General features: G+C 42.1%; 94 protein-coding genes and 1 pseudogene (1 of these 95 running past the window's edge). 40 read left to right on the forward strand and 55 right to left on the reverse strand.

The features are described 5' to 3' along the window. Nucleotides 1–129 precede the first annotated feature (129 nt). Together C2M32_RS16595 and C2M32_RS16600 are read right to left on the reverse strand one after the other, a co-directional pair. Nucleotides 130–1,083, reverse strand: a complete 954-nt coding sequence (locus C2M32_RS16595) for an ABC transporter substrate-binding protein (protein WP_105169442.1) — start codon at nucleotides 1,081–1,083, stop codon at nucleotides 130–132. A gap of 86 nt (nucleotides 1,084–1,169) precedes the next feature. Beyond that, the gene (locus C2M32_RS16600) at nucleotides 1,170–2,042 is read right to left on the reverse strand and encodes an AraC family transcriptional regulator (RefSeq protein ID WP_105169443.1); all 873 of its coding nucleotides are present in this window, start codon (nucleotides 2,040–2,042) and stop codon (nucleotides 1,170–1,172) included. Between the two features lie 214 nt (nucleotides 2,043–2,256). Between C2M32_RS16600 and C2M32_RS16605 the strand changes: the two genes are divergently transcribed. Continuing rightward, complete coding sequence (locus tag C2M32_RS16605) at nucleotides 2,257–2,697, forward strand: DoxX family protein (protein ID WP_105169444.1); 441 nt, start codon at nucleotides 2,257–2,259, stop codon at nucleotides 2,695–2,697. A gap of 26 nt (nucleotides 2,698–2,723) precedes the next feature. On the opposite strand, the gene C2M32_RS16610 is transcribed toward C2M32_RS16605, so the two are convergent. Continuing rightward, on the reverse strand, nucleotides 2,724–3,629 hold the full coding sequence (locus C2M32_RS16610; protein ID WP_105169445.1) for a hypothetical protein: 906 nt from the start codon (nucleotides 3,627–3,629) through the stop codon (nucleotides 2,724–2,726). A 329-nt stretch (nucleotides 3,630–3,958) separates the two neighbouring features. Between C2M32_RS16610 and C2M32_RS16615 the strand changes: the two genes are divergently transcribed. After that, nucleotides 3,959–5,746: a glycoside hydrolase family 3 protein gene (locus C2M32_RS16615; RefSeq protein ID WP_105170127.1), complete on the forward strand. Its 1,788-nt coding sequence runs from the start codon at nucleotides 3,959–3,961 to the stop codon at nucleotides 5,744–5,746. A 10-nt stretch (nucleotides 5,747–5,756) separates the two neighbouring features. Then, nucleotides 5,757–6,488 carry a 5-oxoprolinase subunit PxpA gene (locus C2M32_RS16620; RefSeq protein ID WP_105169446.1) on the forward strand — a complete coding sequence of 244 codons (732 nt, stop codon included), beginning with the start codon at nucleotides 5,757–5,759 and terminating at the stop codon, nucleotides 6,486–6,488. Here the strand turns inward: C2M32_RS16620 and C2M32_RS16625 are convergent, their stop codons facing one another. From C2M32_RS16625 to C2M32_RS16635, 3 genes are all read right to left on the reverse strand, one after another. Further along, entirely contained in the window at nucleotides 6,489–6,839 is a 351-nt protein-coding gene (locus tag C2M32_RS16625) for a cupin domain-containing protein (RefSeq protein ID WP_234401329.1), read from the reverse strand. An 87-nt stretch (nucleotides 6,840–6,926) separates the two neighbouring features. Continuing rightward, entirely contained in the window at nucleotides 6,927–7,652 is a 726-nt protein-coding gene (locus C2M32_RS16630) for a YebC/PmpR family DNA-binding transcriptional regulator (RefSeq protein WP_105169447.1), read from the reverse strand. A gap of 100 nt (nucleotides 7,653–7,752) precedes the next feature. Continuing rightward, complete coding sequence (locus tag C2M32_RS16635) at nucleotides 7,753–8,388, reverse strand: HAD family hydrolase (protein WP_442792722.1); 636 nt, start codon at nucleotides 8,386–8,388, stop codon at nucleotides 7,753–7,755. A 467-nt stretch (nucleotides 8,389–8,855) separates the two neighbouring features. On the opposite strand from C2M32_RS16635, the gene C2M32_RS16640 reads away from it, so the two are divergent. Genes C2M32_RS16640 through C2M32_RS16655 form a run of 4 tightly spaced genes read left to right on the forward strand, consistent with a single transcriptional unit; the run spans nucleotide 8,856 to nucleotide 14,685 of the window. Further along, entirely contained in the window at nucleotides 8,856–9,095 is a 240-nt protein-coding gene (locus C2M32_RS16640; RefSeq protein WP_070993794.1) for a hypothetical protein, read from the forward strand. A gap of 54 nt (nucleotides 9,096–9,149) precedes the next feature. Further along, the gene (locus C2M32_RS16645; protein WP_105169448.1) at nucleotides 9,150–10,361 is read left to right on the forward strand and encodes an exonuclease SbcCD subunit D C-terminal domain-containing protein; all 1,212 of its coding nucleotides are present in this window, start codon (nucleotides 9,150–9,152) and stop codon (nucleotides 10,359–10,361) included. Continuing rightward, entirely contained in the window at nucleotides 10,358–14,020 is a 3,663-nt protein-coding gene (locus C2M32_RS16650) for an AAA family ATPase (protein ID WP_105169449.1), read from the forward strand. Before C2M32_RS16645 ends, C2M32_RS16650 begins: the two co-directional genes overlap by 4 nt. After that, nucleotides 14,020–14,685 (forward strand): class I SAM-dependent methyltransferase, encoded by a 666-nt coding sequence (locus C2M32_RS16655; RefSeq protein ID WP_105169450.1) that lies wholly within the window; start codon nucleotides 14,020–14,022, stop codon nucleotides 14,683–14,685. The genes C2M32_RS16650 and C2M32_RS16655 overlap by 1 nt, the downstream gene beginning before the upstream one ends. On the opposite strand, the gene C2M32_RS16660 is transcribed toward C2M32_RS16655, so the two are convergent. From C2M32_RS16660 to C2M32_RS16670, 3 genes are read right to left on the reverse strand one after another with little or no spacing between them, the layout of a single operon-like run. After that, nucleotides 14,642–15,040 (reverse strand): response regulator, encoded by a 399-nt coding sequence (locus C2M32_RS16660; RefSeq protein WP_105169451.1) that lies wholly within the window; start codon nucleotides 15,038–15,040, stop codon nucleotides 14,642–14,644. The genes C2M32_RS16655 and C2M32_RS16660 overlap by 44 nt on opposite strands. Nucleotides 15,041–15,095: 55 nt before the next feature. Then, nucleotides 15,096–15,623, reverse strand: coding sequence for a DUF6942 family protein (locus C2M32_RS16665; RefSeq protein WP_105169452.1), 528 nt, complete (start codon nucleotides 15,621–15,623; stop codon nucleotides 15,096–15,098). Further along, nucleotides 15,620–16,072: a YaiI/YqxD family protein gene (locus tag C2M32_RS16670; protein ID WP_105169453.1), complete on the reverse strand. Its 453-nt coding sequence runs from the start codon at nucleotides 16,070–16,072 to the stop codon at nucleotides 15,620–15,622. The genes C2M32_RS16665 and C2M32_RS16670 overlap by 4 nt, the downstream gene beginning before the upstream one ends. Before the next feature lie 100 nt (nucleotides 16,073–16,172). On the opposite strand from C2M32_RS16670, the gene C2M32_RS16675 reads away from it, so the two are divergent. From C2M32_RS16675 to C2M32_RS16690, 4 genes are all read left to right on the forward strand, one after another. Further along, the gene (locus C2M32_RS16675) at nucleotides 16,173–16,700 is read left to right on the forward strand and encodes a lipocalin family protein (RefSeq protein ID WP_105169454.1); all 528 of its coding nucleotides are present in this window, start codon (nucleotides 16,173–16,175) and stop codon (nucleotides 16,698–16,700) included. A 180-nt stretch (nucleotides 16,701–16,880) separates the two neighbouring features. Next, the gene (locus C2M32_RS16680; RefSeq protein WP_105169455.1) at nucleotides 16,881–18,758 is read left to right on the forward strand and encodes an alkaline phosphatase PhoX; all 1,878 of its coding nucleotides are present in this window, start codon (nucleotides 16,881–16,883) and stop codon (nucleotides 18,756–18,758) included. Between the two features lie 72 nt (nucleotides 18,759–18,830). After that, a complete protein-coding gene (locus tag C2M32_RS16685; protein ID WP_105169456.1) occupies nucleotides 18,831–20,471 on the forward strand; it encodes a hypothetical protein in 1,641 nt (546 codons plus the stop codon). 778 nt (nucleotides 20,472–21,249) lie between these two features. Then, nucleotides 21,250–21,810 carry a uracil-DNA glycosylase family protein gene (locus C2M32_RS16690; protein WP_105169457.1) on the forward strand — a complete coding sequence of 187 codons (561 nt, stop codon included), beginning with the start codon at nucleotides 21,250–21,252 and terminating at the stop codon, nucleotides 21,808–21,810. Nucleotides 21,811–21,825: 15 nt separating this feature from the next. Here the strand turns inward: C2M32_RS16690 and C2M32_RS16695 are convergent, their stop codons facing one another. Beyond that, entirely contained in the window at nucleotides 21,826–22,317 is a 492-nt protein-coding gene (locus C2M32_RS16695; RefSeq protein WP_105169458.1) for a GNAT family N-acetyltransferase, read from the reverse strand. A gap of 80 nt (nucleotides 22,318–22,397) precedes the next feature. Between C2M32_RS16695 and C2M32_RS16700 the strand changes: the two genes are divergently transcribed. The 4 genes from C2M32_RS16700 (at nucleotide 22,398) to C2M32_RS16715 (ending at nucleotide 26,760) form a co-directional block, all read left to right on the forward strand. Continuing rightward, complete coding sequence (locus C2M32_RS16700; protein WP_105169459.1) at nucleotides 22,398–23,318, forward strand: LysR family transcriptional regulator; 921 nt, start codon at nucleotides 22,398–22,400, stop codon at nucleotides 23,316–23,318. A 96-nt stretch (nucleotides 23,319–23,414) separates the two neighbouring features. Beyond that, nucleotides 23,415–23,924: a chalcone isomerase family protein gene (locus C2M32_RS16705; protein WP_105169460.1), complete on the forward strand. Its 510-nt coding sequence runs from the start codon at nucleotides 23,415–23,417 to the stop codon at nucleotides 23,922–23,924. A 10-nt stretch (nucleotides 23,925–23,934) separates the two neighbouring features. Beyond that, entirely contained in the window at nucleotides 23,935–24,477 is a 543-nt protein-coding gene (locus tag C2M32_RS16710; protein WP_105169461.1) for a DUF3833 domain-containing protein, read from the forward strand. A 129-nt stretch (nucleotides 24,478–24,606) separates the two neighbouring features. After that, nucleotides 24,607–26,760 carry a prolyl oligopeptidase family serine peptidase gene (locus tag C2M32_RS16715; RefSeq protein WP_105169462.1) on the forward strand — a complete coding sequence of 718 codons (2,154 nt, stop codon included), beginning with the start codon at nucleotides 24,607–24,609 and terminating at the stop codon, nucleotides 26,758–26,760. 66 nt (nucleotides 26,761–26,826) lie between these two features. Here the strand turns inward: C2M32_RS16715 and C2M32_RS16720 are convergent, their stop codons facing one another. The 3 genes from C2M32_RS16720 to C2M32_RS16730 all read right to left on the reverse strand — a co-directional run bounded on the left by C2M32_RS16720 (nucleotide 26,827) and on the right by C2M32_RS16730 (nucleotide 30,326). Continuing rightward, nucleotides 26,827–27,285: a GNAT family N-acetyltransferase gene (locus C2M32_RS16720; protein WP_105169463.1), complete on the reverse strand. Its 459-nt coding sequence runs from the start codon at nucleotides 27,283–27,285 to the stop codon at nucleotides 26,827–26,829. A gap of 212 nt (nucleotides 27,286–27,497) precedes the next feature. After that, nucleotides 27,498–27,680: a hypothetical protein gene (locus tag C2M32_RS16725; protein WP_105169464.1), complete on the reverse strand. Its 183-nt coding sequence runs from the start codon at nucleotides 27,678–27,680 to the stop codon at nucleotides 27,498–27,500. 477 nt (nucleotides 27,681–28,157) lie between these two features. Continuing rightward, entirely contained in the window at nucleotides 28,158–30,326 is a 2,169-nt protein-coding gene (locus C2M32_RS16730) for a M3 family metallopeptidase (RefSeq protein ID WP_105169465.1), read from the reverse strand. A 195-nt stretch (nucleotides 30,327–30,521) separates the two neighbouring features. On the opposite strand from C2M32_RS16730, the gene C2M32_RS16735 reads away from it, so the two are divergent. Further along, nucleotides 30,522–31,103, forward strand: a complete 582-nt coding sequence (locus tag C2M32_RS16735; protein ID WP_105169466.1) for a DJ-1/PfpI family protein — start codon at nucleotides 30,522–30,524, stop codon at nucleotides 31,101–31,103. 71 nt (nucleotides 31,104–31,174) lie between these two features. On the opposite strand, the gene C2M32_RS16740 is transcribed toward C2M32_RS16735, so the two are convergent. The 7 genes from C2M32_RS16740 to C2M32_RS16770 form a co-directional block, all read right to left on the reverse strand. Then, nucleotides 31,175–32,716 carry a hybrid sensor histidine kinase/response regulator gene (locus C2M32_RS16740; RefSeq protein ID WP_105169467.1) on the reverse strand — a complete coding sequence of 514 codons (1,542 nt, stop codon included), beginning with the start codon at nucleotides 32,714–32,716 and terminating at the stop codon, nucleotides 31,175–31,177. Then, nucleotides 32,713–34,626, reverse strand: coding sequence for a sensor histidine kinase (locus C2M32_RS16745; RefSeq protein WP_158678256.1), 1,914 nt, complete (start codon nucleotides 34,624–34,626; stop codon nucleotides 32,713–32,715). Before C2M32_RS16745 ends, C2M32_RS16740 begins: the two co-directional genes overlap by 4 nt. Next, a complete protein-coding gene (locus C2M32_RS16750; protein WP_105169469.1) occupies nucleotides 34,616–35,539 on the reverse strand; it encodes a GGDEF domain-containing response regulator in 924 nt (307 codons plus the stop codon). The genes C2M32_RS16745 and C2M32_RS16750 overlap by 11 nt, the downstream gene beginning before the upstream one ends. Before the next feature lie 185 nt (nucleotides 35,540–35,724). Then, nucleotides 35,725–36,702, reverse strand: a complete 978-nt coding sequence (locus C2M32_RS16755; RefSeq protein WP_105169470.1) for a glutathione S-transferase family protein — start codon at nucleotides 36,700–36,702, stop codon at nucleotides 35,725–35,727. 17 nt (nucleotides 36,703–36,719) lie between these two features. After that, a complete protein-coding gene (locus C2M32_RS16760) occupies nucleotides 36,720–37,559 on the reverse strand; it encodes a pirin family protein (protein ID WP_105169471.1) in 840 nt (279 codons plus the stop codon). Nucleotides 37,560–37,732: 173 nt separating this feature from the next. Then, a complete protein-coding gene (locus tag C2M32_RS16765; protein WP_105169472.1) occupies nucleotides 37,733–38,665 on the reverse strand; it encodes a class I SAM-dependent methyltransferase in 933 nt (310 codons plus the stop codon). 113 nt (nucleotides 38,666–38,778) lie between these two features. Continuing rightward, the gene (locus C2M32_RS16770; protein ID WP_105169473.1) at nucleotides 38,779–40,494 is read right to left on the reverse strand and encodes an amidohydrolase; all 1,716 of its coding nucleotides are present in this window, start codon (nucleotides 40,492–40,494) and stop codon (nucleotides 38,779–38,781) included. A gap of 72 nt (nucleotides 40,495–40,566) precedes the next feature. Between C2M32_RS16770 and C2M32_RS16775 the strand changes: the two genes are divergently transcribed. Further along, nucleotides 40,567–41,238, forward strand: coding sequence for a response regulator transcription factor (locus tag C2M32_RS16775; protein ID WP_105169474.1), 672 nt, complete (start codon nucleotides 40,567–40,569; stop codon nucleotides 41,236–41,238). Then, nucleotides 41,231–42,418 carry a sensor histidine kinase gene (locus C2M32_RS16780; protein ID WP_105169475.1) on the forward strand — a complete coding sequence of 396 codons (1,188 nt, stop codon included), beginning with the start codon at nucleotides 41,231–41,233 and terminating at the stop codon, nucleotides 42,416–42,418. The genes C2M32_RS16775 and C2M32_RS16780 overlap by 8 nt, the downstream gene beginning before the upstream one ends. A 16-nt stretch (nucleotides 42,419–42,434) precedes the next feature. Here C2M32_RS16780 and nhaR read toward each other — a convergent pair whose 3' ends face one another. Then, nucleotides 42,435–43,328, reverse strand: coding sequence for a transcriptional activator NhaR (gene nhaR, locus C2M32_RS16785; protein ID WP_105169476.1), 894 nt, complete (start codon nucleotides 43,326–43,328; stop codon nucleotides 42,435–42,437). A 126-nt stretch (nucleotides 43,329–43,454) separates the two neighbouring features. Between nhaR and C2M32_RS16790 the strand changes: the two genes are divergently transcribed. Both C2M32_RS16790 and C2M32_RS16795 read left to right on the forward strand, forming a co-directional pair. Then, nucleotides 43,455–43,757 (forward strand): hypothetical protein, encoded by a 303-nt coding sequence (locus C2M32_RS16790; RefSeq protein WP_105169477.1) that lies wholly within the window; start codon nucleotides 43,455–43,457, stop codon nucleotides 43,755–43,757. A gap of 146 nt (nucleotides 43,758–43,903) precedes the next feature. Further along, a complete protein-coding gene (locus C2M32_RS16795; protein WP_105169478.1) occupies nucleotides 43,904–44,320 on the forward strand; it encodes a hypothetical protein in 417 nt (138 codons plus the stop codon). Between the two features lie 9 nt (nucleotides 44,321–44,329). On the opposite strand, the gene C2M32_RS16800 is transcribed toward C2M32_RS16795, so the two are convergent. Next, on the reverse strand, nucleotides 44,330–45,223 hold the full coding sequence (locus tag C2M32_RS16800; RefSeq protein ID WP_105169479.1) for a response regulator: 894 nt from the start codon (nucleotides 45,221–45,223) through the stop codon (nucleotides 44,330–44,332). Between the two features lie 102 nt (nucleotides 45,224–45,325). Here C2M32_RS16800 and C2M32_RS16805 point away from each other — a divergent pair, with 102 nt between their 5' ends. From C2M32_RS16805 to arfB, 4 genes are all read left to right on the forward strand, one after another. Continuing rightward, nucleotides 45,326–46,111 carry a chromosome partitioning protein ParA gene (locus tag C2M32_RS16805; RefSeq protein ID WP_105169480.1) on the forward strand — a complete coding sequence of 262 codons (786 nt, stop codon included), beginning with the start codon at nucleotides 45,326–45,328 and terminating at the stop codon, nucleotides 46,109–46,111. 200 nt (nucleotides 46,112–46,311) lie between these two features. Continuing rightward, nucleotides 46,312–47,592: an efflux RND transporter periplasmic adaptor subunit gene (locus C2M32_RS16810; RefSeq protein WP_105169481.1), complete on the forward strand. Its 1,281-nt coding sequence runs from the start codon at nucleotides 46,312–46,314 to the stop codon at nucleotides 47,590–47,592. 12 nt (nucleotides 47,593–47,604) lie between these two features. After that, a complete protein-coding gene (locus C2M32_RS16815) occupies nucleotides 47,605–48,300 on the forward strand; it encodes an ABC transporter ATP-binding protein (protein ID WP_105169482.1) in 696 nt (231 codons plus the stop codon). 115 nt (nucleotides 48,301–48,415) lie between these two features. Beyond that, the gene (gene arfB, locus C2M32_RS16820) at nucleotides 48,416–48,829 is read left to right on the forward strand and encodes an alternative ribosome rescue aminoacyl-tRNA hydrolase ArfB (protein WP_105169483.1); all 414 of its coding nucleotides are present in this window, start codon (nucleotides 48,416–48,418) and stop codon (nucleotides 48,827–48,829) included. Here the strand turns inward: arfB and C2M32_RS16825 are convergent. The 4 genes from C2M32_RS16825 to C2M32_RS16840 are packed head-to-tail and all read right to left on the reverse strand — an operon-like array spanning nucleotide 48,819 to nucleotide 52,047. Further along, entirely contained in the window at nucleotides 48,819–50,054 is a 1,236-nt protein-coding gene (locus tag C2M32_RS16825; RefSeq protein ID WP_105169484.1) for an ATP-binding protein, read from the reverse strand. The genes arfB and C2M32_RS16825 overlap by 11 nt on opposite strands. Before the next feature lie 7 nt (nucleotides 50,055–50,061). Continuing rightward, on the reverse strand, nucleotides 50,062–50,751 hold the full coding sequence (locus C2M32_RS16830) for a response regulator (RefSeq protein ID WP_105169485.1): 690 nt from the start codon (nucleotides 50,749–50,751) through the stop codon (nucleotides 50,062–50,064). Then, nucleotides 50,751–51,149 carry a DUF3019 domain-containing protein gene (locus C2M32_RS16835; RefSeq protein ID WP_158678257.1) on the reverse strand — a complete coding sequence of 133 codons (399 nt, stop codon included), beginning with the start codon at nucleotides 51,147–51,149 and terminating at the stop codon, nucleotides 50,751–50,753. The genes C2M32_RS16830 and C2M32_RS16835 overlap by 1 nt, the downstream gene beginning before the upstream one ends. Next, the gene (locus C2M32_RS16840; RefSeq protein ID WP_105169487.1) at nucleotides 51,139–52,047 is read right to left on the reverse strand and encodes a MipA/OmpV family protein; all 909 of its coding nucleotides are present in this window, start codon (nucleotides 52,045–52,047) and stop codon (nucleotides 51,139–51,141) included. Before C2M32_RS16840 ends, C2M32_RS16835 begins: the two co-directional genes overlap by 11 nt. A 212-nt stretch (nucleotides 52,048–52,259) precedes the next feature. Here C2M32_RS16840 and C2M32_RS16845 point away from each other — a divergent pair, with 212 nt between their 5' ends. Then, a complete protein-coding gene (locus C2M32_RS16845) occupies nucleotides 52,260–54,254 on the forward strand; it encodes a beta-propeller domain-containing protein (protein ID WP_105169488.1) in 1,995 nt (664 codons plus the stop codon). 110 nt (nucleotides 54,255–54,364) lie between these two features. Here C2M32_RS16845 and C2M32_RS16850 read toward each other — a convergent pair whose 3' ends face one another. From C2M32_RS16850 to C2M32_RS16895, 10 genes and pseudogenes are all read right to left on the reverse strand, one after another. Continuing rightward, nucleotides 54,365–55,936, reverse strand: a complete 1,572-nt coding sequence (locus C2M32_RS16850; protein WP_105169489.1) for a hypothetical protein — start codon at nucleotides 55,934–55,936, stop codon at nucleotides 54,365–54,367. 41 nt (nucleotides 55,937–55,977) lie between these two features. Then, nucleotides 55,978–56,949, reverse strand: coding sequence for a hypothetical protein (locus C2M32_RS16855; RefSeq protein ID WP_105169490.1), 972 nt, complete (start codon nucleotides 56,947–56,949; stop codon nucleotides 55,978–55,980). Nucleotides 56,950–57,151: 202 nt separating this feature from the next. After that, on the reverse strand, nucleotides 57,152–58,000 hold the full coding sequence (locus C2M32_RS16860; RefSeq protein WP_158678258.1) for a hypothetical protein: 849 nt from the start codon (nucleotides 57,998–58,000) through the stop codon (nucleotides 57,152–57,154). Between the two features lie 255 nt (nucleotides 58,001–58,255). Further along, entirely contained in the window at nucleotides 58,256–58,522 is a 267-nt protein-coding gene (locus tag C2M32_RS16865; RefSeq protein ID WP_105169492.1) for a hypothetical protein, read from the reverse strand. Between the two features lie 129 nt (nucleotides 58,523–58,651). Next, nucleotides 58,652–59,125, reverse strand: a complete 474-nt coding sequence (locus C2M32_RS16870) for a DUF6438 domain-containing protein (RefSeq protein WP_158678259.1) — start codon at nucleotides 59,123–59,125, stop codon at nucleotides 58,652–58,654. A 411-nt stretch (nucleotides 59,126–59,536) separates the two neighbouring features. Then, nucleotides 59,537–60,430, reverse strand: coding sequence for a transporter substrate-binding domain-containing protein (locus tag C2M32_RS16875; RefSeq protein WP_105169494.1), 894 nt, complete (start codon nucleotides 60,428–60,430; stop codon nucleotides 59,537–59,539). An 82-nt stretch (nucleotides 60,431–60,512) separates the two neighbouring features. Then, nucleotides 60,513–62,495 carry a S9 family peptidase gene (locus C2M32_RS16880; protein ID WP_234401376.1) on the reverse strand — a complete coding sequence of 661 codons (1,983 nt, stop codon included), beginning with the start codon at nucleotides 62,493–62,495 and terminating at the stop codon, nucleotides 60,513–60,515. Nucleotides 62,496–62,593: 98 nt separating this feature from the next. Further along, nucleotides 62,594–63,124 (reverse strand): GNAT family N-acetyltransferase, encoded by a 531-nt coding sequence (locus C2M32_RS16885; protein ID WP_105169496.1) that lies wholly within the window; start codon nucleotides 63,122–63,124, stop codon nucleotides 62,594–62,596. Between the two features lie 71 nt (nucleotides 63,125–63,195). After that, on the reverse strand, nucleotides 63,196–64,734 hold the full coding sequence (locus C2M32_RS16890; protein ID WP_105169497.1) for an amidase: 1,539 nt from the start codon (nucleotides 64,732–64,734) through the stop codon (nucleotides 63,196–63,198). A 124-nt stretch (nucleotides 64,735–64,858) separates the two neighbouring features. Continuing rightward, nucleotides 64,859–67,038, reverse strand: a pseudogene (locus C2M32_RS16895) (malate synthase G). Nucleotides 67,039–67,260: 222 nt separating this feature from the next. Here C2M32_RS16895 and C2M32_RS16900 point away from each other — a divergent pair. Next, nucleotides 67,261–68,865, forward strand: coding sequence for an isocitrate lyase (locus C2M32_RS16900; protein ID WP_105169498.1), 1,605 nt, complete (start codon nucleotides 67,261–67,263; stop codon nucleotides 68,863–68,865). A gap of 1,248 nt (nucleotides 68,866–70,113) precedes the next feature. Further along, nucleotides 70,114–70,611 (forward strand): hypothetical protein, encoded by a 498-nt coding sequence (locus C2M32_RS16905; protein WP_105169499.1) that lies wholly within the window; start codon nucleotides 70,114–70,116, stop codon nucleotides 70,609–70,611. 26 nt (nucleotides 70,612–70,637) lie between these two features. Here C2M32_RS16905 and rmuC read toward each other — a convergent pair whose 3' ends face one another. The 3 genes from rmuC to C2M32_RS16920 form a co-directional block, all read right to left on the reverse strand. Beyond that, nucleotides 70,638–72,080: a DNA recombination protein RmuC gene (gene rmuC / locus C2M32_RS16910; protein WP_105169500.1), complete on the reverse strand. Its 1,443-nt coding sequence runs from the start codon at nucleotides 72,078–72,080 to the stop codon at nucleotides 70,638–70,640. A 61-nt stretch (nucleotides 72,081–72,141) separates the two neighbouring features. Beyond that, nucleotides 72,142–72,828: a response regulator gene (locus C2M32_RS16915; protein ID WP_105169501.1), complete on the reverse strand. Its 687-nt coding sequence runs from the start codon at nucleotides 72,826–72,828 to the stop codon at nucleotides 72,142–72,144. A 26-nt stretch (nucleotides 72,829–72,854) separates the two neighbouring features. After that, complete coding sequence (locus C2M32_RS16920; RefSeq protein WP_105169502.1) at nucleotides 72,855–73,040, reverse strand: hypothetical protein; 186 nt, start codon at nucleotides 73,038–73,040, stop codon at nucleotides 72,855–72,857. Between the two features lie 95 nt (nucleotides 73,041–73,135). On the opposite strand from C2M32_RS16920, the gene C2M32_RS16925 reads away from it, so the two are divergent. Continuing rightward, nucleotides 73,136–73,324, forward strand: a complete 189-nt coding sequence (locus tag C2M32_RS16925; RefSeq protein ID WP_105169503.1) for a hypothetical protein — start codon at nucleotides 73,136–73,138, stop codon at nucleotides 73,322–73,324. 5 nt (nucleotides 73,325–73,329) lie between these two features. Here the strand turns inward: C2M32_RS16925 and C2M32_RS16930 are convergent, their stop codons facing one another. From C2M32_RS16930 to C2M32_RS16940, 3 genes are all read right to left on the reverse strand, one after another. Further along, nucleotides 73,330–76,446: a DEAD/DEAH box helicase gene (locus tag C2M32_RS16930; protein WP_105169504.1), complete on the reverse strand. Its 3,117-nt coding sequence runs from the start codon at nucleotides 76,444–76,446 to the stop codon at nucleotides 73,330–73,332. 166 nt (nucleotides 76,447–76,612) lie between these two features. Further along, the gene (locus tag C2M32_RS16935; protein WP_105169505.1) at nucleotides 76,613–77,575 is read right to left on the reverse strand and encodes a transcriptional regulator; all 963 of its coding nucleotides are present in this window, start codon (nucleotides 77,573–77,575) and stop codon (nucleotides 76,613–76,615) included. Nucleotides 77,576–77,591: 16 nt separating this feature from the next. Further along, nucleotides 77,592–78,824 carry an AAA family ATPase gene (locus C2M32_RS16940; protein WP_105169506.1) on the reverse strand — a complete coding sequence of 411 codons (1,233 nt, stop codon included), beginning with the start codon at nucleotides 78,822–78,824 and terminating at the stop codon, nucleotides 77,592–77,594. 710 nt (nucleotides 78,825–79,534) lie between these two features. Here C2M32_RS16940 and C2M32_RS16945 point away from each other — a divergent pair. Continuing rightward, nucleotides 79,535–80,749 carry a replication protein A gene (locus C2M32_RS16945; protein WP_070985884.1) on the forward strand — a complete coding sequence of 405 codons (1,215 nt, stop codon included), beginning with the start codon at nucleotides 79,535–79,537 and terminating at the stop codon, nucleotides 80,747–80,749. Nucleotides 80,750–80,780: 31 nt separating this feature from the next. On the opposite strand, the gene C2M32_RS16950 is transcribed toward C2M32_RS16945, so the two are convergent. Further along, nucleotides 80,781–81,650: a DNA replication terminus site-binding protein gene (locus tag C2M32_RS16950; protein WP_105169507.1), complete on the reverse strand. Its 870-nt coding sequence runs from the start codon at nucleotides 81,648–81,650 to the stop codon at nucleotides 80,781–80,783. A 919-nt stretch (nucleotides 81,651–82,569) separates the two neighbouring features. Between C2M32_RS16950 and C2M32_RS16955 the strand changes: the two genes are divergently transcribed. Next, a complete protein-coding gene (locus tag C2M32_RS16955) occupies nucleotides 82,570–83,925 on the forward strand; it encodes a class II 3-deoxy-7-phosphoheptulonate synthase (protein ID WP_105169508.1) in 1,356 nt (451 codons plus the stop codon). A 27-nt stretch (nucleotides 83,926–83,952) separates the two neighbouring features. Here the strand turns inward: C2M32_RS16955 and ppsR are convergent, their stop codons facing one another. Then, nucleotides 83,953–84,762: a posphoenolpyruvate synthetase regulatory kinase/phosphorylase PpsR gene (ppsR, locus tag C2M32_RS16960; protein WP_105169509.1), complete on the reverse strand. Its 810-nt coding sequence runs from the start codon at nucleotides 84,760–84,762 to the stop codon at nucleotides 83,953–83,955. 143 nt (nucleotides 84,763–84,905) lie between these two features. Here ppsR and ppsA point away from each other — a divergent pair, with 143 nt between their 5' ends. Beyond that, a complete protein-coding gene (gene ppsA, locus C2M32_RS16965) occupies nucleotides 84,906–87,281 on the forward strand; it encodes a phosphoenolpyruvate synthase (protein ID WP_105169510.1) in 2,376 nt (791 codons plus the stop codon). 48 nt (nucleotides 87,282–87,329) lie between these two features. Here ppsA and C2M32_RS16970 read toward each other — a convergent pair whose 3' ends face one another. Continuing rightward, nucleotides 87,330–87,593 carry a PGPGW domain-containing protein gene (locus tag C2M32_RS16970; RefSeq protein WP_325047878.1) on the reverse strand — a complete coding sequence of 88 codons (264 nt, stop codon included), beginning with the start codon at nucleotides 87,591–87,593 and terminating at the stop codon, nucleotides 87,330–87,332. An 84-nt stretch (nucleotides 87,594–87,677) separates the two neighbouring features. On the opposite strand from C2M32_RS16970, the gene ydiJ reads away from it, so the two are divergent. Further along, nucleotides 87,678–90,728, forward strand: a complete 3,051-nt coding sequence (ydiJ, locus tag C2M32_RS16975; RefSeq protein ID WP_105169512.1) for a D-2-hydroxyglutarate dehydrogenase YdiJ — start codon at nucleotides 87,678–87,680, stop codon at nucleotides 90,726–90,728. A gap of 48 nt (nucleotides 90,729–90,776) precedes the next feature. Here the strand turns inward: ydiJ and C2M32_RS16980 are convergent, their stop codons facing one another. Next, nucleotides 90,777–91,988 (reverse strand): tyrosine-type recombinase/integrase, encoded by a 1,212-nt coding sequence (locus C2M32_RS16980; RefSeq protein ID WP_105169513.1) that lies wholly within the window; start codon nucleotides 91,986–91,988, stop codon nucleotides 90,777–90,779. A gap of 959 nt (nucleotides 91,989–92,947) precedes the next feature. Between C2M32_RS16980 and C2M32_RS16985 the strand changes: the two genes are divergently transcribed. From C2M32_RS16985 to C2M32_RS16995, 4 genes are all read left to right on the forward strand, one after another. Next, nucleotides 92,948–96,739, forward strand: a complete 3,792-nt coding sequence (locus C2M32_RS16985) for an amino acid adenylation domain-containing protein (protein WP_105169514.1) — start codon at nucleotides 92,948–92,950, stop codon at nucleotides 96,737–96,739. Nucleotides 96,740–96,953: 214 nt separating this feature from the next. After that, a complete protein-coding gene (locus C2M32_RS21125; RefSeq protein ID WP_325047879.1) occupies nucleotides 96,954–98,357 on the forward strand; it encodes a heavy metal translocating P-type ATPase in 1,404 nt (467 codons plus the stop codon). After that, nucleotides 98,297–99,307 carry a heavy metal translocating P-type ATPase gene (locus C2M32_RS21130; protein WP_325047880.1) on the forward strand — a complete coding sequence of 337 codons (1,011 nt, stop codon included), beginning with the start codon at nucleotides 98,297–98,299 and terminating at the stop codon, nucleotides 99,305–99,307. The genes C2M32_RS21125 and C2M32_RS21130 overlap by 61 nt, the downstream gene beginning before the upstream one ends. An 8-nt stretch (nucleotides 99,308–99,315) precedes the next feature. Then, a complete protein-coding gene (locus C2M32_RS16995; protein WP_105169515.1) occupies nucleotides 99,316–99,765 on the forward strand; it encodes a MerR family DNA-binding protein in 450 nt (149 codons plus the stop codon). Between the two features lie 104 nt (nucleotides 99,766–99,869). Here C2M32_RS16995 and C2M32_RS17000 read toward each other — a convergent pair whose 3' ends face one another. Next, entirely contained in the window at nucleotides 99,870–100,307 is a 438-nt protein-coding gene (locus tag C2M32_RS17000) for a cupin domain-containing protein (RefSeq protein WP_105169516.1), read from the reverse strand. Between the two features lie 433 nt (nucleotides 100,308–100,740). On the opposite strand from C2M32_RS17000, the gene C2M32_RS17005 reads away from it, so the two are divergent. Together C2M32_RS17005 and C2M32_RS17010 are read left to right on the forward strand one after the other, a co-directional pair. Then, a complete protein-coding gene (locus C2M32_RS17005) occupies nucleotides 100,741–101,490 on the forward strand; it encodes a hypothetical protein (RefSeq protein ID WP_105169517.1) in 750 nt (249 codons plus the stop codon). Nucleotides 101,491–101,736: 246 nt separating this feature from the next. Further along, nucleotides 101,737–102,006, forward strand: coding sequence for a helix-turn-helix domain-containing protein (locus C2M32_RS17010; protein WP_267894541.1), 270 nt, complete (start codon nucleotides 101,737–101,739; stop codon nucleotides 102,004–102,006). Between the two features lie 708 nt (nucleotides 102,007–102,714). Here the strand turns inward: C2M32_RS17010 and C2M32_RS17015 are convergent. The 3 genes from C2M32_RS17015 to C2M32_RS17025 form a co-directional block, all read right to left on the reverse strand. Beyond that, nucleotides 102,715–103,548: an HNH endonuclease gene (locus C2M32_RS17015; RefSeq protein WP_105169519.1), complete on the reverse strand. Its 834-nt coding sequence runs from the start codon at nucleotides 103,546–103,548 to the stop codon at nucleotides 102,715–102,717. A 2-nt stretch (nucleotides 103,549–103,550) separates the two neighbouring features. After that, a complete protein-coding gene (locus C2M32_RS17020) occupies nucleotides 103,551–105,131 on the reverse strand; it encodes an AAA family ATPase (protein WP_105169520.1) in 1,581 nt (526 codons plus the stop codon). Nucleotides 105,132–105,240: 109 nt separating this feature from the next. Next, on the reverse strand, nucleotides 105,241–105,789 hold the full coding sequence (locus C2M32_RS17025) for a hypothetical protein (RefSeq protein ID WP_234401330.1): 549 nt from the start codon (nucleotides 105,787–105,789) through the stop codon (nucleotides 105,241–105,243). Nucleotides 105,790–106,044: 255 nt separating this feature from the next. Between C2M32_RS17025 and C2M32_RS17030 the strand changes: the two genes are divergently transcribed. After that, the gene (locus C2M32_RS17030; protein WP_158678261.1) at nucleotides 106,045–107,064 is read left to right on the forward strand and encodes a tetratricopeptide repeat protein; all 1,020 of its coding nucleotides are present in this window, start codon (nucleotides 106,045–106,047) and stop codon (nucleotides 107,062–107,064) included. A 9-nt stretch (nucleotides 107,065–107,073) separates the two neighbouring features. On the opposite strand, the gene C2M32_RS17035 is transcribed toward C2M32_RS17030, so the two are convergent. Further along, nucleotides 107,074–107,598, reverse strand: coding sequence for an RNA methyltransferase (locus tag C2M32_RS17035; protein ID WP_070993061.1), 525 nt, complete (start codon nucleotides 107,596–107,598; stop codon nucleotides 107,074–107,076). Between the two features lie 128 nt (nucleotides 107,599–107,726). On the opposite strand from C2M32_RS17035, the gene C2M32_RS17040 reads away from it, so the two are divergent. Next, nucleotides 107,727–108,233 (forward strand): DUF4240 domain-containing protein, encoded by a 507-nt coding sequence (locus C2M32_RS17040; protein ID WP_105169523.1) that lies wholly within the window; start codon nucleotides 107,727–107,729, stop codon nucleotides 108,231–108,233. A 127-nt stretch (nucleotides 108,234–108,360) separates the two neighbouring features. Here the strand turns inward: C2M32_RS17040 and asd are convergent, their stop codons facing one another. From asd to C2M32_RS17060, 4 genes are all read right to left on the reverse strand, one after another. Next, nucleotides 108,361–109,473 carry an aspartate-semialdehyde dehydrogenase gene (gene asd, locus C2M32_RS17045; RefSeq protein WP_105169524.1) on the reverse strand — a complete coding sequence of 371 codons (1,113 nt, stop codon included), beginning with the start codon at nucleotides 109,471–109,473 and terminating at the stop codon, nucleotides 108,361–108,363. A gap of 679 nt (nucleotides 109,474–110,152) precedes the next feature. Beyond that, nucleotides 110,153–112,837, reverse strand: a complete 2,685-nt coding sequence (locus C2M32_RS17050) for a TonB-dependent receptor domain-containing protein (RefSeq protein WP_105169525.1) — start codon at nucleotides 112,835–112,837, stop codon at nucleotides 110,153–110,155. 78 nt (nucleotides 112,838–112,915) lie between these two features. Further along, entirely contained in the window at nucleotides 112,916–114,577 is a 1,662-nt protein-coding gene (locus C2M32_RS17055; protein WP_105169526.1) for a hypothetical protein, read from the reverse strand. 166 nt (nucleotides 114,578–114,743) lie between these two features. Beyond that, nucleotides 114,744–115,343, reverse strand: partial view of a tetratricopeptide repeat protein gene (locus C2M32_RS17060; protein WP_105169527.1) — the end only. It continues 705 nt past the right edge of the window; the window shows 600 of its 1,305 coding nt (coding positions 706–1,305); its start codon lies beyond the right edge, outside the window; it ends in the stop codon at nucleotides 114,744–114,746.

The following is a 115,343-nucleotide window of genomic DNA, read 5'->3' on the forward strand; positions in this document are numbered from 1 at the left end:
ACGGGTTTTATATCTGAGCCGTCTGTATGGTGGCGAATCCCACCATGCTAAACTCAACTCCGTCACCCTGAACTTGTTTCAGGGTCCATTTCGACGTAAACACAAGCTATGAACTCTTTACCCTTCCTCTTAATCGAGATAAGCATCACAACTGTAGTGTGCTAACCAATCCTGCCAATGTTGCTGATTTTGATTTAGCCATTGCTCACCAACCTGCTGCGTTGATTGCGAATGCACATTTACTTGTAACGAGAATTGAGCTAGTTCTTCACCGCTAAAGGTCATGCTCCTTAAAATATCGAAAGCACAAGGCATTGCTTGTGGAAATTCCTTGGCGGTCACTTTTTTGACCCAGCGCGCTTTGGGGTTGCCACAATCATATAAAAATTGCTTGCTAGACCCCCATTCAGGATTAGTCTCACATTCTGGTGCGTAGTCTGGAAACTCAACGAATTCGCCGTCATATTGCGTATCTACCCAGTTTGGCGTCCAATTAAATATGAGTATTGGTTTCTTTTGGTTATAGGCTTTTTGTAATAATTTCACCAGCGAGGCGTCATCAGATAAGCTAATTACGCGGTAATTCAAATTAAGCGCTCGGATCCGAGCTGAATCGTTTCGCTCCCATGGCCCTGTGTAATATACCCCGCGAGGGTCATCGCCCTCACTAAACACCTTGGCACAGTTATTTAGAGCTTTCCAATCAGGTAGTTGTGGGCACAAGTCAGTCACGTAACTCGGATACCACCAGTCTTCGCGCGTTTTAATCGAGTAGGTTCCTGCCTCTTGAATACTTTGTGATTCAATTAACTGGGTAAGCTTGTTTTCCTTGTTCCCCTGCCATACCTCAACTTGTACATCAACATAGTTGTATTTGAGGTAATACCATTGTCCATCAGTGGGAAGAGAAACAAACTTGGTTTTAAAGCCAACTTTTTCCAGCAGTTGACTGTACACGTTTGAAATAACTTGTTGACTCGCCCAGTCGTTGAGCACAATGCGAACTGTTCTCGCGCTCACGTCCTGAGAACTGATAGAGGTCAGCGCCAACATAATACATGCCAATCTATGATTGTTTGCCATTAACTAACCCTCTGAAATTGATTGATATTATCTAAGGTTAGCCGTGTTTTTTGATTTTCGCTAAGAAAACAACAATGAAATTGAGTTTATCCTAGAGGTAAAAATACATCCGTGCGCAAATCACACTCGTTCACTTCATGAATTAAATTTAAATACTCGAAGAAACAATTGTGCTCTCCCAACTGTTCACCACTTTGTGGCAACCACTGCTGATATAGCGCATAGATGGTGTTTTCCAACGTGTCATGACTGCCAATATGAGTTGCTTTTGCACAGCGCATAGCTGGGATCACTCCCGCTTTCACCCCAAATGAATTCGGCTCTACTTCGTGCAACTTAGGAAGCAAAGAACCACAAATTTTTAAGCGAAAGTCTTCTTCATCCATAGTATTTGGATCTCCATTCGGCATGCCAAATGTACGGCAAGATTTCACTGGCGAACAACGACTTTGTTTACGCCACGCAACAAAATTCCCAGCTGTTGTATATACTTTTTTGGGGTCACCACAGTGTGTTAGATAGGCGATAGGTGTTTGAGGAAAATCGATAATTTCTACGTCTAGTGCTGCATCGCTTAATACTGGCAGAGTAAAATCCAGCACTTGATACCAATTTGGCCAATTGGGCGTTTGCCTAAACTGACTGGGAGTTTGGGAAAAAGTGCGTTTGAAAGCTCGGGAAAATGCCTCCGCACTGTCAAACTGTGCAGCCAAGGCAATGTCGATGATTTTAGTTGTACTTTCAAAAGCCAATTGGAACGATGCGCGTTTTAACCTCGCCAGTTGTACAAACTTGGTCACACTCACTCCCGTATAGGCTAAAAATACACGATGGAAATGAAAACGAGATAAAGCCGCCACTTCGCTCAGCTCAGCTAGGTCCAATTGCTCATCCAAATTGTGGCTAATAAAATCGCATACGCGCTTAATTCGCTGTTCAAGAGTCTCTTTATGTATCATCGAGTTATTATCTTATCTAAAAAATACCTAGTATGAGCGTGATGTTCGTCGCTTTCTTGATTCAGATTGCGATTTACCTGCTAGCTATTAATTATAACGCGCAGGTCATGGTCGCTGAAATACCACCGCTCTAATACTCTAAAAGCACCTACACTATATTTAGCTTTCAGCATACGCTGATCCATACAACAACGAGTAGAGGAATAACATAACCATGAATTTCATTAATCCATTTGCAAATAACACACAGCTTAGCGATCTGAGCGCTTTACTCGGTCGCATTGGTTTATCAATGATTTTTATTCTGGCAGGTGTGAACAAAATCCAACAATATGAAGGTACGGCGCAGTATATGGCATCTGCGGGCGTACCATCGGCACTACTCCCCTTAGTTATCTTGCTTGAAGCGCTTGGAGGGTTGTTTATTCTTGTTGGCTTTATGAGCCGACTAACTGCGCTGGCACTGGCCGTATTTTGTGTTCTCAGTGCGGTGTTGTTTCACGCCAACTTTGGGGATCAAATGCAGTCTATTATGTTTATGAAAAACATCGCCATTGCGGGAGGCTTTTTGATGCTTGCGGTGCATGGTGCTGGAAATTGGAGTATTGAGCGTATCATTTGCAATAAGATGGCGGCTAATAAACAAGCCGACTAACACCTATGTAATGCCTAGGATTCAACTTATATCTTAGGCATTACGCAACTGTGCAGTGGCTGCCATACATATTGTTCTATTTTTAGCGTGTCTCTTGTGCGTATACTCATAAAAGGATTGGGTATTCTCAACACCATACGCTGAGTAAAACGACTTCTTTGCAGCGCGTCTGCGATAATGGGATCACTCAAAAATAACTTTTCGAAGCTGCCATCCTCAATAGCCTGCTGCAAACCAAATGTGAGACGCTTTCTTAGCGTGTGGTTCTGTGGATTAACAAAAAAATACATGGCAGCGGGATAACACAAAGCTAGGTTAGGTTCGACCATGAGTTTGGGCCTTTGCGCTATTTCATCCCATGGCTCATGCAATGCCCTTGGGAAAAGCTCGAACCGTTTTTGAGCCAGCATATCATGCAGATGAGTAGCATCTCCCGTTGCAACGTCAAAACCTGTTTTTTCATAAATTTTTGTATCCGGCCAATCAATGCCGCTGCCTATTGAGTGATTAAAAAGCCATTGAGGGTTTTGAATTGCGGCAAACTTATCGGCGTTATCTTCATGGATCAACAATAAACGCGCCCCCATAAGACCTCTAAGCAATGGAATGTATACCACTCCCAGTAATTGTTCTCGTGTAATAGAGGTCACACTCCAGTGCACGTCAATAATGTCTTGATTGGCAAGTAAATCAAGTGTTCTACCTTGCGGGACATCCTTGAGAATAAGCGGTTTGAGCTCGTAACTGCCAAACTCTTCGATACTTTTTTCCAAAGCAAGACGCAACAATTCAATGTAATAACCTTGCTTCGAGTCATTCTCATATTCGGCAATATTATAACGAACTACCTGAACGGGTGAATGTTGTTCCTGCTGAGCGATCGCGATTTGGCTTACCAAGTACAGCAGCGCACACAGTATTAGGTGTCGCATAATGCACACAATCTCCTTGTCGAGGGCGTCTATCGATTAGAAACTAAAATTTGGTTTATCTGTGAACTGTTATTTTGGTACTAATCATCATAAAAATCCAACTTAGGCTCTGATGTTACATTCGACATAACATAACAGACCTTAAAGGTTACAGTTGTTCGTTTTGTCAGTCTCATTAGGCTGTTAATTGATCAGACATATACAAATTGGCCTTAGAAGTTATCAATCACCTTGGGTTAATGCTAAATTAGCCACCATCATTACAATCACTTTGTATTTGCTTTATGGTGCTTAATAAGCTCTTAAAACCACTGGGTATTATTTTAACGATGACACTAAGTAACACATCACTTGCCAGTTCACAGCTCCCTCTTGAGGTGCAGTTGGGGCAAAAACTCATGCTTGATTTTCGCTATTTTTGCCAACAGGGGCATAGTGAGACATGTAGAACGCCAATGACGTCCCTACCCTCACAGCTTGCCGATGTCATAAGCAAATATCATATTGGTGGTGTGATCTTATTCTCTGAGAATACCCAAGACATAGAGCAAATAGTTCATTTAAATAATCAACTTCAAGCCGCTGCTCACAAAGCCAAACACCCACAACCACTATTTGTAGCCATAGATCAAGAAGGTGGACGCGTGGCGCGCATTAACCGCGAGCAGGCAACCTCATTTACCGGCAATATGAGTATAGGTGCTACCTACCCCAAGCACGGTACGCACTATGCCAGCACTGTAGCAACAGCCATTGCGAAGGAGCTTGCCAGCTTAGGTGTAAACGTTAATTTTGCGCCCACTGTTGATGTAAACATGAATGCTGAAAACCCCGTGATTAACGTGCGATCATTTTCCGAGAACCCTGACGTGGTTGCCAAGCTGGGCGCAGCTCAGGTAAAAGCATTTGAGCAGCAACAGGTGATCTCCGCGCTAAAACATTTCCCAGGTCACGGTGATACCCATGTCGACAGTCATACAGGTCTGCCGCGCGTGGACCATGATGAGCAGACAATTTGGCAAAACGACCTTGCCCCTTTTCAAACAGTGATCAAAACCAACGCACCGGGCATGATAATGACGGCGCACATTCAATATCCAGCACTCGATAACAGCACGCTGGTCAACAAACATGGTAAGCACATGCTCAAACCTGCCACCATGTCGCGTAAAATAATGCATGAGCTGTTGCGCAAGAAGTTAGGCTACCAAGGCGTTATCATTACTGATGCACTCGATATGGCGGGTATCAGTGATTTTTTTGACGCCAACTCAGCTGTACTCGAAACTTTCAAAGCAGGTGTCGACATTGCATTGATGCCGATTGCTATTCGTACGCCTAGCGACATTGAAAAATTAACAAGGCTTTTGCAAACTCTCACCGAAGCCGTCAACCAAGGCCTGCTAGATAAGCACGAAGTGGCACAATCGGCGCAGCGAATTTATGAACTAAAAAACCGCTTTATTAAAGGCAGCACACAGGTTTCAAGCGGTATTGCGCGGGCAACATTAGGTAATCCCGGCCATAGAAAGTTAGAAGCAGAGCTCGCACTGGCGGCCATCACGCAAGTGAAAAACGCGGCCATGCTACCGGTTGAGGTCAAAACTCAAAACAAAGTGCATATTATTATGCCAGATCAACGTAAATGTGAGGCAATGCGCCAAGCGCTTGAACTATATAGTAAAGCCCCTTTACAAATTAGTTGTAGCAGCCTGCAAGGTTTTGATCCCAACATTGCACACGCAGCAATTAAGCAGGCCGATTGGGTGATTGGCGCACATGCAAGTCCGCAGCAAAGTGCTGTTGAAATTGGTGGTATGGAAGATGTCAGCAAGTTAGAAGAGTTCGCGCTTTCGCGCCAAGAGCAACCAAATGCGCTCAAAGCACTTTTACAATATGCCAAGACACAACAAAAACAAACACTCTTTATTAGCCTCAGAGCCCCATATGAAATCACTCAATTTGCCCCATACAGCGATGCCGTGCTGGCAAGCTATGCTTATAATATTGATGTAGATAATAACAATCGGGTTGCGGGGCCTGCCTTTAGCGCGCTAGCAAAAGTGATATTAGGCCAAGCGCGAGCTGAAGGCACACTGCCAGTAACAATTAAGTAGGATGGGATAGATGTTATTAAACTGTGATTTAGGTGAAAGCTTTGGCGCTTGGACTATGGGCTTAGATGAGCAAGCCATGGCCGTCATAGACTGTGCAAATATCGCCTGTGGTTTTCATGCTGGCGACCCAGATGTCATAGCCAAAACACTTCAACTCGCCAAACAGTACGGTGTTACCATCGGTGCTCACCCTAGCTACCCTGATTTGCAGGGCTTTGGGCGTCGTTCTATGAAGCTCTCACCACACACACTGACAAATACTTTGCATTATCAAATATCCGCTTTGGATGGCATGGCACAATGCCAAGGATTGTCTGTCACATACGTAAAACCCCACGGTGCACTTTATAACGACATGATGGCAGATGAATCTACCTTACAGACCGTGATCCAAGCTATCGCCCATTACCCTAAGCCTTTAAAACTGATGATTTTAGCGACCGCAAAGCAAGAGCAACATAAGCAACTCGCAGCCAAATATGGGGTTAGTCTTATATTCGAAGCATTTGCTGATAGACTTTATACGGATGAAGGCTTATTGACGCCACGCAGCCTGCCAAATGCCGTACATAACAAGCCTGCGCTGATGGCACAGGTGAAGCAATTGGTTGCACTGGGCTCTGTTACCACCGACACAGGAAAACAACTACCGCTAAAAGCCGATACGCTATGTGTGCATGGCGACAATGAAGCCAGTATTGCGCTCGTCAAAGAGATCAGTATTCTACTAACTCAAAAATAACTACTCTAAAACCTGACGATCGCCATGACTCGGAGGGGTCGAAATAACCAGCATGTACAGAACTTCTGATGATACATTTTTTAGTTGATGTGGCGTCTTAGCACTAACATGCACGCCCTGCCCCGCGGCTAGGCTGAGTACTTCACCAGCGAGCTCCAATTGAGCACATCCTTGTAAAATATAGAAAAACTGCTCTGAAAAATGATGAAAGTGCCTGACTTCTTGCGCTCCTGGCGGTACACGCTCTTGTATGACACTCATGTTTGACGTTGCGACTAAATGCCAACCATCGCATACACCACCCCACTGATAATGTTCTGAGTCATCAGTCGTTACGACTTTACTCATCATCTTTCCCACCATTATTTAACAGTCACACTTATTCACAGCCAATAAAAAGCCGAGCATAAGGCTCGGCTTCAAATTACCATCACTGACTTAGTTTTTCACGATGGCATTATGATAAACGTTTTGTACGTCATCACAGTCTTCTAACATGCCCATGAATTTTTCAAAGTTAGCAATATCATCTGCATCTGTTATTTCAATATGTGTTTGTGGTACAAAAGTAATTTCGTCTACTTCAAAGTTAATACCTTCAAACGCTTCTGTCAGTGCTGTTTTAGCTTTGTAGTATTCAGTATGTGGTGCAAATACAGATACCTTGCCGTCTTCAACTTCAACGTCAGTAACATCCACATCAGCCATCATCAATGCTTCAAGAACCGCTTCATCGTCATCACCTTCAAAACCTAAAATAGCAAGATGGTCGAACATATGAGCAACACAACCTGGGCTGCCAATTTTTGAATCTGTTTTTGTGAACGGAAGACGTACATCTTTAATAGTACGGTTCGGGTTATCCGTTAAACAATCCACAATCACCATACAGTTACCAGGACCGTAACCTTCGTAACGAGCCGCAGCGTAGTCTTCACCCGCTCCACCGGCTGCTTTTTCAATAGCCTTGTCAATAACGTGCGCTGGGACCTGATCTTTCTTTGCTTTATCAATCAAACGGCGTAACGACAAGTTTGTTTCAGGGTCAGGGCCGCCATTTTTCGCGATAACGTAAATTTCTTTACCATATTTTGAGTTTACTTTGGTTTTTGCCGCCGCCGTTTTTGCCATGGCGTTTTTGCGGACTTCAAATGCTCTGCCCATCTTAATTCTCGTTTTAATAGATTAAATAAATTAAATTGGCGAGATTTTAACAAGACTCTCGCCATTGGGCTAGCGTTTGATGGGCTTTGTCTTGGGTTACTTAACCGAAAGCCTTTATAAGCTGCGGTAAATCATCAAACGAACGCAATATATGATGTGCTTGACTGGCATAATGAGGAATATCTTGCGGAGCATAGAGGCAAGAACGCATTTTAGCATTATGTGCAGCTTGAATATCGTAAAGGTAATCACCAACATACATGCAGTGCTTAGAGGCAAAGTGCCACTGTTTAGCGATATGTAGCAACCCACTTGGGTTTGGCTTGGCAGGCGCATCATCTCGAGTTAGCATCAGTGAGATTGGTACGTTACATTGGCTCAGCTTTAATTTCGCAGCTCGGCCAAAGTTACGGGTCACGATTGCCATCGGTATTTCCATTTGTGTAAGCTGTTCAAGACACTTAGCAACACCCGGCATCAACTGCGCACTTTGCGCATCCAACATTTCATGCTGATGTACGATATTCATTGCTTCTTGGCGCATGTATGGAGAGGGTAGTTGAGAGATAAAGTCTAGCAAATCCAGATCACGAGGACACCCAACTTGGGCTTTAATAAGTTGGAAATCCAATTCAGAACTCACCAATGTGCCATCTAAATCAAATATCACACCTTTAATTTGCTGCTGTATCATTACACTACTTTGTGAGCACGCCCGTGCATTAAGTTGTAACATTATTATCCCTGCCATTATCGGCGAATGTAGTTAAACCATAGGTTAGGAATAGCCATCTTGCAAAGCGCTTCCTTGATATTTCATCAGGTTATTGCTTATATGAGCCTTCCACTTATTGCACCTAACAAAATAAAAAAATCCAAATTTGTTAGCGACTGAAGGACATATTATCCTCCAACTAACGTGCAAAATCACTTTTCCTCTTAGAACAATAAAAAATAGTCTATACGAAAATTTGAATAAGTACGAAATATGGCAATAAAATACCGTGCCAACTCGCCATTTTTTCAAATTATTGTGTTTATTTTGTAAATAAATAAAAAAATCCAAATTAATAGTTGATATTTACTCGAAATTGTCTTTAAAATCCCGCACTTTTTTATTTCGTGCAAAAGTGCCATAAAAAGTTGGCCTCAGTTTTGCTCGTATAAATGAACCCGTTTAGCAATAGAAATGTGGTGAGCAGTATGGATTTTTACATCCTGAAAAAACAAGAGAAGCTCGTTGCCATTCCTGCGGATGAGCAAAATTGTAAAGAGTATTTAGACGATGGCTACTTTTATGTTGATAAAGTTGCAGCATGTAATGAAAAGTCAGCTTTAAAAGCGCTTCAAGCTAAGCAAGTCAAGGCTTTTAAAACCCCAGCCGTATTGTTATTACTTGTTTTACCTATAATTCTTTTTGCTTGGATGCAAATAAGCCGCTGACCAAATAGCTCAGGCAATGTTATATTAGCGTTTCTATCGTCAAGGAAACGCTGCATGAAAGTATTGCATACATCTGATTGGCATTTAGGCCAACAGTTTTATGAGCACAGTCGCACACAGGAACAGCAGGCCTTTTTGGATTGGCTGGTTGACATATTAGCATCGCAGAACATCGATCTGCTGCTAATCGCGGGAGACATTTACCATACGGCCACTCCACCTGCCAGTGCCGAACAACAACTCTATACTTTTATAAAGCAAGCAAAACATGCTTGTCCTGAGTTGCACGTCGTTATTATTGCTGGTAATCATGACTCAGCAAACCGTATTGAGACAGCCAAGCCTTTATTGCAACTGTTTGATACCCATGTCGTGGGGCGTTTTGATAGACACGCACCCGAGCAAGTAATCAAAACCGTTGAAACCAAAAACGGTACAGCTCATATCATTGCAATGCCGTTTCTACGCGTTTCAGACATTTCGATGACTAGTGATATCAGTTATCAAAGCGCAGTTGCGGAAGCTTACGATCAAGCCATAGCATTAGCCAAACCACTTACAAAACAAGAACCGCTCATTCTAATGGGCCATTTGCACGCCAAAGGTGGAGATATTTCCAGTGATTCTGAGCGCAATATAGCAATTGGTGGATTTGAGTCGATAAATGCCAATATTTTTGGCCAACACGCAGATTACGTGGCGCTTGGACACTTACACAAAGCCCAAAGCGTCGCGAAAAGCGAGCATATTCGTTATAGCGGCACACCACTGCCGATGTCGTTTTCCGAACGCAACTACCAACATCAAGTTTTGATAGCGGAGTTTGATGGTAAGCAACTTAAATCTGTAAACCCCCTTTACGTCCCACGTTACCAAGAGGTTTTGCTCCTGCCAGAGCGCGGAGGCGCTGACTTAGATAGCTTGTGTGAAATGATCGATACGCTTGAGTTTGAATCGGATGTGCCTCCGACTTATATCCGTTTACGTTTAAACAGTAGTGAGACAAATAGCCAGTTCCGTGCAACTATTGATGAAGCGTTAAAAGACAAACCTGTCTTGTTTTGTGGCATCGAACGGGTGAATGAGCTAGCTCAACAACAAAATGAGACTTTTACAGATTTAGGTCAAGTTGAACAACTGGACCCGATGACACTACTTGAACTCGCCTTTGCACAGCAAGTAGATGCCAGTCAATCCGTTCCAGATGCATTAAAAGATTGTCTTGCACACGTGATCAACTCCATGGATGAAGAGCCAAACACATGAAACTACTGAACCTTACCATCAGCAACCTTGCATCTTTGACTAAGGCTGCCGTTGATTTCGAACAGGCGCCATTAAATCACAGTGGGCTTTTTGCTATTACGGGTGATACCGGGGCAGGGAAGAGTACCCTGCTTGACGGGATCTGTCTGGCGCTTTATGGAAAAACTGCGAGATTAAGAAACGACCTAAAAAATACGGTGGTGTTTAATGGTGATGATATTAAGCTCAATGATCCCAGAAATCTACTACGCAGAGGATGCGCATCAGGGCAGGCCGAGGTGCAGTTTGTTGGGCAAGACGGTGAGCGCTACCTTGCTCGTTGGAAGATTGAACGAGCTAGAAAAAAGTCTGATGGCAAATTGAAAAGACCGGAACACATTCTGTTTAGAGTCGCGGATGAATCACAGCTTACACAATCTAGCAGCGCTACCGTAAGCAAAATAGAGCAACTGATAGGACTGAATTTTGAGCAGTTTACGCGAGCAGTATTACTTGCTCAGCATGAATTTGCAGCTTTCTTAAAGGCCAGTGCCGATGAACGTGCACAACTGCTGGAATGCTTAACCGGTACCGATAAATTTAGTCGGCTCGGACAAGCTATTTTTGAGCATCACAAAGCGAAAAAAAATGAGCTTGAGCAACTACAGAGTTCTCTCGCCAATTACCATATATTATCCGATGAAGAGTTAACGTCTCTTAAACAAACTATTGCAACTCTCAATGATCAACTTGGTCAGCTAAAAGCACAAAGCACACAATACCAGCAAGATATACAATGGCTCACCCAAGGGGAACAACAACAACTCAAGCTGCAGCAGTATCAACAGCAACTACAAGACTTAGAGTTAGACATACAACAACAGTCCACCGCAGTTGAACAGGCGCAACTGGCACAGCTTGCCCAGCAAATCGCCGATAACCGTAAGCAGGCGACTACACTGGCCAATCAACAGCAACACCTGACGCATCAACATGATGAGCTGGCAAAACAAGACTATCAACATCAACTAGAGCAACAACAATCACTTGTTGTTGAGTCTGAGTCGGCAAAGCAAGCGGCTCATGAAAAGTTAAAGAATCACGAGCCAGACATCAAGTTGGTACGAACACTCGATAACAAGCGCTATGCCACCTCGCAACAATTGGAAGACTGTAAAAAGCAGCTCGGTGTCAGCGAACAGCAGTTGTATGAACTTGACGAACAAATCAAGCAAACAGAGAAACAAATAGCTGACAACCGACAAGCACAAAACGAGCAGTTAAAGCTACTAGAGCAACACGCAGCATTAAAAGTGGCGTTGAATAATTGGTCTTATCTAGAGAGTGCTTTTGACAGCATTAACCAATCAGCACAGCTTATAGAAAGCCTTAAAAAACAATATAATAACCAATACAATGAACGCTGTGAATTAGAACAGAAACTTGCACCTTTAACTCTGCAAATACAAAACCAACAGAGTGAACAAGCTGTTTTACAAGAAAAATTAGACGCGCTGCAACAACAGTTAGCAACGCTAGATTATGAAGCACTTCAAAAGCAAAATTATAATTTAAAGTCGGCGCTACAGCTTTCGTTGGATGGACAACAATACGACCATGAATTGCTACAATTAGCCGCCAACATTGATAAATACCGCCACCAACAACACACTTTACAGCTCCAACTAGAAGATACTGAAAAGCAAGTAGATTTACAAAAACAAAGGGCATTGCTCACACAGGAGAATGTCACTCAGGTGCAGCTACGTGCCAGTGAAAAAGTCAGTGCTTTACGTGCCCAACTTAAGGCAGGACAGGAGTGTATGGTTTGTGGGGCAACAGAGCATCCTTATGGTGTTGATCACATAGACAGCCACTGGCAAAACCTAATTGCCGACTTTACAGATCAACAACAAAAAGCGGAACAAGCGCTGACACAAGCGCAACAGCGCCACAACGACCAAGTGATCGCCAATGAACAGGTGAATACCCAGTTACAAGTCTCTTTGCAGCGAAAATCACAACTACAAGAACAGCATGCAAAGATACACAGTGCTTTAACAGAGTTGGGCTTTGAAGATTATATTGATATTGAGCTAACAAAGCAGCATCTTGCAGAGATTGAGACAAAACTTAGCCGCTATAGTGAGCTGAGCAAAACTCAACAGCAACTTTGGCAGCAATTACAAACCCGCCAGCATGAGCTGACGCAAAGTCAAAATCAACATGGTGAAATGCAACAAAAAATACAGAGCCTAAGCGCAGCGCTGGAAGCCATTACTCAGCAGCAAAACAATGCTAACGATACCTTAGCGCAGTTAAAGCGCAAGGCACAGCAGCAATACTCTGACGACACATGGTGGCAACAGTATGAACACAATATGCACAGTGCTGTACAGTCGCTTACCAGCAAAGTTAAGGAATATGCCACATGGCAAACGACATTAGCTCAGCTACAGCATGTGCAGCAGCAACTGGATGCACAACAACGTAACGATGAACAGCATCAAAACAAACTGCAGCAAACGTTAACACAGCAAAAAAGCGTTTTGACACAACTGGAAAGCACCCTGAATGAGCTTGATTCCCAACGTCAAGAGCTACTGCCGCTGACCCGCAGCGCTGATGAGTGGTTTACTGAGCTGCAAACTCACTATGAGCAATGCAGTTCACAATGGACAACACATAAGAACACCTTGACCCAACTCGAACAAGCGGCGCGTCAACAGCATCTTCAGCTGGAGCATCTAAAAAGTCAGCTTGTTGATAATCAATCTCAGAAAGTTGCTGTTGAACAACGCTTTGATGAATGGCTGATGGCACAACGCCAACAGTACAGTGACCTCACGGCGGACACGATAACCGAATTGCTTGGCGTCCCATTTGCGCAATATGACCAAGTATTGAAAAACCACCAACAACTACAACTGCAACATACACAAGCATTGGCACGACTCAATCACCTTCATGAAGAGATTGAACAACATCAAGCACAGGCCAGAACAACAAAGTCATTAGAACAACTAACACAATTACACGGTGAGCTTAATCTGCAAATCGAGCAAGTACAGACACAATGGCTCGATAACAACACACAACTTAAACAGCATGAGCAAAATGTAGCAAACAGGCAGGCCCAACAAAATGAGCTATCACGAGTGCAAGAACAGTACGAACACTGGTATCTATTGGATAAACTACTCGGTGACGCAACAGGAAAAAAACTACGTAATGTAGCCCAAACACAAACCCTAAAGATCTTGTTGCAATACGCTAATCAGCACTTGAGCAGCTTATCAAAACGATATCGACTTACCATTATCGGCCAGTCTCTCAATATTGCGATTATTGACAAAGACATGGCCGATGAACAACGCTCAGTGAACACGCTCTCTGGAGGGGAATCATTTCTGGTATCTTTGGCACTAGCATTAGGGCTGGCATCCTTGTCAGCTAATAAGGTTCAGATCAGTTCATTATTTATCGATGAAGGTTTTGGAACATTAGACCCAGAAACTTTAAGTGTTGCATTGGATGCGTTAGACTCATTACAAGCTCAGGGACGTAAGGTGGGTGTTATCTCACACGTCAGTGAAATGACCGAACGAGTAGCAACTCAAATTCATGTTAAAAAACAACCGGGTGGCTATTCCAGCATTCAAATTAAAGGACAAGTCTAATGCCTAATTTTCACGCTGATGAGGCTCAGAATTACGAGCAACGAATCACCCGTCTCATTCCCGGCTATGATTTACTACATGAACTCACCGCCGCTCAGTTGAAAACTCTGCTGCCCGATGAAGCAACCATCCTTGTGATAGGCGCAGGCACAGGCAAAGACATTCTGGCCCTAGCACAGCTCAACCCACATTGGCACTTTATTGCACAAGATATTTCAGCGGATATGCTGGCAATCGCAGATCAAAATTTTACTAACTTAGGCTTGAGTTCAAGAGTCACCATTGTCTGCGGAGAACTCGACTCTAATATAGGCCATGTTGATGCAGCATTGTGTCTGTTAGTCATGCATTTCTTACCTGACAACGGAGACAAGCAAGCCCTGCTCAAAACAATCCGCGCGCAACTTCCCAGCCGTGCCCCCTTGTTCTTAGCAGATCTCATGGCTCCCGAAACTGAATTTGAACGAGAGTCACAACTCGTGGCATGTAGAGAACTTGGCCTGACCGAAGTTGGTGAGCAACGCATGCGTCATAACTTACAGCATGAGTTTTTTCCATTAGACAGAATGCGCTTGGCAGAATTACTTGAACAAAGTGGTTTTAGTACACCTCACAACTACTTCAAGGCGCTTGGTTTTGCTGGAGTTGTTTGTCGTGCCGAATAGCAACATAGCGAAGCTGTTTTTGCAACGTTTGTAGGTTGAAAGGTTTGACCATCAAACCGTCAATTTGTGCAGAGATCAGGTTTAGCACCGTTTCTTTATTATCATCACAAGTCACCACTAGAATGGCCAAATGAGGCTGATTTAGGTCTTTACGAACTTTGTCGATAAGCATTTTACCATTCATTTTAGGCATGTTTAAATCTGTAATGAGTAGATCAAAACGACTAGCTTCAAGCAGTTTCATAGCCTGTTTGCCATCGGTCGCTTCAACAATGTCTTCATACTCTAAACGACGTAACATATTTATCATTACATGACGCATTAATGGCATGTCGTCTACGACAAGAATTTTCATGCTGATGCCTCTGTCCTTGATCAGGTAAAAATGTGCTGTGGGGCTGTATTTTAGATTAGTTCAATTCCCGTAAAATATCGCATAGTTTATTGATTTTAATATTGCTTAGCTGTCTGTAATCCAAAAAAGGGCACACCACTAAACGGTTAATATGATCGACAGCAAACTCCTCGTCCAGCCACACCAGTGAGTTAGTAAAAATATGATCTCTAAACAACCTTTTGGCGTAAATTCTGCCTGCTATAACATGATAGCGGTATTGCGTAGCCGCTAAATCAGGTACAGAAAACAATAATGCTTCCTGACTATGACTTTGCAGTAAACACGCGTCACGATAGGTTTGCCAGCTATCATAGTTAGTAAAACTATGATCTGAACAATTCAGCTGGCCCAGTACTTTAGCGTACACATTGAAGATTTTCCGCCAGCCATTTCCCGATGCCTGATTGATCATGGCGATCTCACCTAAGCTAAGCGGTTGAACTGATTCTAGATTTTGATATTCGAGCATAGGAGGACTGTGCTCGACATATATCGCTATCAATCCAGAACTTACACCAAAACCACGAGTTAGTATTTTCATGACCTGGCTTTTGTAAGTATGCGGTCTAGCGCGTTACCAAACGCTTGTTTGTCTGCGCTTGAGAGCTTCGCAGGTCCACCACTCATTTCAACACCACTGCTACGCATCGTATCCATAAAGTCGCGCATATTTAATATCGACTTAATGTTATGGATAGTATATTCCTCACCACGAGGGTTAATTGCCAGCACACCTTGCTCCACAACCTCCGCTGCCAGTGGTATATCTGCCGTGATAACCACATCACCCTTTTGTGCACGTCTGACAATTTCATTATCCGCAATATCAAACCCCTTACTCACTTGTAGCAAACTCACGTATTGCGTAGCGGGCACTCGCATAGCATGGTTAGCGACCAGAGTGGTTACTGTTTTAGTGCGCTCAGCAGCACGAAAGATAATTTCTTTTATCACAGCAGGACATGCGTCTGCATCAACCCAAATTTTCATGGTCTTAGTTACCTGATCTAAAACTTAGTAGATTAATGATCTTAACGGTTCTTCTTCGCGTAACCTACAATTATTTGGATAAAAATACTTAGGAATTCGGATGAAAGCGTCAATTTTATGCGCCACGTTATTATTTTTACTAACTGCATGTACTGGCTTACCGCAAGGCATTGAGCCGGTGAACGGTTTTGAGCTACAAAAATACCAAGGAAAATGGTACGAGATAGCGCGACTTGATCACAGCTTTGAGCGTGGTTTAAATAATATCAGTGCAAACTACTCGATAAACGATGATGGCACCGTGCAAGTTATTAACCGAGGCTATGACGAACAGCAACAGTCATGGCAACTGGCCGAGGGCATAGCAAAGTTTGTGGGTGATGAAACGACAGGGCACCTCAAGGTCTCATTCTTCGGCCCTTTTTACGGCTCATATGTCATTTTTAAATTAGACACAGAGCAATATCAATACGCCTATGTTACTAGCTACAACAAAGATTATTTATGGTTACTTTCGCGCACTCCAAAAGTCGATAAAACCATCATGACGGACTTTGTTAGTACGGCGCAACAATATGGATTTGACGTGGAGCAATTAATCTACGTTCAACATAATGAAATACAGTGATAACTTACTTTATGGTTGTAAACCCCCTTTACAGTTTGATGACATTGGTTCCCCATTAAAGCTTGCTAAACATCATAACTGTATGAAAACTTTAACATTACTGTCAGGCACCTGTAACACATACAACCCAAGCTGTTGCTTCCTAAACAATAATTAGCAAGTGCAAATTGGAGTAACAGTATGAAGCGTTTAGCCTATTCTTTGATCGCAGGAGCCGTCACTCTTGCGCTCACGGCATGCAATGGTGATGATGGTGCGCAGGGTCAACAAGGGGAGCAGGGTGTTCAAGGCACCGCTGGTCAAAATGGTATTGATGGCCAAAACGGTCAAGATGGCGCTAACGGCCAACCAGGAAACGATGGCGTCGATGGCAAAGACGGCGTAAATGGCGGAAGTGGCCTCATCCGTATTGCTACCGTGCCAAATGGTGCAGAAGTGACTGGTTTGTACCTCAGTGAACAAGGTGACTTATTTTTCAATGTACAACACCCAGCTGACAGTAACACCGCAACAGCAGATGGTAAAACTTTCAATAAAGGAACTGTTGGGGTATTGACCGGTGTAGACTTCAATAACCTGCCTCGCAACATAGTAAGTTCACCAGTACCCGCTTCAGAACAAGAACAGCAAATCGTGATGTCAGCTATCGGCCAGTATCAGGTGCTAGGACAAACAGGTGATGCCTTTGCTAATTTAGGCGCAAAAGGCCTTGAGGGAGGCCTTGGAGTACACTATGGGATCAATTCAAAACAAGAAATTATTCGTAACGACAACCCTGATTTCAATGGCTTCATAGCAACCTCAGACACCGAAGGTTATCTTTATACCAACTGGGAATCATACCCCGGCGGCATGAGCCGATTAAAAATGAGTAAAGACACCAAGGGTAAATGGTCTGTCACGGAAGCGATGATGGTTAACTTCGATGGGGTTCATGGCACTGCTGCTAACTGTTTTGGGTCAGTATCTCCTTGGGGTACACCGCTTACCTCTGAAGAATGGATTGTTAACTCAAGCGTGACTAGCACAACGGATGCCAGCTGGAATGACCCAGCGGATACGCGCACCGATGGCATTGAAGCGCTAGTGGCACCAGATTTCCCTAACCCTTATCGTTACGGTTACATTGCTGAAGTGCAAAACCCAACCAGCGCCTCTCCAGATGTGGTAAAACATTTCACTATTGGTCGTTATGAGCATGAGAATTCTGTCGTTATGCCAGATGAACGCACCGTATACTCATCACAAGACGACACGGGTGGGGTACTATTTAAATTCATTGCCGATCACCCTAAAGATCTCAGCTCAGGCACTTTGTATGGTGCGAAGTTAACTCAAGATGAGGGACTAAACGACCCTGCCGTTACTGGCTTTGATATTGAGTGGGTCGAGCTTGCCAGCGGCAACAATGCAGACATCGCCACGTGGATTGCTGAATACGATAACATTACCACCGCAGACTATGTTGACGGTCAATCAAGTTATATCACCATGGCCGACGTTCAAGCGTGGGCAGATGGCGCTCAGACCTACCCAAGCGTTGAACAAGGCGGTGGCCCTGTAACAGCAGGCAAACCTATGGATAATCGCGTCGCTTTCTTAGAATCTCGCCAAGCAGCTCGCTTAAAAGGCGCAACGGCAGAGTGGCGTAAACTCGAAGGTATTAGTATTAACCTAGAGCGTGTAAAAGAAGCGGTAACTGGGGAAGACCTGATAGCAGGAGAGATTGTTGATAAAGCCTACATGTACATCGGTATTGCTGATATAGATAACACCATGACCGATGATCAGGGCGATATTCAACTGTCTCGCCGTGTTAAAGATTGCGGTGGAGTTTATCGTGCAGCCATCGACAACAACTACAACTTAACGCGCATCGAGCCTGTGGTCATGGGTGGAACATACCGTTCGAGCCTCACTGGCGCTGAGCGCTGTGATGTCAATCAGCTATCACAGCCTGACAACGTCATTGTCATGCGTGATGGACGTATCATCATCGGTGAAGATGGCTTCCAAGAGAACAATACGCTGTGGCTGTACGACCCTAAGTCTAAATAACAGTCACTTTAGTAAAACGGCGCTCTATTAAGAGCTGCCGTTTTTTTTGTCTAGTTTATGGAAGTCATAAAAATGAAATACCCTCTTTTTGCCACACTGATAACACTGGGTTTGCTTGGTGGCTGTGAAAAATCAGTCCAACATGAAAGTCACACAAGCAACCTCAACGTCGCCGCACCTTTCAAGCAGGGTGATGATATTCCCGCCGTTGCCTACATTGAGCACCGTGAAATATATAACGCAGAGTCTGTTATTCCCCCGCAGTGTTATACCAAAACAGATGGTGTGAACAATCCTTGCTACGCCTGTCATCAAACGGATAAACGTGATAAAAATAAGCCAAATCAGATGTTTGATGGCCATTTACAAGGAAGTTATGAGTTCTCAGATTTGGGCACTAAAAATCATTGGAAGAACCTATTCATTGACCGAACTGAACTGGTAAAAGATATCTCAGATGAAGACATCTTAGCGTGGATCAATCAAGACAACTACAGCCCGTTCATAGAAAAGCTAAAGCAAAATAGTGACTGGCAAGGCGAAATAACCCCAATTAATAACTTGGCCTATCCAGAAAAAGCATTCGATGAATTTGGCTTTGCTAAAGATGGCAGTGGCTGGGTTGCATTCAACTACAAACCTTTTCCCAGCACCTTTTGGCCCACCAATGGGTCAACTGGCGACGTGATGATCCGTTTGCCAGAAGAGTTTAGAACACGTCAGGGCAGCTACAATCGAGATATATATCTGGCCAACCTAAGTTTGGTTGAAGTCGCGCTAAAAGGTCTTGATGGTATATCTGTACCTGAACTTGATGAACAGCGTATTGGTGTCGACTTGAATAAAGATGGCGAACTAAACAACATTACATACTTACCCAAGCAGCGCCATTATTTGGGCGACGCAAAAACGGCGTTGGCCTACCAGCTTTACCCCCAAGGCACTGAGTTTTTGCACACCGTGCGCTACATAGGCGTTGATCAGCAAGGGAACATCTACAACGCTCCACGGATGAAAGAAGTCCGCTACATGAAGAAACATAAATTTAAATCTAAAGCGGCACTGGCGTCTTCATACTACCGAGAAGCTAAAGAGAAAGCATTTGAAAACCTACCACAAACGCTTTATTTGGGCGATAAAGGAGTGAACAATACTTTTGGCTGGCTCATTAATGGCTACATCGAAGATGCGCAAGGCCAACTCAGGCCACAACATGAACAAGAACTTGCATTTTGTAATGGCTGCCATAAAACGATTGGCTCAACTTATGACCAGACATTTTCGTTTGCACGTAAAGTTACAGGAAAGGATGGCTGGGGCTACATTGACCTCAAAGCCATGCAAGATGTGCCAAACATGGGTGAAGAGCAGGGTGAATTTCTCACCTATATGGCTCGTGTTGGCGGTGGCGACGAGTTTAGACAAAACCAAGAAATGCTTACTCGCTGGTTTAAACCTAATGGCAAGCTTGATACAGACAAAGTTATGCGGACCAAAAGCCTTTATGAACTGATCACTCCCTCTGCTGAGCGCGCCTTAGCGCTGAACAAGGCCTACCTAACGATTGTAAAAGAGCAAAGTTATATCTTTGGTCGTGACGCAACACTGGTAGAGGCAAGCAACGTATTACAACAAATAGACGAATCACAGGCTCCGCTCAAAGATGCGCATCAATATGTGTGGGACATGCAGTTGGATTGGTCAAAGCTATAACTTAATAAAAAGCTGATCCAGTTATGGATCAGCTTTTTACTCACTGTTAGCCAAATACGGTCTAAAAATTAGATATAAAATAAATTAATATCAATCACATACATCAAGATCATATTTTTACTAACTCTATATATAACCCTTTCAGCTGACTACTCTAGATCATATTTTTACTAACTTATAACTGGCTTTACACGCTCAACCACAAGTAGAGGCTACACACTCAGAGCATCGTAGATCAATATTTTACTAACTTATAGGATGAATAAACCGCGTTAAAGTCCAGCAAGTGCGGCGACTATACCCCTTTTACAGGGACATACAGTGTCCTTTTCAACTTCTATGTTCAGCATGTGATACTAGGCAGACAACTTGAGGATCAGTTTTTTACTAACTTATCTTGTTGTTTTGGCGCGAGATCATATTTTTACTAACTAATCGCAAAAATAACGATCTGAGATCAATATTTTACTAACATTCGTCCTATGAGATCACGATATTACTAACTAATTTGATAGCAACAGGTCTTAGATCAGATTTTTATCTACTCTTTCTTAGTAAAACTCTGATCTGTGAGGCACATCCGCGTAAATTCTACCTTTGTTTACGCCGGAGTCAGTTAAATAGCAGCGTAAGTAGGTAAAATCCTGATCCCATCAAGTTGTCAATAAGCCATCACAACTGCGAGTTAGTAAATTTTTGGTCTCGCCAGTTACATTCAGGCGATGTAGAAAATATGTTACAGTGATGCTTTAAAATCCGCATCAAAGCACTTCATTACATGCAGATAATAGATAAAATTCACTCATGCACCCTATGTGAGCCAACACTTCCTCATGGCGCAAACCCCGTGTTACAGGCTAGTCAAGAAGCAAGGATACTGATTGCTGGACAAGCCCCCAGTCTGAGCGTACATAAAACGGGTAAGTTGTTTAATGATGCAAGTGGTAAAAGGCTGAGGAGCTGGTTGAATGTAACTGAGGAACAGTTTTATAACCCAGAACTTTTCGCGATAGTACCAATGGCATTTTGTTATCCTGGTCGGGGCCGCTCTGGTGACTTGCCACCTCCAACACTTTGTGCAGCGACATGGCATCAAGCTTTACTAGCACAATTAACCAATGTTCGCTTAACCATTGTCATCGGTCAGTATGCACAACGATACCACTTAGATGCCAAAGCAACGCTCACAGAGCAAGTCCAAAACTGGCAATCACTCTTGCCCAAACACATCGTATTGCCACACCCAAGTCCCCGCAATCAGGCTTGGTTAAAGCGAAACCTCTGGTTCGAACAGCAAGTTGTTCCTACTTTGCAAGCTCATGTAAACACGCTGCTTTAACATTCAGTACTACAATTATTGCGATATGCCGTTTTCTGCAAAAGACTTTAGTTCATCTCCTGTTAAACGGTAGATGATCCATTCGTCTTGCGGCTTAGCGCCGATACTGTTGTAAAAATCAATTGCAGGCTTATTCCAATCAAGCACAACCCATTCGAAGCGACCACAGTCATTGGCCAACGCTAATTGAGCTAAATACTGCATAATGGCTTTGCCTGCGCCATTGCCGCGTTTGTCTTGAGCGACGTATAAATCCTCAAGATATAACCCATGCTTACCTAACCACGTAGAGTAGTTATAAAAGTACACTGCAAAACCAATTGCTTCGCCATCTTGTTCACAGATCAAAGCATGCGCTCGAGCATGCTCGCAAAACAGTTTTTCTTCGATCTCAGAAACACTGTTTAATACGGCATCAGGCTCTTTTTCATATACTGCCAGATCATTGATAAATTTTAGAATTGTTGCTGCGTCTTGCTTGTGTGCCGCACGGATTTTTATACTCATTAAAAATGCCTACTTGATTTCAAAACTCTAGTGTATGCTAAATTTAGTCATGAATTAAATGCATAATTTGCACAAGGCAAATGCATGGAGAACATAGTTTGCTACCTAACATTGATTTGAATCTGCTCAAGTTATTTGCATCGCTCTATCAAAGTGGCTCGGTAAGTAAAACAGCACAAGAATTAAATCTTAGTCAATCGGCTTGTAGCCATGCTTTAACCAGACTTAGACAGCGGCTTGATGATGATCTCTTTATCCGTATTGATAATGAAATGGTGCCTACGGTATTTGCACAACAAATCGCGCAAAGTGTATTACCCGCTCTACAATTATTGTCAGACGGCCTTAATCCCCATGAAACTTTCAACTCAGATCACAGCACTACATTTACCATAGCGACAACTGACTACACGGCATGGTGCCTTAAGCCATTGGTGAGGCATTTTAGTGTGCAATACCCGCAAATAAATCTACGTTTTGTATCGCTTGAACAGCGTATTCCGCAAGAAGCATTGAAAAATGGTACGCTTGACTTCGCCTGCGGCTTCTCGCATCAACAAGAACATAGCGAAAGTGTTGTTGATCATTTGTGGTTTGAAGACCAGTATATAACCGCTGTTTCTAAACAACATCCTCTGGCCCAATACGACAAGCTCACGCTAGAACAGTTTTTGATGTTCCAACACATCCTCATCGCTCCGTGGAACGAAACGAAGGGCATTGTGGACGTGATGCTGGCTAAGATCAAAAAAAGCAGAGCGATTGCAGTGACCGTCTCTCATGTGCTTATCGCACCATATTACCTAGCTCAGTCTCCCTATTTACTCACTTTACCAAAAGCCTACGCACAGCAAGTTGCTCAGCCATTGGACTTAAAGTTACTCTCTCCGCCACTGAGCATCCCAAGCTATAAAATCAAACTATATTTGCATAAAACTCGGCAAAGCGATCCAAGATTAACTTGGTTTATCGAGCAATTTAGAAAGTTTTTCGCGCTGTAATGCCCCTTGACAGAATTGCTTAATAACAAACGGAGCGATCGAGTTTCAGCGTAACATCGTACTACTACTATCCTTGTCAGATTTTGGACTTAGACGATGATTAGACGATTATTTGTGTGCCTATATTTAGCTACCAGCATGGCCTACGCCTCTGTTGCACAGCAGCTTATCCCTGGCGCTAAAGCAGTTGGAGACTCACCAACACTGAGCTACTTATTTTGGGATATCTATCAAGCCACTTTGTACGCTCCCAATGGCCAGTTTGATAGTAATAGTCCCTTCGTACTTAAACTTCACTATTTACGAGCGCTAGAGGGAGAAGAAATTGCCAAACGCTCCATTGAGGAAATGCAAAAGCAAGGCTTGCAAAATGAGGCTCTACTTTCTAGCTGGCTCAAGCAAATGCAGGCCATTTTTCCAGACGTAACAAATGGCACCGAATTATATGGTCAACGAACAGAGCAAGGGAGCAGTCGGTTTTACAACGGCAATACCTTGATAGGCGAAATCGATGATCCGCAATTCACCAAGTATTTCTTTGCCATCTGGCTATCAGAAAACACCACTGAGCCAGCTATGCGCAAAGCATTGCTTAACATAAATTAGGAGCCTGAACATGCTTAAAATAATTACAGTTCTGCTGCTCACAATCTCATTGACAGGTTGTGGAGTTAGCATTGACGCAAACAAATATCAAAACACTACACCACAGTTCGACCCTTTCCAGTTTTTTGACGGTAAGGTCAAAGCGTGGGGTATCGTGCAAAATCGTTCCGGCGACATGGTGCAACGCTTCACTGTTGACATTGAGGGGACTGTAGATAGTGGGGCACTTACACTAGACGAAGTATTTAACTACGAAGTAGGGCAGGGGATCACCCACAGAGTGTGGAAGATCACAGTCAAAGGCGAAACCCAATTACAAGGTAGCGCAGGTGACATATTGGGGATGGCCAAGGGCCAGCTTGCTGGCAACGCTATGCGCTGGCAATATGAAATGGAATTGCCCGTAGACGGTACAAGTTACACTGTACAATTTGACGATTGGATCTGGGCATTTGCAGACGACACAATCATCAACCGCTCTTACATTAAAAAATTCGGCATTGTGATGGCGGAAGTCACCATTTTCATGCAAAAAATCCCTAACAAGATGTAAACAAATGTAAATAAAAACACAAACCATTGAAATTAAATAATTTATATATTTTTTATGATTTCTCTTGGTTCGTGCTCAGTGCTAGCATACATGGGATGACAACTCAGCAAACTATCAAGGAAAAAAATCATGCTGAAAAAAACCTTACTGGCCTGTGCGCTGGTTTCACTGGCTGGCTGCCAAAACACGCATAATTCAACACAAGAAACACAAAACAATATGGAAACTAACACCTCGTCGTTGACGTATCCGCAAACCAGAAAAGCAGACCAAGTAGATACCTACTTTGGCCACCAAGTAGCGGACCCTTATCGCTGGTTAGAAGACGACATGAGTGATGAAACAGCATCATGGGTAAGTAGTCAAAATGAAACAACTCAGGCCTATTTGTCACAAATTCCTTATCGTGAACAGATAAAAGAAACATTAACAAAATTAATGGATTATGAAAAAGTAGGCACACCATTTACCCATGGTGATTACACTTACTATTTCAAAAATGACGGCTTGCAAAACCAAAGTGTATTGTATCGAAAACTTGCAGATGGCAGCAGTGAAATATTTTTAGACCCCAACAGCTTCAGTGAAGATGGCACTACATCACTTGCAGGCCTGAGTTTCTCTAAAGACGGCTCTTTAGTTGCCTACCAAATATCTGAAGGCGGCAGTGATTGGCGCAAAGTAATTGTGTTAGATACTCAAACTAAACAGCAAATTGGTGAGACACTCGTAGATGTAAAGTTTAGTGGTATCTCATGGCTTGGTAACACGGGTTTCTACTACGCTAGCTACGACAAACCAACGGGTAGTGAGCTGTCAGCAAAAACAGATCAACACAAGCTTTATTTCCATAACCTCACCGAGCCACAAAGCGCTGATAAGCTTGTATTTGGTGGCACAGCGGCACAAAAACATCGCTACGTGGGGTCTGATGTAACCGATGATGGCCGCTACTTGTTGATCAGTGCCAGTATCTCTACTTCTGGAAATAAGCTATTTATTAAAGACTTACAAAACCCTGATGCACAACTAGAGACAGTCCTCGCAGAAGATAGCTCAGACACCTACTTGCTTGAGAGCGACGACCAATGGCTATACTTTGTAACAAATTTAGATGCGCCAAATAAGCGCATCGTCAAAGTAAATCCGAAAAAGCCTCAACCTGAGCACTGGCAAGATTTCATCGCACAAACTGAGCATGTACTCAGAGCCTCAAGTGCAGGCGGGTATATCTTTGCTCATTACATGGTCGATGCCATTTCGAATGTAAAACAATATGATATGCAAGCGAAACTGGTCAGAGAAATCGCTCTACCAGGTGCAGGCTCTGCTTATGGCTTCGAAGGCAATAAGAAAGACAAAACCATTTATTACGCCTTTAGCAACTACAGCACCCCTAGCACGTCATTTAGCTTTGATGTTGAGTCAGGCAAAAGCGTCGTCTATCAAAAATCTAAAATAAACTTCAACCCAGATAACTTTGTTTCTGAACAAGTGTTTTACACTTCAAAAGACGGTACTAAAGTACCTATGCTTATCACGCACAAGAAAGGTTTAAAACGTGACGGTAGCAACCCTACAATCTTGTATGGTTATGGTGGCTTCAACGTCAGTTTAACGCCATATTTCAGCTCATCAACGGCGGCTTGGCTTGAAATGGGCGGTGTGTATGCTGTAGCAAACATCCGTGGCGGCGGTGAATATGGTAAGAACTGGCACAAAGCGGGTACTCAACTGCAAAAGCAAAATGTATTTGATGACTTTATCAGCGCGGCGGAGTATTTGATTGATGAAAATTATGCATCAAAACGTAAGCTCGCTATCTTCGGTGGTTCTAATGGTGGCTTACTCGTTGGTGCTGTAATGACTCAACGTCCAGACTTATTCCAAGTCGCGCTGCCTGCGGTAGGTGTGCTTGATATGCTAAGGTATCATACATTTACTGCGGGTGCAGGTTGGGCATATGACTACGGTACAGCGGACCAAAGCGAACAAATGTTTCAATACCTTAAAGGGTATTCACCTGTTCACAATGTTAAAGCTGGCGTGCAATACCCTGCAACCTTGATTACTACCGGTGATCATGATGATCGAGTGGTACCGGCACACTCATACAAATTTGCCGCTGAACTTCAAGACAAGCAAGCTGGTAGCAATCCGACTCTCATTAGGATTGAGACTAATGCAGGACATGGAGCAGGTACGCCCACCAGTAAGATAATCGACAAATATACGGATATCTTTGGCTTTGCATTACACAACATGGGTGTCACAAAGCTGTAAGAGGCATTTGAAGCAATAGCTACATAACAAACATCGCATTAAAAGGCGATGTTTGTTATATCTAACTTAATTTAACGAGAGCTCCATAAACACACTCAGTGGGTTATCTCGGTAAAAACCAAAGCGCTCACAGCGCTTAAACCCCAGATTTTCATACAGACTAATAGCTTCTGTTTGTTTACTACCGGTTTCCAAGCGAATAAGAGGGATCTGAGCTTCTCCCGCATAGTGTAGTAAAATCTGCATAATACGTCGTGAAAGACCCTTACCACGATAACTAGGGCGCACATATAAGCGTTTAATTTCCCCATAAAGTGTTTTATTGAACTGCTTAACGATCGCCCCACACGCTACTATGCCGTCTTCATTCCTAAGCCCTATTGCATGAACATTGGGTTGACGCAGCTCTTCTAGCGCCAATGATTGATCACTTGCTATAGGATATAGGGTGTTCATTAGGCGATCGATTTCACTGAATACTTCAACGACACTTGGGTCATCTGGGTTTAAATCGACTAATTGCATATACATTTCTCAGTAATTTTGCGTACTTTTTGCGAATAACAAACTATACCGAGTTGAATAGAATGAACAAGTAAATTTATCTAATAATCGAGCTGATTTATCGAACTTTACTGGGTAAGGAGGGATTAAACACAGTCCTATGCCTAGGATAACCAAACAACTGACGTCAATCCAAACCTAGTCGTTTGGATGTAAACATACTTTAATGCGACTTAAGCTTTGTGCTCTGTACACTGAGATTCAGTGCATTCTTGTTGGACAGTATCCGGGGTATTAACCGCTTGACTTGGAAAAGTAAACAAGGTCAACGCTAGCAATACAAGCGTAATAGCAATAGTGACTGGAAGCGTTAATTGCTGTTCTGAATCAACATTATAGGTACGAAATAATGCCATGATGCGCTCCTAAAAAATAACAAGCTAATAAAAAGCACAACATCCCTGAATGAAACTCTATAAGTATTAGCAACTATATGAACGTTAACTTAATAAAGTATGAGTATTTATAACAAATGAATTGGAAAAACTCAAACAAAGTGATTAGCACAAATCAAAAAAACCATACAAAAAAACTAATATTTTGCAATTAGTTTATTAAAATCAGTACATTACACACTCATCTGACCAGAGTAAAAAAAGCTCAGAAAATTCAATAAAAGTATCTGAAGGCCACTATTTTTAGGGCCAAGGCATAATAATTTCCGCTAATTCTCGTACCAAAGTCGTAAACCCCCTTTACAGAAAAGCCCGATCTGAATAGATCAATTTACTTCGCTCCACATCAAAAAAGGGTTCAAATTCGCGATATAATTAAGCCATAAATGGTAGACAAAAAAAGAGGGCGATAAACGCCCTCATAAATATTTTAACTTTTTACAATTTGACGGGAAAGCCACGATCACGCATTAGAGCGCTCACATCAGCATCTCTGCCCCTAAATAAGCGATATGCTTCAGCTGGGTCCATTGCATTTCGAACTGAGAATAGATATTTGACCAATCGCTCAGACACTTTAGGATCGTAGAATCCACCAGGGGCACTTGCAAAAGCTTCTGCTGCATCAGACGTCAACACTTCAGCCCATAGGTAGCCATAATAACCAGCGGCATAACCTTCACCTGAGAACACGTGGCCAAACTGTGTGCTACGATGGCGCATCACAAGCTCAGACGGCATGCCTAGCTTATCCAACTGCTCTTTTTCAAATTTTGCAGGGTCTATCTTTTGTGGATCAGTGCTGTGATATAGAAGATCCATCATCGCCGAAGCTAAATATTCGGTCGTAGCAAAGCCTTGGTTGAACGTAGCCGATTTTTTAATTTTAGCTACCAGCTCTTTAGGCATTGGTTCACCAGTTTCCTGATGTACTAAGAACTGATTAATCACTTCATCGGTTGTTAACCAGCGCTCAAGTAACTGAGACTGAAACTCGGTATAGTCTCTTACACCGTTATGCGAACTCGGGTAGACAACATCAGCGGCTAAGAAATGTAAAGCATGGCCAAACTCATGGAAATAAGTTTCTGCATCAGACCATGAGATCAAGGTTGGCTTACCCTCAGCACCTTTTACGAAATTGGAGTTATTCGAACTAAGTACGTTCGTCTTGCCATCAAATGTGGTGTAACTACGATAGGTCGTCGCCCATGCGCCTGAGCGCTTACCTTTGCGAGCAAATGGGTCTAAATACCACAGGCCTATGTGCTCTCCTGTGGTTTTGTCTTTAACTTCCCATACGCTCACATCAGGGTGGAATACCGGTACTGTTCCTGCTGGTACTTCAGTAAATTCAAAATTAAACAGTCGACCAGCTACATAGAACATCGCATCACGTAACTTATCTAATTGTAGATACTGTTTAACTTCATTCGAATCTAAATCATATTTATCCTTACGCACTTTTTCTGCGTAAAAACGATAGTCCCAAGGCTCTATCGTGATCCCAGCACCCTCTTTGTCGGCAATCGCTTGCATATCAGCAACTTCTTCCTTAACACGCGCAGTTGCTGCTGGCCAAACTTTATTCATCAACGCCATCGCATTGGTTGGATTTTTGGCCATACGGTCTTCCAATCGCCATTGCGCATAATTATCGTAACCTAGCAGATTTACGCGCTCATGACGTAAGGTAAGAATGTCTTTGATAATAGCATTGTTATCGTACTCATCGCCATTACCGCCACGGTTATAGTAATTTTTCCAAACTTGCTCTCTTAAAGCACGTTCTGTTGAGTAGGTTAAAAACGGATCCATTGATGAACGCGAGTTGGTGATAGCATACATGCCTTCTTTGCCACGTTCTTTTGCAGCTACAGCTGCGGCTTCAACAAATGATGTTGGTAAACCAGACAATTGTTGGTCGTTAAGGTAAACCACATAATTTTCTTCATCTGCTAATACGTTTGAAGAAAACTTGGTATACAGTGACGCCAATTGCTCATTAATTTGCGCGTAACGTTCCTTAGCTTCTCCTTTGAGAGTCGCACCATTACGTGCAAAACTGTTATATGTAAGCCAAGTAATACGCTGTTCTTCAGACGTCAGCTTTTTAAACTCTTGGCTTTCGTATACCGCTTTAACGCGGTCAAATAACTTACTATTTTGAGTGATTTTAGATTGAAATGCTGAAAGCTTAGGTGCCATTTCGCTGCGAATCGCGCGTAACTCTGGGCTCGATTTGTTTGCGCTCCAGATCCCATAGTAGGTATAAACACGATCCAGTGTTTGACCAGCTCGCTCTAGCGCGACAATAGTATTTTTAAATGTTGGCTTTTCTGGATTATTTGCAATGACTTCAATTTCAGCTAATTGCTCAGCCATACCAAACTCAAGTGCAGGCTTTAGATCAGCAATATTCATTTTATCGAACTGCGGCACCCCTTGGAAAGGCCCCTTAAATTCCTGCAATAATACGTTTGCCTGTTCTACTTGTTGTACTTGGGCGGTGTTGTGTTCACTAGAGGTCGAACTACAACCCGATAGTGTGAGTGTCAACGCTAAGCTTACCGCTGTGCTGACAGCCGTGATTGTTGTTTTAATCATAATTGTGCTCTTTGTTTTCATGTTCGGTTAAATAAACCAGTCGGGTAAGTCTAAATGGGGAACAAAAAACTGCAACATATTATCGGTAAAAGAACAATAAGTGCGACTAATGTAAAAACAACTATTACTTTGTCACGCAGATAACTACACTGTTAAATGCGTTGGTAAGTCACAACTACGAGCAGGTGAAAATTTATGGAAGTTGGTATCTTTATCTATGATGGAGTTGAAGTCCTTGATTTTAGCGGCCCCTATGAGGTTTTTTCTACCGCTAATCGATTTGTTAGCGAGCATATCGGTGTCAGTCTCGTTGCACCTACTCACTCACCAGTTAGGACAAGGGGAGGAATGAGTGTAAACCCCCATTACAGTATCTATGCTCATCCACATTTTGACCTTTTAATTGTCGCGGGCGGGAAGCATCAAGGCATAGAAAAAAACCCTATTATTCTGCATTGGCTCGCCGAGACCGCACAACATACACGTTCTTGTGCATCAGTTTGTACGGGCGTTTTTTTATTTGCCGCCGCAGGGCTGATTGATGAGATGAAGGTTACTACACACTGGGAAGACATTGACAGCTTAAAACAGAGCTACCCGCATTTAAGTGTGATAGAGAACAGCCGTTATATAATGGATCAGAATTTTACTAGCTCAGCAGGAATATCAGCGGGTATAGATATGAGTTTGGCTTTGCTCAGAAAGCACTTTGGTGTAAATATCGCTAAAACCACAGCAAAACAAATGGAATATTATTGGTCTGAGATGGAAAAATAAGGCACTTTTTGAATCGTATAGGACCATTTGTTAAAGCAATCGCCCAACCAAAGCCTTGATATAATCAGGCTTTAGCTTGCAGCATTTAAAACTTGGCTCTCGATTTGAATACATACCCGTTCAAGCTCAGTTTGAACTTTTAGGTATAACTCTCTACAGACTTCGCTGTGTTCTTCATCATTCGCAGCATGCTCCAACGAGTTTGCCCAATGATGAAGGCGTTTTGCACCGACATCTCCAGCTTGCCCTTTGATGGCATGTGCAGCTTGCTTGATGCGCTCTAGATTAACGGCCTCCACTGCTTCGGTCAGCTCGTTAAAGCGCGCATTAGCACTCTCTTTAAAGAGTTCACATATCTTGATATATAAACTTTCATCATTCATCAGCCTCGCCAACGCAGCCTCACGGTCTAACACTTTCTCTTCGTCTTTATCCAAAGATACAGTGGCGTTGTCTGTCTTATTACTGCTGTTATCGTGTGCTTCAATTTGTGTATGTATGCTCGCCTTAGCGTCGCTATACTTCAACAAGGTCGTAAATAAGGTATATGAGTCAATAGGCTTAGAAATATAGTCATTCATGCCGGCTGCCTTACAGCGCTGCATTTCACCTTGCATAGTGCTTGCAGTCAAAGCGATGATAGGCACATTCTGATAAAGCTGACTACCATGGCCTGAACGTATCGCAATGGTTGTGTCATAGCCGTCCATTACGGGCATGTTGCAATCCATTAAGACTGCCAATATTTCTACTTGCTGGGCTGCAAACGAATTCAGTTTTTGCAATAACTCTTGCCCAGAATGGACAAGCACAGAAACGACATTATGAGCGTTGAGGATCCCTTTGGCTACTTCTAGGTTAATTTGATTGTCATCAACGACGACAACCGTTTGACCTGCTAGTGAATCAAACTGAGCACCATGCATTTTGCTTTCTACCAGTGACATGCCTGTGTGACCAAACACTCTTAACGTATCTTCACGATTTATAACGGCCAGTACATCTGAATAACGCACAGGTTTAGTCAATACTGCCAACCCTTTATTTACAGGAAAGGGGTCGTTTACTGGATCATAAATAAAACACGTTTTTTTATTTGCTCCGCTCGCATTTGCCAAGTTTTGCCCCAGCTCTATACCTACATCAACAAGCCACAAATCCGCCTGATTTAAATCACATATCTGAGCACCATACAGACCCAGAAACTTCTTGAAATAGGCTTCTTCTTCGGGTGATTTTGCCGTGATATATACTTTTATACCCGCCAATATCGGCTCAATTTCAAGCTTTTTAGCATCTTTTAACGCAAACGGAATAGAAAAATAGAAACTGCTTCCTTTACCTTTTTCTGATGCAAAGTGAATTTCGCCTCCCATCAACTCGCATAGCTGCTTACAAATAGATAGCCCCAACCCCGTGCCACCATATTCTGAGGAAGTTTCCGTCGACTCTTGGCTAAAAGCTTGGAACAACTGGCCGTAGTTTTGCTTATCGATGCCAATTCCGGTGTCTTTTACCTCAACTTCTAACCAAACTTGATCATTGTGTTCTTTGGTTTTAGCATAAACAAATACCCCGCCAGTCTGGGTAAATTTAATCGCATTGCTTATCAAGTTGTATAATATCTGTTTAATGCGACCACCATCACCTGTAACATGAGATACATGACATCCACTGCGTCTAGCATGTAATCAATGCCTTTTTGCTGAGCTTTGACACTCACAGAACTGGTCACATGTTCGAGAACCTCTAACGGGTTAAATGGGCGCTCATCAATGTCTAATTTACCCGCTTCAATTTTAGACAGATCGAGTACATCGTTAATTAATCGCATTAAGGTTTTAGCGCTGGTACTCATCATATCTAGATAATTACCTTGCTGTGGACTCAGAGGCTCGCGACGAACCAATTCCAGTGTACCTAGGATGCCATTAAGCGGTGTTCTCATTTCATGACTGATACTTGAAATAAAGGCACTTTTTACCTTTGATGATTCTTCCGCCTTACGCTTTGCGACATCCAGCTCCAATGTACGTTGTTCAACTTGAAACTCCAAAGAAGCATTCATTTTGACAATTTCCGCCTTGGCCTTGTTTTGATCTGTCACATCGGCGATAAATAGCGCAAACCCCAATAATTTCTCATCAGCAGAGCGAATAGGTGACGCTGACAGTTCTAAATCTCTTGGCTCACCCACCAATTCAGTCTGAACCTCAAGCACTTCCAGCCCTCTTTTGTGCGTCACGTTGTACAATGTAGAGTGAATATAGTCCTCTGGAATATAATCTTTTAGGGCCCTATAAGACTTGTCGTTCATCGTTTGCAATTCAGGAAAGAACCGCTCCGCCGCAGCGTTGTGGCTGATGATTTCCAGTTGTTCATTAAAACCAATGATCCCATCCGAGGCACCGTTGATAATATCAGCCAGCTGTGAGCGCGCTTCTAACAGTTGCTGATTATTTCTGAAATAGACCCACAGTGCCAACAACCCCAGCATAAAAATTGTGCCAATAACTAACATAAGCGAATAAACGCTCGCTCTACTTTGTAGTAAATAATCTTCATACTGAGCTACGGGAAGCATTGTTACGCCCTGTATTTGTCCGCCTTCAGAATTAGAAGCAACAAATAGCGCGGTACGTTTTGCAAGCAACTCTAGGTTGGTATCTTTTTGCGTAACCAACAACATAGAAGGTTCTGACCAAGGTTGAGCTGAGTAGTTAGATTGCCAAGTCTGCTGATTAGCGAGATCTTTACTAAAACGCAGCGTTTCATCAGGATGATAGATAAAATGGCCATCATTACTCAATAGTAAAAACTGCGCACTTGCCAAAGATATCTGTTTAAGCTTTTCAATAAGTAGCAACGCATCAATGTTGACAACCAACACCGCGAAAAGCTCGTTTTGTTCATTATAAACTGGTGCCGCTAGGCGTAGTGTTGGCTCCAGTGGGTAGACGATTTCTCCATGCTCTCGGTTTAAATCTATTTGCGACACATATATACGTCTCTCTTTAAGCAAGATAGTTTCGGTAAAATAATTTCGCTGCGCCTTATTTTGCAATTTAGACTGTGGTTGCACTGTCACCAGTCCGCCATAGCGGTCGGTTCTGACTAACTCATCTCCGCTTTGGCTATCTATCAAACGGAGTTGGTCAATCTCTGAGTAGGTATACATCATGGAGCTAAAGATTTTTGCCAAACGATTCTTCCACTGCTCGGTGGTGGTACTGTCTTTTGGGTCGATGCCTTGGTTACGCTGAGCGCGTGAAATACCTTGAATCGGAGGAGTTTCAATTAAGAAGTTAATGTAGTTGCGATATTTTTGCACTTCATCATTCAAAAACTGCTTTTTATTCTCCAGTAAGTCTGTAAGCTCTTGTTCAACTCTGTGTTGAACTTTCTTTTCTATACCCTCGTCGAAATACCACGTTACCGCTAGCATAATAAGTAGCAACAACAATAGGCTTACCCACAGTGATATTCCTTTTTTAGACGCGCTGGTGATGAGTTTACTTATCACTGGATAATTCCTTAATTGAGATTTCGTTTCGGCCTTTACTTTTAGACAAATAAAGCTGCTCATCGGCAGCTTCTAGCCACTTTTGGCCACTACACTGACTTACACAATCACTGTATACCCCACCAATACTGAGCGTCACATAACCATACTTTGATCCCTCATGTGGCAACTGAGCCGATTGTATACGCTGTTTTAAGCTAGAGCAGAGGGTTTCTAAACCATGCTTATTAACTTGTGGCATGATACAAACAAACTCTTCTCCACCATATCGTACGACCGCATCTTCACCTCGGTGGTGGTTACATTTAATCAATTGAGCCACGTGCTTTAAGCACTCATCCCCTTTAACATGACCATAAAAGTCGTTGTATTTTTTAAACCAATCTATGTCTGTCATAATTAAAGAAAATGCGGTTCGATTACGCTTAGCATAGGATAGCCGTTTATCCAGCTCAGAAGTCAGGTAATGCCGGTTGTATACCTGTGTTAAACCGTCAATAAAAGCCATCGCCTTCAATTGCCGATGCTGATGTAAAAGCCTTACTTGGGCCTCAACACGATGCATGAGTGTGAGTGCATTGACAGGTTTTATCACAAAGTCACAGCCACCAGCTTGCCAACAACGCGTCTGCTCATGGTCTTGATGGTGGGAGGTAACAAAGATAATAGGGATATCTTTAGTAAGGTCACTTTGCTTAAGTAATTTACACGTTTCCAGCCCGTCCATATCCGGCATTTCCACATCCATTAGAATGATGTCAGGCTGATGAGATTGACAGTATTCCATACATTCAAGGCCACTGGCACAACGCGTCACTTCATAGCTTTGAGATAGAATTTTTTCTAGGACGAGGTAATTAATATCATCATCTTCAACGATCAAAATATCAGTGCGTGAATCGACCTGTTCCATAATTTGTTGTAATAGTGAGGGATAGATATAAATGTAGTCGAGCCCACTCCATTTGCAAAAATATGGCTCTTTCAACGAGGCTATTGAGATACGAATAAAACATCAATATCAATGAAGTATTGCTATATCGGTGCGTTGTATAAAACCACGCAGCAAATACTACGTGGTCAGAACAACACAAGAACCTAGCCGAATTTTGCTCGATTGTGAGGCGTCATATAATCAATAGCGGGGCCTTTGGGCACCACCTGATTCGGGTTGATCATGGTATGACTAAAATAATAATGCCTTTTTATATGGCCAAAGTTCACGGTCTGCGCGATTCTCGGCCATTGGTATAGGGCACGAATATAATTTGCCAGATTGGGGTAATCTTCTATGCGCTGCTTGTTACACTTAAAGTGACCATAATAGACTGAATCGAAACGGATCAATGTGGTAAATAGCCGCCAATCTGCTTCGGTAATATTTGCCCCAACAAGGTAAGGAGAATCACTTAGAATAGCTTCAACCTTGTCTAGCGCACAAAACAACTCGTCAAAAGCCTGCTCGTAAGCCTCCTGAGTCGTTGCAAAGCCACAGCGATACACACCATTGTTGATGGTTTTGTAAACATACTCATTGATGTCATCGATTTGCGGCTTTGCATGTTCGGGATAATAGTCGTCTGTGTTGTGAGTAATGTCATTAAACGCGCTGTTAAACATACGAATAATCTCACTGGACTCATTGCTGACAATTTTTTCCTGCTGTTTGTCCCATAAGACAGGCACGGTTACACGTCCGCTGTAGGTTTCATTGTTCAAGGTGTACAGTTGATGCATATAATCAAAGCCATATAACGGATCGCCACTGCTGCCACTGGCTTTATCAAAGGTCCAGCCTTGATCCAGCATATCAGGACTTACCACAGAAACATCAATATGCTCCTCCAGCCCTTTCAATGCCCTAAAAATTAAGGTGCGATGCGCCCATGGACATGCCAAGGACACAAATAAGTGATAGCGGCCAGATTGTGCTTTAAACCCACCTGAACCCGAAGGTCCAGCAGACCCATCCGCCGTAACCCAATTTCTCAACTGTGCCGCTTCACGTTCGAATTTACCTTTATTACTGGTGTCGTACCATTTATCCTGCCACTTACCATCCACAAGTAGTCCCATGCTGTCCTCCCGTTAAGCTATACAATGTCGCCAAAACGACCCATCTGGTAGTCTCTCACCGCTTCTTGCAACTGCGCTTGAGTGTTCATGACAAATGGACCCATATGCGCTATCTTCTCGCCAATTTGCTGTCCTGCGAGCACCAGAGCCCCCATACCTTGTGCTCCCGCGCTAAGTTGCAGTGCTTCACTCGGTGACACTTCCAGTAATGTCCCCTTACCAAGCTCGGTATCTATTAAACTTCCACTATGAATATAGATCAGTACCTTGGTGTGTGTAGACATGTCCAGCACCATGGTACTGTTGGGCGGCAATATGACATCAGCAATAGCGCCTTCACCTGCCAGTCCCATAATCGCGCCATCAACCACTTGTCCATCCATTCGCCAACTGCCGGCAAGCGCTAACAAACTAGCTTGATGTTCATTCTCCAAAGCCGGAACGCCAGATTCTGTCGAGTCTTGATATTTAGGTGGCCGCATTTTCTCCTTTGCGGGCATGTTGAGCCAAATTTGAAAGCCATGCATACCCTCGCTTTCATCAGCCAATGGCATCTCACTGTGTACAACTCCTCGCCCTGTACTCATCCATTGAACATCGCCACTGCGGATAGCTTTTTTGTTACCCATCTGATCTTGATGCTCGAAACCTCCTTTGCGAATGTATGTAAAGGTTTCAATACCACGGTGAGGATGCGGTGGAAACCCGCCCATGTAGTCACTTTCGTCGTCTGATTTTAATTCATCAATCATCAAATACGGGTCAAGACTTTTACCATCAAACCCGGCAATGCGCTTGATGTTTACGCCAGCACCATCACTGGTGGCATAAGATTTTTGCGTGCGAATGATTTTCATGTTTTGCTCCAAAGGCTCATTGCTTGCTCAATGTTGATACATTAGCAAGAAGCAAAACGATTAAAAATTAGTAAATTTAGGGGGTTTCATTCTAAAAAACAGAATGATTAAGTGATAATAACGCTCAGTGCAACGTTTGCATACTCAGCGTTAAAAACTACAAATAGGCTGGGTTAACTTCGCTTGAACAGCAAACTTTTTAAACTTGCCTGTGGATTAATGTCTTGAAACTCGGGTGGATTGTCGAGCCGCTCTATAAACACCATCTCAGGAGCTTGCTCAGCCATTTCTTGAATTAAAAACTGTGTATCTAAGCTCGGGTCATTGACACAGGCGAGTACCTGGCCGTGTTCGGTCAATAGCTCAGGTAAACGGCGCAGTATCTTCTTGTAGTCTTTAGTCAGCGCAAAACTGCCTTTTTGAAATGAAGGTGGATCGATAATCACCAGATCATAAGGTCCAAACTTTCGCACCTTGCCCCAAGATTTAAATAACTCGTGACCTAGAAACTTTACCTTGCTGAGATCATGGCCATTGGCTCGGTGATTATCACGCCCTTTACCGAGTGCGGCTTTCGCCATATCTAGGTTTACCACTTGCTTGGCACCACCTGCAATCGCTGCCACCGAAAAACCACAGGTGTAGGCAAACAAGTTCAATACCCGTTTATCCTGTGCGTTTGATTTTACCCAATCTCGACCAAAACGCATGTCTAAAAATAAACCATTGTTTTGTTTGTTACCCAAGTCCAGCAAAAATGTCAGACCATTTTCAACTACTTGCTGTTCTTTTGATAAGCAGCCCCATAGCACCTCAAGTTCACAATCTGGTCGACTACGGTGATGCAACAAAATACTTTTCACTTTACCTTGCCAAAGTGGCAATTGTGCCCATTTTTCACTCAGCGCTCGCAAGCTGTCGATAAACTCAGGCTCGGGCTCTTTAAATAGTGAGATCAATAGCTGTCCTGCTAGCCAATCCACCGTGATATGTTCTAGGCCCGGCCAACATAGGCCTCGACCATGAAATAGGCGTCTGACTTCATCGGGAATATGTGTTAGTTCACATAGCTGTTGGTCTAGTAAGGGCAGGGCAGTCGGTGTCATGATTTATAAAGAGTCATTGGCAAAAAGGTGTATTCTACGCATTTTCTTTGACTGGCACCACATACGAATTCCCCAACAATGTGAAGGAATTTGTATGCAGTGCCAAAAACTTATCAGTAAGCCTGATACACCACTTCACCATCAAGCAAGGTCAGTTCAGCCTTGACCTGCTTGATTTGCTCGGCAGTTAACTCAAATAGATTGTTATCCAGCACCACAAGATCAGCGCGTTTACCCACTTCAATGCTTCCTACCAAATGATCCTGACGCATTGCGTAGGCCCCATTGATGGTGTAGGCGGCAATAGCCTGAGCGAGCGTAATGTTTTGTGGTGCTCGCGATATTGCATGGCTCAGCCCTACAAAAGGATTAAAGGTGCTGACATTCCAGTCACTGCTTAGCGTAAGTGTGGCATTCGCACCTTGCAAGTCTTTAATCGGCACGAGGTCTTGTGAGCGCTGCGCACCTATGAGTGGAATATTTTCAGGCCAGTGACTTGGTTGACTAAATTCCCCCGCAACTTGCGCATCGGCAATCACATTCAACTTGGCAAAACGTGGCATATCCTCTGGGTCAACAACCTCTAAATGGGTAACTCGATGCCTAGCATGACCATTAGAGGCTTTTTCAATCGCATTTAATGCTTCATGGATACCCCTATCGCCAATACCGTGAATGTTAAAATCAAAGCCTACAGGCTCCAGTGCTTTGATATATTTTTCCATACGCGCTTGAGTAAAGTAATTTAACCCCTTGTTTTGGTATAAGTTAAGCCAGTTTACTTCATAGGGTTCATGCATCGCTGCTGTGCTGTTGACTAAAATACCATCCATATAAAACTTAACCTGATCCACTTTTAACAGGCTGTCTGATGAGCGACTAAACATCGCTTTCAGTGAGGCTATTTGCTTTTCATCACTCATCTGAGGATATGCCCAAAGCCCCAAACTAACACGTAGCGTTAACTTATCTTCATCAGCCACACGCTGCCAAGTTTGTAGATGACCTCTTTGCCAATAAGTACGTGCGTCACTGATTGATGTGATCCCAACCTTGTTGAGTTCTGGCATCGTGTACTCAATCAAACCGTTGTAATCTTCTGAGCTTGCATCAGGGCGCGAGTTCATCGCCAGCTCCATTAACTGATTACCCGCGTTATCGTACAAAATACCATTCAAGTTGCCCTGACTATCTCTGCCTATCACGCCTCCTATGGGGTCTTGGCTGTTAGCAGTGAGCCCAGCAAGCGCAAGGGCTTTACTGTTGACCCACATGGAATGAGATGTTTGTTCCATGATAATAACAGGGCGCTCTGGTATCGCTTCATCCAGTACTGCCAGTGGCGATGCTTGCATGTCTAACAGTGTTGCTATTTCATGACCATAGCCGATTAACCAGTCGGTATTGGGATAACTTTGTGATGCTTCATAGAGCAAATCGATATATTCATTTTCTGAAGCGTATCCCGGTAAAGTGAACTGCGTTACCTCAGATGCCGACTCCAACGGGTGAATATGCACGTCATGAAAACCAGGCATCAGCATTTTGCCTTTGAGATCGATTACCTCAGTACGCTCTGTAATATAACTTTGAGCCTGTGTATCATCTCCAACATAAACAATCTTATTGCCTTGTACGGCGACAGCCTGAGCCCAAGGTTGTTTAGCATTGACGGTGTACACCTGACCATTAACGAACACGATATTCGCCTCGACAGTCGCAACTTCAGTGGCCGTGGATATTGACGAATTGTCCCCCTCAGTGCAGCCAGATAAAGCGCAGCTAAGTGAAAGAAGTGTGGTACAAATTAACATAGTTGATTGACTCATTAGTTGACTCCTTAGGTATAGCAATACACTATCAAGACACAGGTAACCGTAAGGTAACAGTATAGGCGAGTCATGATCATATTATTGGTAGAAGACGATACGGTACTGGCAACGCACAGTATTGACTTTCTAGCACAAGAGGGAATAGAGGTAGACTACGCCAGCACAATGAGACAAGCGCAAGCCATCAGTGAACATCAGAGTTATGATGCTATTGTGCTGGATATCAACTTGCCCGATGGGGATGGGCTTTCTCTTGCTAAGCAGTGGCAACACCAGCGTCAAGAGCCGATTTTATTTCTCAGCGCTCGAGATGCCTTAGACGATAAACTAAAAGCTTTTTCATATGGCGCATTGGACTATTTAACCAAACCATTCGCTTTGCCAGAACTGGCCGTTCGTATCAAGTTGCTCGCAAGCAAAAACAACTCAAAGCCAAATCGGCAGTTTAGTCTTGATTCTTTGCATGTTGATTTAGATGCGAAAATTATAACACGAGGAGAGAGGGTCATCGTGTTGTCTCCGCAACAATGGCAGTTGCTAGAGTTACTGATAAAACATTATCCAAATCCAGTGAGTAAAGCAGCCATCATTAATCAGATCTGGCCGCAACAGGACAGCAACAACAACATGTATAAATCGCTCATAACGAGACTGCGTAGCAACCTCACTAGAGAGGATGAACCAGCCTTGTTACATACGCTAAAAAAACAAGGTATCACATTGAGAGTTCAACATGACTAAGCACCACACTTCTATGATTGTGTATCTGAGTTCACGTATCACCTTACCAATGCTGATAATCATGCTCTGCTGGTTAGGCGTGTCTAAATACAGTTATGAGTTTGCGCTTGATGACAGCGCCGCACACTATCTCTATTACGACGCCGAGCAAGTGAACTCGCAGCGGCTTACTTTGCCTATCTCAGATGAATTTAAATTGATCACACAATCACATGCAGAGTTACCCGATTATGTGGTACAGGCATGGCGCTCTGGTCAACTCGCTATCAATCAGGTGACGCTGTTGCGCCAAGCCAACCAAGATATCTACGTGCTACCTTGGCAGCAACCCAACAGCAATGTTTCACCGTTATTTGTACTGCACTTTTTCGATCCGCAAGACACTTTGCCAATCACGCCTTGGCTTACACTGTTACTCGCGGCTTGTAGCCTGCTGGCACTGTACACTGTCATTAGAAGCACTTTAAAAATAAACAAACAAATCAATGCATTAACTGAGTTTGTAAACACTAACAAACAATCTAGTGAGGTAACTAGATTTAAAGAGTTCAGTGCCTTTTACGATGCGCTCAAACTGTCAAGACAAGCCGAACAACTGGCACACCAAAAAGAGCGGTTACTGAGCACCTATTTAAGCCATGAAGTACGTACACCGCTCACGCACATCCAACACAGTATTGCACGATTGCAACAGCAAGACGATCTGCCTCTTGAAGCCGTAGACATCTTACTCACGTTAGAGCAAGCGCAACATCGGCTTAGTGACACCAGTAGTGCGGTGTTAGCATTGTGGCAAACTGATATCGAGAAACAGCTTATTGATATCAGAGCGGTGATTAGGCGCGTCGCAGCTAGATATGACAATCAGCATTTTCAAATCATCCTAGAACTGAACCCGCATGAAGTGATCTTGCCACTTCACACCCCATTATGTGAGTTATTACTTACTCAAGCGATAGAAAATGCACAGCGGCACGGCAAGCCACCATTGACGATAAAGCTCACACCAGAGACACTGACGCTACACAATGCCCAATCAGCGCAAAACCAAGATACATCCGGTACAGGTTTAGGGTCGATGTTGATCCAACAAATATGCACAAGACTGGACTGGCACCGTAGTATCTCAGTGACGACACAGGACTATACACTGACCATCAAGTTTAAAGCGCTTTACTAGTTGTCACGCTTAGTCATCATGTATTTTGCGCATAGCGTACAAACTCTGAGTAGATAGAGTCTTTGATCAACCGGTCAGGGGTAAACGCATAATAATGCTGATAAACATTATCAATGGGACCAATAAAACACACATCACGGTTGCGCTCGATTTCTTCTTTCACTGATAGCGGTGCGGGAAATAATCCAAAACCTTGTTGGCCTAAAGCAACCATTAATGCGCTATCGTCCACATGACCGGCCACACTTATCTCAATGCCTAATTCATCTAGCCAATAGTGAATGGCATTCGTCACTGGACTCGATTTGGCAGGTAACACCACGGGTACATCTGCCAGCGTATTGGGATAGTTGCTTTGTAAATTTTGCTGCCAGCTACTCGTTCCAAAAAATCCTAATTGACTTTTTCCTATCTCATGACAAAACACCTTAAACGGTAAGCTATTGTCCAAGGGTTTATCCGCCAACACCAAATCTAACTTGTGGATCGCCATTTGCGCTAACAACTCGGCTTGCTGTCCATCAATGCAATGCAGATTGGCTATGCGCTCATTCTCAATCAATGGTGCAAGCCATTTTGATACCAATGATTTGGGCAACGCATCTGATATGCCCACTTTCAAAGTGCGCGACAACGTACCAACATCTCCAGAAGTGGTCTCAAGCCACTCGTGAGCAATGGCAAACATATCGTCTGCATATTGTTGCGCTATTTGTCCAAACTCAGTGAGGCGAAGACCTCGGCCTTCACGTAAGAATAACGCTTTACCTAAACGCTGCTCTAAGCTCGTTATTTGCGCGCTCACCGTTTGTGGTGTCAGATGCAGCACCTTGCTTGCAGCAGCAATACTGCCGTGGCGGCTTACCTGCCAGAAGTAATATAAATGGTTGTAATTGATGTTGGTAATCATTCGCTAATACCTGTCACTAAGTAAGAAATAATCAGCTTTTTTCTTTCCATATACCTTAGTAGATTTAGACTGTACCTGCAATTGAGGTGCGACAAGTTCAATCAATTAACGGATAAGAATCCAACAATGAAACTGAAGTTATCAATAAAAGATAAAACTGTTACGGCGGCGATGAAAGTGAAACTGTCAAAGTTAGTGACGATGCAGCTACAAAAGTATGCTTTAAATATTCGTACAGTAGAGCTTCACATTGATGACGTCATGTCTCGTCAACATGGTTTGATTAAACAGTGTCGTCTCAACCTTCAACTACCAGGGTTACCAAGCATTATGCTGAAAGCGAAGGGCAATAACATGCTACAAGCCATTAAGCGCGCATTACACAATTGCCAAAAAATACTGGCTCAAAAGTATGCAATTGCTCACTAACCAAGTTTTTGCAGGTATATAGCAATCATTTTTGCTCCATATAATCCCAAGCACTTGCAGCGGAATGGATGCCGCTCTATTTTATCAAGTTATTCATCAGTTCGCCGATACACCTATTAGGTGTAGGACGTTAACTAGGTCATGATGTGAAACTCAATGCAGTACCGCAACACGCAATTACACACACTGTATTAGGTTATCCCAACCCAGCAGACGAAGAGGCGCGTGCGAGGAATCTATCTAATGACACGCAAAAGACTGTGCTGCAATCACACAATGACCACCAAGCCGCGGAAAAAAAAGCACTACCTCCTCATATAGAATCACTACTGGCACAACAGCAAAAAATCAGAAAACAAATCCGAGAGTATAAAGAGCAGCTTATTGACGTTAAAACCCGATTAGATATGGATGAAAAAATTAAACAATCCACGCTCAAACATCTCACCGCCCATCTAACACAATTACATCTGCAACTGGTCAGCGTCTCACAGGCACTACATGACGCATTGAAAAAGTCGGGGATCAATGACTTAACTCAGCTTGTTGATCTGCTCAGCTGAGCTGCGGAGTTAGAACCCCACCAACAGCACTTTGCCAAGTGCCATACCTTCTCTTTGGCAACTAAAGTCAATGCGACTATCCAAGGGTGTTTGATACAACGACTCCAACTTTTTAAACGGTGTACCAATGAACTTGACGGTTTTCACCCGCAGACTCATCCGAGAGCGCTTGTCCAAAAACGCAAATGCAGTGGCATTTAACGTTTCTTTACACGACTCTAGAATATCGCTAGAAAGAATATGCTGATGGATAGCTTGATGTATTTCTTCGGGGGCTATTGGTTGCTGACTGCTGGCAAGAACACAGGTAGCGTACACGTCAAGCAAACCAACCGCCCTGACTTTTTGATTGTTTCTGTCTTCATAAATGGCCATGACACAAGGCACTTTCGTTTCATCAAAGTCTTGCGGTTTAATGGATTGGATCACCAAACTTTTATCGACCTGCTTATGAATAAGACGTTCTAACTGCCCGAGCTTAGGCAGTGCGAGCTGACCATTAACCTCCACTTGCTCTAAGATCACCTCGCTTTCTTCCGTCCCTTGTACCAAAGGCAGCAAGTTATCGTGTAATTGTTGATCAGAAAACGGTTTTGATAGCACAAAACGGGCACCCGCTTTTAAAGCTTCGTTAATTTTTGCCCGTTCATCAACTGTTGTGATCATCGCCACGGTCATATTTAGCTGGCGCTTTTTTATCGCCTGAAGCAAAGTCAAACCCGACATGTCAGGCATATGCCAATCGGTCAAAACGATATCGGGCTGCCAGTTTCCTATCTCACGTAGCGCTAACTTAACGCTGCTGGCTTTTCGGATCAAAAGCTTACGATAACCAAACTTTTCTAGTGCACGCCTTACTATCTCTAATGTAGCTGGGCTGTCATCGACAATCAGTATCTTCACATTTGACCACTTAGAACAAAAACTTGTTTTTTATTATAGGCATATTTTTTATGCATCACTAAACTCAAAGAGAGTTTCTAATTGGGTCAAGTTCGTTAAACAATGCATAATTTATATTTCCCCACTGAGATGTACCAATATATCGCGATCAACTTTGGGCTGCTTATTCTTGCGGCTTGGTTCTATATTCTTTTACTGATCCTGCGCGAATTCAGGCACTTTGCAACCGCAATGGTAAAACACAAACCAAGTATGCAAGACGAGGATATTCTGCGCATATGTCGAGAGTCTGTAGACAGTGCTTTGAGTTACGTTAACGATAATAGCGAGACCATTTCCCAACTGGCACAAATACAGCAAACATTAGAACAGCAACTGGCCGAGATCCGAAACTCAACCAAAGACCGTATGTCCAAGCAAGAAGCAGCGTCCATCAAGGCCTTAAATCAAAAACTGGTGCAATCACACGCACTGATCCGAAAGCTCAAAGGAGATCTCGATCAAAGTACTGAAAAACTCAAAGTAACCAGACAAAAGCTTTACAGCCAATATGATGAAATAGCGGTACTTCAAAAAGAGCATCAACAACTACAAGAAAAGTATCAAGCCATTCAAGAGCAAGTGGGCGCGTCGCCACAAAGCACACAGGACTTCGAACAAGAGAAGGCGCAAATGAACGAAATCATTAACAGTTATAAGCGCCAAATTGCCGAGCAAAATCAAGCATTAGAGCAGTTATCACTACAAGCTGATACCAGCAGCGAATCTGATTTAGATGACATTAAAGCTGAATTGGAACAAACAAAAGCAGCACTTAAGCATCTAAAAAAAGAGAAAAACTTTATTGAAAGTAGATATTTAGAACTAACAAAAACAAAAGATCAGTGAACTTTGGCAGTGAGCGTCTAATGATTCAGCAGTTATTAAGATTTTTTTAAAACAAAAAATTAACCTTGGTGACATTTTGTCAAAAACCATGTATTTTACCGATGCTGTCTTTTGATAGGTTACAGCTGTAATTTGAAATGAATTTAGATTAGTAAACCATCAAAGTCATGACCGTCAAGACGCAGGAAAGGGAATACATAATGACGTATATATCAGACACCAGTGCCCAAGATACTCAGGTACAAACACAACGTTCAAAAATCAAACTAGCAATGCCTTTTGTTGCGGTAATTGCATTTATTATTTTTATATATTTCATCGTGTCACCTGCAATCGCTAATTGGAGTAGTGGTCAAACTGCTGTTGAGCTAGAGAAAATTCGCATCGCTCAAGTCGAGCAGGGCATGTTTGTCAGAGATTTCTCGGTGCAAGGCAGAGTCATTGCCGCAAAACGTCCCGTATTGTATAGCCCAGCTCAGGGAACGGTAACCTATTTGGTAGAAGCGGGTGACAGCGTAACAACAGATCAAACACTTGCGATTATCGATAGTCCAGAATTGAAGAGCCTTTATGATCAAGAAATTGCGAATCTAACCAAGCTGAAAACACATCTAGAACGCGAAAAGATACAGGTTAAAAAGTCTAACCTAGCGCACGACAATCTGATTGGTAAGGCCGAAGTGTCACTTAATGCAGCACGCCGTGAGATGAGGCGCTCAGAAGAGGCCATGCGCAATAATGTGATAAGTGACATTGATTACCAAAAAGCCAAAGACGACTTACAAAACGCCGAGCGTGAATATCAACACGTACTCAAAGAAGTTGCGCTACTCAAAGAAAGCCAGAAATTTGAAATACAAACTCGTGAGTTAGAGTTAGAGTCTCAGCAAGTGAAGGTCACAGAACTAAAACGACAAGTTGATGGCTTGAAAATCAACTCACCCGTTACTGGCTTGGTGGGTAACTTAAATGCACAGCAAAAAAACTCGGTTGCTAAAAACCAGCCGCTACTTAGTGTCGTTGACCTGACCCAATACGAACTAGAGGTGAGTATTCCAGAAAGTTATGCCGATGACCTAGCACTGGGTATGGAAGCAGAGATAACACTGAATCAAACCCTTTACCAAGGTGAGCTCGTCGCCATATCTCCAGAGATAAGTAAAGGTACGGTGAATGGCAAAATTCGTTTCAAAGACGACTCGTTAACAGGCCTTCGACAAAACCAACGACTTACCACTCGAATTATATTAGAACAAAAGAACAACATCGCGTTCTTACCCAGAGGTCAGTTCATCAACACCTATAATGGTCAATTCGCCTACGTTGTTAAAGATGACAAAGCAGTTAAGACCCCAATAAAATTAGGTTCGCGTAGCCTTGCTCAAGTGGAAGTGCTCTCAGGGTTGAAACAAGGTGATAAGGTGGTTATTTCCGACAATGACATTTTCAAAGATGCGCCTAGCGTGCGTATCTTACAGTAAAAGGAACTATGTATGTTAAAGATGCAAAACCTCACGAAAGTTTTTTACGCAGATAGTATTAAAACTCAGGCATTGCACCCATTTGACTTGACGATTGAACAAGGAGAGTTCGTAAGTGTAATTGGGCCTTCGGGGTCAGGAAAAACAACCTTCTTGAATATTGCAGGGTTACTCGAAGAGCACAGTGAAGGCTTATACCTACTTGATGGCCAAGATGTGTCAAGAATGAAGGATAAGCAAAAATCTGCATATCGAAATGAAAAAATCGGTTTTGTATTTCAAAGTTTTAATCTTATTCCTGAACTGAATTTGTATGACAACGTTGATATGCCATTACGCTATAGAAAGTTTACGGCAGCAGAGCGTGATAAACGCATCATGCAAGCACTCGAACAGGTTGGTTTAGCAGGAAGAAAAAATCACTACCCAACACAGTTATCAGGTGGTCAGCAACAACGTGTGGCTATTGCAAGGGCAATCGCTGGCTCACCAGCGGTGATCTTAGCGGACGAGCCGACTGGTAACTTGGACTCAAAAATGGCCGACGGCATCATGTCGTTACTTAAAGATATTAATGCTCAGGGCACCAGCATCATTATGGTGACTCATGATAACGAACAGGCAGTACAAGCCAATCGCATCATACAAATCAAGGATGGCTATTTAGACGAATACCAGCCAATAAAAAAAACCGCAGCCATCGCTTGAACTAAGCAATAGAGCGCCGTTTAACTGAACAGTGCAATTGACGCCACTGGTACATTTTACTGTGCCAGTAGGCGTGTTAAACTAAGCCACATAACAAACTAGTTTGGAATATGTGGTGTTAAAAATCTCCAATAATGTTGAGATTTCTGCTTGGGAAATAGAGCTAAGTGCCATCCGCGCACAGGGCGCTGGCGGGCAAAATGTAAATAAAGTATCGAGCGCCATTCATCTCAAATTTGATATCAATCGCTCAACACTCCCTGAATTCTACAAACAACGATTACTGGCGTTAAACGACAGCCGTATCACCAAAGAAGGTGTGGTCATAATCAAAGCGCAAACCCACCGCACACAAGAAATGAACAAAGAAGAAGCGCTAGAACGTTTGAAAACTCTGATCCTCAGCGCCACAAAAATTGAAAAGGCACGCAGAGCAACTAGACCAACCCGCAGCTCACAACGTAAACGCGTTGAAAGTAAAGTTAAGCGTGGTCAGACAAAAAACTTGAGGGGGAAAATCAAGTTTTAGATGTGATGGGTAAATGCACCATAAATTGTGCACCTCCCCATTGAGAAGTCTGTATCTCACAGTAACCACCATGCCAAGAGACGATTTTGTTGACAATCGCCAGCCCTAAGCCAAATCCTCCAGAGGTTTTGTTACGGCTTTTCTCTAGCCTTACAAACGGCTCAAACACCTTGTCATGGGCTTCTGGTGCGATCCCCATTCCGTCGTCTCCAACACAAACATGAACGAATCCTTGTTCCACGGTCATCGCCAAATAGATGTGTTCTTTAGAGTATTTATCCGCATTTTGTAACAGGTTTTGTAGCACTCTGGCGATGTAATTACGCTCAGCAACAATCGGTAATCTTTCATACATACAATCAAACACAATATGCTTGTTGGTTACTCTTTTGAGCTTTTCCAATTGTTCATGCAGCAGTTCAACAAAGTCAAAGGGCCTAAACTGTAATTCACTTTGCGCCATTTCCAAGCGCGCATAACTGAGCATCTCATCAATCAACACTTCCATCTCTTGCACATCTTCTGACATCAATGTGACCTGCTCTGGCGCGTCTTTATGCATCAGCGCCAATGCAAACTTCAAACGTGCAAGCGGCGTTCTTAGCTCATGGGATACCGCATTAACCAAATGCTTTTGATTGCTCATCAAGTTAGCCACCTTTGTGGCCATGGTGTGAAATTGGCTGGTCAGATTCGCGATGGCCGAAAAACGCGAGGGAGCAATAGAAATATCAAGCTGACCTTTGGCAAGTTGACTGGTTACGTACTTTAGTTGCATCAGATCGCGCCAAAGCGGGCGTAGCCAAAACATCAATAACACCGCTAATAACAAGAACGAACATAACTTGATCAAATACTTAGGTAGTCCAGCTTGCTTTATTGGCATAAATGGACCAAGTTGCACAAGGGTCTGCTTGTCTTGCATCAAAAACGACAACAGCGCGTGATTTTGTTCGGTATAAGTCGTCACAATGTCGCCATGTAACAATTGACTACGTTGCTCAGGCAGCCAAGCGACTTCGTCTATGTGCAAGGTATTGAGCGACGGATCTGGTGCTACGGTTTTTATCACACTGGTTTGCAACGATTTGGCAACTTGCTTGGCATGACGAAGATCATCCGGCGCTTGATATACCCAGTGTTGCCAGATCAACTCACTGCCTTGGTTAATAGCTATTATGCTGAAAAACACCACCACATATAGACTGACTAATAAGCGGATCATTCAGCCCTTAGCCCCACGCTGATTTGGAACACAAATAACCTTTCCCCCAAACTGTAATCAAGCGCTCTGGTTGCTCTAAGTTATCATTGAGTTTTTTACGCAGCCGCGATATGCGCACATCCACACTGCGGTCAAGGCCATCATACTCTCTACCCACCACATGTTTATATATGTATTCTCTACTTTGCGTCTCACCAGCATGACTGGCAAGTGCCCATAATAAATCAAACTCATAACTGGTTAGTTCAACTTCTTGCTGCTGCAACAGCACCTTTCGATTTGCTTTATCAATGCTAAGCTGGCCAAGAGTTAGTTGCTCTCCGAAGCGCACTGTGGTGCTATTGCGTCGTAACAACGCATTTAAACGGGCCAACAGTACATGTGGCTCAACAGGCTTGATCACATAATCATCCGCACCTATCTCCAAGCCTCGCACCTGATCAAAGTCACTGTCTTTCGCTGTCAGGAATAACACAGGGCCCTGATATTGTGGCCTGATCTGCCGACACACGCTAAAGCCATCTTGATTGGGTAACATAATATCGAGTACCACCACATCCGGCTGCTGCACTAAAATAGCCTCAACGGCCTTTGCGCCATCATGCACCTGGCTTACCTCAAAGCCATTGCTTTGCAGGAATTGCGCGGTCAACTCCGCCAGCCGAATATCGTCTTCAACAAGCATTACATGCGCCATTAGAATATACTCCAGTCTGTTTTTAATCTTCTTCGGTATTGGCTGCTCATTGCTGCGTTAACCTTAATGACCTGCTGTGCTAGCACCGCCTGTTTAGAATCAATTAAACGAAAGGTCATATTCTTCTGTAACGAGATATCGAGCTTTTCCGTGATATTTTGTTTATCATGCCAACACCGCATTTTCATCTCTTCCTGATATAAGCAGGCGTCGACAGGGTGGGGGAGCTGCCAGTTAACTTTAACTGTCATGGTACAAAGCTCACCTAATTGCCTGACAATACAAGTAATGGGTTTTATTTCTAGGTTGGCAACGTTTGTCAAAGTCCCTGCTGACACCATATTTGTACAACCAAGTACTAAAGATAATGCAACCACAAGCTGTACACTAGAATTCATACAGCCCCCCAATAAAGATGCTGCTGGAGCCATTATCTCTAACGAGTGGGCTATCACTGATACCATCGGCTAACCACGTGTGCTTAATATTAAACTTAAGCTGCCAGTGCTTACTAATTCGATGGTTGTATGCCATAGACAAAAATGGCGAAATGCTACTGCGCCCTTGATAATACAAGCGCGGATCAGAGCTGTCCGTTGTACGTAGTCCATAATAATAATCAACCAATTGCTGACTTTGCCACTGCGCGCCGACTTTAAGCTGCAATTTAGCATTGGCCTGCATTGGTAGAGGCAATTGCTGACTGTAAGTGAGCGTAGCATGCTGGCCCTTGTACACGCCCCCTAAGTCATGAAGCCAAGATGCGGTGAGTTTACTGGTGTCATTGACGTACCAATGCAAAAGCAAGCCTCCATCGATGGTCCAATCTCGCTTTGTGATTTCATCAATACTGATTTTAGGTTTGTAGGTTGGTGTTTTTGTCGGATTATCCCCTTCGGAAGGTACGCCCTCAGGTAAATTGTCGACCACCATGCCATTCACATCGAGATATTTATCTGGTGCAGCAAGACTACGAAGATGATGTCGCTCAAAAAATGCCTGTTCAACATTGGGTTCGACGATGAAGCTTACATCAAAGTTGCTCTGATGGCTGAACGTATAGCCGATTGTGGTATTTTCTAAAAAGAACTTGTCGCTGTAATAGCTGACATAAGGCAAGAAAAACAGTGGTATGTTGTCACCCCCTTCTAAGGGGTTGGTCATCACGCCAGCGCCAATAGCAACAGCAAACTGCCATTGATCGACCTCAATGCAACCTCCATCTTGGGGCTGGCATTGCTGAGCGTGCAAGCTCATCGATGCCAACATACTCATGGCGACTAAAACCTGCTTCAAACTTACCTCCTCTGTTTAGTTGTTGTGGTCTTTTTGCTAGATGTCACCTAACCTACATTTGGTAAAATCATTCACTATTGCTAATTTACCATTGTATTTGCAATTTGCTATCTAGGGTAACACTTAATAACAATTCACTGTTTAAAGGTAACAGTTAATCTGGTGGGATTTTGTACATTAAGTACTGACTCATTTATAGAAGGAGATATAAAATGTTTTACCCAAGATTACTCGCCGTTGGGGTTACGGTGTTACTGAGCGCATGTTCGAGTGACAATGAAAACTCAAATGATAATCCCACAACGATACCCAAATTGAATGATATTAAAGTATCAACCAGCCCGCTTACCAAAGCGAGTTCGGAGCAGTTTTCTAACCATTTAAAAAATGGTTTGTTTATGAACCGTTATAGAGCATTCCTGTATCCGGATAGCTTAGAGACCGATAGCCCAACTACCACTGGAGATTTCTCGGTTACAAATCAGCAAGAGCAGGGGGTTGATGAAGCCGATAGAGTAAAATACGATGGTCAATACATGTATGTTGCTGCTAACAGCGCCCAAAGCTTGCAAGCTTCTGAGCAATATCGTCAGTTTGTTCGCATTATGAAACGAGATACCGAGGGCAACCTGACACAAGTAAATGATGTCACTAGCACTGAAACCGCCTATCAAAAGCAGCGTCTTTACTTAACAGACAATACCCTCACTGTGCTAAGCCATGATAATGGCTGGTTTGGTATTGCGGAGCCTGCAGCGACAGGCGGCATAGCTGAGAGCACATTTCCAGCCCCCACCACCAACCAGTTTGAATTCAGTATGATGGATGTGACGACACCTGAACAGGTTACTGTAAAGGCCCATTACACTATCGAAGGGATCCTGATTGACAGTAGGGTAATAGACAATCACCTGTATCTAGTCAGTAATTACTATCCACAGTTTGAAGGCTTTACGGGTACAGACGACACGCAGCAGAGTAAGCTTAAAGACTATCAAGCGATACAAAAAGAGCACATTAATCAGTTGCTGCCAAAAATTAAGAATGTGAGCACTGGCGAGTCAGCATTGCTGTTTAATACCAATGATTGTTACATCAATAATGATGCTACAGAACTAGATGGTTTCAACGCCATCATGACCATTACAAAGGTTTCATTATCAGACCCCACTCAGCGCAGCGCTATTTGTGTCAACACACAGGTTGATGGGCTATACGCGTCATCAAACACACTCTATACCTTTGCAACGAATTATTCAGAAAATGACTTAAACTCAGTTATCCATAAATTTGATTTAACTGATAGTGCGCTAAATTATGTCGCAACGGGCGAGGTGTCTGGACATTTTGGCTGGAGAAATGAGAACTTGCGTTTCAGCGAGTTAGGCCAGTACTTACGTGTGGTAACCTCAAATGGTGACAATACCAATGGGTATCAGCACAAACTCAGGGTGCTAGAGCAACAAGGCCAGTCACTGGTTGTAACCAGCGAACTTCCCAATGAGAGTTTTCCAACTCCGCTGGGTAAGGTCAACGGCGATGGCATTGTTGATGAAGATATCTATGCGGTGCGCTTTACAGATAACCGCGCTTTTGTAGTGACCTTTAGACAAGTTGACCCACTCTATGTCATAGACCTATCAAACATGCAAATGCCGAAAATAGCAGGGGCATTAGAAATCCCTGGCTACTCAGCTTACTTACACCCTATAAACGAAAACTTATTGCTTGGTGTTGGCCAACATGTGGAGCAAATCGATCAAGACCTGCCTGTAATAGGACAAGGCGCAAAAGTAAGTCTATTCGACATCAGCGACATGACCAATCCACAGCAACTCAGCGAGCATGTTTTCCAAGATGGATATACTGCCGCCGAGAATGATTATCACGCGTTTAATGTGCTCGCGATGAATAATGGCCTATTTCGTTTTACCTTACCTATAGAGTCTTGGCATGTAGAAAACACCTCGCAAACCATGTGGAACAGAGAAAATATGCTGGCAGCGTTCGAGGTCGATACTAATACCATGCAGTTAAACTACATCGGGGGCAGCACCGTTAGCTACTCAGATGCCAGCGATGTGCCCTATATCTGGTCAGGAGAGGATCGCGCAATCATCCACCTAGATGACCTCTATTACATTCATGGTAATTATATTTGGCAAAGTGATTGGCAAACTCCAGAGGTTAATAACGGCCCTCTTTAAATAAAATAGGTATCAGCCCTTCATCCCTTTGTTGAAGCTAGCTGATACCAGTTTAACGACTTATTCAACACGAAAGAATTGCCACTAAGTGGATTCGCACAGAGTGGATTCTAAGTTGGCTGAGCACTTAATAGTTCAGCCAGCTTATTTCTAACTACTGGATTGTCGGTGGTGTGTTGTAGCTGTTTCAATTTGACTAAACTTGCCGCACTCAACGGCTTACCAGATTCCATAATCGTACGCGTAAACGCCGCAACATACTTAGGATGTGGCGCGCTCAGTATCGCACTGACAACCTCTTCTTGATAACGGATATGCTTACTCAGCACTTTGATACTATTGAGCTTTGCCCCATCATCACTGCCATGTAACAACGCTGGTAACTGAGCGAGCAAATGGTCGTTTTTACTGTTGCCGATGGCTAATACCGTGATGGCCAAATTCTGCTGTGCGGATAAATTACGCTCCAGATAACTGGCCACATTGTGTGCTTGCTCAGGTGAAAAGTGTGCCATAGTCCCAATACTCAATAACGCCGTATTGGCAACCTGATGCCTTGAGTGCTGTGCTATTGATTGCAGTGCGCGTAGAGACAGCTCACTAGATGAACCAAAACGACCCAAAGCCATGGCAACTTTGTGTTTGTCTAGTTCAGCTGTTTGCTCAAGTTGCAACAAGTCCACCAGCATCGCTTCAGCTTCTGTGGTTTGTAGTTTCTGTAATGCATAGATAATTGCTGAGCTAAACTGCGGTTGTGTGCTCAATAACGCTTGAATTTCAAACGCGTTATAGTTGTCAATCAGATACGCTCCCACCACCTTGGCTAACTCTGGCGAAAGCGAGTCTTTGAGCTTTTCAAACGCTTGGTTCAAAGTCTCTGTGTTAGTTATCTGAACCTTAGCTTCAGTGAGGGTTGCAACTTTAAGGTGTGCATTGGCATTCGCGTGTGAAGCAAGCAAGGTCACTTTTGGAGTCGGTACGGTGTTTACCAAGACCGTTTGCTCAACAACGTAGTGCTGTTGCTGCTGCGCCCACACTCTCTTGTTACTGTAGTTTAGCTGTTCAAACATGCCTTGCTGGCTCGTCAAAAGCTGCCAATCTTCTTGTTCTGTTTTAGGTTGATGTTGCATATCAAAATACGATTGCTTGATGATGGCGCGCGTCACCTCGCGACCTGCTTGTTGGTAGCTATACTGCACCTGACGAAACGCATCGCTATAAGTCAGTGGCTGGTTAACATCATAACTCAGTAAATTCATTATTTGCCCGACTACTTGCAACGTATGCTCATCTGGTAAGCCAAGCAAATCTAGCTGTACAAAACGATTGTTTTGACGAACAACACGAAAAGGCAATTGCTCAGTCAGTGGCACCGCCTTGGCATCTTGTGTGTATTGAATGTCGCTTAGTTGCCCAAGCCAAACATGTCCATCGGCTTGTGGTTGCAACTGCATATGCCAACTTAGTTTTGAGTGAGACAACAGCACCTGATTCGCCCCCGCGATGGAAGAGTCTACTTGTACCTTCAAACTCAATGCTTGTTCCATCTGTGTGACGGGTCCACGCGGCCCATGTTGTACGCCAGCTCGTTGTTCAATAGGATCACTCGCCTGAGGCAACCAAAAGTACCCAACCACCAGCATACCGGCCAAAAACGCCACTATAAGCACTTTAATGTTCATATCGACTCCAAAAATGGCGGCCAAAGGCCGCCTGTGAAAAATTAAAGTTGCTGCCAAGTAGGGCTAGCGTACTCGTAGAATGTGGTTTCACGCTCGTAAAGTGGATCCCATTTCATGATATCCACGTTAAACTGCAACAGACCCCACAGTTTCTTGCAGTAGCCTTGAATTTTGCCATCTCCGCCTGAAAGCTTTCCTGATACTTTCAACTCCAAGAAACCTTCTTCACGTATTTCATCGTCAACAACAACGCGTCGAATACCCGCTTCAACATAGCCCTTGCCTTTGACTTTCAACAGGCTTAATTTTCCTTTTACACCCGCCTCGGCAATACCATGACCAAATGAGCCATACGCCGCGCTTGAAACCACACCGCCCACATACGGTTCAACCGACGCATAGATATAATCTGGACGACGCACACCATCGGCCTCAAAAGGCACATCATTACCATAACCGCCTATCACACCGCCAACCGTGAAATCCGCACCCGCTTCAATGCCTGCGCCAAATTTAACCCCTAGCTTTAACAAGCCAAGTGGGTCTAATGGCAATTCAACTTTAGGTTTGAAAGGCTCAGGGATCAGATCAAAATAATATTCGACCGGATAAGTTACTGAGGCATCCAATAAGTCATCGCAATTTGGCTCAAACGCAGCCACAGCATCATCACCTACAGTCAGATTGAAACTCATCCCCTGTGTACAATCTAACTTAGATGGATCGAAAGAGAACTCCACAAAGCCGACCGCCATTTTGAAATTACGGTTATGTAACTTCAGCCAGTTTCCCCCTTGATAAAAACCGCTGGTGGCGCCATTGGCAACGCTGTCAACGAACATCCAACCTTGCTGATCTCGATACTGATGTGTGCGACCAACCGCATGGTTTTTTGTTACCACGCGAGCCGTTTGCTCTACATAACCGGGGTCTTTATACAAAGAAGCCTGTGCTGATGACATCGCTAATGTGCCCAGTAGCGCAGAAAAGCACATTGAAGTTAAAGTTTTCATTATTTTTCCTGTATTAACGTTTATGAATAGAAGGGCTGCGCAGCCGAGCGCTAATATAGGGATTGATATTTACAATTAAGTTACAAATAAAGTTATTTTAGGTACTTACAATTAAATACATAATTTATAATGAGATTTAGAATATTACATCAGTAGGGATACACTTTTTATATTCACGGCATAATAGCGCAGCACTGGCACTTCAAAATGCTGGAGACATTAATTTACCCAGCACTTCATCAAGATAAATTTTAGTCTTTTGTTGTGCGGTTTCAGGCAGCCATTTGAGATGTGCATCGTAGAAGTCCCGAGTTTGGTACACGCGCCTGATATGCCTGTCGAATAGTTGCAAAAATTCACTGCTTTTTAGCGTATTGTTGCACATCCAGTGGCCAATCACGTATTTCGGCGCATCGGCGATATCATACACTCTGTATTGGGTCGGTAACTGCTGCTGGTGCCGATATATTTCCGCCGGAAACCCCAACAAAAAATCAGCACGTTTTTTTCGAAACATATGATACATGGTATCGTAATAGTTACTGCCATCACGAAATAGCTTATTTTCATTACTTACTTTTTCAAGCTGGCGGTCTAAGAAAGGCCCATAAGATACGGTTGGTGCAACGACCAACAAAGCGTGACGGTAATGACTGAATAAATGTGACAAGGATTTAACCTCACCGTATTCATTGAGCACTCGCTTGTCTAATGGTTCATCGCTGGCATGTTGATATAAACGGCGGCTAAGATAAATATTCACCGGTAAGCTAAACAAAAACTCCTGCATACGCTCTGGGGTTTTGATTCTGTTTGCAACACATACCGCATCATCACTTTCGCGCATGGCTTTTAAAGATCGCTTATAGCTGGCAGGTAATAAGGTCAACTGACCTTGCTTTAATTCTCTAAGCATCAAAAAGTTTGTATTGTTACCAATATTGGAAGGAAGAACTTCACGCCGATACACACGCAAATCTACTTCATCATCAACATACAACTGCACAGCACGTGCATTGTCCAGATAAAGAATAAGTAATAATAAAGCCACAGAAACATGCATAACCACAAACAAAGAATTTTAAGCAACAATAGTTAGCATAGCTATGAGGTGCAAAATGTACCAACAAACTGTGTAGTTATTGTACGTTTTTGTTGTGTGAGATAGTAAACAACTTTAGATGCATAAGCCCTAACATGAATTACCAGCTTTGGTGAATAAACCTGAATGTTGTATATGTATTGTGAGATCAAAAGCCGTCATTCAAATAAAGGCAAGCAAGAGGTAAGATGCGCCCCCATAGCGTTACATGGTAAATCGTCGGATGGCGCTTCGCTTATACCGACCTACCGCGCTACCATCATCTGCAATTAGATTGTTACCACCTGCCCCGCCAATATATGTATTAGGGGTACTAAAATTACCAACCTCTGCCAGAACACTATCTAGATTATCTTTGCTTTCCTGAAGCTTTTGATAAGCAAACATCGCAAAACCAGAAAAAAATGCGGTTTCTATACCAGTAAGAATTCCATGTATAGTTGGTAGCGATTCCAGAATGCTTGATTCCATTGCTCACGATTCTCTAGTTTGGTTGGCTAACACCCGCCTATGGGGCAAATTAAGTGGGCTAAACTTGAGCGAAGCGAAAAGCCCGCGAAAATTTGTCCCAGCGAGTTTACGAGCAACATGAGGCGCTTGTTATGTGCCAATGTAATCTTTGAGCTTCAACAACTCATTTAATTGTTTTTCTAATTGCTCGAGTTCTTGTTCTCGTTCAAAACCTCTACAGCCATGATAGTGATGGATCGATTTCACCTGCCCAGCAAGCTGAAGACTAAGAATGGTGCTTGGATTATCGGTCCATTGCTCTTTGCAAACTTTTTCGTTTTCTGACCAACCATAATTATCTCTAAAAGAGTTAAAGCTATACCGATCAGTTAATTCTACAATTTTCTGAAACAAGTCTGGATCATTTGGAAGTTTATAAACTCCCACGGAGTCGACATTACTTTCTCCAGAAAAAATAGTTGTTCCATCTGAAAACACTGCAACTTGAAACACTGGGCAGGTTCCGTAACAAGGAGTTCTAGATAATACGAAGGCATCTGGTGGCGATTGCTTTGCCAAAGCACTAAAAGTGGCCATCAGTATTATTACTATCAATTTTTTCACTAAACTCCCCTTGGCACATAACAGCGCATTACCGAGAATTCCTGTTAACACTCAATATGTCAATTGCCAGAATTATCAAAATACGATTTTTAATAATCTAATTATTAACAACTTACACATAGCTACAAGGAATTACAATTGTTTAGACTGCCCTATAACCGAGGATTTACTTAATCGAGAATGAATAAAATTACATGAATGAGAACACACATCAAAAACAGTATGAAAATTAATAGCCTGAATGTTTATGAAAGCTTTAACGAGAAGCCGCTTAAATTACATAACGAGAGTCGATTGTTTTTAAGTCTAGATTTTGAATGTCCGCGGCTCGCTCAAACCAATCCCCGAACTTAAACCTAAACCTCGTCTTTAAAACAGTATTATCAAAGACGTGCGACTGCATTTATGCGTTCATTGTGTTGCGGGTGTTTCATCGGAAGTGAGTAAACGGACTATCTCTTCCAAGTAACCTAGGGTCAGCTTTTTGTCTTGTTCGGGTAGCCACTTCAAATGCGCGTCATAGAATTCGCTTTTATGGTATATCTCCATCATCAATTTGTTGAACATAGACAAAAACTCTTTGCTTTGTTCGGTGTTGTTACACATCCAATAACCGACTATGTATCTGGGCGCATCTTCTACGCTGTAAGCTCGATAGGCGACGGGTTCATGTTGCGAATGCCGATACACTTCAGCGGGGTAACCCAACAAGAAGTCAGCTCTTTTAGACTTGAACATGTTATACATATCGTCATAAGGGTTACTACCGGCACGATACACTTTGTTGCTCGCGCTTACTTGCGCAAATTGGGCATCAAAAAAAGGTCCATAAGACATGGTTGGCGTAAAAACGATGGTGGCATATTTATAGTATGTGAACAGTGCCGATAACGATTTGATCTCGGCATCATCATTGAGTACTTGCGGCGTTAAAGGAGGTTCTGAGGCATGCTGATACAACCTGCGAGTTAGATACATGCTAACGGGGTAGCTAAACAAGAATTCTTGTAAACGTTCTTTGGTTTTCACGCGATTTGGCACACAAACTGCGTGGTTACTGTCACGCATCGCTTTCACTGCACGGCGGTAACTCGCAGGGACCAACGACACTTTTCCCAAGGGAAGCGCATTAATGATTAATATATTGGTACTGTTGGCGATGTTGGTCGTAGGATTCAACCCTTGATAAATTGTAAAGTCCTTCTCGTCATCCACATACAACTGAACGGCACCAACCCAGAAACTGCTTAATAAACACTTTAAGCACAATACAACTTTGAACAAATTAACAACCGATAAAAACAACCCATTCCTTTAAGCATAGGACAAGAAATAATAAAAATGCCAGCACGAGGCTGGCATTTATCAAGAGCTATAACTCCGTCAATTAGTTACTACCATGTTTATCAAACCACCACTGGATATATGCAACTTTGTTCATTAGGTTAGACGGACGCGCGGTGATCCCATGTGACGCATCGGGAATACGTACCATCGCCGTGTCTACACCTTGTAGTTTCAGCGCTTGATAATATTGCTCAGTTTCCGAGATTGGGGTGCGATAGTCAGCCTCTCCCGTTAGCAACATAGTCGGCGTCTTAACGTTACCCACATAGCTTATGGGAGAGCGTTTCATGTAGTGTTCGGTGTGATCCCACGGTTTGCCAGGAAACCAGTAATCTGTGAAAAACGGATAAAAGTCAGCGGTTAACACAAAGCTAAACCAGTTGATCACAGGTTTGGCAACCACTGCGGCTGCAAATCTATCCGTGTGGCCAACAATCCAAGCAGTTAATACACCGCCACCCGAACCACCAGTAACAAACAAACGCTGCTCATCAATAAATCCTTTCGCCAGCAATGCATCAACTCCTGTCATTAAATCATCAAAATCATGACTGGGATAATTGTGGTGAATGGTTTGTGCAAACGCCTTACCGTAAGAATCACTGCCTCTTGGGTTCATGTATAAAACGACGTTCCCTTTGGCGGCAAAGAGTTGTGCTTCTGCACTAAAGTGAGGGCCGTAATTGGCTACTGGGCCACCATGGATCTCAAGCACCAATGGATATTTTTTGCTGCTATCAAAGTTGGGAGGGTAAACAACCCAGCCTTGAATATCCAGCTGATCATGTTTAGATTTAACCCAGATCTCTTCAACCTTACCCAGCGCCTTGTTACCGAGCGCATCTTCGTTGAGTTGAGTTAACCGTTCGGTTTTCCCTCTTTGTATCAATCCGACATCAGCAGGTCTTTGTGTGTCTGCAAGCGTAAAGGCAACGTCTCCTTTGGCACTCACATCAAAGTCCCCGCCAGAATATGGTCGGCCAAATGATACGCTCCCCACTTTTTGGGTAATAACTTTTGCGCGCCCTTTAAGGGGCTGGTGTGCGACAACGGTCTGACCTTGAGAGTCATAGCTGTAATAAAGACCACGACTTTGCGCGTCCCACTGAATGTGGCTCACACTACGGTCTAGCTCTTGAGTCAACACTCGGGTTTCGTCGTTTTGTAGATCTAGTACATAGATATCTGCGTTTTCGTAGTTGGTACGCTTATCGTCATACCCCAAATAAGCCAAAAACCGTCCATTAGGTGAGATGGTAGGAGATCTATCTGGACCAAAGCGGTCAGTGATAGCTTTCACCTGTAAGGACTTCATGTCTAAGGCATAGACCTCGGTATTTGTCGGCTTAAGTTTATGCTCGGCGTGGCGATTGGCAGAGAAGTACAGAGTTTTACCATCATGGCTAAAACTGACTCGACCCCCATGATTAAACTCCCCAGACGTTAACTGCTGAGCATTTCCGCCATTTGCATCGATGCTAAACAAATGGGTAAAACCGGCTTTTGTATACCCAGCGCCATCAGCACGGTAATAAACATCATCAATAAACACTGGTGGCTTTGCCCAATCTGCACCCTTTGGTTTACCACTGACGCTGACCGGTGTTTTCGCCGACGCGCTGACAAACTGGCTAAAAACTATTTGTTTACCATCCGGTGTCCAAGTCAGATTTCGAGGCGATTGAGTCAAGTTACTAATTTTCGCCACGGCCCCGGTATTTAACCATTTAACATAGATTTGGCTACTGCCATCGCGAGTCGAGACAAAGGCTAAGCGATCACCCTGAGGGGAAAGAACTGGAGCATAATCAATATGCACGCCACTGGTGACAGGCTGAAGTTGCTTGCTCTTAACATCGACAGACCAAATATTACTAACTTTCTTGTCTGTTTTGATATCCATGCGATTGCGGACAAAATATACCAACTTACCATCATCACTGAACTCAATCTGGTTAGCATATTCCAAGTCAAAAACGTCTATCAATTCTAGTGGCTTTTCGACAGCAAAGGCACTACTCATAACGAGGCTTACACCAAATGCAAATACACAGTGTTTCATCGTAGCTCCATTCCTTTTTTAAAGTGAGTCCTTAGTGTCAACCCAGCTGGTAGTTAAGGTCAATTATTTGCGATCAATGCAAGTTTTTGATCATTCACCCATTTACCCGCGATTTTGAAGTTGTCTTTTAGTGTACCTTCATGTTCAAACCCTAAAGAGGTTAACAGCCCAAATGATGCCTCGTTACCCTCTGAAACCGTCGCTATGAGTTTGTGAAAGCCGCATTCCAATAGCGTAAACTTAATCAGTGCTACCGTTGACTCCTTCGCATACCCCATTCCTTGAAATTCGGGCAAGATCATAAACCCTATCTCAGCTTGTCGGTATGGGTGCCACATGGCGAAAAATCCATGTAACCCAATGGCCGTTCCAGTTTCTTTGCATTCAATCACCAAAGTTAACCACTGCTTTTGTTCTTTACACCAAGCACCTTGCTCATGACATCGCTGTTGAAACTTTGCAAAAATATCCTCTTGTTCCATAACATCCGAGACCCAGCGAATAACGCTTTCTTCGCTATGCAGCTTTAGAAACAGAGGCCAATCCTGTTCTGTCATCAATCTCAACACCAGCCTAGGGGTTTCTATCATATTCAATTCCTTATCACGCCCATACACTTCAGGCTTCTAAACACAAACCGTAAAGGGGCTTTACAGTCATTTCAATCATCAATGCTGGATATAAAACGTGGTGATTTTCTAGCCTTGGTTGCCTGTTCAAATGCATAGCCTATCTCAAGTAACTTTCCTTCTTGATTAGCGCCACTAAAAAAGGATAACCCCAAAGGCAGCGCACGATATTCAGACATAGGCACTGTAATTATCGGATAGCCCGCAATTGCTGAAGGACTAGAGCTTAACCCAGTAAAATGATCACCATTTACTGTATCGATGACCCAAGCTGGGCCATTGGTAGGCGCTACAAGCGCGTCTAATCGATGTTCAGCGAGCAGTTTATCAATACCTTGCTGCCGCGCTTTTTCTATTACCAACTTTTTAGCCGCTAGATAGGCTTCGCTGGTTAAGTTACCTTTTTTACTCGCCATTTCCAGTAAGCCCTGACCGAAACTTTGCCCAGCTAAAGCCTCATTGAAGGCTATCAATTGTGTTAGTGACTTAACTGACACCGAGTCTGGCGTATTTGCTAAGTACTGATTAACGCCATGCTTAAATTCATAAAGTAAAATATCAAACTCAGCCTGACTGAGCACTTCTTGATACTCCAAGGTTAAACTATCAACGATAATCGCCCCTTGGCTCTGTAGCACTGTAATTGCTTGTGTAAATGCGTCGCTGGCGACGTTATTAAACTCACTGATATTACGCGCAATCCCGATACGCTTACCTTGCAAACCTTGAGCATCTAAATGCTTTTGATAGTGTCCTTGTGGGCTGCCTGTTAATACCTCTAGCAGTACTGCTGCATCAGCGACAGTTCTGGTCATCGGGCCAACTGAGTCCTGTGAATGAGACAGCGGGATCACGCCGTTGGCAAAAACCAAACCAACGGTGGGTTTTAATCCCACTATGGCAGTGTGAGCGGCAGGGCAGGTGATCGAGCCATCCGTCTCTGTACCAATCGCACCCACGGCTAAGTTGGCGGCAACCGCCACGGCTGAGCCAGAACTAGAGCCGCAAGGCGTGCGATTTAATACATATGGATTTTTAGTTTGTCCGCCCACATCACTCCAACCACTAGAGCTTTGTGTTGATTTGAAATTAGCCCACTCACTTAAATTGGCCTTGCCCAAAATGATTGCCCCAGCCGCTTTCAGCTGACTTATTAACTGCGCATCTTGCTTGGCGTAATTACTTTGTAATGCGACTGCGCCGGCTGTACTAGGCATTGCATCAGCGGTTTCAATATTATCTTTTACAACGATGGGCATACCGAACAAGGGCCCGTGTTTATCAGTACTGGCGTGTGCTAAGTCTTTTGCTTTGGCAAGCTCAATCGCGTGTTTATTGACACTAATGATGGCGTTAAGTTTAGGACCCGCATCATCCAACTGGGCTATGCGTGCTAGGTAATACTCTGTGATTTGTTGATAACTGAGTTGCTGCTCATCAACCAATTTCTGTAATTTCGAAATGCTATATTCTTCGAGGTTTACATTTGGCTGCTGCGCCAATGCTTTTGCGCCTATTAGACTTAATAAGCTGATAACCGCAACACCACTGACATACTTTCTAATAAACATGGGACCTCTAAAGCGAAGACATTTATGACCCATAGTTATAGAACAAGGTATGTTTGGCAAGTATTATTGAGCCCATAAAAGAAACAGACCGGCTTGAGCCAGTCTGTTTTTACATTGCTCAGTATTATTTCTGAGCCTGTGCTTTGTATTTTAAGCGGTACTCATGTAGCAATGGTTCGGTGTAACCATTAGGCTGCTGTGCGCCTTTGAACACTAAATCTTGAGCGGCTTGAAATGCCAGATTCGTAGCCAATGATTGCTCGTCCACCGCCATCGGGCGGTAATTTTCATCATGTTGATTTTGGCTGTCTACCACATGCGCCATACGGGCAAATGTCTGTTTTACTTGCTCTGGCGTACAGATCCCATGCTTTAACCAATTCGCAATATGCTGACTTGAAATTCGTAATGTTGCTCTGTCTTCCATCAAGCCTATATGATTAATATCAGGCACCTTAGAGCAGCCTATACCTTGGTCTATCCAACGTACTACATATCCTAAAATACCCTGAATATTGTTATCCAGCTCGGCTTGAATATCTTCTTTACTGAGTGAGGTATCTAGCAATAAAGGCGGGGTCAGCAAGTCTTGCAACGAAGCCTGTTGGCGACTCATTAGCTCACGCTGTTTCGCAAATACATCAACAAAGTGATAGTGCATCGCATGTAGCGTTGCAGCAGTGGGAGAGGGCACCCAAGCCGTGTTGGCACCCGCTTCAGGATGCGCGATCTTTTGCTCCATCATCAATGCCATTTTGTCTGGCATCGGCCACATCCCTTTGCCATTTGTGCCTTACCACTGAACCCACACGCAAGACCGATATCAACGTTGCGATCTTCATATGCTGCGATCCAAGGTTGTGATTTTATCTGCGCTTTTGGTAAGACTGGACCCGCCTGCATTGAGGTATGAATTTCATCGCCAGTGCGGTCTAAAAATCCAGTATTGATAAACACCACTCGTGATTTTGCTTGCGCGATACAGGCCTTCAAGTTCACTGATGTTCTGCGTTCTTCGTCCATTATGCCCAACTTTATGGTGTTGGGTGGTAGTCGTAACAGCGCTTCAACTTCACTAAATAATTGCTCGGTGAAGGCAACTTCTTCAGGGCCATGCATTTTTGGCTTAACAATGTTGATGCTTTGCGCGCTTGAATTATGAACCGGGCTATTACCTTGAAGGTCGTGTAAAGCACACAACGAGGTGATCACAGCATCCATGATCCCTTCAAATACCTGTTCTCCATGTTTATCGAGTATCGCGGGGTTGCGCATTAGGTGGCCAACATTGCGTACAAACATCATACTGCGGCCTTTAAGCGTTATTCGCTCACCCTGTTTACTTAGATAGTGTCGGTCCTCATTTAAGCGCCGAGTAATCGATTGTCCTTGTTTAGAAAACGTTTCAGACAATGTGCCTTGCATCAGCCCTAACCAGTTTTGATACACCTGCACTTTGTCTTGTGCATCCACAGCCGCAACTGAATCTTCACAATCCATAATGGTAGTCAGCGCTGATTCTAGTAGGACATCTTTGATCCCTGCTTTATCAGCTTGCCCGACAGTGCTGTGCGGATCAATTTGAATTTCTATATGTAAATCATGATGTTTGAGTAAAATAGCGGTTGGATTTTGAGGCTGTCCCTGATAACCCACAAATTGTTCCTCTGACGCCAACGCTACTTGTGTTGAATCATTCAGCGTCACCACTAATTTACCGTCTAACACCGCGTAGCCACTGCTTTCAATATGTGAACCACTTGCAAGGGGCAAGGCCTTGTCCAGAAATTGGCGCGCATAGGCCATCACTTTAAAGCCGCGAACAGGATTATAAGCGAGTGTCTTTTCTGCACCATCGTCTTCAGGCAGTAAATCGGTGCCATACAAAGCATCGTAAAGTGAGCCCCAACGTGCATTGGCGGCGTTTAAGGCAAACCTGGCGTTACTGACCGGTACCACCAACTGAGGCGCAGCGGCTAATGCTATCTCAGGCTCTACACTGTGTGTATCAATGCAGACATCCTCAGGTTCGCTATGTAAATAACCGATGTTTTCTAAAAATGTCCGATATTGAACTGCGTCCCACTCAGGGTGTTGCTGATGAAAGGTATCAATCTGCTGCTGTAACAAATCTCTTTTACTGAGCAAAGCTTTATTCAAAGGTGAGAGTGTATCGATAATACAGGCAAAGCCTTGCCAAAAGGCTTGCTCAGTAATCCCTGTGCCAGGCAGAGCCTGTTGATTTACAAAGTCATATAGGCATTGATCGATAGTCAATCCAGCCTCTTGTACGCTCGCATGCATAACGGTGATCCTAAGTCGATTTTGAACGGGTTTAAATAACCATATCGCATTTGAGCACAAAACAAACCCCAAAATACATTCACCAAAAATATACTCACAATAACAACTATAAATTTAAAAAATCTAGATTTCGGGCCTAGTGTGTAATTAAGCGCCAGTGGCTAGACCAGTGCGCAACTCTCACAACTAAAAAATATTTAACCCGTTCGAAGGAATTTAATTATGACTCGTTATCAATCACAGCTAGATAAGTTCGCTACCCTTTGCCAAACACAAGGTAAAACTTGGCAGTCAATCAGTCCTGAATTTGCAAGTAGAATGAACTTGCAAAACCGCTTTAAAACGGGATTGGATATTGCCAAATATACCGCCAAAGTAATGCGAGCAGACATGAGCGCTTACGATCAAGATAGCAGTCAGTACACGCAATCACTAGGTTGCTGGCATGGCTTTACTGCTCAGCAAATGATGATGGCAATCAAGAGACATCAGAAAACAACCAAGCGCTCATATGTTTACCTGAGCGGTTGGATGGTCGCAGCATTACGCTCAGAGTTTGGCCCTTTGCCAGATCAAAGCATGCATGAGAAAACTTCGGTGCCTAAATTAATCGAGGAAATCTACACATTTTTGAAACAAGCAGACGCTCGTGAATTAGATCACCTGTATCGCGAGTTAGATGAAGCAAATGCTAAAGGTTTGGATAGCAGCGCAATTGTTGAAAAAATTGATAACTTTGAAACTCATGTTGTTCCCATCATTGCTGATATCGATGCGGGCTTTGGTAACGAAGAAGCAACCTACCTTCTGGCTAAAAAGATGATTGAAGCGGGTGCATGTGCGATTCAAATCGAAAACCAAGTATCAGATGCCAAACAATGTGGTCATCAGGCTGGTAAGGTAACCGTTCCTCATGAAGACTTCCTCGCTAAAATTAACGCTGTCCGTTACGCATTCTTAGAGCTGGGTGTAGAAGACGGTATCATCGTAGCGCGTACAGACTCGTTAGGTGCCAGCCTGACACAAAAAGTACCTGTGTCGAAAGCACCGGGCGATTTAGCCAGCCAATATACCGCATTTTTAGACACCACTCCGGTTAACAGTGCTGACGACCTTCAAGATGGCGAAATGGCCATTAAACTTGATGGTCAATTGCGCAAACCTGTTCGCTTAGATAACGGTTTGTATCAATTCAGAGCGGGCACAGAAAAAGATCGCGTAGTATTAGATTGTGTTACCAGCTTGCAATCAGGTGCTGATTTACTTTGGATTGAAACAGAAAAACCAAACGTTCAACAAATTGCAGAATTGGTCAATCGAGTAAAAGAGCAGGTTCCCAATGCCAAACTGGTATACAACAACTCGCCTTCGTTTAACTGGACATTGAAATTCCGTGAGCAAGTGTATGCTCAGTGGCAACAAGAAGGGAAAGATCTATCTCAATACCCAGATCCAAGCCAAGATGCGAAAGCGCTGATGGATCCGCAACTGGATGATTCAGAGCTAGCAACAGCCGCAGATATCCTAGTACAAAATTTCCAACGCGATGGGGCGCGAGAAGCGGGGATCTTCCACCATCTAATTACTTTGCCAACCTATCACACCGCAGCTTTAAGTACTGATATTCTGGCTGAAGGTTACTTTGGTGATTTAGGTATGCTCGCTTATGTACGCGATGTACAACGACAAGAAATTCGCCGTGAACAAGCATCCGTTAAGCATCAGGATCTTGCGGGTTCTAATATTGGCGATACACATAAAGAATACTTTTCTGGGGAAAACGCTCTAAAAGCGGGTGGAGAAGCGAACACCATGAACCAATTCTAAAACCAACCGAGGTTGTTCCTTAACTCAGGGGTCTATCGGCCCCTTTTTTAATGGCTTTAAGGTTTTTGGATCAGTATTTTACCAAATCATACCGACGGCACCGAACCTAGTGGGATAGCTATCGTTGCGTCGCTAAAATCTGAGGAAAACAGGTTCATTATCAAACTTCTTCAAATATTGAGCATGTTTTTGCCCATTTCCAGAGCAAAATTTTACTAAGCTACACCGTATTGGAACACTATTTTACTAACTTGCTGTGCAAATAAACCAAGTTTTTACCAACTCATTTGCGGGCAAACCGAAATTTTACTAACTCATTGATTAATAATGTTAGCAAACACCATTATTGAAAAATATTCAATTTGTAAACCCCCTTTACAGTTTTTAATACAACCTTATACAAGCCAGTACATTGCCAATCTAAATCAGTAAAAATAGCACGTTTTATATTTTTTTATCTACTACATCGTAAAAATAATGAAGGCCATCCAAGCTCAACGTATCATAAAACGGTTATGACCAAAACGTTTAGCAGACCACAAAGTACACATCCTGCTGTGCCGACATTGGTAAGCTTCCTTTTTGGCTGCGCTTAGTGAAAATCACATAACTTACTGAATTTAAATAAAATTAATATATGTCGATACTTATCACTCGGCATATTGCTGTCGGTTTTCGTTATTGCTTAAGTTAGTAAATTCATGATCTGTCACCTCGTATAACTGAGTGTTACGCTAAGTAAGAACCCGTTTAATAGCCCACGGTAAAAGAACACAATATAGGTTGAGCACGCACTTTTACTTCAAATCAGAGAAGCTAAAGCAATTCATTAATTGATTGGACGAGTAGATTGATAGGGTAGTAAACTCGTATGGCCCGAAAAATGACGACCATTCATTTTGATGTAGATAGCGCCTTTGTGTCAGCTCAGTATCAATATACAGTGCCAGCATATGGATCAGATTATTACTAACTTGAGGTGAAATACTCGAAGCGACAAGCACAGCTCTCTATGCTCAAGCGTAGTAATGTTTTATATAGATGATGTTTGTAACACCCCAATAAGATAACGTGAGCCCTAGGCAGGGCCAGTACTTTTTAACTGCAAAACAAAAATAAAACCAACCTTTTATATTAATTAAGACTAAAAAGTTATATTTCAGTAATCTTTTGATCTAATCCTTTTTTACTCCATTTTTCTTACACATTTTTTGTGTCTAATAATCGCCATAGACGGAGGAAGATTAAATGACACAACCCACCATCAAACATGGCGATTGGGCAAAAATTGTAGAGTCACGCTCGAAGAAGAAACAAGCAGCAAAGAATAAAAGAAACAATGTTACGGCCGTTTTAGCATTGTTTTTTGGATTCGTAGCCTTTGCAATGCTGTGGTCAATGATTTTTGATAGCACCAACAAAAGTAACATACCCGTGTTAAAGACAGAGCAAAAACAAAGAATTGCTCGTCATTTCTCGAAACAATTCATCATGGGTAATTGGCACTTTTATGATGCTGAATTTACCAGTTCAGACATTAATATTTTAATCAAAATACCTACAAAAATAGCGATGAATGAACAACAGCTGGCTCAATATATAAAAGGTTCAATATGTCCATCGTCCAACAACCGTATATGGCACGATGTTAATCATTATAACCTGTATATTAATCTATTTGTCGGTAAACCGCGCAATGGTACGTACGCACAATGTGATAACCCCAATACTCGTTACACTGGCTAAAGTTGCCAGTGTAAAGGGGGTTAACACTATTCTAATTCTAGACGCGCTTTCTCTGTAATTTCATTTGGTAGTGACTTAGTAACAGAAACTCCCAATTCCTTGAATTCAGAAGCCTGCTTGATCAAATTTCCCTTACCACTGTAGAGCTGAGCAAAAGCTTTGTCGTAACTCTCTTTTGCCTTGTCTAATTGTTTACCAACACCATCCATACTGTTTAAAAACGCATTGAGCTTGTTGTAAAACTTTTCAGCCCGTTGAGCAAGCTCTCGGCTATGCTTACTCTGTTCTTCAAACTTCCATAACTGTTTTACGATATTTAAACTGGTCAACAAAGTCGTAGGGGTGGCAACCAATACATTCATGTCCAAAGCCTGCTGATAGAGTCCAGGATTATGCTTTATTGCTTCCACAAAAGCCGACTCAACGGGGATAAACATAATCACTACTTCGGGAGAATTGAGTCCAGGCAATCGCTCGTATGATTTATCACCTAACTCTTTTATCCTTGCTTGGATAGCCTGACAATGTTCAACCAATGCACTTTGCGCTTGATCAGCGTTGTCTGCATTAACATAGCGAGTATAGGCATTAAGCGATGTTTTCGCGTCTATCACAAGATGGCGCTGCTGCGGTAAATACACAATAACATCAGGACGAAACTTACCTTGTTCGGTAGTAAACGACACTTCGCGTTTGTAATCAAAGCCAGCTCTTAAACCCGCACTATCAAGCACATTTTCCAGCATTAACTCACCCCAATTACCTTGAGTTTTCTTCTGACCTTGTAACGCGGTGGTGAGTCTATCTGCTTGTTCTGTGATCGACTTGTTATTTGCCTGTAAGTGCAGCAGCTCGGTTTTTAACGATGCTCTTTGTTTTAACTCTTCACTATGAATCGCTTCCATTTTATCTCTGAAGCCTTTCAATTCACCTTGCACCGGTTGAAGGATCTGATTTAAACGCTCTTGACTTTGGATATTAAAACGCGCGGTTTTCTCTTCGAATATTTGGTTTGCGATATTTTCAAATTCTTGTTTTAGGAGCGCTTTAGACTTTTCTAGCTGAGCGATTTGTGCTTCAAAAGCCTGTTGCTTCTGTTCGAGAGTGGTTCTTAGATCTGTCAATTCGATCTCTAGCCCATGTGCCTGTTCACGGCTTTGCGCCAGTGATTGCTCGCTTTGTTGCCACAATCGTTGATACTGCTCAGACTGCAGTTGCTTTTCAGATAAACGCGCTTGGTATTGCTCGCAATGACCATGTAATTGTAATTTATCCGCTTGTAACTGAGTGAGTTGCTGCACAAGTATGGACTTTTGTGACTCTTGTTGCGCTAGATTCTGCTCGATAATTACGAGTTGAGAAGAAAGTCGCTGTCTCTGAATCAAGTACCAAGGAAAGGCAAGCAGTGCGCCAGCGCTTGCACAGACAACATGTAACCAACTTATTTGTGATATAACGGCATCAAGCATACTTTATCTCGAAGATAACTGTCTTATACTTGATGATACCTTAGTGAGTCATTACAAGCACTTAATTCGTATCATCTTCCAATTGTTGTGCATCATAACGATATCCAGCACCATACACAGAGCCGATGAGTTTGGCGGAAAACCCCAATTGCTTTACCTTTTTACGGATATTCTTAATGTGGCTGTCAATCACGCGGTCTGAAATATCAAAGTTATCCGGTTGGATAAAGTCTAAAATCTGTTGACGAGAGAACACTCGGCTAGGGGAGTTAAACAATAGAGCAAATATATCAAACTCTACTTTAGTCAAAGAAAGCGACTTGTTACAGATAGTAACAGTCAATTGTGATTCGTCCACAACGACCTTCTGTTGGGTTTCTAAAGTTGGCGTACAACGTCTTAAAATGGCTTTGATACGCATGACAAGCTCTGCGGCACTAAATGGCTTACACACGTAGTCGTCTGCACCAAATTCTAATCCTTTGAGTCTGTCAGCTTCTGTTACTTTAGCCGTCACCATCACAATCGGCACCATGGAAAACTGACGAATTTGTTTCATACACTCAACGCCATCCTGATTGGGTAACATGATATCCATGACAATGGCATCAGGATGATTGTCTTTCACCCAAGGCACAACCTTTGCGCCATCGGCAATATGAGTGGTTTGAAACCCAGATGCTTTAAAAAACAATACAACTTGTTCTGCAATATCAAAGTCATCCTCAACAATTAAAATGTGGTGCATAGTTCCTCTTTGGCTGTATAAATACTCTACTTCGCTTTCAATTGCTTGAGAACCTCTCGGCGTAGCGAATCTGACAAGGTATCATCCAATAATATCATGGTAAGAATACCATTGAGATCCTCACTTTGCGCTACTTCATTTAAGAGATCATAATCACAAGGTGACTGTGGTTCTATAAAATTCAGTCGTGTAGAAGCATTTTCACTACACATAGGTGTGTTTCCTTTCATTTGAATTGACCAAACATCTCTCTTGGTAGGGTTAAAGCGTCAGTGTGAACATTTCACTCTAACAATGTGGAGTAAATATGGAATTTAGAAGAGTACAGCTAAAAATGCCAAGTAATATGAAACAAAAAAGCCAGCTTACGCTGGCTTTATTACAGATGGTAATCAAGGGGGGAAATCAACAAATGCTCATCGCTACCAACAAGCATAATGATAGACTGCCCATTCTTAAATTTAGTTCAAAATTAAAATCACTTTTTATCAATTAACTTTATCAGCGCAATAATGACAACATTTGCTCTTCATCAAACTTATTCAAATTCATAGTCTTATCTTCAAACAATGCATCCACTAATGCCTGCTTTTGAACCTGCATATTAAAGACTTTTTGTTCTATCGAATTGGCCATTATCAGTTTATATACAAACACCGGCTTGTCTTGACCAATGCGGTATGCTCGATCGGTGGCCTGATTTTCTACAGCAGGATTCCACCAGGGATCAAAATGGATCACCGTATCAGCTTGCGTTAAGTTCAATCCAGTTCCGCCCGCTTTCAGGCTGATTAAAAACACGTTACATTTGCCGCTTGTAAAGGCCTGTATGGCTTTATCTCTGTGTCTGGTTTGCCCTGTAAGCATCGTATAAGGTAACTCAAGCGTAGCGCATTGCTGACCGATTAAATCCAGTACCGTCGTAAACTGGCTAAAGATGATTACTCGACGTCCTTGCTCTAGCATCACAGGCAAATGCTGTGTAAGCCAGTCTAGTTTCGCGCTTGAGGCGTCACTATGTTTGTCAACCAACTGCGAGTGACAACAGATTTGTCGTAGTTTGAGAAGGGCGTCCAAAAACATCAACTTGCTGCGTTGAACCCCTTGCTCTTTAAATAAATTTAATAAGTTACTTTCGACCTGCTGCTGAACACTGGCATACAGTTGAGCTTGTTTAGGGGAAAACTCCAGCTCTTTGACAAGTTCAGTTTTAGCCGGAAGTTCCTGAACAACCTGTGCTTTGGTACGGCGCAGGATAAAAGGCGCAATCACAGAATGTAATTCCTTAGCGCGCGCATTATCTTGTTCTTTCTCAATAGGATACTGAAAGTATTGTTTGAACTGCTGACGGGTTCCCAAAATATCAGGCATAACAAAGTCTAATAACGACTTAAGCTCCAATAGATTGTTCTCCACTGGTGTGCCACTCAAACACAGCTTAAATTGTGCCTTCAGCTGCTTTACACACTTTGAGATTTGCGCCGACTCATTTTTAATATACTGAGCTTCATCTAACACAATCGAGTCAAAATCCAGCGCTTTGTAGTACGCTAAATCGCGTTTCAAAAGCGGATAGGTGGTAAGAATAAAGCGGGCTTTATGCACTTCTTCTAACTGAGCTTCACGATTACTGCCATGAATAGTGGTTAACGTTAGGTGCGGAGCAAAACGTGCAAACTCATTCTGCCAGTTACCCACTAGACTTGTTGGACAAACTATTAGACTAGGCATGTTAACTAAGGTGTTATGCTGGTTTATAAAATAAGCTATCACTTGTAGTGTTTTGCCAAGGCCCATGTCGTCGGCCAAAATACCACCTAACTGATGCCTATTTAGAAACTTGAGCCAGTTTACACCCTGCTCTTGGTAGTCCCTTAATGTGAACGTCTTATTTTTACTTGCGGGGAGTAGGCTGCTCGTTTCTTTGGGATGGTTAAGTTCATCTAAATATTCAAGTAATCGTTTGTCTTCACAACTGACTGCGATGTCTTTTAAATTGAATAAGTCTTTAGCAAAGTATAGTGGGAACTTGAATTGGCTATTAGAAAGGTAATAGCTAAAGCGTTCTTTTAGCTTAATAAGTTGCTCATAAGTCGCTGTTGGAACCGCATAAGATTGCTCAGCTATTTTCACATACTGATATTGGTTTGCTAACTCGTTTATCTCAAGGCGGGGTTTCATATCCCAATCGAGCAAAACGGTTTTATCATCAAATTGTACTTTACCAAGAATGTGGTGGTGCCTATCGCGTCTTATCGATAGAGAAACTTTTGGTTCAGTCACTAAGCTTGTGTCACTTAGCTCTTCTACAATCCAGCCTTTGTTAAGTAATTGCGGACGAACTTCATTATTGAACCAATGTTGAGCCTGTTCACTGTCAACAGGCAAAGTAAATAGTCCATCTAAGTTATTCAGACCCAAACCAGTAAGTAACTGCTCACTACGTTTTTGCTGTTTAACCACTTCACTTTTTGATAACTGCTTTGAATTATCTAAAGCAAGCTTGAGGCGAGTGCAATCACCCGATTGGCTCACACTCAAACGACTCTTCAGATTGCCATTGGCCGACTGACTGGATACATCAGTAGCAGCCACACCTGCAGGCGCTGCAATCAAATCATCTGAATATAGTTCAGCGAACCGTTTAGAAACTTGTATAAGCTGCTCGGCCGGAACCGATGGCATTGTTAGCAAATGCGCTATCTCAACGCTACTGAGCTCTGAACTTATACGACCAACCAACATACGCTCGGTATCCAAATAATAAGGAGGGTCCGTTTTCAACAGCAACCAATTCTCTGTATTAGATAGATGCGCTTTAAGCTGCGCGTACTGGCTATCTTGCTGCCAAACAAACTTCAGGGTTTGTTGATGGGCTGAAGACAAGGGCGTTCGGTTATTTTGAAAATATAAACGATTAGTATGTAACAACTGCTGAAGTGCCGCATATCCCCATGCACCACTTAACTCAAAGTGACCCGGTGAATTTTGAGACCGGATCCAAGTGAACAATCTGAAATCATCGTCCGATACCCCTGGCGGAGGTAACTGACTATTAATCTGTTGCTCTGTGAGTGGTCGACCGAGAGGATAGTGACCGTCAGGTCGAAATGCGCTCAGTTTTGGCATCACTTGCAACTCATTGCCATGAACTTCCAAAGAAAACAATAAAACATTGTTGATATCTGAAGGCTTAGCCAGTTGTAATTGCTCTAATTCATTAAACCAGTCGTTGATTAGATAGGCTTCGCCAAACCCGCCAGAATGCTCAATTTTTAGTTTAAGCAGTACCGCCGCGATGTGACGACATTTGGCATTACTAGAACACGTACACTGAGCTTCTACACGCACTCCATTGGCGTTGTTTTCAATGGTGATATGCTGTGAGAATGTATTGCCGTAATTGCCGATAATTTGGGCATCTATTTTTGCAAAATCTTCGCTGTGCTCAAGAAAACTAATCTGAGAGTCTTTAAGGTACTCTTTAGCTTTACTCAGCATTTGAGCATTAAAATACTGCTTCAAAAAGCGTTCTGAAAGTGGAAATTGATTTGCTTGTTCTTGTTTAATTTCTTCAAACAAGGCAAGCAACTGTTCTTTAGACAACTGCGTAGACATCAGCACGACACAAAACTTTACCAATCCGCCCAGTATATGGGATCACAACCCCAAGCAAAAGGGCTAGACACAGATTTAACCAAGGTATTTTACTGGTTGGAGCAGAGATTAGGCAGTTTGCCCATAAAGCCAAGCAATAACCTAGACTGCTTGGCTCTTTGATAGACTAGTTATAGCCAGACAGGATTTTTTGTAGATGTTCTAAGCGTTTACCGGTGAGTACTCGGTTATCAATCTTTATGGTGATGTCCCCAGTTTTCAGGCTTCGCTGTACTTTTACAAAATCACTTTCTAACAGAGACTCATTGCGATGAGACTTATCTTCAAACGTTGTCAGATACTTAGTGATCATCAAAGCACGTTTCTCATCCGTCATCTCTTCAAACATAAACGGCTGCGCGCTTAACTCTTCGAGCATGCTGTTGAACATCTCAGGATCCAAGTTAATCGCTTCAATTATCTTCTTAGCGGCTTCACGCCCGACATGATTTGCTGTTGGATAGAAGTTCAAAACATGTTTTGGAATATGTTCATAGGCCTTAATTGCGTCAGCAATGGCGGTATGTGAAACCCCCTCTATTGCTGCAATTTCTCTAAAAGAGCCTTTCTTTCCTTGTTCCTGTAGTTTGAGTTTTGTGCCAGCATAAGCCTGACCTAACTCCCATAAACTGGGGGCGATATATTGATCTGATGATACAGCAAGCAATTTAGCATCATCATCATTAAAGTCATTAGATGACAAAACGACGTAATCCGCGCCAGCAAAAATACAGGCTTTACGTCGACGAGAGCCAGATAACACCCACTGAATATTATCTTTTTGCCAACAAAGTGCTGGGTGTAAGTTACGTTTATCACTCTTAATTGCAGGCAGTATGTCTGCGACTGAGCGTTCATTTAACAATGACTGCTCACGTCTATTTTGTCCATAAACCTTTGTTTTTAATTCGATATCTTTATGTCTGATCACGTGACAAGTTAGGGTGATCGTTCGATTTGGATCGCTAGGAGCAGGCATAGTGATCACATCACCAACCTTAGCCTGATCCAGTAGATCATCAAGACTGCTTCCTTCAACAGGAGACGCAAAAGGGTCTAATCGAGTATCATTTTTACGTTTTTTTGCCATGGGTAAACCTTTATTCTTATTGCGTCAGTGTTGATTGGGTTGAAGGCCAGTTTGAGCGGATCAACATTTCTAACTCATCAACAACATCTTTTATGTTTTCTTGTGCCTTTATCAATGATTCTCTACTTGCGAGACTATCTGATGTTTTTTGATCAAAGATGGTATTGAAAGAGGATGAGCTTGCCGTTATAGCAGAACTATGGTTGATCGGATAACTCATAACCTGCCTACCAAAGGCGCTACGAACATCTTTAACGATATCGCGCTGCGAATGGTTGCCTTTAACATAGTTGGTAACTAGGAATTGCATGAAATCCCAGCCATCATGACCAAGCGCAGCCACTGTATGATATATCTCACCCAGTCGTTTAAGGTATTTGTTATTTGCATCAAAATCGACCGCTTCAGGGTGAACAGGTATTAACATCGCCGTTGAAGCCATCAATGCATTATAAAACATAAAGTTAAGTGACGGTGCAGTATCAATTAAAATGATATCAAATTCATCTTCAACAGGTTCAATCACTTTTTCATACAATTTATGATAGTGTCGCGTTTGTTCATAACCTGAACTTTCTTTCAACTCAGTTGCGGTTTCGTGTTCGAAATAGAAATCGTCCATACCTGATGGTAATACACGAATATTAGGAATATGAGTAGGTTGAAATGCGTTAGAGACAACACTTTGCCAAGTTTCGCTTTCTTCAAGTTCAATACAATCACGCATTAAATCACCAACCGTTATTGGTTCGGGATCATTGGATGGAAAGAAGCTCGACGAAGAACCTTGAGGATCAAGGTCGATAATACCAATGCGATAGCGTTTAATATTTGTTGTTGCTAACGCTGCGGCGATGTTGACCAAAGAAGTTGTTTTACCACAACCACCTTTCAGTGAGTTGATAACGATAACCTGAAGCTTGTCGCCTTCTTTGCGTTGATCGGCACTAACACCCATTATTTCGGCCATAGCGAAAATATTCGCTAAGGTATATGCGTAATGTCCATTTGCACCTTTTTGAATATTTAAGTGATCAAAATCGCCTTGGTCATGCCTTCTTTTTAGGGTTCGATTATTGCACCCTAATAAGTCTGCAGCAGCCTTCTGCGTATAGGTTCTTAGCTCTTTTTCATCTGTTTTAAGGTGAGCTCTGTAATGCTGAATTCGGCCTTCTAAAGATTGTTCAGCAACTTCGGCAGTGGCTTTCAATAAGCTATAGGTTGAAAGTGCTTTGTTATTAATTGACATACGCGATATCCTTTACTTGATATCAAACATTATAATGTCCATCAAAACAGTAGTAAACAATAAAATACCAAGACATCCAAAAAAAATCTTATAAATACTTTAACTTAAGTATACGTAAGTAAAGCTTAGATATGGTTAAGATATAGGTATTAAAGATTAGAGCTATAAAAATGTAACTTAACTATATAATTAATAAAGAAAAGATCATAAAATACAGATCATCGATTTACGAAGTAAAGATCTGATCTTTATCAAGTCGTAGATCACGAAATAACTAAGCTAAAATCAGCAAGTTAGATTACAAACAGCTTATCAACAAGGTTATGCACATTTATCATGCTATAGATCATGTTTATACTAAGTTAAATCAGTTAGTTATGAACAGAACGCAAAGAATAGAAGTGGTTTTGTTAGTATAGATCGGATCTTTTCTTAGTTCAGATCGGATCCGTACTAAGCGAATGAAGAGTTATGCACAGTCTTTGATAAACCGTCGCGTTGTAGACGATAATTTAGCTTTTTTTATATGCAAACATTGCCTGTGTTCAGGCTCACTTAGTAAAAATGTGATCTCAAAGAGTCTAGAGTTAGTAAAAATGAGATCCAGAATAAAAAATAGCGACCGGATCAGTTTTTTACTAACATTAGCCATTAACTTTTTTAAACGAATATGTTGTTATAAGCTGTCATAAAATTTTGGAAGTAGAAAAATGAGCCGAAAGGTGAACATCTCAGTAGATAACTTGCCTGATTCGTTACGAGGCCAGATCCATGGTGTGGAAAGTGCGATTGATAATGAAAGTCTTGCATTATTTACTGACAATAAAGATGTTCGGATATCGATAGAAAATGCCGCCCATGGTTTAAGAGCTTATTCGAATACCTTCAATCACTATGATCTTTGGGGGCGCTTTGTTCGCTCTGGTCATAAAAAGCTGCCTTTAGAAGATGCCCCGAAAAAAACCATTATAACCAGACGTATTTCTGAAAAAGTAGATGGAATTCTTTACGAAGGTGAAATCAAAATAACGCCAGCGGTTGTCAGTGCTAAAAAAGATGGCGATGATATGGAGTACTTGGTTTGGCCATCCGATCGAGAAGAAAAAGTCGAAAGGGCCCTCATTCGCCTCGCGTCTAAAGGTAAGATAGTAAAGATCAATTTTAAATCTGGTATCCAATATGCGGTAATTTTTTCAATGAATGAGTTGGCTCAAGAATTGAAGGCCGTAGGTCAATCAATGCCTTATCCTCAGATAAAAGAGTCTTTGGAAGCGTTGCAAGGTTCAAAGTTGTCATTTAAATATTCTGCAACTGATACCCGAAATTCAGATATTGACGATTCATTCTACGAATCGAATATGAACTTTCTATCGTCGCTGCACTTTAGTGGCAAAAAAGGTCAGGGCGGAAACATCAAGTGTGTAGCATGTTTGAATGCATTTGTTCATAACATGATCGATAATTTGGAGTATAAAGGATACTACTTCAATAGTGCTCAGGAATTAAAACGCGGTTTGTCTCGCTGGATGATGCTGCGATTGTATCACCTTTGGCGATATGCTGCGCCTGGCAAAACATATCATTTTAGATTACTTTCCATTATGGAAAAATACGGTTCAATCTACTCAACAGATGATATCTCTGAAAATAAATTAAAGGCTCTTCGTCGTGACATGACGACCACGATGAAAGATTTAATCGAAAAGGGTGCAATATCAGAATACAACATTACCAATGTTAAGGACGATAAAACGGGTCAGATCATAGACTACGTTTATGAAATGCATCCATCAGCACAATTTTGTGAAGAGATACTTGCACTGAATAAACATCACAAACGCATCGAAATTCAAGGTGGTAAACGAATAGTCGAAAACGCCGAAGTGATAGACGAAGACACACTAGAAGAAATCGTTAAAAAATAAATTTTTAAAAAGCGCCTTAAAGGCGCTTTTTCTATTCCACTTTTTCTAAGTAGATTCGGTCAACCAGAAAATTATACGCTCGTTTCCTTGGATGATTATCTGTTTTCTCGTAATTTGATAAGTCCCCTAATTTTGTTTCGGGGTGCGGGTTGAATAATATAAATGGCAGAGCCGCACTCACATGATAACGTTTTTGGGCTGTAAAACGAACGTTAACTTCAGGCGATACTCTTGTCGGTCTTCTTATTCTCAATTTACTTTTTGGACTTAAACTACTTACTCGAACTTTTTCTTGTTCTACCAGAGTTTGCCAAGATTGCTGGTCAATCATTCTAGGGTTCGAATAGTTTGATGATCTAGAAAGCATTTCCAAAGCGGCCTCTTTAGATAAAGTTCGAGTCGCGTGTTTGGTCATCCAGGTGAATCTGATGGAGTAGGGAATAGCTGTTTCGCTATGAATTTTTCGATAACCAGCTATGGTTATCAAAGATGGAACGGCATTGTGAACGGCATCGAAACGAGCATCATTATTTGGGATCTGTAAAATTAGCTCTTTAAATTTTTGCTTGGCTTCATTCACGGCATGAAGTCTAGCATTTAAACTACCATCATGATCATTAATAGTGATGAGACCTGGATGTCGCTGAACTACCTTGCCACTGACTTTTTCATCTAGGAATAAATCTTTGTAAGCACTTACTATCTTTTTAGTTGCTTCATTACCAGATATTTTATTTACGCTTATGGAAAGAGGCGCTTTTTCTTCCTGTTCTTTTTCAATTTTAGGTAATTCAAAATATGTTGATTTAACGATATCAGAATCTTGCAACTCTTCACAAAACAAAGTCAATTGTTCATGAAGTAAGTCAAATTGAGCGCGAATTGAAAATTTTGACGTCATTGTAGAACACATCATCCTTTTAGTTTATAGGTTGCTGACCTTGGCTTTGTAGAACAATCGGTATGATGTGTTCTCTTATCAAATGATAGCAGAACTGTAATGTTTTATAAACGTTAGTTTTGCTTTAGCTGATATTTAGCAAAAGATTTATTATGTTGTCGTAGAATCCGTGTTTGAAGAAAAGCTTTTACTTACACTGATGCAGTGACATCAAGGGAGTGGGGGATTTTCTGAAGTGAGTACATACATACTTAACTTACATTGCTCTGTTTATTTTGGCTTTTTAATGCAGCCATTGCTGAGTGATACTTAGTTTGTCTTATTTGTATGATGTGTTCTTTTTTAAGTATAGCAATAAATCAAATGCGAGATTAGTTTTGTTTAAAACGACAATGTAAACAACGTAAGTGGAAAACCTCTTGGCAACTATGTGATAGATGGTAATGAAATTCCTGTCTACCACATGCCGCAATGTAGCTGGCTTCGACTTTACCTGAATCTGTAAACTTTATGTCAGTAACAGGGGAGTGATGGGATGCTATCAATATTATGTTAAATCAGCCGCGATTAGTGTCTTTTCGTACAATAAGCTTAGAAGTTTCTATTTGCCTGAGTGAGCATCCCAATACCAGCAAGTAAAACCTTAGGCAAATTTCAACTTATTCTCGGAGTATGACAACTATTAAGGCTTTGAAAATTATCAGTGCTTTTATGATGAAAGCCTTACTTTAAATGCCACTTTATATCGTTGATTTGGAGTTATAAGAGTTTATTAGCAACTGGGTGCTGAGGTTAATGTTGAAACAGATATAAGTATGATGTGTTCTTATTCTGAAAGAATATTAAATTTTCCTTGATGCCAAGACGTCTATACGTTACTTTCAGTTTGAAGTAATACTACTTGGAATGAGGAAATAGAATGAAACCATGGAGTCCTGACAGTTGGAGAGATCATCCAATTGTTCAGCAACCTGAATACCCCGATCAGTCAGCGCTCAAAGACGTAGAAAAACAACTAAACAGTGCGCCGCCACTTGTGTTTGCAGAAGAGACTCGCAGTCTATATAAACAACTTGCAGATGTATGTGAAGGCAAAGCGTTTTTGCTACAAGGTGGCGACTGTGCAGAGTCATTCTCTGATTTTAATGCAGCTAATATCAGAGATACATTTAAGACATTATTACAAATGGCTGTGGTACTCACGTACGGTGGTAAATGCCCCGTTGTAAAAATCGCACGAATGGCTGGCCAGTATGCTAAGCCTCGTTCATCTGATTTTGAGACCATCGATGGCATTTCGTTGCCTTCATATCGCGGCGATATCATCAATAATTTTGAATTTACCGAAGCGGCAAGGATTCCAGATCCTAACCGTCTCATGACAGCTTACCATCATAGCGCAGCTACACTTAACTTACTCAGAGCATTCGCTCAGGGTGGCCTAGCAGATTTGCATCAAGTGAATCGTTGGAACATGAGTTTTGTGGCAGCCAACCCGTTAAAAGAAAAGTTCCAGCAATTAGCAGATCGTATTCAAGATGCACTTGAATTTATGGAAGTGTGCGGTATTGTCTCAGCAGTCGCACCTAGCTTAAAAGAAACAGACCTGTACACATCTCATGAAGCGTTATTGCTTGGCTATGAAGAGGCTCTCACGCGACGAGACCACTTAAGTGGCGATTGGTATGACTGTTCAGCACACTTTGTTTGGATAGGTGAGCGTACTCGTCAGCTTGACCATGCGCATATTGAGTTTTTCAGAGGTATTAAAAACCCAATCGGTGTTAAGGTCGGCCCAGGTATGAAGCCTGATGAGCTGATTGAACTTATTGATGCACTTAACCCTGACAATATTCCAGGTCGATTGACATTAATAACGCGTATGGGTGCCGATGTATTGCCAGAGAAGCTCCCAGCGCTGGTAAGAAAAGTTCAGGAAGAAGGCCGCAAGGTTATTTGGTCTTCCGACCCGATGCATGGTAATACAGAAAAAGCGAGCACAGGCTACAAAACACGTAGTTTCAATAACATTCTACGTGAAATCAGCCAGTTCTTTGCTGTACACAAAGCGGAAGGCTCATACCCAGGCGGTGTTCACCTAGAAATGACCGGTCAACATGTTACCGAATGTACCGGCGGCGCTTATGGCCTTTCTGATGAAGATTTAGCACAAAGGTACCGAACTCAGTGTGATCCACGGCTTAATGCCGACCAGGTGCTTGAATTAGGGTTCTTGGTCGCAGACTTGCTCAAAGATGCACGTACTAAAGCATAACTAAAAAGGCCGCCAATGCGGCCTTTTTTAATATTTGCGCCTCGTTAGTCCTGTCTCAGAAATAATCTTTGCAGAAATTTCCTCAACAGAATGACTTGTTGAATTCAGATAGGGAGTCTTGTGACGTTTAAATAGCATTTCTACTTCGCGCACTTCAATTCGACACTGACGTATCGAAGCATATTTTGAGTTGGCCATTCGTCCTTCGCGAATTGCAGCAAGGCGCTCTGGGTTGATAGTCAGTCCAAATAATTTATGTTTATACGGCAGCAGGCAGCTAGGGTAATTACCTTTTTCTAGGTCATCTTCTGTCATTGGATAGTTGGCCGCTTTGATACCGTATTGCAATGCCAGATATAAACTTGTTGGCGTTTTACCACTTCGGCTCACCCCAACTAGAATGATGTCAGCTTGTTCATAATCTTTAATGTTCGCACCATCATCGTTTGCCAGCGCATAGTTTACCGCATCAATTCGAAAGTCATAGCTTGCTTCATGAATAGAGTGGGTACGGTGAATTTTTGGTACTGGGTCAACATTCAGTTCTTTTTTTACCACTTTACTAGCAAGTGCCAAAAAGTCATAACATACCCCTTGTGACGAGAGGATGATGTCTGATAACTCGGGGTTTACAAAGGTGAAAAACACCAACGGACGCTCACCACAACTTTGTGCAGTTGTATCTATAAGCTTTTTGATTTCCATTGCTTTTTTTTTGGTTTCAACAAATGGAATGGTTTGGTGATTAAATTCCACCGGAAACATAGAAAGCGTAGCATGACCGAAGACTTCGGATGTGATAGCCGTTCCGTCTGAAATATAAAATGCCGTTCTCATGATAACCTTATTGTTTCAAATTAACTGAATTTTCCCTATCGCGGTTTACGTAGGTGTGCTTACCAGTGTAGAATGCCTGCGACCTCTACAAAAGGTCAAACAATCTCTCACATTTATTACAATTTGTTTTTGGAGACAGTTCCGTGCAAGACTACGTTCTCTGGTATCAAGAGTTAGGTATGCAAGACGTGCCTCGAGTTGGTGGTAAAAATGCTTCTCTCGGGGAAATGATATCTAATCTATCAAACGCTGGTGTACAAGTTCCAGGAGGATTCGCGACTACCGCTGAAGCCTTTAATGAATTCCTTGACCAATCTGGTTTAAACGAAAAGATCCACACCATACTAGATACCCTTGATGTCGATGACGTCAACACCCTCGCCAAGGTTGGCGCCCAAATCAGACAATGGATCATAGATACTCCCTTCCAACCAGCTCTAGACAAAGCAATCCGCGACGCTTACGCCTCTCTTCATGGCGATACAAATTCAGACGTTTCATTTGCCGTTCGTTCATCAGCTACTGCTGAAGACATGCCTGATGCTTCATTTGCAGGTCAGCAAGAAACATTCTTGAATGTTCGTGGCATTGACGCTGTGATGGTTGCTATTAAACACGTATTTGCTTCACTATTTAATGACCGAGCAATCTCTTATCGTGTTCACCAAGGCTATGATCACCGTGGAGTTGCTTTATCTGCTGGTATCCAACGCATGGTTCGTTCAGACAAAGCATCTTCTGGCGTTATGTTCAGTATCGATACCGAATCAGGTTTCGAAGATGTCGTGTTCGTAACATCAAGCTACGGTTTAGGAGAGATGGTTGTACAGGGTGCTGTTAACCCAGATGAATTTTACGTCCATAAGCCAACCCTTAACAAAGGCCTACCGGCCGTTGTACGTCGTAACATTGGCTCCAAAGCAATTCAAATGATTTACTCAAGTGATGAATCACACGGTAAGCAGGTTGAAATCGTAGATATGGATCCAGCGAAATCTGCGCAATTCTCTATTACCGATGACGAAGTGCAAGAACTCGCTAAACAAGCCGTTATCATAGAGAAACACTATGGCCGTCCAATGGATATTGAGTGGGCTAAAGATGGTAACGACGGCAAGCTTTATATCGTTCAAGCGCGTCCAGAAACTGTTCGTTCAAACGAAGACGCGAATGTGATGGAGCGTTTCCAACTTAAAGCACAGTCAAACGTAGTTGCAGAAGGTCGTGCTATCGGTCATAAGATCGGAGCAGGTGTTGTTCGAGTCTTAAACTCAATTGACGAAATGGACAAAGTGCAACAAGGTGACGTACTCGTTACCGACATGACCGACCCAGATTGGGAGCCGATCATGAAGCGCGCGGCAGCTATCGTTACAAACCGCGGTGGCCGTACATGTCACGCTGCAATTATCGCCCGTGAATTAGGTATTCCTGCTGTTGTAGGTTGTGGAAACGCAACTGACCTTATCAGCAATAACCAACACGTAACGGTATCATGTGCCGAAGGCGATACTGGCTATATCTATGAGGGCGAATTGGAGTATGAAGTTATTTCGTCACGTGTTGATGAAATGCCAGAATTACCAATGAAGATAATGATGAACGTAGGGAATCCTGACCGTGCGTTCGACTTTGCAAGATTACCGCATGCGGGGATCGGTCTGGCGCGTTTAGAGTTTATCATCAACCGTATGATTGGTGTTCACCCTAAAGCTCTTATCAACTTTGATAGCCAACCTGCTGATTTACAAGCAGAGATCAACGAGATTATTGCAGGCTATGAGTCTCCTGTTGAATTCTACATCGCTAAACTTGTTGAAGGTATCGCTACATTAGGATGTGCCTTTGCACCTGAGCGCGTTATCGTTCGTATGTCTGACTTTAAATCGAACGAGTATGCAAACCTTGTTGGTGGTCAGCAATATGAGCCTGAAGAAGAAAACCCAATGATCGGTTTCCGTGGTGCTTCTCGCTATATTTCTGAAGACTTCCGCGAGTGTTTTGCACTTGAATGTGAAGCAATTAAACGCGTACGCAACGGTATGGGTTTAACTAATGTTGAGATCATGATCCCATTCGTTCGTACGCTAGAAGAAGCGGCTCAAGTTATCGAACTACTTGAAGCGCACGGCTTAAAGCGTGGTGAGAATGGTCTGAAAGTTATCATGATGTGTGAGTTGCCTTCAAATGCGCTACTTGCTGAAGAATTTCTTGAATACTTCGACGGTTTCTCAATCGGCTCTAACGATTTAACTCAGCTTACTCTAGGTCTTGACCGTGACTCAGGATTAATCGCGCATCTATTTGATGAACGTAATCCTGCTATCAAAAAGCTACTTTCAATGGCTATCAAAACAGCCAAAGAAAAGGGTAAGTATGTAGGTATTTGTGGCCAAGGTCCTTCAGATCATGAAGACTTTGCAGCTTGGTTGGTAGAGCAGGGTATCGACTCTGTTTCACTGAACCCAGACACCGTTTTAGAAACTTGGTTATACTTGGCTGATAAGCTAAAAGGTTAACCAAATCTGCCATATAAAAGGCCGGTGTTTACCGGCCTTTTTTATTTATTACTTTAGTCTATCTAGCTTGTAACATGCTTTAGTAAATATTGACTGTACCTTCTTTAACCAAGTTCGAGCCCTTGGGTAATACATCGAGTAACATACCAACGCCGCAAGCAAAAACACCACTGATGGCCCAGGAACAATAATAAAAACAAGCGCCAATAGCACAAATAGACTACCAAGAAGCAAAATACATATTTTTTTCATCGGTAATTCTCCAAACGTTACCTTTCTAATATAGGGAAAAGAATGTGTCAGAGTTTTCATAAGATGTAACAAAGATTAAATTTCTCAATTTTTTAAATCTAACTACATGATACAATGTGTCAAAAGCAATAATTTATTACCATCATGATCGCCAATATAAGTCAGCAAGATACAGCAAACGAATTATTAAACGACTATCTTAGCACTATAAAAAGTGCAGGGTTTGGGGGTGAAACTGATTGTAGCTATGGGACGAGACTCGTAAACTCAACTGATAACAGTATTTATCAAAACGTCCCTCAGGCAGTTATCTTCCCTAAGAATAATAAAGACATCCAAACGGCGTTACAGTGTGCCGCTCAGGACCCGTTTTTATCTCTGACATTTGGCCCTCGCGGCGGCGGAACTGGTACAAACGGACAATCTCTAACACCGGGTATCGTTATCGATCTTTCTCGCCACATGCGTGAAATTTTAGAAATCAATGTTGAAGAACGTTGGGTACGCGTCCAAGCAGGTGTGATTAAAGATCAGTTGAATGACTTTCTAAGACCTTATGGCTTCTTTTTTGCGCCTGATTTATCTACCAGTAATAGAGCGACCGTCGGTGGTATGGTCAATACAGACGCATCAGGCCAAGGCTCTCTGGTATACGGTAAAACCAGTGATCATGTATTAGGTCTTAAAACCTTTCTGGTTGATGGCACTGAACTAAATACCAGCAGAATAGCAACAGAGAAAGCACAAATTATTGCCGAGCAAGACAATCGGGTTGCGCAAATCTATTCACAAGTACTCGCATCTTGTAAACCTAACCGCGATCTAATTCTAGCCAAGTTTCCACGACTAAATCGGTTTTTAACTGGCTACGATTTAGAAAATGTATTTAACGAGGACCTAACTACTTTCGACCTTTCCCGTATTATCACAGGTTCAGAAGGTTCGTTGGGGGTAGTGACCGAAGCGAAACTCAACATTACCCCAATTGCGCCATATAAAACGCTCATCAATATTAAATATGATAGTTTTGATTCAGCGCTTAGAAATTCACCATTTCTAGTAGACGCTCAAGCTACCTCTGTCGAAACTGTCGACAGCAAAGTATTGAACCTTGCTAAAGAAGATATCATCTGGCATTCAGTATCGGACTTAATAACCGATGTACCTGGCATAGACATGCAAGGTCTAAACATGGTTGAATTTAATGGTGAAACTGCCGATGAAATGGATGACAAAATATCTGACTTGTGCAGTAAACTTGATGCTCTAATTGCCAACAAAGAAGCAGGGGTTATAGGCTATCAACTTACTAATAACAAAGAAGATATTTTAAAAATCTATGCGATGCGTAAAAAGTCAGTTGGTCTATTAGGTAACACTAAAGGCAAGCAAAAACCGCTGGCATTTGCTGAAGATACCGCTGTGCCACCGGAAAATTTAGCTGACTTTATTGCTGAGTTTAGAGCACTTCTCGACTCCCATAATCTGCAATATGGTATGTTTGGTCATGTGGATGCGGGTGTACTTCATGTTCGTCCAGCACTTGATATGTGTGATCCTGAACAAGAAAAGCTATTGCGTACCATTTCAGATCAAGTGGTTGCCCTTACGGCTAAATATGGTGGCTTGATGTGGGGTGAACACGGTAAAGGCTATCGCAGCGAGTATGGACCAGAATTTTTTGGCGAGCAATTGTTCAATGAGTTGCGCAAAATCAAGTCGGCTTTTGATAAAGATAACCGCTTAAACCCCGGTAAAATATGTACTCCATTTGAAAGTGAAGACTCACTAGTTAGCGTTGATGATCAAAAGCGGGCTTGGTTCGACAAGCGTATTGATATTGATGTACGTGACAGTTATGAAAATGCAATGAACTGTAATGGTAATGGCCTTTGCTTTAATTATGATGAAGCGTCGCCTATGTGTCCCTCTTATAAAGTCACAAAAGATAGACGCCATTCACCAAAAGGGCGAGCGAGTCTGATCCGAGAATGGTTGAGGCTACAGCAAAAAGCCAATGTGGATGTGCTAGATATAGAAAAGCAGCTCATTCATAAAGAGAACGATACAACTAGGTGGGAACGCTTTAGAAATAGTAGCGCCAAAAAGCAGGGGCTTTATGATTTTTCTCATGAAGTAAAAGAATCCATGGATGAATGTTTAGCCTGTAAAGCCTGTACCACGGCTTGCCCTATCAAAGTGGATGTACCAAGTTTTAGAGCTCGCTTTTTAAATTTGTATCACAGTCGATATAACCGCCCACTTAAAGATTATTTAGTCGCAAATATCGAAACGATGGCGCCGATTTTGTCAAAGTTTGCGTCTGTCGTTAATCCAGTGGTATCAAGCAAACTTGTATCGGGTTCGATAAAACGCATCATTGGCTATGTTGACACACCCATGCTGAGCACACCTTCACTGCAACGTCGAGTTGAAGAAAAATATCAATACAGTGATGCTTTGCTTGAAAATATGAGTGAACAAGAAAAGCAAAATGCAGTGTTTATCGTACAAGACCCATTTACCAGTTATTATGAAGCGGAACTTGTTGCATCGTGCGTTGATGTGATCGAAGCGCTAGGGAAGCAACCGATTCTGTTACCATTTGTACCAAATGGTAAGGCACAACATGTTAAAGGTTTCTTAAAGGCTTTCACTAAAACAGCAAATAAAGCTTCTGAGTTTCTAAACCAACTTGCTCAACATAATATTCCCATGATTGGCCTGGATGCGTCTTTAGTTATGGTGTATCGAGATGAATACAAACAATTTGTAACGCATGGCGATATCGAGTTTTCTGTACAGTTGGCTCATGAATGGTTGCAAAGTCAGGATTGGTCAAAACTAGTTGTAAATGTTGAACCTGCTGCACAATATACTTTATTGACTCACTGTACCGAGACTACCGCTTTGCCAAACACGTCTAAAGTATGGCAGGACATTTTTTCGCAGTTAGGTCTAAAACTCATTACGCCAAATACAGGTTGTTGCGGAATGGCGGGGACTTATGGCCATGAGTTACAAAACCAGCAAAATAGTCGCATGCTTTATGAAATGTCTTGGCAAAGTAATGTTCAAGCAGTATCGCCAGATAAATTACTGGCAACTGGCTTTTCATGTAGATGTCAGGTCAAGCGTTATGAACAACAAAAGCCATTACACCCGATAGAATTTATTGCACGCTCTATAAGTTAATCGAACACTTGGCCTTGATACTTAGCGATCAAGGCCAATTTAACATAATTATAATTTACGCTTTGCACCAGACTTCGCTCTGTCTTTAATATTTGTTTGTATATAGATTTGGTCCGTCGTTGCGATTTTTGCGTGTCCCAAATCTTCAGACAAATGTTTAAGCGGGCGATGTTGCGCATCGTGCGTAGCACCGGTATGGCGCAGCCAGTGGGTAGTCGCAGCTTTTAATTGTTCGGCTTCGTCTACAAAACCATCTTTATTGAGAGATTCTACAGCTAAATCAAAACTTTGCTGAACAATACGGCGTAACTGTCGAACATTCATACCACCTTGACCACGTAGTTTATGGATTATCGGGTAGGGTTCGTCAACACGTGGGAGAGGAGGTAACCCCCGATATCCACGGTAACGTTTTAAATATTCAATAAAATCATTACTTAAGGTAACATCTCGCAATTTATTTCCTTTTCCCATAATACGTAAGTACCAAAATCCATCTGGGTCTTGCCAAAAATGGCTCATCACCGGCGACCACTGCGCACGTTCAGATAACTCTGAAATTCTAAGATATAGCCCTTTTAGACAGGCAAGTGTAAATAAGTTACGTTCAAGTTCGGGGTGTTCATCACACATATCTTTGGTAACACCGAGCACATATTCCCATTGTAAGTTGCTCAAAGTATCGGGTAATTTTATCTGAGATTGCACCACAAGATACGGACTATTTTTCTTCACCACTGGGACAAAATTGGTGTTAGATTTTTCTTCTAAAATGGCAAATTTATAGAACACATTCAACGCGGTAAACATAGCAGCAAGTGTTTGCTGACTAACCGTCGTGTCTTTTGCGACAAAAGGACGCCAGTTAACATTGATCTGGCGAATACCTTTTTGATCTTTATAACGCCATTGCACTGAGTCAGAGCACCATGTCGCTGCCGGCTCAACCATGAAGTCCACATATTCTTCAATATCGTCGCGTTTTAATGCAAACACCGATTGCTTCTTCTCAAGCCATGACCAAAGATAAAATCGTTCAAGTTCATTACGAAAACGATTAAAAGTCGCTTCTGACTTTCTTCCGTAAACATACAGAAACTGGTATAAAAATGCGAGATCTTGCCAGATATCATCTATTTCGGCAGACAGATCCATGAGAAAAGTTTCTAATTGCGGATATTCTTGTTGTAGTGTTTTGTCTTCAACGTGGGCAATCTGATAACGCAGTTGCTTGAGGGTGTCGACCAAAGGTACCAACATGTCACTAATGTCCGATATTGTTTTTTATAAGTGGTAGTATAGGGTTACACAAAAAGAATGTATATAGAAAACCCAAACACTGACTGGATATCCAAACTTAAAAAAGTAGCGAAATTACCTATTTATTGTGAATAATTTACTTCCCTAATATCTATACAGCCACTTTTATTTATTAATATCATTTATGCAACAAACAAACTAAATCGATGGCTCAATTTTCAAAATAACCTCTCTAATTTTCATTCTCCAAATTACTTTAACTCTTAGATTATCACTGTTCGTAAAGCTAATATTGCTTGAACCATGACTTAGTGCGGGTACCCAAACCTTGTTGGAGTCATTCATAATTAGGTGCTTACTGAATTTAAATGTTTGATGAGTTTATAGGGTCTAATGAAGCACCCTAAAATTATAACTACCTATTTTTAAAACATGAAAGTGTGTATTTATTGGCAAGCCATACTGAACATTTTAATGACCCAAACAACTATGCATAAAATACCCAAAACAACTAATTCAAGCGAATATAAGTGGAGAATTTATTCACATATATGTAACGAACAACAATTAATTTTTATCCACAGCTTAATATATCAATTCAAGTAATGATAAGCTCTTTTCATGAAATAACTGCAAAGAAAAACAATTCATATTAGGAACAAACGAAACCAATTCAAAATTGATTGTTTATATTTACTGAATAGTTTGACCGTTTATTTTATACACCACTGTATATTTTGTTTGCAAGAACCTAAGGTAGATATAGATAATCCCCTCTCCACAAGTATTACAATACTCAAATATCTTTGGTTTACTAAAGGAAATAATACCTTGAAGTTTCTAAAATAAATACATTTTTCAATAATTAATAATCATGGCCCCATTTATCGTATGTTCATAAATTAGGGTCTGATGCAGTAGATAAACTATATAAATTATAACTATTACAAAGGTAAAAAATGAACAAAACAACACTGCTCAGCGCGGAGCTATTGGCCAATCCAAGTGTTTTTGCTGATTTTTGTGTCACATCCAAATCGGCCGAAAATAGCTGCGAGATCGAATTTATTCCAGCTAAATATCTAGATAAACTGGCTACAACTTTGGGTGATGAATCGTTAGAAGAGGTGCTGGAGATATTAAAAAATAATCCCACTCCAAAAGGTGTCGATGACACCCAAAATAGCACACTTTGTGATTTCATATTAAAAGAAGCTGATGCTCATCCTGAGCGCATTGCAATAGTCGACCAGAATACCTCTATTAGCTATCAAGCTCTTGTAAAAAAGGCGATTGATGTATCGAGTCAACTACATCAAAACGGTGTCAGCCCTGGTTCAATCGTCGGACTTTGCATGGAGCGACAATGGCAAATGGTAGCCGGATTGTTAGGCATCATGATATCGGGGTGCACTTATTTACCGCTTGATCCCAAATACCCTAAATCAAGAATTCAGTACATGCTCACACAATCCGCAGCCTGTGCTGTCGTTGTAGATCAACAAAATAGAGCTGTCGTTACAGATTTTCGATTAAAAGCGATTCATATTGATGATTCAGTCTTGAAGTCACCCATGCCACCGAGTAAATTGCCGCGCCCTGACGGACTCGCTTATCTGATTTATACATCTGGTTCCACAGGTTCGCCTAAAGGCGTCGCGGTGACACATGCAAACGTGGTAGCGTTAATAGAATATATAGCGCATGAGGTAGATAGAGAGGCACTCAATGGTGTTTTGGCAGCAACCTCAATATGTTTTGACCCTTCAGTGATGGAAATATGGGTTACTCTGTCACTAGGCGGTAAACTGATTTTAGCGGATAACGTGCTGCAATTACCTTACCTGCTTGCAGCTGAACAAGTGACGACTTGTATCGCGGTCCCCTCTGCTGTCAATACTTTGCTTTTGGCAGAGCCGCTTCCTAGCAGTCTGAATTACTTCTTTTTTGGTGGCGAAAAACTGCCAAGTGAATTAGTAAAGAAAATAAAACGAACACACCCAAACAGTCATATTTTTAATGTCTATGGACCGACAGAAGATACGGTTTTTTCAACGCTTTTTGAGGTATTAGACCCAGAACAAAACATTACTATCGGTCGAGCCATTCAACCATCATTCGCGATGATATTGGATGCTGACGGTAACTTAGTAAAAGATGGGCAACCAGGAGAGTTACATTTAGGGGGCAAGAAAGTCGCGCAGGGATACTTGAACGATCCTGTTCGAACTGAGGAACGATTTATTGAATTACCCGCGGTGGTGGGTGATAAACCTTGTCGTTTGTACAAAACTGGCGACCTTTGTCGATGGACTGTAGAAGGCCAGATTGAGTTCCTTGGCCGAGTTGACCAACAGGTAAAAGTGAGGGGACATCGTGTTGAACTTGAGGAGATCGAGTCGGTAATTAGCGCTATACCTTCAGTAAACGCTGCGATGGTATGTCTGACAGAACATGATAACCAAAAAATATTAAGCGCCTATATTGAAAGCACAAACGCGCAACTAACATCGAATGATATAAAAGCCGTTATCACGGATAAATTGCCTTCTTATTGCATGGTGCAGCGATTTTATCGGGTGACACTATTACCTAGACTTCCTAATGGCAAACTAGATAGAAGTAAGCCACCTGCAAATGAAGCCTGTCTATTTGTTAATGAACAGACTGCACAATGTCAATTGATGCCGGATAACACTTTAGTTATTCAGCCACGCGCCAGTTCCTTACCCCAAACCATTGATGCATCCCTTCACAGCCAACACACGTCATTAGTGCGGGCAATTTTGTCTGAAGTTGCTGCCTTGACGGGCCATCAGGAGTATACAGAGTATGATGCTGCGCTTAATTTTGAGGAGCTAGGAATAGACTCATTATCTATTGTCGAGTTGAATTATCGTATTAGTCATTTATTCGATAGAAAAATAGCTCAGCCGATATTTGCACAATATTCAACGGCGAACAGTCTCGCCTCATTTTTGTTGCGCTCTGGCTACACGGATACTACGAGCGTCGATAAATCAGCGAGATACAAACCTTCAAACTCTGATTTAGCACGCTTTCAACAGCACATTCAACAAAGTCATCCCGTTTACCGAACAGCAAAAGCAAATGCGTGGTCAGCAACAGATAAGGGCATTTTGATCCAACAATTTTCAGAGTTGACTAGTCGCAGTGATCGCAATCCATTTAACAGGCTGTTACGAACTGGAAGCGCCACCAAAGGTATGGTGGCCGATTCCTACACCAATGAGCAAAGAGAAGCGATTATTTGGACAACAAACCTTTATTTAGGGCTTAATCGTGATCAACAAGCGATAGATGCTGCATCCGCTGCTTTGCAAAAGTTCGGTACAGGTATGGGAACATCTGCCGCAGCGTCAGGACTTACAGACCTTCACCTGGCATTTGAGACTGAGTTTGCTCAATTAGTTGGTAAACAATCTGCGTGTCTATTTCCGACAGGCTATACCGCAAACGTAGGTGTTGTTGCAGGTTTGCTGGGCAAAAATGACGTCGTGATCATCGACCAGTTATGTCACGCTTCAATAGTTGATGGCGCCAATCTTTGTGGTGCCGAAGTGAGGACCTTTCAACACAATAATCCGGACGACCTAGCACGAGTTTTACAGCAAGTTGCGACGCCTTATCGCACAATATTGGTGGCGTTTGAAGGGGTATATAGTATGGGCGAGGGAGCAGCGCCCGTGAAAGAGTTAGTGAATGTTGCAAAGCGTTTCAATGCAATGGTTTTAGTCGACGAGGCACATTCATTTGGTTTTTACGGCGAGCGGGGCGCGGGTATTTGCGCTGCACAAGGTGTTACTGAGCAAGTGGATTTCATTATGACCACTCTGAGCAAGTCACTAGGTAGCTTAGGTGGTGTGATCGCCTGTAAAAAGGCCCATGTTGACTTACTCAAAGCTTCAGCGAGGGCATTTATATTTCAAGCGTCTGTTACACCTGCAGACATCGCTGCGGCACTGTCTTCACTGAGCCGCATCAGAGATGACGATTTTTTACGAGAAAAGCTCTGGGATACAACCAAATACATGCGTGAGAGATTCACTCAGGCAGGTTTTGATTTAGGCACAGGTGATGGACCAATTGTCACACCGCACTTTGCAGATAAAGACCAACTTTACGCAATCGTTCACGGGCTGTACAAGCGAGGCATACAAACATCTGCTGTAACTTATCCCATTGTTGAGAGTGGGCGTGGAAGACTTCGCTTTATATGTTCCGCAGCTCACACTCGAGAAGATGTCGATGCAACTTTACAGGCATTAATAGAGACCCAAGAGGAAGTTTGTGCCAAAAGTTCAGAGACTAAGCTGATAAAAACGAGAAGGTCTAGCACAAGTGAAGTGGCTGTGGATGTTAACGATTGGCTTATGTGCTTTGCAGACCAACTAGAGTCTGACTACCTAAGGCAATTAGTAATTCCTGACCTAGCATTAACCATCATCCAGCCAAATGAAGAGGCAATTTCATTATGGTTGCAAGATGCAAAACCTTACGTTGGAACACTAAAAGACTGGAGTGGGGCGCAATTTAGCATGAAGTTCCAAACGCTTGAGGCACTCGAATCTCTCAGAGCATATGATCCCTTACAACTTTTAAATGATATTAGTGAAAATGATTGCTTGTTAGCAGGAGACATCGAGCCGTTTATATGGTTTATCGCTAGATTAACAGAGCTCAATCAGGACCTGTCGCGCTCTGGCAGATCTGAGTCAGTTGTTTCTTAGCTAAATGGTTAACTTCAACTGACGGCTAGTTAGAAGTATCACACCCTGAGCATAAGTTGCTGCTATTTATTAGCTTTTTTGTGTTTAGGGTGTGTCTTTTCACAGGGTTTGTAGTTTGCTTTATTTTTTGAGAATAAATATTGACCTTACCCCTTGGTGAAGGTTGAGAATGCACTGAGTTTGCCAAATACTATCTATAATTGGAGGAAATATTATGACAAGCTTCAACCTTGCAATTGAAGGTATGACCTGTGCGTCATGCGCTGATCGTGTCGAAAAAGCGCTGATGAGTTTAAGCTCGGTGAAATCTGCTCACGTAAATTTCGCTAGTGAGCAAGTATTTATTGAGGGCGAAACCACTCACAATGAAGCTATAAAAACAATCAAGGCAACAGGTTATAATGTGCCAACCCACTCTCTGAGCTATGCGATTGAGGGTATGAGTTGTAGTTCTTGCGCCAATCGCATCGAAAAGATAGCGCAAGGCAGAAATGACATAGTTACCGCTAACGTAAATTTTGCTACTGAAACATTAACTATTGAGGTCGCAGGTGAATATGACGATTCATCACTGATATCAGAGCTAAATAGTACGGGTTACAAGGTAAAAAAGCACCAAAGTAAAGCAACGCAAAGTATACCGTGGTACAACACGCAAATTTGGCCTGTCATTGGCTCGCTTACCTTAACAGTTCCTCTAGTAATACCTATGATTGGTATGCTATTTGGTCAAGATTGGATGCTGAGCGCACTTTGGCAATGGCTTTTAGCTACCCCCGTTCAGTTTTACTTCGGTGCTAGGTTTTACAAATCAGGTTGGCAAGCCATTAAAGCTCGTTCAGGAAATATGGACTTGTTAGTAGCGATTGGTACCTCTGCGGCATATGGGCTTTCCATCTACACTTGGTTATTCACACAGACACACCACGACGCACCACATTTATATTTTGAAAGTAGCAGTGCTGTACTCTCCTTGGTTTTATTGGGTAAATATCTCGAACACAAAGCGAAAAAGAAAACCATGGACGCGCTGCAAGCGCTAGAAAACCTGCGCCCGACCGAAGCGCGAGTTTACAAAGACGGTGAATGGGTATCAGTACCCGCGTCATCTGTTTCAGTGGACGACCTCGTGAGAATTCAACCAGGAGAGCGAGTCGCGATAGATGGTGTGGTTGAAAAAGGGCAAAGTCAGGTGGATGAGGCGCTTATCACTGGGGAGCCTATGCCCATTGATAAGCACGTGGGTGATAAAGTTACTGGTGGTTCCATTAATATTGATGGTGTCATAGAGGTACGAACAACTCGCGTTGGCACTGAGTCTACACTGTCAAAAATCATTAAGCTGGTCGAAGACGCGCAAGGGGCCAAAGCCCCCGTTCAAGCACTTGTTGACAAAGTAAGCGCCTATTTCGTGCCAACTGTATTAGCCATCTCATTCGTTACGTTGTTAGTTTGGGGGCTTGCCTTCGGCAGTTGGACGGATGGTATTTTAAACGCAGTTGCGGTGTTGGTGATCGCCTGTCCATGCGCTTTAGGCCAGCAACGCCGACCTCTATTATGGCCGGAACAGGCACTGCTGCGCGGCTCGGTGTATTGGTCAAAGATGCCATTGCCTTAGAACAAGCGACAAAAATTGACCTAGTTGTTTTCGACAAAACAGGTACCTTAACCGAAGGTAAACCCACGTTATCACAGCTCAGCGCCATTAAAACAGATGAAAACACCGTATTAGCCACGGCAGCCAGTGTGATGCAGTACAGCGAGCACCCATTGGCACAAGCCGTGCTCAATGCCGCTGAGAAAAAATCGCTAGAGCTACAAAGTACAGAAGCGTTCAAAGTAGTAACGGGTAAGGGTGTTCAAGCTCAAATAGGGCAAGATACCTTCTACGTTGGTAGTAGCAATTGGATGAAAGAGCTTGGCCTAAAACCAGCGCAAGATAAGGTCGATGTTCAAGGTGCAACCGTTTCTTGGCTAGCTAAAAAGCACAACGACAACGTTGAACTACATGGGCTGTTATGTTTTTCAGACAAAGCAAAACGTACGGCGCGTGAGGCGGTTGAAAACCTGAAAAAACAAAATATAAAAGTAGCCATGCTAACCGGTGACAGTGAAAAAAGTGCGCAATTTATTGGCGGCCAGCTAAATATTGATATCATCAAAGCAGAAGTGTTACCTCATGAAAAGTCCGAATTTATCGAATCATTTCAAAAACAAGGCTATCAAGTAGCTATGGTTGGTGATGGAATAAATGATGCACCCGCTCTAGCAAAAGCCGATTTAGGTATCGCCATGGCCACAGGGACTGAAGTTGCTGTTAGCGCGTCATCTATAAGCTTGATGCAGGGTGACCCAAATTTAGTTGCCATCTCATTGGATATATCACAAAAAACCTACAATAAAATTAAACAGAATTTATTCTGGGCGTTTATATTCAACATTATTGGCATTCCCGCAGCGGCATTTGGTGCGTTAAGCCCCATTATTGCGGGCACAGCCATGGCGTGTAGTAGTATTCTAGTGGTATGTAATGCGTTGCTTTTACAACGTTATAAACCTTCAAAGTGAGAAATATAATGTCAACCCTAGTCACTATCAGCAAAGCGTCAAACATCACAGATATTTCTGCGAAGATGATCCGCCACTATGAAAGTATCGGGATAATCACTAAGGCACATAGAAGCAATTCGGGATATCGGTTATACAATGAAGATCAGTTAAAACAGCTGAGCTTTATTAAGCAGTGCCGAAGTTTAGGCTTTGCAATATCACAAATAGAGTCTCTTATGAGACTCTGGAAAAACCCAAACAGAAGCAGTCTGGATGTAAAAGCCTTAGCTGATCAGCATCTTCAAGAAATCCGAGAGAAAATTACCGAGCTAGGTAAAATGGAAAAGGTACTGTCTACATTGTCGGCAAACTGTAACGGCGATCACGCCTCTGATTGCGCAATTCTTGAGGGCTTGGAGACGATGGCAAGTTACAAAGCGTCGAAACAGCATATAAATAATACACGTGTCCAATAAAGGTCATTGCGCATTACGTTGATAACAGGGGAGGGCGCGACCAGCGGTTAAAGTGAAGCGACTCAAGCGCCCTGTGTAATGTAAACCCAGCTATTTTTATTGAGCTATAGAATATGTATTTTGTACTTATCTATAAATGCTTGACGATCGGATTCGGTTGGGGGGTTGCTCTGACTAAACTTGGATATATCTCGGATGAAACCCTCAGATGGGCCCGATGGCGCATTAATTACAAGCACTTTGCTGTCTTGTAAAGCCTTAAACCGTCTAGGCACATTCGGACCTGCAATCACCAAGTCGCCAGATTTGGCAACAAACTCCTCAGTATCCACAGCGAACTCAATCTCACCAAAGATGATATAAAAAATTTCATCATCTATCTCATGGTAATGCCATGGCGCTTCATTACCTTTAGGAAGTAGGCTATCAAAGATGGACACGCGGTGATCGGTATCCTCTCCTGAGGCAAGAATGCGAGTCACTTCACCGCCATCTAATGTGTATTGTTCAGCGTTTGCGCTAACAACGTGTTTATATCTCATTTTGAACTCCCTCGCCCACAACAACGGTATTGGGCAGCTAAATTAATGAAATAGTATACCTAAACAACTGAGTTTTCATCAAAATACACTCCCTGTGGCAATGTAAAAACATTCCAAGCTTCATTGTATTGACTGAGATTGAACCCTGAGAGAGAAGCTGAAACCAACAAAGTCGCTATTTTTATTATCTAAATTCTTGGAGAAAAGGCCTGAATTACGATATCGCAAAGCGCTTTTTCAGCATCGTACCGCTGTGCGTTTTGTGCAACAATCAAGCTGGGATGAAATTAAAAGCTTATATTTATCAGTATATTGGTGTGAATTTTGCTGGGTTATGTTACTTGCAAAGGAAAACGAGTCTTATGACCATGCAAGTAATATTTTCAAAGGGTAGATCACTACCGATTCATTTTTTACTAAGGAGTAGATCAAAATGAAGAAAATTTTAATTTCCACCGCCCTAATGATCTCTAGCACAGCGTGCTTTGCGGCACAGGCTGACGATATAGACCCAGAAATTCAGGCAAAGCTGGATGAAGCGTTTTATTTGTATGAAGTTGGGGAGTATCAACACGCATTGGAAAGTATTCATTGGCTAGATAAACATGCAGTGGCAGTAGACTTTGATTTTTACACCATGCGGTTAGGCACACTTTTGCCGTTTTGGAAGCGCCTTGCAAGCGTATATCAGCCGGCACGCATGAGCTACAATGAAAAACTCAAATCCACTATCGCCCAAACCATCAATAATCCGACAAACTGTAGTGCTTATGACGACATGCATCTCATGCTTGAAAATAATGATAGGCTAGCCGAATTTATCACTATTTTGGAAGAGAAGGAGGCTCAGTATCCACAGGTATGGCAGCGTTGTTGGGAGCCCAATTCGTCAACGCTGGCGGTTGTTGAACATACTTCAAAACCACTTATAGACGCGTATTTGGGTGACTTATCTGATCACTTCTCAGCACATTTTGTACCGCAGATAGATGGCTTTTACATGCAGTGTAATGACTTTGATGGTGACGAAAGAACCGTTTGTCAGGACAGTGTTAAGGAGTATCTTAATGGCATATCGGTATCCTATAGACATGCTGCCATGACTCACTACGGCTTACGAGAGGCTGGGCAAGTAGGAACGTTAACGTTGCAATTGCTAATAAAATGGCAAAACCAAAACTAACCTGTTTTACTGCTTAATCGTGTGGAGGCAAACTTTTGCCTCTGCATTGAAGGAAAAAGAGAAAATAGACCCGTTAATGTGGGCAGTTAGGCGTGTACGCGAGTAAAGCAATATGTTCGCTTGGTTTTCATAAAAGCTTACTAAGTATATACAAACAAATTGCCCGTTCGGACGTGAATATATATGCTTCATCGACATAAACATTGAACTTGCTCACCTAGCAATTACCTGTTTCAGTTTTGTGGCATAGATCAGCGAGAGTTGGCTGATAAAGCTGGCGTAAATGTCTCAACTATTCAGAACTTAGAGAGCGGTAAACGTAGCGTTGGAATGATCAAGGTGTTAGCTGTTATGCGTGCCTTAGGCGAGTTACATGAAATAGATAACTTTATGCCGGAGCCGCCAATTAAGTCAGCTTCTTTGCTTACAACAAGAAATATAAAACGAAAGCGTGTCTCAAAATCTAAAGATGAAAAAGAACCATCTTCGGGTTTTGTGTGGAATAAAATGATTTAGAATAAGTTAACTTGATTAAAGTTTATCTTACAGTAAACATTATAAATAATATGACGAACAACTTCGCTCTTAAATTGTTGAATTATCCTCCCCACCTTAATAGTGCTTTTTTTCATTATTAATGAATAAACTCGACACTAAAGTGAAAAAAATCACAATTATGATTATTCAATTAATTAGCAATTGAGATGTTTAAGGCGCGAATTTCATTTCCATTTTTAGAGTTTTTTGTCAAACTGGAATTTAATCATTGAGCCTGTGTTAACACTCTTCCAATCTTCAGGGTTTATAAATTCACTTTTATTAACAAAAGCTTAGCTTTGTTATAGTTAGCTGTACATAGTTAGCTGTACTAGCTCAGAGTTGATCTGACAGTTACCCGTTTTCAATCGGTAACAGTCAGCTTAAGCTTAGATTAGCGCTAAATTTTTTCTGCACAAATACGTTTTCTTCTTCCTATGTCTCAAGCGGCGTTCTTCCAAAATACAATTAATATTGATGGTTTCGGTCATTATTGTAATAAACCATCAATTCGTACCTATCCTTTTATAATTCTTCTAGCTAAGCCCAGATTAGTAGTGCGATTACGTGAAAATCACTTGATACTTATACCATCAGTATCAGACTACTTCATGAAACATTTGATATTAAACCGCCAAAGGAGGGAGTTGTCATGATAATACAGCTAAGTGTTTAAAATTAAAATAATTAAGGGCTACGTTGTTCTAGATGTGCTTTTATATCAGCGTTTGCTAGCATTGCCTCAAGAATTCTGCCATCCCAATGGTTACAACTTCTTCGATGTGCTACCTTAATTTCTCCTTCTAACCTGTCAATCATGTCTATCTCTTCTAAACTTGCAATATCTAATATATCTTCAAATTTCTCTTTGGCATATTCTAAAGCATAATTTTTTACGTCTAACTCCTTTAGATGCTTTCTAATTCTACGCCTAGAACGTCCACGTACAGATTTTGAAATTGTAATTTTTACTTCGATAATAGCACCAATAATATCGATGCAATCAGATGTGTCAAAGTTAAAGTTAAAATTAACTTGTGTTAACAAACTTGAGTAATAAGGATGTATAAACTTAGCACGCTTATCTGTATCGCAATAGAAATGGTTCCATTTTTTAGAAGAGCAGCTGTTACATTGATTTACAAGGTTGTTTGGAAATATAGAAAATTCAGGCCAAAGACTTTTGGGGATAAAGTGGTCAAGCACCCTTGGTTTACCAGGGCGCCCACAAAAAGGACACTGATGCAATTTTCTATTCCTTAAAATTGAAAGTTCATGTCCGATAGAAACTGGAGGTGAAGTAAAATAGCCTTCAATAATTTTATTATGCTTTGTTAGCCTTGATGGTAGTGGCTTCCTATGATATTGGGTAATGATTTTATCGTAGTCACTGTAAGTTTCTTCTATAAATCGTGAAAGGCGTTTTATATTTCGTGAGTTTTTGGTAGCTGATGATTTTGCTAGATTAAGTAAATCATTGTAGCGATTAATTGGTGGTCTTAAATTTGTTACATCAATCATGGTTACTTCTTTTTCTTAGCATATAGATAAGATATTCCTTTAGAACCTAATTCATCAGACAGTTCATCGATAGCTTTATCAATATTACCTGAATATCTGGTGTCTATAAGATCATCTAAAATTTCTTGATAAGGCTTATCAGTTAATTTGTCACCAAATACATCTGCTGATATTCTCTCAAGAGAGTTTCCTAGAGTTTCTATATCTGGTTTTCGACAGCTAAAATTATTTTCAAGTATGTGAACAAAATCTGATTGAATCTCTCTAGCAATAATTGCGGAGTGAGTTGCAATAATCGCAAACGAGTTAGTTTCGGACAAAACTTTCTTGAGCATAGATATTAACCCAACTTCTAACTCAGGGTGTAAATACAGTTCTGGCTCGTCAATTAGCAGTAAGGACTCTTTTTTTATTTCGCTAATGATGCTCGGAACAAATAAAGAATACATTCTCTGACCTGAACTCAACTTTATTTCATTTAATTCTTCATCCAAAAAAACAAGTCCATATGCTTCATCGATATCGTCTGTTTCGTCATATTGATCGTGCAGTATTATTTGACCATTAGAGCTTTTGAGTCCAATCTGTTCAAAAGACATAGCCTTTCTTAAAGTGTCATGTATCAATGATATACGATTAAAATCTTTTCTTACTCGTCTCGTCTCGTCTAATCTAATAGAATTTATATATGATTTTACGCTTCTTTTAATAAAAGATTCTAAGTTAAAGGATGATGAGTCATCTTTAAAACCTATATATGAATAACCATTAATATAATCGGTACTATCTCTATCTTGGTTATTACTGTTTAATGTTAAGTGGAGTTCTTTATCTGTGGGGAAGTTATCAAATGGCGAGAATGAAGCAGTAATAAGTTTATTGCAGTACGGCCATTCGTTCAGGCTGCTTATTACCCCAGTATAAATGTTAGATATATAATTCAGGGTTCTAGTTTTTCCACAACCGTTCTTACCTATCAAAATATTAATTCTACTAGGGACCAGAGTTTTCTTATTAAATAACAAATTTAAAGAGTGACCTTTATCTTGATTTATATTTAATGAAAAACTTGAGAGTTCTTCATAACTACCCAGAGCAGTTTTTAACCCTTTAGATAGAACAGACGTTAGAGATGAATCTCTTAATAAGGATAATTTATAACCCTCCCATCGTTGGAAGTCATCTCTGCTCAATGACAATAAACATACATCATTAAGTGCTTTAAGATATTGCTTCACTTCTCGCCTATTTTCTTTTTCGGAATTAATAATGTTATAATAATCAATATCTTCACCTATTGAGATAAACTCATGATTAGATATATCACTTACATCATAAACTCCGTCTGTGCAAGGGAACTTATTCTGTATATATTCATGGCTGTTGAAGTTATCTTTAAATAATATTTTTATATTGCCAAGATCAACTTTATTTTTTCCGGAAAGGAAAAAACCTCTAAATGTTGTCTTGTAACCAAAGTCGTCCCAAAGATATGTAAAAGGTTTCCCATAGTGATCGGGGAGTAGCATTAAAGTAAAGCTTCTGACTTCTGAGATTGGTGCATTTGCGTAGAAAATCTTCATATTCGTTCATATCACATTGATTATATAAGATATATTATCATTAGAAATATTTAATTTGTATTGATTTAACGATACATTTTTTCGAATTTCTTGTTAAAATTTATCAGAATCAAAACTCCAAGTTTAACTGAAAAGCGTGTTCCACTCTAATGCGTAATACATCCTCGTAAACAACCTGTCCAGTATTGTAAGTCCAAGCTGGAATCCTAAGCTTCCCTTGCTTTCTCAATTTCATTAATGAATTATGTGATAAGCCAGTTAGTTGACTTGCCTTCTGTATTGAAATGACTTCATCTCTTTTGTTGGCGAAGATTTGACTGCAAAAGCTTTTAAATTGTTTAGGTTTAACAAATAGTGAACTAAGCAAATCATTATCGGTTTCGTAGCCAACATTAAGTTTTTCATCGAGTGCACCAATTAAAATATCTGCAATGCAAATGTCGTTATAAAGCATCGTTTGCTTAAAGACAGCTAAAGGCTCCATATCTTCAATTTGAGAGCTTTGTTTAAACATTTCAAAGATTGGGGACACATCAATTACAGAGCGGTTGTTAAGTCCATTGCGAGTTTTGGATAAAACAAGCTTAGAAGCTAGTAAAAGTTCAAGACCTGTCAAATCTATACCAAGCAATGATGTTACTAATACAATAAATCTCAAAGTGCCGCGAAATCTCAACTTAAGTGGCTGTGATCACGTAGAACACCCGTCATATTGCGGGACTTCACACTATTTAACATAACGTAAATTATGGGATGTTATATTAAAATATCCTTTTCCTTTGTTCTCTTCCAAACACCAATCTTATGTCCAATACTAGACAATATCGGACTTAATATCTTTACTACTAAGCTTGACCGAATTATTGCGTATTCTATAATTAACACACAATGCTGTTGCTATCGGATTATCTTGTTGTTCAAATCATTTCTTTGCTTTATCGCTCTAGCTGTTACCTTTTTTTGTCCACTTAGTTCGGCTAAGAATAAAGATTATGAATATCAACTAACGCGCGCTCAGTATTTCTCGCGTTCAGACCCAAAACAAGCACTCAATATTTTAGGTAGCATCAAAGACGTTGCAAAACTAAGCGATGAACAAAAAATAACTTTTTACATATTAAACATGCGGTTATCGCTTATCCTTAACAAACTTGATGAAGTAGAACCTCACATCCAACAGCTATTTTTGTACGATGGAAAACCCGAATTTGTTGACCAGTTAGTCAGTATTTTAAGTGGTGCTGGGATCTGGTTGAGAAAGCAAGATTATCTTGATGCTGCACAACATACTTTTTCTTGTGCATTAAAACACGCGAGCAAATCATCACAACGTATTGCTCTTTTGATAAGCAGCGCCATAGTAGCCCGCTATCAACAACAATACGATGTAGCAAAAGCGCTTTACGCTGAAGCGGCACAAATCGCCAAGCGTCGTGATGATCAAAGAGGTTTAGCGACCGTTGAGAATAACCTAGGCGCCATAGAGTTGGATCAAGAGAATTTTGCCAAAGCCAATGAGCATTTTCGTAATGCCTTAGCGGGTTTTCAGATGGCTCAAAATCACTCAGGTCACATCAACTCAGGCATAAATCTGTTGCTGACATTCGTTCTTCAAGAGCAGTTAGTGAACTATCAGCGTTTATACTCACATATTGCCCAGCTTTCTGAAGAATACCCCGACGATTCGAAAAAAGCCTACTTATTATGGGTCAATACTGCTTACTATCATCGTCAAGGTGTCAATCCAGACGCCGCAACAAGAGAAAAGCTTGCTGAGGCGTTTGACCAATTGGCTGGCCCACAATTACAACGACTTATCAATAAACATTTAGCAGCGCTTATGGGCGTTGACGTGGTATTGACGCCCCCTGGGGAGGCAAAGGTAATCACTAACAGCCAATGGTTTGAAAAAATAGCGCGCTGTAACTGGTAGTATTCAACTTTATCGCTCTAACAGCTCTGAAAGTACGATGTTATTGTTGTTGTCTCGGCTACTTCTAATAATCTCATCATGGTTGAACTTTAAACCTGACTTAAGAAGTCTATCGTAAAGTATTACATTAACTGTCGCTGCCAAATTCATACAACCTTGGGTAGGTACATAGATCACATCTTGGCATAACTTCAACGTTTCTTTATCTAATGAACCATCTTCTGGTCCAAATAGGTAAAATGCACTTTTTGGATGCTTATATTCGGTAAGTGGTTTTGCACCTTCAATCAGCTCAATCGCAACAGGCGTTGCGCCCAAAGGTAAAACAGACCCTAATGAGTCAGTGCCAATCAAAGGGATATTTTGATATACCTTTTTTGTGTCAGTAGTAAATTTACGAGCATTTTCAAAGCGTTTGCCAGTATAAAATACCGAATTGACGCCATAACACCCCGCTGCTCGCATCACTGCGCCAACATTACTTGGGCTCTTTGGGTTAGTCAGGCCTATACATGCAAATCCGCTATCAAACATCTTCTTTCTCATCACTAATTACTGCAACGCGAATCTACAGCAATACGTCCAAAAGGTCTAGAGGAATGCGCTTGCCAATAAAGCTGTGGTAATATGGCGACAATTAACGAAGTACACCCGAAAAAATTATGAATAACGACACTTTTTGGCAAATTATCGAATCAATACAGCATGAAAATGATGTAAACCTTGCCCTTCGAACTGCCCTATCTACGCTTGAAAAAGAAGCTATCGCGCAATTTGATCAACTATATACCCAACAATTAAGACAGCTATGGCATTGGGATAACTGGGCTTTTGCTTATGTGATCTGTGGTTGCAACAGTGAATATGATTTTTTGGACTTTTGTAATTGGTTGATATTACAAGGTAAAAACAACCTTGATAGCATAGTTAATGACCCAGAAACGCTAGCTGATTACCCAGACATTCCATATAAAGATAGCCTCCCAGCACCTTATTGTGACGAATTAGATCTCGTGGCTGGTTTACTTTATGAAGACATTACAAACGAAGAGTTGCCCTATCACAACGTGGTGAATTTTCAGCCTCAGGGAAAAAAGTTTAAAAACAAACCTAAGTTACTAAAAGAGCAGTTTCCAAAACTGTATGAAAAGTTCTGGCAGCAGAAATAGCAACGGCGCATCTTGCGCCGTTTTGTTTTTTAAGTTTCAAATTGTCGTTATATTTGGCACCTTTTCGATGCCAATCAACTTGTTAAAAAGCCATGCATTATATGAGTAAAATTAACACCTTCGCTCGTTAGTCGTTAAGAATTATGCGTAACATACGACGTAACGGCTCTGCAGCCCCCCATAGCAATTGGTCGCCTACGGTAAACGCGCTGATATACTCTGGACCCATAGTTAACTTACGAATACGCCCGACAGGGATAGATAACGTGCCGGTGACGTTTACGGGTGTTAACTCTTGCGCGGTTAATTCCCTATCATTTGGAATAACTTTAACCCATTCGTTATGAGAGGCTAAAATACGTTCAATTTCATCCACTGGTAAGTCAGCTTTTAGTTTGATAGTCATCGCTTGCGAGTGACAACGCATTGCGCCAATTCTTACACATAGGCCATCAATTGGTATGGGTGATTTAGAAGAGCCCAAAATTTTGTTTGCCTCAACCTGCGCTTTCCACTCTTCTTTTGACTGACCAGACTCCATCGGCACATCAATCCATGGAATTAAGCTACCAGCCAATGGCACACCAAATTGATCTTTTGGTAAGTCTTCTGACTTAATCTTATCAGCCACGATTCTGTCAATTTCCAGAATCGCTGAAGCTGGATCGGCAAGATGTTCGGCTACTGAAGAATGGATCTCGCCCATTTGAGTGATCAATTCGCGCATATTGCGTGCACCAGCGCCGGAGGCAGCTTGGTAAGTCATCGGGCTGACCCACTCCACCAAATCTTTCTCAAACAAGCCACCTAACGCTAACAGCATAAGCGACACAGTACAGTTACCGCCAACAAAGGTTTTTACACCCTGCTCTAGCCCTTGGGTGATCACGTCATTGTTAACTGGATCCAAGATAATAATGCTATCTTGCTCCATACGTAGTGCTGAGGCAGCATCAATCCAATAACCGTTCCAGCCTGATTCACGCAATGCTGGATAAACAGATTTGGTGTAGTCGCCACCTTGACACGAAATGATGATTTCCATTTCTGACAAGGCGCTTACGTCATTAGCATCGAGCAACGGTTTTGCATCACCTGCAAAGTCAGGGCCGAGCTGCCCTGTTTGTGATGTCGTAAAGAAATATGCATCAATCTTTGCAAAATCATTTTCTTCTAACATTCTGTGCATTAACACAGAGCCAACCATGCCACGCCAACCAACGAGTCCCACTTTCTTCATATTTTGTTTACCTTACTTTAAAAATTAATAGACATTGCGTGAGTCTAGACGTCCAAAATAACAAATAAGTCGACATTCGACTAGCCATAATTTACGAATATTTTGCCACGATTTTTTCCGTGTCAATCGGGTCCGGCGTGAACCTAGGCGCTCTGTGTCACCAGCTACAGATTGTCATCAATCTCAGCTAGCAAAATAGGCTGTGTCTGCGCTGCATCGTATGGTGCGATTTAGGTATTGAGTTTTGGTTGCTTGGTGTAGGTACTGGCGTCGAAGCGTTATTCAATGAAGATATAATGAACTGATATTTATCAATATATTATCGAAAAAAGTATCCGACAATAAAAAACCCCGCAAAGCGGGGTTTGGATACAACATGTAAAGGTTGTCCTAATCTGATGTTCACAACATCAATTCAGAACTCGGTTCCAGGTTGTTTTATAATTATTAGTTATAACCTTAAAGATTCGGTGCACTTTAAAGTATAAAGATGACAAATTTATTAAACTGCTGACATTTATACTTAAATTTTTTTGTTAAGTGCCAGTTCACTTAACCTTATGTCGATATTCTACGTCACATGTCATATTTTGGCAATGTAATCTAATTATTTTTTATGAGGCACAAAAAAGCCAAGGATAGACCTTGGCTTTAAATTTATAGCGACAAATTTAGTTAATTAGAATTCATAGCTGTAGTTTACACTCACTGTGGTGCCAACTTCTTTTTGACGAACAATGATATCTGACTGAGTAACCTCTTGTTCTTCATCCAGTAAGTTTTTGATTTTAAACTTAACTTTAGAGTTAAAATCAGGATACCAAGTATACACTAAATCCAATGAATGGAATGGTTGCTCAAAGGCATCTTCACGGCCACCAATGCCCGATGCCAATATACGTTCACCGAATACGTTGTATACTAATGAACCACTGTGCTGACCATCTGCAGAGTCAAAGCCCATTTGTAAGTTAACAACATACTTAGAGTGACCGGTCATACGCTTTGTCGGGTTAGTTAAGTTACCAGCAAACGCAGGGTCAATTGACACTTCTGAATCACTTAATGTGATGTTACCTGACGTGAACATGCCACTTACTGCATACGATAAGTCATGCAACCATTCAGCTTCAACACCATACACTTCACCGTCAATACCATTAACAAAAGAGGCACTGTAATCCTCGTCACCGACACGAAGTACGGTTTCGATTGGATTTGTAATGTCTTTGTAAAACGCACCAACCGAGAAATTATCACCGTTGTCCATATAGTACTCAAAGCGCGCGTCATAGTTTTTTAAATCACTGCTTTTAAGGCCTGGTGTACCAAATGTTTTGATATCAGTCAGTGGATCAAAATACGCAACAGACACTAGCTCACGCAAGTCTGGTCGAACAGTTGTTTCGCCATAACTAAATCTAACTTGATAGTTATTTTGCGCTAAGTAAGTCAATGCCAGTGAACTAAATACGTCGTCTTGGTTAACAGTACCCTCTTTGATTTTCTCGTCAGAGTAATAAATTCCCTGTGTAATTTTATCAAAGATCAAACTAGACGTACCGATAGAAACTTGTTTGAAGTCTTCATAACGCAGACCACCGCTAACTCGCCATACATTATTGAAAAACATATCAAATTCAAAGTATCCCGCGTCAATTTTCTGAGCAGCAGTATAGTCATCAGCACTTGGTGCCGTCGGTTCGTTAAACGACAAGAAGAAGTCGTTATCATTAACGAATGTATCTGTTAGATACGTCGTCAAACCTAACACATTACTCACATCACTATTGATCGGGATCGGTATACCTGTATCGTTATTAATCGCAAAGCTTGAGGTGTTGTAAACACGCGCTCTGTCCAAAAAGTCATAACCTGCTTTTAGCGTTACTTCAACACCGCCGAAACTCAAAGGTAACGTCATATTGCCACCGTAAGACTTAACGTTGTCAACCATATCGGTAAACGAATAAGTCGCACGGTTGTCATCACCTGTTACTATAGATGTGTTATACACACCATTAGTAAACGTATCGATAAACTTATAGTCAATATTAGTGGGTATGCGAGTTTCGGCTTTAGACTCAGTGTATTGCCAATCAGCGCCAATTCCCCAATAGTCTAGGAATGTATGTTGACCAATGAACTGATCAACATCTAGCGTGCGCTCTTCATAATTAAAGCTATGTGCTCTCTGTGCTTGGCCAGTTCCAGCAATCGTTCTTACCGTACTACCATTAGGGCTTTGTAAAACAGAAAGATTTACTTCGTCTTCGTTATCTTGAAGATAAATCTTTGAATAGCTAACACTTTGCTGATCAAGTTTATAGCCTAGGTTAAACACACCGCTAATTCGCTCATTCTCGGTGGTCACTTTGGAATCTTTAACTGTGATATAACAGTTGTTCTTGGCATCTTCTGTTGTAACTAATGATGTTGTACATCCATCAGCCGGATCATCATCAGTGACTGCAGTTTTTCGCTCCGAGTAAGACCAGTCTTTATCGTAAGAGCCGGCGAGCATAAAACCAATTGTGCCGCCTAGGTAATCTTCATCGAAGCTATTGCCAATGTTGGCTTTAATATCATAGTTCGGATCAAGCGACTCTTTGGTAACCTTTAAATCTCTTGGTAATGAAAGAATAAGAGACTTGTTTATTTGCGCAGCTTGTTCAGCTCTAGTTTGTGTTTCAGTACTTTCGATAGAATCTCTATCTACGATAGAGCTCAAACTAAAATCACCTTTATATCGCAGCACGGCACTATGAAGAGAACCTGGTTGACCCGAATCAGGGCGATTGTACGTATAGCCTTCGTCTGAATTTGAGTTCATACCCACGCCCACTTCAATACCTGCGGTAAACTCGCTAGGTACTGACTTTGTGCGAATGTCGATATTACCACCACCAAAGGCCGCTGGCATTGACGGTGAGTACGCTTTTTGTACGGCTAAGCTTTCGATAATACTTGAAGGGAAAATATCTAGCGGTACTACATTACGTGTTAAATCAGGGCTAGGTACTGACGCACCATTTAGACGCGCACTGGAATAACGCTCACCTAGGCCGCGCACATAAACGAATTTGCCATCAACAAGTGTTAAACCTGTAACACGGCGCAGTGCTGAAGCCGCGTCGCTATCACCTGTGCGAGATAGTTGTTCCGCGCCCATAATATCCGCAACAAATGCTTGATTCTTACGTTCTTCAATAACCGCTGCAGCACTACCTTGTAAGCGCGTACCAACAGCAACCACTTCTTCTATAGCCTGTTCTTCTGCTGCGATGTTTGGCATTGATACCCCAACAACCATCGCCGAACTTACTGCCAAAGCAATTTTTTTTAATTTCATTTGAGTATTCATTTGCAATCCTGCCAAAAATCGTAAAAAAGGCGCAATAGCTGCGCCTACTTCGTGATAAACAATTTAAGCCACGAAAGATTACTTAATAGCTGCTAATGATTTTTCTACCCATTTGTACCAAGTGCTGCTTGATTCTTTATCAGAAACTGCACCAATGTAGTCAACTTGGTCAAAGAAGCTCAAATCTAAGCCACTAAGGTTATTGGCTTGGATTGTCACTTCGGTTGATGCTGTGTTAGTTGCAAAACCATTTGCAGCAAGTACACCTTCTGCGCTATCCAAGATTTGGCTAGAAGCATTGTTTGTGAACCATTCAGCCTTAGAACCACCGCTTGCAAAGGTCTCTCCCCCTTTAAAGTGATTAACACATGCCATTACAGAGTTGTTGAACATAAGCTTGCCTGCGACCGCTTTTTCTTCTGCACTTTCTTTTTTGAACTCTAAACAGTCAGTGCCATTTGCGCCTTCGGCTTTTACGAATAGTGCGTTGTAGTACATACCTTCGATTGCATCATCGAATTTTGCAGCCTGAGAAGCACTATTATCACGAATTGACTTACCATCAGTAGTAACTACTGTAACGTTTGCGATAGTTGGGTTTGATGCCGGTACTTCCGAGTAATCGTCGCCTTTACCTTTTTGACCATCAGTCTCAAAACCGTTGTTACCCATATAACCTACAGAACCAGCAGGAATTGTTTTCTGCTCGCCTTCGTCTGTGTAAGTCACATCTTTCTTAGTTGTTACTGTACCGTGCTGTACATAGATAAATTGTGCATTACCTTGCCAACCTGCATCAATATCAATAGCGTCGTCTTGCGTATCAGTTACAACAATATGCTTGATGTTAGCAGCGCCACCGAAGAATTCGATACCGTCATCAAAACCTTGGTGAATGTGCAGATAATCAAATTTAGAGCCCGAGCCTACTGCATTAAGTGTGAGTGAGTTTAAGTCATCACCATCACCGCCTTCACGAGGACCTGAACCTGCGTACCAGATGTTAGCGAACTTGATAGTACCGCTACTGTCCGCGTTATTTTTACCACCAAAGTGACTTGTGATACCTTCCGAGGTAGCGTTACAGGTATTGGCTGCGCGCTCAGCATTGGTACATTGGTTTGTTAAACCAAATCCGTTGATGATGATGCCACCCCAGTCAGCGAACTGTGGGCCTGTCTGCGCAATGTCAAACTCTGAATAAACGTTCGCTGATGTGAATGTGATAGGCTTTTCAGCGGTACCAACGGCATTAATTTTTGCACCACGACCAATACGAATAATCGCTTCGCCAGATCTAAACGCAAGTGTTGTACCCGCTTCAATGTTGAGTGTTGGGCCGTTCGTGTCGATTGTACAGTTTTGGGTAGTGTTACAGTCTTTACCCATTTGGATTGCACCGTCAAATACGTGTGCTCCACCGTTTTCTAGAGCAGCAAAGGTGATATCTTCTTCAATTTCTAACGTCTTACCTGCAAAGTTTGTGCTGTATACGCAGTGTGGTGCAACGAATTCACCTTGTACTTCGTTACCTGCAACTGTGCGTTTAGTACATGGATTTACTTTGCCGCCTGGGTCTGGCGTTGGGTCAGTTGGGTTGCCTGAATTGTTCGTTGTATTATTTGAATTATTTACGCTGTTATCATTAACGGTAGGCGTTACTTTAATATCTCCACCACAACCAGCTAATACTAATGCAGAAGCAACAAGGCTTACCTTGAATAACCCAGAAATTTTCATTTTTATCTCCAAAAAATATAATAATTATAAGTGCATAAAAAGCTTGGACATAAAGTAACTAACTAGTATTACAGATGGGTTACACTTTATAGAAACAAACATGACAATTTAATAAATTGAAATAAAAAAACCGCCCGAAGGCGGCTTTGGTGTTGCGATTATAAAATTATAACAACGCCTGTTTTAGCGTCTCAGAGTGAAGCTTTTCTCTTTTTACATACTTAATCCATTGCTTGGCAATATTTTCAGACTTTTTATGCTTTTCAGCCTGCTCAAAAGCCAGTATAGAAGCATCGAAGTTCTGTAGATTATACTGTGCCATCCCCAGTGCAACATAAGCGTTTGATTCGAAAGTTAAGCCGCCCTTATCTAATGCTATACGTGCTGCATCTGCCGCTTCATCATACATCTCAAGATTGATATAAACTTCAGCAAGACGTTGCTCATAGTTGCCGTGTTCTACTTGCTTACTGGCCTTTTCAAAGTAGCCAATAGCCTTTTTGCTTTCTTTGGCTTGAACTAAAGATTCCGCGATAAACACCTGATTTTTAGCATTATCTTCGACAACTCCAGTGCGTAACCCTCGCTCCATCACCTTCGCTGCTTTATAAGACAAGCCGTTGTACATATAAACTTGGGCCAACTGCATAATTTGTGAGCGAGATTTTACAAATCCCTGCTGATCAGCCGCCTCAAAAATAGCCAATTGTTTTTTCTCTTCACCTATTTCACCATACATTCCCGCAAGCTGAACCCAATAATCAGG

The sequence above is a fragment of the Pseudoalteromonas sp. T1lg23B genome (assembly GCF_002964665.1).
Lineage (GTDB): Bacteria > Pseudomonadota > Gammaproteobacteria > Enterobacterales > Alteromonadaceae > Pseudoalteromonas.

Excerpts from the sequence above, each read along its gene's own strand:
- C2M32_RS16595 (WP_105169442.1), bottom strand. The coding sequence starts at position 1,083 with ATGGCAAACAATCATAGATTGGCATGTATTATGTTGGCGCTGACCTCT.
- C2M32_RS16600 (WP_105169443.1), bottom strand. The coding sequence starts at position 2,042 with ATGATACATAAAGAGACTCTTGAACAGCGAATTAAGCGCGTATGCGAT.
- C2M32_RS16605 (WP_105169444.1), top strand. The coding sequence starts at position 2,257 with ATGAATTTCATTAATCCATTTGCAAATAACACACAGCTTAGCGATCTG.
- C2M32_RS16610 (WP_105169445.1), bottom strand. The coding sequence starts at position 3,629 with ATGCGACACCTAATACTGTGTGCGCTGCTGTACTTGGTAAGCCAAATC.
- C2M32_RS16615 (WP_105170127.1), top strand. The coding sequence starts at position 3,959 with ATGACACTAAGTAACACATCACTTGCCAGTTCACAGCTCCCTCTTGAG.
- C2M32_RS16620 (WP_105169446.1), top strand. The coding sequence starts at position 5,757 with ATGTTATTAAACTGTGATTTAGGTGAAAGCTTTGGCGCTTGGACTATG.
- C2M32_RS16625 (WP_234401329.1), bottom strand. The coding sequence starts at position 6,839 with ATGATGAGTAAAGTCGTAACGACTGATGACTCAGAACATTATCAGTGG.
- C2M32_RS16630 (WP_105169447.1), bottom strand. The coding sequence starts at position 7,652 with ATGGGCAGAGCATTTGAAGTCCGCAAAAACGCCATGGCAAAAACGGCG.
- C2M32_RS16635 (WP_442792722.1), bottom strand. The coding sequence starts at position 8,388 with ATGTTACAACTTAATGCACGGGCGTGCTCACAAAGTAGTGTAATGATA.
- C2M32_RS16640 (WP_070993794.1), top strand. The coding sequence starts at position 8,856 with ATGGATTTTTACATCCTGAAAAAACAAGAGAAGCTCGTTGCCATTCCT.
- C2M32_RS16645 (WP_105169448.1), top strand. The coding sequence starts at position 9,150 with ATGAAAGTATTGCATACATCTGATTGGCATTTAGGCCAACAGTTTTAT.
- C2M32_RS16650 (WP_105169449.1), top strand. The coding sequence starts at position 10,358 with ATGAAACTACTGAACCTTACCATCAGCAACCTTGCATCTTTGACTAAG.
- C2M32_RS16655 (WP_105169450.1), top strand. The coding sequence starts at position 14,020 with ATGCCTAATTTTCACGCTGATGAGGCTCAGAATTACGAGCAACGAATC.
- C2M32_RS16660 (WP_105169451.1), bottom strand. The coding sequence starts at position 15,040 with ATGAAAATTCTTGTCGTAGACGACATGCCATTAATGCGTCATGTAATG.
- C2M32_RS16665 (WP_105169452.1), bottom strand. The coding sequence starts at position 15,623 with ATGAAAATACTAACTCGTGGTTTTGGTGTAAGTTCTGGATTGATAGCG.
- C2M32_RS16670 (WP_105169453.1), bottom strand. The coding sequence starts at position 16,072 with ATGAAAATTTGGGTTGATGCAGACGCATGTCCTGCTGTGATAAAAGAA.
- C2M32_RS16675 (WP_105169454.1), top strand. The coding sequence starts at position 16,173 with ATGAAAGCGTCAATTTTATGCGCCACGTTATTATTTTTACTAACTGCA.
- C2M32_RS16680 (WP_105169455.1), top strand. The coding sequence starts at position 16,881 with ATGAAGCGTTTAGCCTATTCTTTGATCGCAGGAGCCGTCACTCTTGCG.
- C2M32_RS16685 (WP_105169456.1), top strand. The coding sequence starts at position 18,831 with ATGAAATACCCTCTTTTTGCCACACTGATAACACTGGGTTTGCTTGGT.
- C2M32_RS16690 (WP_105169457.1), top strand. The coding sequence starts at position 21,250 with ATGCAGATAATAGATAAAATTCACTCATGCACCCTATGTGAGCCAACA.
- C2M32_RS16695 (WP_105169458.1), bottom strand. The coding sequence starts at position 22,317 with ATGAGTATAAAAATCCGTGCGGCACACAAGCAAGACGCAGCAACAATT.
- C2M32_RS16700 (WP_105169459.1), top strand. The coding sequence starts at position 22,398 with ATGCATGGAGAACATAGTTTGCTACCTAACATTGATTTGAATCTGCTC.
- C2M32_RS16705 (WP_105169460.1), top strand. The coding sequence starts at position 23,415 with ATGATTAGACGATTATTTGTGTGCCTATATTTAGCTACCAGCATGGCC.
- C2M32_RS16710 (WP_105169461.1), top strand. The coding sequence starts at position 23,935 with ATGCTTAAAATAATTACAGTTCTGCTGCTCACAATCTCATTGACAGGT.
- C2M32_RS16715 (WP_105169462.1), top strand. The coding sequence starts at position 24,607 with ATGCTGAAAAAAACCTTACTGGCCTGTGCGCTGGTTTCACTGGCTGGC.
- C2M32_RS16720 (WP_105169463.1), bottom strand. The coding sequence starts at position 27,285 with ATGCAATTAGTCGATTTAAACCCAGATGACCCAAGTGTCGTTGAAGTA.
- C2M32_RS16725 (WP_105169464.1), bottom strand. The coding sequence starts at position 27,680 with ATGGCATTATTTCGTACCTATAATGTTGATTCAGAACAGCAATTAACG.
- C2M32_RS16730 (WP_105169465.1), bottom strand. The coding sequence starts at position 30,326 with ATGATTAAAACAACAATCACGGCTGTCAGCACAGCGGTAAGCTTAGCG.
- C2M32_RS16735 (WP_105169466.1), top strand. The coding sequence starts at position 30,522 with ATGGAAGTTGGTATCTTTATCTATGATGGAGTTGAAGTCCTTGATTTT.
- C2M32_RS16750 (WP_105169469.1), bottom strand. The coding sequence starts at position 35,539 with ATGGAACAGGTCGATTCACGCACTGATATTTTGATCGTTGAAGATGAT.
- C2M32_RS16755 (WP_105169470.1), bottom strand. The coding sequence starts at position 36,702 with ATGGGACTACTTGTGGATGGTAAGTGGCAGGATAAATGGTACGACACC.
- C2M32_RS16760 (WP_105169471.1), bottom strand. The coding sequence starts at position 37,559 with ATGAAAATCATTCGCACGCAAAAATCTTATGCCACCAGTGATGGTGCT.
- C2M32_RS16765 (WP_105169472.1), bottom strand. The coding sequence starts at position 38,665 with ATGACACCGACTGCCCTGCCCTTACTAGACCAACAGCTATGTGAACTA.
- C2M32_RS16770 (WP_105169473.1), bottom strand. The coding sequence starts at position 40,494 with ATGAGTCAATCAACTATGTTAATTTGTACCACACTTCTTTCACTTAGC.
- C2M32_RS16775 (WP_105169474.1), top strand. The coding sequence starts at position 40,567 with ATGATCATATTATTGGTAGAAGACGATACGGTACTGGCAACGCACAGT.
- C2M32_RS16780 (WP_105169475.1), top strand. The coding sequence starts at position 41,231 with ATGACTAAGCACCACACTTCTATGATTGTGTATCTGAGTTCACGTATC.
- nhaR (WP_105169476.1), bottom strand. The coding sequence starts at position 43,328 with ATGATTACCAACATCAATTACAACCATTTATATTACTTCTGGCAGGTA.
- C2M32_RS16790 (WP_105169477.1), top strand. The coding sequence starts at position 43,455 with ATGAAACTGAAGTTATCAATAAAAGATAAAACTGTTACGGCGGCGATG.
- C2M32_RS16805 (WP_105169480.1), top strand. The coding sequence starts at position 45,326 with ATGCATAATTTATATTTCCCCACTGAGATGTACCAATATATCGCGATC.
- C2M32_RS16810 (WP_105169481.1), top strand. The coding sequence starts at position 46,312 with ATGACGTATATATCAGACACCAGTGCCCAAGATACTCAGGTACAAACA.
- C2M32_RS16815 (WP_105169482.1), top strand. The coding sequence starts at position 47,605 with ATGTTAAAGATGCAAAACCTCACGAAAGTTTTTTACGCAGATAGTATT.
- C2M32_RS16825 (WP_105169484.1), bottom strand. The coding sequence starts at position 50,054 with ATGATCCGCTTATTAGTCAGTCTATATGTGGTGGTGTTTTTCAGCATA.
- C2M32_RS16830 (WP_105169485.1), bottom strand. The coding sequence starts at position 50,751 with ATGGCGCATGTAATGCTTGTTGAAGACGATATTCGGCTGGCGGAGTTG.
- C2M32_RS16835 (WP_158678257.1), bottom strand. The coding sequence starts at position 51,149 with ATGAATTCTAGTGTACAGCTTGTGGTTGCATTATCTTTAGTACTTGGT.
- C2M32_RS16845 (WP_105169488.1), top strand. The coding sequence starts at position 52,260 with ATGTTTTACCCAAGATTACTCGCCGTTGGGGTTACGGTGTTACTGAGC.
- C2M32_RS16850 (WP_105169489.1), bottom strand. The coding sequence starts at position 55,936 with ATGAACATTAAAGTGCTTATAGTGGCGTTTTTGGCCGGTATGCTGGTG.
- C2M32_RS16855 (WP_105169490.1), bottom strand. The coding sequence starts at position 56,949 with ATGAAAACTTTAACTTCAATGTGCTTTTCTGCGCTACTGGGCACATTA.
- C2M32_RS16865 (WP_105169492.1), bottom strand. The coding sequence starts at position 58,522 with ATGGAATCAAGCATTCTGGAATCGCTACCAACTATACATGGAATTCTT.
- C2M32_RS16880 (WP_234401376.1), bottom strand. The coding sequence starts at position 62,495 with ATGAGTAGTGCCTTTGCTGTCGAAAAGCCACTAGAATTGATAGACGTT.
- C2M32_RS16885 (WP_105169496.1), bottom strand. The coding sequence starts at position 63,124 with ATGATAGAAACCCCTAGGCTGGTGTTGAGATTGATGACAGAACAGGAT.
- C2M32_RS16890 (WP_105169497.1), bottom strand. The coding sequence starts at position 64,734 with ATGTTTATTAGAAAGTATGTCAGTGGTGTTGCGGTTATCAGCTTATTA.
- C2M32_RS16900 (WP_105169498.1), top strand. The coding sequence starts at position 67,261 with ATGACTCGTTATCAATCACAGCTAGATAAGTTCGCTACCCTTTGCCAA.
- C2M32_RS16905 (WP_105169499.1), top strand. The coding sequence starts at position 70,114 with ATGACACAACCCACCATCAAACATGGCGATTGGGCAAAAATTGTAGAG.
- rmuC (WP_105169500.1), bottom strand. The coding sequence starts at position 72,080 with ATGCTTGATGCCGTTATATCACAAATAAGTTGGTTACATGTTGTCTGT.
- C2M32_RS16915 (WP_105169501.1), bottom strand. The coding sequence starts at position 72,828 with ATGCACCACATTTTAATTGTTGAGGATGACTTTGATATTGCAGAACAA.
- C2M32_RS16920 (WP_105169502.1), bottom strand. The coding sequence starts at position 73,040 with ATGTGTAGTGAAAATGCTTCTACACGACTGAATTTTATAGAACCACAG.
- C2M32_RS16925 (WP_105169503.1), top strand. The coding sequence starts at position 73,136 with ATGGAATTTAGAAGAGTACAGCTAAAAATGCCAAGTAATATGAAACAA.
- C2M32_RS16930 (WP_105169504.1), bottom strand. The coding sequence starts at position 76,446 with ATGTCTACGCAGTTGTCTAAAGAACAGTTGCTTGCCTTGTTTGAAGAA.
- C2M32_RS16935 (WP_105169505.1), bottom strand. The coding sequence starts at position 77,575 with ATGGCAAAAAAACGTAAAAATGATACTCGATTAGACCCTTTTGCGTCT.
- C2M32_RS16940 (WP_105169506.1), bottom strand. The coding sequence starts at position 78,824 with ATGTCAATTAATAACAAAGCACTTTCAACCTATAGCTTATTGAAAGCC.
- C2M32_RS16945 (WP_070985884.1), top strand. The coding sequence starts at position 79,535 with ATGAGCCGAAAGGTGAACATCTCAGTAGATAACTTGCCTGATTCGTTA.
- C2M32_RS16950 (WP_105169507.1), bottom strand. The coding sequence starts at position 81,650 with ATGACGTCAAAATTTTCAATTCGCGCTCAATTTGACTTACTTCATGAA.
- C2M32_RS16955 (WP_105169508.1), top strand. The coding sequence starts at position 82,570 with ATGAAACCATGGAGTCCTGACAGTTGGAGAGATCATCCAATTGTTCAG.
- ppsR (WP_105169509.1), bottom strand. The coding sequence starts at position 84,762 with ATGAGAACGGCATTTTATATTTCAGACGGAACGGCTATCACATCCGAA.
- C2M32_RS16970 (WP_325047878.1), bottom strand. The coding sequence starts at position 87,593 with ATGAAAACTCTGACACATTCTTTTCCCTATATTAGAAAGGTAACGTTT.
- ydiJ (WP_105169512.1), top strand. The coding sequence starts at position 87,678 with ATGATCGCCAATATAAGTCAGCAAGATACAGCAAACGAATTATTAAAC.
- C2M32_RS16980 (WP_105169513.1), bottom strand. The coding sequence starts at position 91,988 with ATGTTGGTACCTTTGGTCGACACCCTCAAGCAACTGCGTTATCAGATT.
- C2M32_RS16985 (WP_105169514.1), top strand. The coding sequence starts at position 92,948 with ATGAACAAAACAACACTGCTCAGCGCGGAGCTATTGGCCAATCCAAGT.
- C2M32_RS21125 (WP_325047879.1), top strand. The coding sequence starts at position 96,954 with ATGACAAGCTTCAACCTTGCAATTGAAGGTATGACCTGTGCGTCATGC.
- C2M32_RS21130 (WP_325047880.1), top strand. The coding sequence starts at position 98,297 with ATGGCCGGAACAGGCACTGCTGCGCGGCTCGGTGTATTGGTCAAAGAT.
- C2M32_RS16995 (WP_105169515.1), top strand. The coding sequence starts at position 99,316 with ATGTCAACCCTAGTCACTATCAGCAAAGCGTCAAACATCACAGATATT.
- C2M32_RS17000 (WP_105169516.1), bottom strand. The coding sequence starts at position 100,307 with ATGAGATATAAACACGTTGTTAGCGCAAACGCTGAACAATACACATTA.
- C2M32_RS17005 (WP_105169517.1), top strand. The coding sequence starts at position 100,741 with ATGAAGAAAATTTTAATTTCCACCGCCCTAATGATCTCTAGCACAGCG.
- C2M32_RS17015 (WP_105169519.1), bottom strand. The coding sequence starts at position 103,548 with ATGATTGATGTAACAAATTTAAGACCACCAATTAATCGCTACAATGAT.
- C2M32_RS17020 (WP_105169520.1), bottom strand. The coding sequence starts at position 105,131 with ATGAAGATTTTCTACGCAAATGCACCAATCTCAGAAGTCAGAAGCTTT.
- C2M32_RS17035 (WP_070993061.1), bottom strand. The coding sequence starts at position 107,598 with ATGTTTGATAGCGGATTTGCATGTATAGGCCTGACTAACCCAAAGAGC.
- C2M32_RS17040 (WP_105169523.1), top strand. The coding sequence starts at position 107,727 with ATGAATAACGACACTTTTTGGCAAATTATCGAATCAATACAGCATGAA.
- asd (WP_105169524.1), bottom strand. The coding sequence starts at position 109,473 with ATGAAGAAAGTGGGACTCGTTGGTTGGCGTGGCATGGTTGGCTCTGTG.
- C2M32_RS17050 (WP_105169525.1), bottom strand. The coding sequence starts at position 112,837 with ATGAATACTCAAATGAAATTAAAAAAAATTGCTTTGGCAGTAAGTTCG.
- C2M32_RS17055 (WP_105169526.1), bottom strand. The coding sequence starts at position 114,577 with ATGAAAATTTCTGGGTTATTCAAGGTAAGCCTTGTTGCTTCTGCATTA.